Origin of the sequence: Pseudarthrobacter sp. PvP004 (assembly GCF_017876035.1) — a bacterium.
In the GTDB taxonomy this organism is placed as follows: Bacteria; Actinomycetota; Actinomycetes; order Actinomycetales; family Micrococcaceae; genus Arthrobacter; species Arthrobacter aurescens_A.
In genome coordinates this window covers 3,894,059-4,006,055 of the sequence record NZ_JAGINL010000001.1, presented here as the reverse complement: position 1 = coordinate 4,006,055, position 111,997 = coordinate 3,894,059, and the positions used below count along the sequence as shown (strand labels likewise).

The window sequence follows — 111,997 nt, the reverse complement described above, 5'->3', positions numbered from 1 at the left end:
AGGGTGACTCCGCAGGCGGCTCAGCCAAGCGTGGCCGTAACCCGGAGACCCAGGCCATCCTGCCCCTCCGCGGCAAGATCCTGAATGTTGAGCGTGCCCGCCTGGACAAGGCCCTGGGTAACGCCGAAGTCCAGTCCATGATCACCGCCTTCGGTACGGGTATCGGTGAGGACTTCGACATCGCCAAGCTCCGCTACCACAAGATCGTCCTGATGGCAGATGCTGACGTCGATGGTCAGCACATCACCACCCTGTTGATGACGCTCTTGTTCCGCTACATGCGTCCGCTCATCGAGAACGGTTATGTGTACCTGGCTCAGCCGCCGCTGTACAGGATCAAGTGGTCCAACGCGGCCCACGACTACGTCTACAGCGACCGCGAACGCGATGAAACCATCCGTAAGGGTGCCGCTATGAACAAGCGCCTGCCCAAGGACAACGGAATCCAGCGCTACAAGGGCCTCGGCGAGATGGATTACACCGAGTTGTGGGATACCACCATGGACCCGGATCGTCGCACGTTGTTGCAGGTCACCATGGATGACGCACTGGCCGCCGATCAAACCTTCTCCGTCCTGATGGGCGAGGACGTCGAATCGCGCCGAAACTTCATCCAGCAGAACGCCAAGGACGTCAGGTTCCTCGATATCTAGGGCCCGCACGGGCATCTGAATATTCCAGAACTGACATATACCTGAAACGGAAACCTTAGATTATGAGTGACGAAACTCCCGAAGTCCCGGAACCGAACGACGTCGAGGATGTTGTTCTCGAAGGTGATGTGCTGACAGACCGCGTGGAGCAGGTGGACCTGCAGACGGAAATGCAGCGCTCCTACCTGGACTACGCCATGGCCGTGATCGTCGGCCGCGCCCTCCCGGACGTCCGCGACGGCCTCAAGCCGGTGCACCGCCGCGTTCTGTACGCAATGTTCGACGGCGGATACCGCCCCGACCGCTCGTTCAACAAGTGCGCCCGCGTTGTGGGCGACGTCATGGGCACCTACCACCCTCACGGCGACATGGCGATCTACGACGCTTTGGTCCGCTTGATCCAGGACTGGACCATGCGCTACCCGCTGGCACTGGGCCAGGGCAACTTCGGTTCGCCCGGTAACGACGGCGCGGCCGCACCCCGTTACACCGAAACCAAGATGGCCCAGCTGGCCATGGAAATGGTCCGCGACATCGACGAGGAAACCGTCGACTTCCAGGACAACTACGACGGCAAGAACCAGGAACCAACCATCCTGCCGGCGCGTTTCCCCAACCTGCTGGTCAACGGCTCCTCAGGTATCGCCGTCGGCATGGCCACCAACATTCCGCCGCACAACCTTCGCGAAGTTGCAGAAGGCGTGCAGTGGGCGCTTGATAACCCCACAGCCACGCGCGAAGAGCTCCTCGAAGCACTGCTGCTGCGCATCAAGGGACCCGATTTCCCTACGGGTGCCACCATCCTTGGCCACAAGGGCATTGAAGATGCTTATCGCACCGGCCGTGGCTCCATCACCATGCGTGCCGTGGTTAATGTTGAGGAACTCCAAGGACGTACGTGCCTTGTGGTGACCGAGCTTCCCTACCAGGCCAACCCGGACAACCTGGCCATCAAGATTGCCGAACTGGTCAAGGACGGTAAGATCCAGGGCATCGCGGACCTTCGCGATGAAACGTCCGGCCGAACCGGCCAGCGCCTGGTGATCGTGCTCAAGCGCGATGCCGTGGCCAAGGTGGTCCTGAACAACCTTTACAAGCACACCCAGCTGCAGGACAACTTCTCGGCGAACATGCTGGCAATTGTGGACGGCGTACCGCGTACGTTGAGCCTTGATGCCTTCATCCGTCACTGGGTTGCGCACCAGATGGACGTCATTGCCCGGCGAACCCGCTACCGCTTGCGCAAGGCTGAGGAAGAAGCGCACATCCTGCGCGCACTCCTCAAGGCTTTGGACATGCTGGACGAGGTGATTGCGCTCATCCGCGCATCCAACACCACGGAAGCGGCTCGCGAAGGCCTTATGGAGCTTTTGGAGATCGACGAACTCCAGGCCCGTGCCATCCTGGACATGCAGCTGCGCCGACTTGCTGCCCTCGAACGCCAGAAGATCCAGGACCGTCATTCCGAGCTCGAAGCGATGATCCAGGAGTACAACGCGATCCTGGCTTCTGAGGAACGCCAGCGCCAGATCATCAGCGAGGAACTCGCGGAGATCGTTGCCAAGCACGGCGACGACCGCCGCACCCACATTCTGATGGGCTTCGACGGCGACATGTCCATGGAAGACCTGATCCCTGAAGAGGAAATGGTAGTCACCATCACCCGTGGCGGCTACGTGAAGCGGACTCGGAGTGACAACTACCGCTCGCAGCAGCGTGGCGGCAAGGGCATCAAGGGTGCGCAGCTGCGCGGTGACGACGTCGTGGAGCACTTCTTCGTGACCACCACCCACCACTGGTTGTTGTTCTTCACCAACCTTGGTCGCGTGTACCGGGCAAAGGCTTACGAACTGGCGGAAGCCGGCCGAGACGCCAAGGGCCAGCATGTTGCCAACCTGCTGGCGTTCCAGCCGGATGAGCACATCGCCCAGGTCCTTGACTTGAGGGACTACCAGCAGGCTCCGTACCTGGTGCTGGCTACCAAGAATGGTCTGGTCAAGAAGACTCGGTTGGAGGACTACGACACCAACCGCACAGCCGGCGTCATCGCCATTAACCTGCGCGATGAGGACGAACTCGTTTCGGCCCAGTTGGTCAGTGAAACCGATGACCTCCTCCTGGTTTCTCGCAAGGGCCAGTCAATCCGCTTCACGGCCACCGATGATGCTTTGCGTCCCATGGGCCGCGCCACCTCCGGTGTGACCGGTATGAAGTTCCGTGAAGACGACGAACTACTTGCCGCAGACGTGGTCCAGGACGGCTCGTTCGTCTTCATCGTGACGGAGGGCGGCTATGCCAAGCGAACCGCCGTGGACGAATACCGTCTGCAGGGTCGTGGCGGCCTGGGCATCAAGGTGGCCAAGCTCGCTGAAGACCGCGGTGACCTTGTTGGCGCCTTGATTGTGCAGGAAGAGGACGAAGTCCTGGTAGTCATGGAGGGTGGCAAGGTGGTCCGCTCGGCTGTGACCGGTGTCCCTGCCAAGGGACGCGACACCATGGGCGTCATCTTCGCCAAGCCGGACAAGAATGACCGCATTATCGAGGTTGCCCGCAACAGCGAACGCGGATTGGAAGTGGAAGAGTCAGAGGACGGACTCGACGATGACGTAACGTTGGCTGCAAACGACGGCGCCTCCGAGGCGACCGTGACGGCCGAAACGGAAAACGACGCAGACCCGGAATTCGAAACGGGCGCGGAGCTGAACGAAGACAATACCGGAGGTAACGAGTGAGTAATTCCGACTCATATCCCAAGCCGAGCACAGGTGTCCCCGGCGGACTCCGGCAGCCCGCGGGCAGCGCACAGGCAGGAACGCCTGCAAGGCCCCAGCAGCGTCCCGGAACCGGTGCACCCGGAACCGGTGCTTCCGGGAGCGGAGCAGCAGGCGCACGTCCCGCAAGCGGCACCAACTCCGCTCAACGGCCTGCTGGTGCTCCCGGACAACGCCCTGCCACGGGAGCTCAGCGTCCCGCTGGTGCCCCGGGCCAGCGCCCGGTGCAGCCCGGCCAACGTCCGGCGGGCACCGCTCCCCAGCGTCCAGCGCAGGGTGGGCCCGGACTGGTGAAGCCGGCCCCCAAGGCAAAAGTTCGCCGTGCGCGCCTCTTGGTCAGCAAGGTGGACCCGTGGTCAGTACTGAAGATGGCATTCCTGTTGTCCGTGGCGTTGGGTATCGTCACGGTGGTTGCCGCGATCGTTCTTTGGACTGTGCTGGATCTCACAGGCATCTTCGACCAGGTGGATAGCCTCCTCGGTACCTTGGCGGGTTCCGAAGGTGGCGGATTCGAACTGAAGAAGATTGCTTCGCTCGGCCAGGTGGCGTCCTTTGCCACCATCATTGCCGTAGTGAACGTGGTCCTCCTGACCGCACTGTCCATGCTGTCAGCCGTTCTGTATAACATTTCTGCAACATTGGTTGGTGGCGTCGGCGTCACTCTGACCGACGACTAGTCAAAACCCCCGGAAATACGCCGAAAAGGGCGGAAATCCACCGGGGAAATGCCTCGATTTGAGATCGGGCCGGGATGTGCTGTACAGTCATATCTCGGCCCGATGAGGCATCGGGGCGTATAGCTCAGGCGGTTAGAGCGCTTCGCTGATAACGAAGAGGTCCCAGGTTCAAGTCCTGGTACGCCCACGGAACCCAAAGAGGTTCAGGTAAAACTGAACCAGAATGAGGTGCTTGTGAAGAAGTTGCTGGTAGTAGTAGCAGCGGTAGTCGCAGGTGTCCTGGCCTATAAAAAGGCCCAGGAATCCGAAGCCCGGAAGGATGTCTGGAGCAAGTCAACCGACACGGTCGACTAGCCGAGGAGCCCGGTTTGAGTTGGTAAATACCAGTCCAGACATGGGGTATGATTGACGGGTTGCTTCTTATGGGGGCATGGCGCAATTGGTAGCGCACCTGCTTTGCAAGCAGGGGGTTCGGGGTTCGAGTCCCCGTGCCTCCACCATAAGAAAAGTCCCGGTCAGAAATGACCGGGACTTTTGCATTTAAGGTTGCTTTCCCAATAACTGGAGTAGGTGTTCTGATGCCTTACCTGCAGAGCAGCTACGGCCGCTTGGTTGGGGAACCTCCCGCCACACTATGGTGGATCCGTGAACCTTCTCATTGCCGCGCTCGGTGTACTGGGTGTGGCCTCCTCCGGACCCCTCATTGCCGGCACGCTCGGTGCCACCTCAGTGACAGCATTGGCAATCGCGTTCTGGCGCAACGCGATCGGCGCCGTGGTGATGGCGGGCCCCGTCGTCATCCGGGAGCCGAAGGCATTCGGGAGGATCACGCGCCGTGAATTCGGCTGGTCCGCGGTAGCGGCCGTGGCACTTGCCTTCCACTTCGCGTGCTTCATCACCGCCTTGCAGCTGACGTCCGTGGCGGCCGCTACTGCCTTGGTGTGCCTGCAGTCGGGTTGGATTGCCGTCTTCCAGTTGTTTCGGGGGACACGGCACCGGTGGCCGGTTCTTGTAGGCCTGGGCATTGCGTTCGGCGGCGTTGTGGCCATCACCGGGTTCGACATGGGTTCATCCCCCGAAGCGCTTCTGGGCGACCTCTTGGCCCTAGCTGGCGGTGCCTTGGCCGGGCTGTACACCCTGGCTGGGGGCAAAGCACGCCAGTCCATGGGGACGGGAACTTACACGACGCTCTGCTACGGCATGTGCGCGGCGATTGTGGCGGTGATGGCTTTGTTCAGCGGCCAGCCTCTGACAGGGTTCGATGCCGGCGGTTGGCTTGGCATTATTGCCATCACCGTTTGTGCGCAGTTGGTGGGACACACGGCGTTCAACCACTTGCTGGCCACCATGAGCCCGTTACTGGTTTCCATGATCATCCTGCTGGAGATTCCAGGTGCTGCCATCCTGGCGGCCATTTTCCTCAATGAAACCCTGCCTGCCGGAACTTATGCGGGTTTGGCGCTGATCTTGGTGGGTCTGGCAGTCGTCGTCTCCGGTCAGCGGCGTGGGCGGCCGGTAGCAGACCGGCGCGAAGCCGAGCTGGGCGCGGACTAAGGTGCCGCCGTCGGGCGTTTACACACCGCCGCGGCGGGCGCCTTGCGCCGAGTTGGCCGTGTGGATGGCACGAAGCAACTTGGCCGGGAAGTACACCGAGAAGAACACCACCATGGGTGCCTTCAGCGCCATTTTCTTGACGTTGTGGGCCTTGTACGTTCGATCGAAACGCTGGACGTAATATCGGTAGTCCCGCGGCGAGTCCTCAAGCCGCCGGGCAGACATCCCGGACACCATCTGGGGCAGGTACTGCACTTTGAGGTCGTGCTCGAACAGGTGCAGCGAAAGATCAATGTCCTCGTGCATCTCGTCTTTGGGATCCAGGCACGTTTCATCACGGATGGTCTCCCATGCCGAGCGGCGAAGGGCCATGTTGGAGCCGAAGAGGAAATGGTACTGGTGCTTCGCTAGGCGGAGCATAAGCTGGCGCATCTTGTCGTCCGCTTTGAGTCCAAAGCGGCGCATGGGCATGTCGTAATAAACCACGGGACCCGTAGCTGCGGCGACGGACGGGTCCATGAATGCCTTTTGGACTTGCTCCACCCAGTCCGGTTCAAGGACGGAGTCAGCGTCGATGCGGCCCACCACGTCCCCTGTGGCGTTGTTCAGCCCGTGGTTGCGTGTGGGGATCAGGCCCTGGGTGGATTCCTGGCTCAAGAGGATGATGGGACTCTCGGGGTATTCCTGCTGCATCTGGCGCACGATCCTGGCCGTGCGATCCGTTGACAGGTTATCCACCACAATGATCTCTTCGGCGGGAACAGACTGGTAGATGGCCGCGATGAGGCACTGGCGAATGACGCTTTCCTCGTTATACGCCGGGATGACGATGGACACACCCGGAGGTTCCGGAGCGTCCTGGAGGGCACCCGCAAGGGGTCTATCGGCTGACATCCCCTCAAATCTAACACCCGGGGCGTTGCGTCCAATGGAGGCTAGGGTTACAAACCGGCAAACACTGAAGGGACCACGGCTGACGCCATGATCCCTTCAGATGCTTGACTTGCTGGCCCTTGATTGAGGCCGTATGTTCAGGGTTTAGCTTTGTGCACCCTTGGCGTCTGAGTCCTTGCCTTCGGTGTCCTTTTGCAGGCTGGCCGCAATGTTCTTGACGGCAGTCTTGGCGTCGGTTGCCACCTTCTCGGTGGAATCCTCCACGTTCTTGAAGGCGTCTTTGGTTGCCTGCTCGGCCTCAGCTGCGGCTTCTTCCGGCGTGATGTCCGAAGCCTTCGGCTCAGCAACTGCTGCTGTAGCCGACACAGAGGCTTCGGCCGGAGCCGGAGTGGAACTCGTTGCCGGAACCGGAGCGGGCGTCGGCGTCACCGGTGAAGGCGTCTTCCACGGATCTTCAACCGGCTTGGAGGCCTTCCAAGCAGCAACACCGGCAGCAGCGGCGGCGGCAATGACCGTGACGATCAACCAACCGCGCTTCTTGGGCTTCGGTTCCTTGACCAGCGTGGTGGAGACGGCCTTGCTGGCTTGGTCCGCAACTGCCTTGATCTGCTTGCCAGTGGCGTGGGCTTGCTCCTGGACACTGTGGACAACACCCGAATCAACCAGCTTCTGGGCTACGGCATCCACCTGTGCCGGCGCGTTCTCCAAGGCATGGTGAACGGCTACCGAAGCCTGGCCCAGCTGCTCGGAGAGCCTGGGCAGGTATTCGTCAACAACCTTGTCCCGCGCGTGGCCGAGTGCCGGAGTTGCCCTGTTGAGGGTCTCCTGGATCCTGGGTGTGGCGTCTTCAACTACGTCATGGATCTTCGGCGCGAGGTGCGCCAACCCGTCCTGAATCCGCGGCGTTACAACTGCAACGCCGTCGGCGAGGTTGTGCGCAGCGGACTTCAGCCCCTCTTGGATCTTGGGGGAAGCGCTGTCAATGCCGTGCTGGATACGCGGAACAGCCCAATTGACGGCTGCTTCCACGCGTGGCGCAGCCCAGTCGCGGGCGTTATCCACACCGGCCGTGACTGATTGTTCGAGTTCGCGGGCAATACGGTCTGATTTCTTCACAACTACCTCCCGATACACATGCTCGTTTGTTGCTAGCCTACGTCGCTTGTGGAACACCGGCTATTCATCTGTCCGAGTTCGTCCCGGATTTCACCGAGCGCGGAACCGGCTTTACAGCCGGACGGGCGTTGACCCTGCATGGAAGAATGGGCCCATGACCATCGCAACCGCAAAAGCAACGATCCACACGAGCCTCGGCGACATCAAGGTTGACCTCTTCGGCAACCACGCCCCCAAGACGGTCGCCAACTTCGTTGGCCTGGCCACGGGCGAAAAGTCCTGGAACCACCCCGAAACCGGCGAAGACAAGACCGGCACCCCGCTTTACAACGGCACCATCTTCCACCGGATCATCAAAGATTTCATGATCCAGGCAGGCGACCCCTTGGGCCGCGGCGTGGGCGGACCGGGCTACCAGTTCGATGACGAAATCCACCCGGAACTGACCTTCAACGCTCCGTACAAGCTTGCTATGGCCAACGCCGGCATCCAGATGGGCAAGGGCACCAACGGGTCACAGTTCTTCATCACCACCGTGAACACGGACTGGCTGTTCGGCAAGCACAGCATCTTCGGTGAAGTGACGGACGAAGAGTCCCGCAAGGTTGTTGACGCGATCGAGTCCGTCCGCACGGGCATGGGCGACCGCCCGGTTGAGGACGTCGTCATCAACAGCATCGACATCGAACAGCTCTAGTCGCACGCTGAACCAGAGCCCATGAGTTACGGAATTCCGTCGGCCGAGCCGTCCGCTGATATTCCGGTGTGCCCCAGGCACCCGGACAGGCCCTCCTATGTGCGGTGCCAGCGCTGCGGGCGCCCTGCGTGCCCCGAGTGCCAGCGGGCGGCCGCCGTCGGGTTCCAATGCGTTGACTGCGTCAACGAACAAAAACGTACGACGCCGACATATCGCTCACCGTATGGCGGAGCTTTGGCAGTAGGCCGGCCTTTGGTGACGTTCGTAATCATCGGTCTGTGCGCACTGGTTTATGTCCTTCAGTGGATTGTGCCCGGGGACGCAGTCTTCGAGGACTTTGCGTTCGCCAACATCTTTGCCGTCAGTGAGCCATGGCGCATGGTCACGGCGGCGTTCTTGCACTCGCAGGGCTTCCTGCTCCATATCGTCCTGAACATGTATACGCTGTGGATTTTCGGACAAGCCCTTGAGCCGTTGCTCGGGCGGATCCGATTCCTCGCTGTGTATCTGATCTCCGCAATTGGCGGATCCGTGGGCTTCCTTGCCCTGACTCCCACATTGCCCCCGGTGGGAGTGGTAGGTGCTTCCGGTGCCATCTTCGGTCTCTTCGGCGCCATGCTTGTTGTGCAGCGGCACAGGGGTGGAGAGACCAAGCAACTGTGGGTCTTGATCGCCATCAATGGCGCCATTGGCTTCTTCGTGCCCAGCATTGCATGGCAAGCCCACCTGGGCGGCCTGATTACCGGAGGCCTGGCTGCTGCCGCAATCGCCTATGCTCCGCGCGGCAAGAACCAGGCCCTGCTCCAAGCCGGCGGGTTGGTTCTGGTGGCGGGCCTGTTGGCCGTAGTCACATGGTTCCGCGTCACCGCTGGATAGCGGGCTCGTTCAAGACCGGCTGCCGCAGGATGGTCTTGAGTTTCTCGGCCGCAGTGCGGCGAGGATCGCCCAGGTAGATCTCGTGGTGCCTGCCGGTCATCGTCAGTGACTGTTCCGGAATGAACTTGGTGTGCATCTCTTCAAGGACCGGACCTTCATCGTCGTACGGCCCTACGTGAAGCGTTTGCACGCACAAACCTTCATTGAGGGGCTCCAAGCGCAGTGCTTCCAGAAGCGGGGCCTCCCCCTTCTTGGCGACGGTCTCCCGCGCCATATCCACGTGCTCCTGCGTGATCCATTCGGGGACCATGTTCATCAACGTCCAGTCCCAGCGTGATTTGTCCCTGGCGCTGGTGAAGGACTCCATATCGTCGGACCACCACAAAGCTTCAAGCGGCATCACCGTGTAGTCCTGGCCGAGCTCACCCTTGCTGAAGAACTTCAATTTATAGGCGACGGGATACAGCGTAGCCAGCGAGTCCTTGTAGGACTGCGCCGTGTTGGGGTCACCGTGACCGTCGATCATCAAGAACTGCAAAGTGGGAACGCTGACCACCGAGAACCGGCCGTGCTTGGCACTGTAGCTGGAGATCTGCTTCTTGAAGTCGCTCTTCATGACACCACCGTACTCTCAGGGCTTATCCACAGACGTTATCCACAGTGTGCGTAACTTACATGCGTGTAGTTAGTCTCCGAAACCGTCCGTACGCTCGTCAGGACGGTAGATATCCCCCGAAAGGCATGCGTTTCCCCACATCTGTGGATAACTTTGTCCCCGTCGAGAGAGAATATGTGGACAAACGGCCCATATTGTTGGCGGCTGTGGACAACCCTGTTAATACGGCTGTGGGCAGCCACATATCAACAGGCTTATCAACAGTGTTAATAACTTACACTCGTGTAGTTCAGCCCGTCGGAGGGGCTGTAAAGCCCGGCAAAGCAGTGATCTGGATCTGGAAACCCACACGTTTTCCCCAGTTGTGGATAACTTGTGGGTATGGGGTTGTTGTTAAGTGGGTAAGTCCTCAGCCGCTCCCGGTAACGCGGACGAGCCTTTCGGCCGGAAGGTAGGGCCCGAGTCTTCCCTTGGCAAATCGGACAATCCCGAGAAGCTGAACTTTAAGTGAAGCTTGGGGCACTATCCACAGCGCGGTGCACAGTGGGTAAAAGTCTGTCGGGTCCGGCTCCAGGTCTGCGATCGCCGGGTTGGTGCTGTTTTTCCCCACAACTACGTGGATGTCCACAGAAGTTATCCACGCCTGTGGATAAAGTTACACACTTCTGTGGACAAGCGCTGTGGACCAACGGAAGCGATTCGGCGTCGGCGAAGACGGCAAACTTACGTCCAAACTCCCGAGGCACCCCGACGGTGACTATCCATCAGATGGGTGTCGATGATGCCCACGGCTTCCATGAGGGCATACATGGTGGTTGGGCCCACGAAAGCGAAACCCTTCTTTCTGAGGGCCTTGGACAACGCGATCGACTCCGGGGACGTCGTAGGGATGTCGGCCATGGTGCTGGGCGTCGGCGTGTTTTCGGGTTGGAACGACCAAACGAAGTCCACCAGGCCGCCTTCGTCGCGCAAGGCAATGGTGGCCTTGGCATTGGTGATGGCTGCCTTGATCTTTAGTCTGTTGCGCACAATTCCGGCGTCAAGCATGAGCCGCTCCACGTCGGCTTCGGTGAAGGCAGCGACACTCTCCGGATGGAAGTCCAGGAAGGCCTTCCTGAAAGCATCCCGTTTCCGAAGAATGGTGGCCCAAGACAGGCCGGCTTGGAACGCTTCGAGGCTGATGCGCTCGTACATGCCCTGCTCATCGCGGACAGGCATTCCCCACTCGTGATCGTAGTAGGCCTGCATGAGGGTGTCAGAGGCAGCCCACAGCGGACGTGCCAAGCCATCCTCGCCGAGGACGGTGCCGTTATCCGGGGTCATGCATGCTCCTTTGCAGCCGGGCCGCTCCCGTGGCCGACCAGTAATTCAGCTTCCGGGGATATTCTGCCCGGTGCCTCTGACATTCTTGGGGTGGGACTCCGGAATCACGACAACCCCGTCACCCGCATGGTGATGTTGATACGACCTTCTGAGAGGCCGCACCCATCCGGTGCCGTTCCCGGGAGGACTTTGGGGATGCCGTGATAAGAGAACCGTGCAGGTCCTCCAAAGACGAAGAGGTCTCCGGAACGAAGTTCAACGTCGGTGTAGGGCTTGGTCCGTGTCTTCGTATTTCCAAACCGAAAGACGCACGTCTCTCCTATGCTGAGCGAAACCACAGGTGCGCTGGAGCGCTCGTCCTTGTCTTGATGCATTCCCATGGCAGCGCCGTCATTGTAGAAGTTCACCAGGGCAGCGTCGGGTGTGTACTGGTTGGCAAGCCCACTCAGCGAGCTCGTTACCTCATCGAGTTCAACGCCTTCATCGCCTGGCGAGTAGGCCGCTTCCAGTGCTTTACGGCCCAATCGCACCATCCAGTCCGGGAAGTCGAGCACGGGACGGCCGTTGACGTCCGTGGCTTCCCTTGTGTACCGGTAAGGCTGCCAGTGCCAACCAAGGCAAACGGTTCGAACCGACATCTGGTGTCCGCCCGGAAGGGTGGCGGCACGCAGGGGAACCGGCCCCTGGGTCCATTCGCCAAAGCGCGCCACGATCCATCGTTGCTGCTCAAGGGTGAGCCAACCAGGAACGTGGACGGCACCGGGCGCAATCAGGCGGGGACCGGCGTCGTGCCCTTCCGGCTGGAGAAGTTCCAACGGAAACAGGGCGTCGTCACTCATGCCGCCGCCTCAAGGCGGAGCAATGCGCGTTTGGCCTCGCTTCCGCCAAGATAGCCGCCGAAACTGCCGTCGGACTTCACTACCCGGTGGCACGGCACAATGAGGGGCAAAGGGTTGGTGGCGCAGGCGGTTCCCACGGCGCGTACCGCGTTGGGGCTGCCGGCTGCCTGGGCTACCTGGGCATAGCTGGCTGTGTTGCCATACGGGATCCGAGGCAGATGACGCAGAACGTTAAGACGGAAACCGCGGGACAAACGGAAGTCCAGCGTGAGGTCAAACTCCTTCCGGGCGCCTGTGAAGTACTCGTCGAGTTCCCGCGCGGCGTCGTCCAACCGGGCCGGTGCCTCAAGGATCCGTGGACTTACGGTATTAGCCAGGAGCTGCAGGACGGACTGGTGGTCTTCCACCTCGAATGCCACGCGGACAATTCCCCGATCCGTGGCAGCCAAGAGGAGTTTCCCTAACGGGGAGTCCACAATCCTGTACGCGATGTCCAAAGTGTGGGTGAGCTGAGCGTCGCTCTCCAACCGGGCATGGAGGCTGGCCATGGCCAGTTCGAGTCCTGCGTCCAACGGTTTCAGAAGCGAAACGACCTCGGCGTGATCGGGGCTGAGTTCAAGTGTCATCAGATATCACCTTTCGAGGATGTATGAGCCAGCGACGGGTGGATGGCCAGAGCGGAGCGGAGCGACTTCACGCCGTCAGCGCCGGCGCGACGGGCGGCCTCGGCGGTGCCCCCCAACAGGGCGGCAACATCGCCATAGGGAAGACCCGCAAGATAGTGGTAGGCAACGGCCTGGCGCTGCTTGGGCGGGAGGCTTGTGACTGCGTCGAGCAGTTCCTCGTGCCCGTCACCAGGAATGCCCAGGCTGGAGGGTTGGTCCGGTGGATGGTCTACCGGCATGGCGCGGCGGGTTCCGGCCCTCACATGGTCGATGCACTTGCGGTGGGCGATGGTGACCAGCCAGGCCTCAACATTCGCCTCTGCCGGGAGAGCCGGATACGCCTGCAGCGCGGCCAGGAACGTATCTGACCATGCATCATCGGCGTCGTGCACGCCGAGAATCGCACGACACACCCGAAGCACTGTGGCGCCCTGCTCGCGCACCACCGCTTCGAACGGCTTCTTATTAACCATTTGCCTGGGCTTCATCAAAAAAGCTTGCCCTCCCGCACTTCAGCCGGCTCTTCCAATTCCAAGAGGAAACGCTTGTTTCGAAGACCACCCGCGTACCCGGTGAGTTGACCGTTGCGCCCAACCACTCGATGGCAGGGAATAATGATGCTGATGGGGTTGCGTCCCACCGCGGAGCCAACGGCCTGGGCAAGATGGGGATCCCCGAATTCAGCAGCCAACTGCCCGTAGCTGACGGTTTCACCGAAAGGAATATGTTGAAGCCGCTCCCAGACCTTCTCCTGGAACGGGTTTCCCAAAGCTTGGAAGGGGACATCGAAAACTGTCCGGTGGCCATCCAAATACTCGGCTAGTTCGGTCCGGGTACGCGCGAAGACCGGGTCCTCGATTCCGGCTGGGTCTCCGAAATAGTCGGGCGGAGGCATATGCCAGTGTCCCTCGTAGAAAATGCCCGTCAAAACTTCCCCGCGGGCAGTCAGCGTCAACTGCCCCAGTGGGGAATCCAAGGTGGTGTGCCGGCTGCTCATATCTTGTAGACGTTCACGGGCACGGAAATGTGAGGCGCGGAATTCCTAGGAGCGCCACCGGGTGGTCATGAGGAAGCCGACGATCGCAATCCCGAAGCCTGCCACGATGTTCCACGAGGCCCACTCGCGGATGGGGAGCTGGCCCTCTGTGATGTAGAAAGTAATGATCCAGATCAGGCCGAGGATCATCAGGCCGAACATGACAGCCTTGTACCAAACCGGGTTGGGCTTGTACTGCTGTGCTGCGGAAGTCTGCTGGGCCTGACGGGCAGGCCGCTTGCGGGGCTTGGACTCGGGCACGGATCCTCCTGGCTGTTCGGTTAATACCCGTCCCGCCAGCCTTGATATCCTGCAGGAAGGAAATTTCCAGCGGTTAACGGCCACACGGCGTTCCGGGTTGGTTCTAGCTGTCAAGTCTAGCCGCAACCGGGGGTCCGCCCACGCCGCCCGCGCCCTATGCAAGGAGACCTTGTGGCGCATCAGCAGCAGACGGCGGTTTCAGCCGTGCCGTCCGCCCGCCATGGGCAGGAACTCCGCCCCCGCAAGCGTCTTCGGGCTTCGGACGTCATCCGGAAAATCAGTCAGATCCTGGGAGAACTGCTCATCACGGCAGGGATCGTCCTGCTCCTCTTTGTGGGCTGGGAGCTGTGGTGGACCAACGTGGAAGCAGACGCCAAGCAGACTGAAGCGGTGAAGAGCTTCGCGCAGGACTTCTCCGGCCCCATAACTCCTGCAGCGCCTGCCGCCGCCCCCGTGGACTACGGACCGCCTGTGGTTACGCCGGCACCGGCCTACGCTGGAATGATCGGAATCATCTACATTCCTCGTTTCGGCCCGGACTACACACGCCCCATCATCGAAGGCACCGGTTCAGACGTCCTGGACACCCTGGGACTGGGACACTACGGAAGCACCACCATGCCTGGCGCCCCCGGCAACTTCGCAGTGGCCGGCCACCGTCAAACCCACGGCGCCGTACTGGATAACATCCACACTCTGGTTCCCGGGGACAAGATCTACATCCAGACGGCTGACGGCTATTACACCTACGTGTTCCGCAACAATCAGATCGTTCTCCCGGACCGCACGGACGTCCTGATGCCCGTTCCCACCCAACCGGGAGTCCAGCCCACGGAAAGTATCCTCACCATGACGAGTTGCAACCCGCGGTTTGGGGCACAGGAACGCATCATCGCGTACTCGATGCTGGATAGTTGGCAACCCGCCTCAGCCGGACCGCCGTCGGAAATCGCCGCCCAAGTAGCCCGGGCACACGGAAAGGGGTAACAGATGTACGCGTGGATCTTCCGTAATTTGCCAGGCCCCCTATGGGTGCGGATCCTGACATCCTTGGTACTGGTGGGCGTAGCACTGGTGCTGATGGTCGAGTTCCTCTTCCCGTGGTTTTCCCAATTCACCACTTTGACCGACTCAACGATTGGTTCAGTGCAGCAGCCATGAGCACAACAAAAATCCTTGTAGTGGATAACTACGACAGCTTCGTCTACACGCTGGTGGGATACCTCCAGGAACTCGGCGCAGAGACCACGGTGGTCCGCAACGACGACGTGACACTCGCCGAAGCCACCGAGCTCGCAGCAACCCGCGACGGCGTCCTGGTCTCCCCCGGCCCGGGTACTCCTGCCGAAGCAGGCGTCTGCATCGAGCTCATCAAGTGGTGCGGTGAGGCCGCCAAGCCTATGTTCGGTGTCTGCCTGGGGCACCAGGCCCTGGCCGAAGCCTATGGCGGAGTGGTGACTCACGCGCCAGAACTTATGCACGGCAAGACGTCACCGGTCCGGCATGAAGGCAAGAGTGTTTTTGTCGGCCTCCCGTCGCCCGTCACGGCAACGCGCTACCACTCCCTGGCCGCGGTTCGGGACTCCATCCCTGACGTTCTGGAAATCACCGCGGAGACCACCAACGGCGTTGTGATGGGGCTGCAGCATAAGACGGCACCTCTTTGCGGCGTGCAATTCCATCCCGAGTCGGTGCTCACAGAAGGCGGATATCAGATGCTGGGCAACTGGTTGGAGTCCCTCGGCATGACCGGGGCGGCGGAACGCGCCTCAAAGCTGAGCCCACTGATCAAGCAATAAAACCTAAACCGTCTGTCGCGGGCTGTCGACCGGAAGCGTGCGTCTAAGCGAGGAACGAGCGAGCACGCGGAGGTCGGCGGACGCGACAGACGCAGAAGCCCCCTATTTCTTAGTTGGCGTAGGTGTGGGCTTCGGCGTCGGCTTCTCAGTCTCCGTAGGAGTAGGGGTAGGCGTCGGTGTGGGGACCGGTGCGGGGGCCTTGGCCACCGTGACAGTTACCACCTTGCCCTGGGCCACCTCAGTGTTGAAAGCATCGCTCTGAGCCGTGACTGTTCCCGCCGCAACCTGCGAATTTTCCTGTTCCACGATTGCGATGTTCAGCCCGTTGGCCTTCAGCGCGGCTTCCGCTTCAGCTGCCGGTAACGCGATCAACTGAGGCATGAGGACCTTGCCGGTGGAAACCTGCAGCTCCACTTTGCTTTCCACAGCAATCGCGCCGCCCGGTGCGGGAGCAGTGCCGAGCACTACGCCGGCCGGGACAGTGGGGCTGTGGGTCAAAGCGGTCACTACTTCGCCGGTGATGCCAAGCCTGCGCAAAGCTTCCCGTGCGTCGAATTCAGTGCGCCCCACGATGTCCGCCGGGATGGTCACTGAGCTGGGACCGCTGGAGATCTTCAGGACGACTTCAGCATCTTGTTCCAACATGGCACCAGCAATCGGCGATGTCCCGATTGTCATGTCCTTGGCCACGGTGTCGCTGGGCTCACGAACAGATGTGGGTTTCAGTTTGGCCGAGTACAGGGCCTGGATGGCCTGGGATTCGGACATGTTGGTGACTACCGGAACGGCAATTTTCGCCGGTGGCGGCGGTTGCATGTTCATGAGGCTGTAGAGCCAGAAGCCGCCGCCGGCCAGCACCAGGACTGTGAAGATCACCAACGTGGCAACCCAGGCTCGACGGCGGGACTTCTGGCGCTCGGGCACCTCACGTTCCGGTGGGAGGCCCAACGGAAGCGGTTCTTCCTGAGGCTGATCGGTCGGTTCGTCCTTAAACTGATCGGCATCGAGGAAGCCTACGGCCGTTGTGCTCAAAAGCTCTGTTGCCGGGTCTTCAGGGTCCACGAGGTCGTTGGGGTCCGTGGGAGCCTCGCTGGCTGCCACCGCGGGTACGGGGATGCCGTTGCTGGCGGCACGCAGGGCCCGACGGAAGGCTGCCGCATCCTGGAATCGATCCGTGCGGCTCTTCTGCAGCGCCTTAACCAACACGGAATCCAGTGCTTCGGAGACCTCCGGGTTGTGGGCGCTGGCCAAGTCCGGGGTCTCACGGACGTGTTGGTAAGCAACCGATACGGGGCTGTCGCCAATGAACGGAGGCCTGCTGGTCAGCAGCTCGAACAGCAGGCAACCGGCCGAGTAGAGGTCACTGCGCGCATCCACCGTTTCGCCACGGGCCTGCTCCGGCGAAAGATATTGGGCAGTGCCCACCACGGCCTGTGTCTGGGTCATTGTGGCGGCAGAATCGGCCATGGCACGCGCGATGCCGAAGTCCATGACCTTCACATCCCCGGTGTCGGCACAGACCATCACATTGGCCGGCTTGATATCGCGGTGGACGATGCCTGCACGGTGGCTGTACTCGAGAGCGCCCAACACACCCAGGGTGAAGCCGACGGAGTCCTCGACGCCAAGCTCGTTGGCCTTGATCATGTCGCGCAGGGTACGTCCGGCCACGTATTCCATGACGATATACGGGACGCGCACGTCTTCGCCCGGCCCTCCAGGTACCGAGTATTCGCCGGTGTCGAAGATGGCCACGATGGACGGGTGGTTCAACGCCGCTACAGCTTGGGCCTCGCGCTTGAAACGGGCCTGAAACTGGGGATCCCGTGCAAGGTCCGCTCGCAGGACCTTGACGGCGATGGTCCGTCCCAGCAGGGTGTCCGTTCCCCGGTAGACATCCGCCATACCGCCACGACCGATCAGCTCGCCAAGTTCATAGCGAGAATTGAGGATGCGCTGGGAGGACACGGGTGTGCTCTCCTCTCGATGCGCAGGACCTGGGCGTGACGTTGACATGGCGGTTTACTTATCTACTCGGGCTGCCGGTGCCGGTGGGCGTGGCAGTGGACGTCCCGGGATCGATCGGAACAAGTTCCTTGGACAGGTAGTAGGTGACCGTTGAGCCTGCTGCGACCTGGCTGCCGGCTGCCGGCGAGGACCGGACAAAGGTTCCGGGTTGCTGGCCGATTGCACCGTTGACGGGTTCGCCCGCCACCCACTGCAGTCCGGCACCTTCAATGGCTTGCTGAACTCGGGCTTCGTCCACCCCTGGAGCAATGGCGGGTACAGCCACCAATTCCGGGCCCTTGGAGTAGGTCACGGTGATGGTTTCTCCCGGGTTAACAGGACCGGTGGGGTTCAGGCCCGTCACGATACCAACGGGAGCTGTGTCGTCGAAGACTTCCTGACCGTCCACTCCAAGCCCCAAGGCACGAAGTTGTGCGCTGACCGTCTCAAAAGGCTGGCCCTGGTATTGCTCCGGGATGACGTTGATTTTCTGGGGAACCGACTGCGTGGGCTGGGGTGCCTCAGAGGTCTCCGTAGGCCTCGGCGTCGGGGTGGCCGACGCGGAGGTGGGGCTTGCGCTCCGGCTGGCACTGGTGGTGGTGGACTCACTCGGCGCGGGGCTCGGCGAGAAGAATCCCGACTGGGAGATCAGGAAACCAACCAAGGCAAACAGGACCAGAAGGATCAGGGCAACCAAGGGCCACGTCCACGGACTGCGCTTCTTGCGCTCCGGTTCAGCGTCATCGTAGTTCTCGTCGTCGGTGTAAACCACTTCTTCGTCGTCGCTAAGCTGCCGCTCAGCCTCCAGCGCGTTGGCACGCGTCAGGGGGTTGTCAGACGCAGCAGCGGCTCCGAGAGCAGCCCCTGCAGCACCGGCGCCCAGCACCGGAAGTGCGGAGGTCGCCGTCGTCGACTGCTCCTTGCCGTAAGGCGAGGTTACGACGCCGGTGGGGGCCGTCGCGGTGTCCACAGGCGCCGTGATGGGTCCGGTAGTGGATTCGAACAACAGCATGCCGGGTACGGCTGCGTGCGCCGTGGCGATGTCCCCATTGCGGATGGCTTCAGCGGCTTCGGCCAGCTTGATGGCGTTGGCGGGGCGGTTCTTGGGATCCTTGGCCAGCATGGACATCAGGAGAGCGCGCACGGGCGTGGGCAGCGTTTCCGGAAGGGGCGGCGGTGCGTCGTTTACCTGGGCGAGGGCAATGGCAATCTGCGATTCACCGGAGAACGGACGGTGCCCTGTGAGGCACTCGTAGCCGATGACGCCGAGCGAGTAGATGTCCGAGGAGCCCGTTGCCGTCTGGCCCGTCGCCTGCTCCGGAGCCAAATACTGGGCGGTGCCCATGACCTGGCCGGTTTGCGTGAGCGGCACCTGGTCTGCCAATCGGGCGATGCCGAAGTCGGTGACCTTGACGCGGTTGTCCGGCGTGATCAGCAGGTTGCCTGGCTTGATGTCACGGTGGACCAAGCCCTGCGCGTGCGCAACCGCCAGGGCCCGCGCTGTCTGCGAGATGATAGAGAGCGTCATGTCCGGTGAGAGGACCTGCTCGCGCTCGAGGATGCCACTCAAGGGGTGTCCGGGCACGAGCTCCATCACCAGATAGGCCGAACCGGCTTCCTCGCCGTAATCGAAGACGTTGGCGATGCCGACGTGGTTGAGCAGGGCAGTGTGCCGTGCCTCGGCGCGGAAGCGCTGGAGGAAGCCGGGGTCACCGGTGTATTCCTCTTTGAGCACCTTGATGGCAACGATCCGGCCGAGGATTTGGTCCTTGGCCTTCCAGACCTCGCCCATGCCGCCAATCGCAATGCGACTGGTCAGCTGGAACCTGCCGCCGAGTGTGATTCCTGAAGTAGGCCTCACTTATTCAACACCGCCTCAAAAATCTTCTTTGCGTTCGGACTGGTTAGCTGGGCCCCGGTTTGCACGTCCACACTCTCCATGACAATGGTGACGGCTACTTGCGGGTCGTTTGCCGGGGCGAACCCGGTAAACCATGAGTTGTTCAAACCTGAATCGCCGAGCTCGGCGGTGCCGGTCTTGCCGGCCACCTTGACGCCGGGAACGGCTGCACCCTTGGCAATGCCATTGTCTACGGCACTGGTCATCCACTCAGTGATCTGACTGGCGATGGGCTGCGTGGTGCTGGTGCGGAGCGCCTCAGGCTTGGGTTCGTTGATGACGCGCAGATCAGGCGCACGGATGGCCTCAACCAGGTTCGGCTTCATCTGCACTCCGCCGTTGGCGATGGCCGCCGTCATCAGGTTGATCTGAAGCGGTGTGGCTTTGACGTCGCGCTGACCCACTGAGGACTGAGCCAACTGGGCCTGGTCCAGGTCCTCCGGGAAGATGCTGGTGGCCTGCTGCAGCTTGAGTTGATCGCCGAAGTCCTGGCCGAAGCCGAACTTCTGCGCCTGTTCCCGGATGGCATCCTGGCCGAGATCAAGCGCGATGCTCGCAAACGGGGTGTTGCAGGACTGCTCAAGGGCAAAGGCGAAGGACGCAGTTTCGCGGACGTTGCAGTTGCCGCCTGCGTAGTTGGGCAGGCTGGCACTGCTTCCGGGCAATGGCAGGCTGCTGGGGTTGGGCAGTTCACTGTCCTTGTTGTACTTCCCTGAGTTCAGTGCAGCAGCCGTATCAATGATCTTGAAGACCGAGCCAGGTGAGAGGAGATTGCCGGTAGGGCCGCTGACGTTCTGGTTCAGGTTGATACCGGGAATCTGGTTCAGCTGGGCGTAATTGGCCTCCGCGGTGGTTCGGTCATGCGTGGCAATCAAGTTGGGATCGTACGTCGGCTTGGAAGCCATTGCGAGAATGGCGCCGGTCTTGGGGTTGGTCACCACAATGGAACCGCGCTGGCCTTCAGGAATCAGATCCATGGCCAACTGCTGGATGGCAGGATCCAAGGTCAACTCCACTGACGCTCCCTTGGGCTCCTTGCCGAGGAACATCTGGCTCATGCGATCCAGGAACAACTGATCCGAATTGCCCGCCAGAGTTTCCCCCATGGACTGTTCCAAGCCGGTGGAACCAAAGAACTTGGAGAAGTATCCCGTGATGCCGGCATAAAGCTCCGGCTGGTTGTACTTTCGCTGGAAGGCGCAAGATTCAGTCCCGGGAACTGACTCCGCCACAGGCTTTCCACCCACAATGATCGAGCCGCGCTCGTTGCAGAAGGACGCCAAAACAGCTCGCTGGTTCCAGGGGTTGGCATTGAGGTCATCAGCACCAATCACCTGGACGTAGCTGATGGCGCCGAAGATCAACGCGAACATGGCGACGGCAGCCATCCAACTACTGCGAATAGCCTGGTTCATTGTTGCTTCACCGCCTCTGTTGGTGCGCTGGGTGTCTGTCCTGTGGCCGGTTTACGTGAGCCCGGGGTGCTGCTGCTTGCTGGAGGTTTGTTGACCATGGGGGTGGTGTCCACTGGACCGCGGGCCGTATTGGAGATCATGAGCAGAAGGCCGACGATTATCCAGTTGGCCAGAAGCGAAGAACCGCCGGCCGCAAGGAACGGAGTGGTGAGCCCGGTCAGCGGGATGAGCCGGGTGACGCCGCCAATGACCACGAAGCACTGTAGGGCGATCGCAAAGGACAAACCGCATGCAAGGAGCTTTCCAAACGCATCACGTGTGCCCAAGGCTGCACGAAAGCCACGGGTAAAGAGCAGCAGGTAAAGCATCACCACGGCGAAGAGGCCAATCAGGCCAAGTTCCTCGCCGATGAGGGCCACAATCATGTCGCTGTTGGCGAACGGAACCAGATCCGGCCTGCCCTGGCCAAGACCAGTGCCTACCAGCCCGCCGTCGGCCATGCCGAACAGGCCCTCCACGATCTGCCCGCTGCCACCGGGGGACCTGCCAAAGACCTCCGGCGTGAACGCATTGATCCAGCTGTCGATGCGGAACGCGACGTGGGAGAAGATCTGGGAGGCAATGAAGCCGCCGCCAAGAATCAACAACAGGCCGATGACCACCCACGAGATCCGGCTGGTGGCCACGTAGATCATCACGATGAACAGGCCAAAGAAGAGGATGGAGGATCCGAGGTCACGCTGGAAGACGAGCACGCCAATGCTCACCAGCCAGGCGGTGATCATGGGACCGAGGTCCTTGAAGCGCGGGAACTGCATGGGGCCGATCTTCCGGCCGGCCAACAGGATGAGATCCCGGTTGGAGGAAAGATAACCCGCAAAGAATATGGCGAGGGTGATCTTGGCGATTTCACCGGGCTGGAACGTCATGGGACCCACACGGATCCAGACACGCGCACCCAGGATCTCACCGGCGGAGATGCCCGGAATCAACGGAAGAACCAGCAGGAACGCACTGGCCGCCAGGGAGATGTAGGTGAAGCGGCGAAGGATGCGGTGATCCTTAAGGAACCAGATCACGGCAATGGAGACCGCCATGGCTATGAGTGTCCAACGGAGCTGGTTGTTGCCCGTATCGTCCCCGGGACCGTCCATCCGGTGAATCAGCGCAAGGCCAAGACCGTTGAGCGCAACCACGATGGGAAGAATTACTGGATCCGCATACTTCGCGCGGAGCCTCAGGACAATGTGGAACGCGAAAGCCGCGACAGCGAGGAGACTCGACTGGAACCAGAAGTCACTGTCCAGGCCGACTTCCGAGTTGATGCTCACCAGCGCACTGGCGCCGATGCCTACGGCAAGGGCCAGGACGATGAGCACCAGCTCAACGTTCCTGCGGGGCTTGGGGGCGATCTCAGTCTGCATCATTTGGCCGCCTCACAGGGAGTCGGGACGGGCGAAGGAGTAGGGCTGGCAACGGCAGCCGTGCTGGGTATGGGCACAGTGGCTGTCGGAGTCGGCGTCGGGGTGGTAGTAGCTGATCCCGAGGCCGTGGGCGAGGGGCTCGGGCAGTTGGCGGAGGCGCTGCCAGTGTTCCGCAGGTTCTCCACGATGCCCTGTGCGCCGTTGAGGTCACCCGCCGGGACCGTCTGGCGTACGCTCTGCTGGCCGTATTCCGGCAATGAATCCACCCTGATGTCGGTTACGGCTTCAAGCCGGGAAAGCTGAATGGGTCCAAGCCTCTGCGAGATCCCATTGAAAATCGCGACCCGCTGATCGTATTCGCCTACGTAGTACCGCGTCTGTGTCCAGGCATAGCCAAGCCATAGGCCAACCACGACGCCCAAGACCACAACGGCCGCGACGGCAGGCATGAGCCAACGCACGCGTCGACGAGCCGGCTCTTCGACCTCAACACGGTCTTGCTCGGCTTTATGCGTCAGGACAGTCGCTGCCCTGCGTGCCACAGTGCGGCCGGCGACGGTAGGAATGGAGCCCGTTTCAGCAGCGGTGGCGGCGGCGCCAACGAGTTCATGAGGGCGACTGGCCAACTCCTCGCGCAGCACTTCGGCCGACAAGTGCTCACCAAGATGGGGGTCGGTAGTGGCAGGAGGTTCTTTGGACTCGTCCGAAGACGCAGCGTCGTCCTTTGAGTCGCCAGGATCCCCCGCGCTGAACGATGATCCAGCATCGGCCTTCCGTGCGGCCTTGGCCTGGGAGTCGGCTTTGGTGTCTTCTGCCGCCTTGTCCGCAGACAGGTCATCCGCGGACTTGGTGGCCGTGACTGCCTCGGGCTCGTCAACCGCGGCAAGTGCCGCGGCAGGAACGATGTCGACGGCGGCCGTGTTGACGTCGTCGTCCGTCTCCTCCGCAATCTCCAACATCACCACGGTGACGTTGTCCGGGGCGCCGGCTTCCAGCGTCAGGGCCACAAGGATCTCAGCACATTCATGCAGGTCCTTGGTCTCGCGGACCATGCGTTCCACGACGTGGCCCGCTACGTAGTTGAGCCCGTCGGAGCACAGGAGCCAACGTTCGCCAGGCTCGACGTCCAAGACGTCCAGATCCAGTTCAGGGCTGGCATCTACGTCACCGAGGACTCGCATAAGGACGTTCTTGTGCGGATGCGTTTCGGCTTCCTCAGGGCGGAGCCTGCCCTCGTCAATAAGGCGCTGCACGAACGTGTGGTCAATGCTGACCTGCTCAAACTTGTTGTTGCGCAGCCGGTAGGCGCGGGAATCGCCAATGTGGGCGAAGTGAAGCTTGCGGCCCTCCAAGAGCAGGGCGGTAACGGTGGTACCCATGCCCGAAAGCTTGGGATTCTGGTGCACAAGCTCGGAAAGCAGCGAATTTGCGGTCTGGATCTCGTCGGCAAGGACGGTCTCCGCACCCTCCGGATAGTCGTCATGATCAAGGTGGATCATGTCCAGGACCGTTGAAGCGGAGGCGACATCGCCGCCGGCGTGACCGCCCATGCCGTCGGCCACGACTGCAAGATGGCGGCCCACATAAGCGGAGTCGTCATTCTTGGAGCGGATCCGTCCGACGTCGGAACGCGCGGCGTAGCGCATGATCAGCGGGCGCTCCGCAGGCTTTTCCTGGCCTTTGGGGGTCTCGGGAGAAGCCATGGACTATGGCCTCAATTCAATGACCGTCTTGCCGATTCTCACGGGGACGCCAAGCTCAACCGGTAAAGCACGGGTGAGCTGTTGATCGGCCAGGTAGGTGCCGTTGGTGGAGCCAAGGTCCTCGATAAACCAGCGGCTGCCCTGTGGGAACAGGCGTGCGTGCCGGCCGGAAGCGTAATCATCTTCCAAGACAAGCGTGGCTTCCTGTGCGCGGCCGAGCAGGATGGGGCTGGCGGCCAAGGGAACCGTGGTGCCCTTGAGCGGGCCCTCCGTGACTACCAGCGTGCGTGCATGCTGGATTGCCGGTGGCGGAGAAGCTGCGAGCTCAGGATGCTTGCGCACTTCGCGTGCTGTGGGAACGCCAGTGACGGCCTTGCGGCCAATCTGGAAGTCGCGGCGCATGGTGGTCACGATGCTGAAGATCAAGACCCACAACAAAAGGAGGAACCCGAAGCGAAGCGCTGTAATGGTCAGTTCGCTGATGTCGTTCACGCGTGGCCACCCGGGGTTTGGGGGAGGAGGCGGAAAATGATCTTGGTACGTCCCATCGTGATGGTTGAGCCGTCTGTGAGCTCCACGCTGCCGTTCACTTTATGTCCGTTAACGTAACTGCCGTTGGTTGAGCCAAGGTCAACAGCCCAAGTGCTGCCATTCTCGGTGCGGACCTCAAGGTGCTTCCGGGAAACGCCCGTGTCATCCACAAGGATGTCCGCTTCCGAGGAGCGGCCCAGGACAACGGACAGGGCGTTGAGGGAATACCGCTGGCCGCCGATGTCCAGCACAGGCTGCAGGCGGGTGGGTTTCCGCGCCGGGGCAGCCGGAACGTGGGCACGAGGGGCTTGTGGAGCAGCGTCATCCGACGACTTCTCGGTGCGCGAGTTAATTTCGAAGTGACCGGCACGCTCTTCGTCATTGCGCCTGAACGAAATGCGGACGGCACCTTGAAGGGTGTAGCCCTGGCTACGGACGTGCTGGATAACGACGTCGCACAGTTCCTCGGCCAGCGGGGTTCCCCATTCCTGGGCCCTGGCAAAATCCTCGTCGCTGAGCAGGACATCAAAAACGTTGGGAGCCAGCGTCCGCCCGGCTGCGATGGTGATGGACTTGTTGTCCAACTCGCGCCTTAGCTTGCTTGCAATCTCCACCGGCTCAACACGTGCCCGCGACCCCGTGGAGAAGACGTTGCGGACGGCCTTTTCAATGCCGCGCTCGACTTTGTCCAGCAAACCCATGGTCCTTCTCCTTTCCTTGCCGCGGCACCCGTTGTGCCTGGTCCGATAGTCCGTCCATTGCTCCGTCCGCGCACACAGCGAAGTACGCGCCTGACGGCCCTTCCACTTCCCGATACTACTGGGACTGACTGGGAATGGCCTTAATCCACAACGCCTTACGACCCGGAAAAGTTCGATCCAGGCCCATGTTGGCGCGGGAGGCGGGGGATGAAATTCTCGTCAGGTTCAGCTGTTGTTAGGGGACTCCCAGCCCGCTGCGGAGCTCTGCCCAGCCGCCGATTGGTGTTTTGCTCCGGATGTCCGTTATGCTTGATCTCGCTGCTTTTGAAGGAAACGAAGCTGGGAGACCAGCCGAAGTCCGGAAAAAGAAGTTGCGCGCGAGTGGCGGAACGGCAGACGCGCTGGCTTCAGGTGCCAGTATCCGAAAGGGTGTGGGGGTTCAAATCCCCCCTCGCGCACGCAATCGAAAGAGCCCCGGTCTTAGGACCGGGGCTCTTTTGCGTTTCACGGCTCGGCCTGTCTCGCGGATCCCGCCCCGCGGCTCTCCGAAACCCGCCCTTGTCCGGTCTCCTCGGCGTTGTACGGCGGGGGATTCCTGTAAGCCGGGGAACTATCGCAAGGTGCCCGGACCCTCCGCTCCGGTCCCCAATCGCGACCGTCAGCTGCGCGCGGTACCCGTGAACCGGCGTCGTGAGTTGCTCAGGTGCAGGCGCATCGCCGCTGCGGCAGCCACAGCATCGCCCTCCGCGATTGCTGCGTATATAGAGGAGTGCTCGTGGACCACTTGCTCGAAGCGTCCGCGGGAATCCTGCTCATCGTCCGATACGAGGCGCGGGCGGGGCATGGTGATCATGGTTTGGCCCAGGGCCGAGATGCAATCCGTATAAAAGGGATTACCTGTGGCAGCCGCAACGGCCCGATGGAACTCGAAGTCGGCCTTCATTGAATGGGCGGGGTGGCCTGAGCTCGCGATGAACTGTTCCAAGGCGCCGTGCGCGGCCTTGAGTTGCCGTTCGCTGTGGTTTCGCGCGGCAAGTGCGGCAGCTTCGGTTTCGACGCCGATCCGGAAGTCGAGCATCTGAAGCCGCTCTTCGATGCTGGCAACCGCCCGCGTTCCGGGGGCGGGCGTGGGGCCGTCCGAGGGTGGGGTCAGCGCAAAGCTGCCCCGTCCTCGTTCGGTTTCCACAAGTCCCTCGGCCTGCAAGCGTGTCAGCGCGGAGCGGACGACGGTCCGGCTCACCCCGAACTCGCTGATGAGGGTGTTTTCGCTGGGGAGCTTCTCACCTGGCTGGATGACGCCGTCGACGATGCGGTTGCGAAGGTCGGCGGCGAGATCCGCGGTCAGGTTTCGGCTCATGGGTTCCAGATTACGCGCCGAACTCCACGGAATCGGTGGTCCACGCACGTGCCTGATCGCTCAGGGTGACGCCCAGTCCGGGGCGGTCCGGAACAATCATGCGGCCGTTCTTGGTTTCCAGGCGTTCCTCGAACAGGGGATCGAGCCAGTCGAAGTGCTCCACCCAAGGCTCCCGCGGGTACGCGGCGGCAAGGTGCAGATGGATTTCCATGGCGAAGTGCGGCGCGAGGCCCAGACCTCTTTCATCCGCCAATGCGGCCAAGCGCAGGAACTGGGTGATGCCGCCGACGCGCGGAGCATCTGGCTGGATGATGTCGCAGCCGTTGGCGTTGATGAGGCCCTTGTGCTCGGCGACAGACGCCAGCATCTCGCCCGTGGCAATGGGTGTGTCCAGGACCTGGGCCAGGTGCGCGTGGCCTTCGAAATCATAAGCGTCCAGCGGCTCTTCGATCCAGATGAGGTTGAATTCCTCGAGTTGGCGGCCCATGCGGAGCGCGGTGGCCCGGTCCCATTGCTGGTTGGCGTCCACCATGAGCGGGACGTCCCAGCCGATGTGTTCGCGGATGCCAGCTACGCGGCGGAGGTCTTCCTTGGAATCAGGCAGGCCAACTTTGATCTTGATGCCGCCGATGCCTTCCTCGATGGACTGGCTGGCGCGGGCCTTGACCTCGTCCAGGGTGGCGTTGAGGAAGCCGCCGGAGGTGTTGTAGGTCTGCACTGAGTCGCGGTAGGAACCCAGGAGCTTGGCAAGGGGGAGTCCGGCACGCTTGGCTTTGAGATCGTAAAGCGCGATGTCGATGGCAGCCAGGGCCTGCGTGGCTACGCCCGAACGGCCCACAGAGGCGCCCGCCCAGAGGAGTTTGGTGTAGATCTTGCCGATGTCGTTGGGGTCTTCGCCGATGATGCCCTCTGCGACTTCCTTGGCGTGGGCGTACTGCGCGGGGCCGCCGGCGCGCTTGGAGTAACTGAACCCCATGCCGCTGTGGCCTTGCTCTGTGGTGATCTCGGCGAACAGGAACACCACTTCGGTCATGGGCTTTTGGCGGCCTGTAAAGACTTTGGCGTCGCTGATCGGTACGGTGAGGGGCAATCGTGCCGTGGACAGCTTGACGTGGCGAATCAGATCTACGGTGCTCATGGTTCTCCTAGTGGGTGCGGCATCCTTGCCTGTCACTTAGGATACAAGTTTTGAACTTGTACTACAAGAGTTGGGGGTTAGTTGTGGCGGCGGCTGAGACTTCGCATAGCCATTTGTTCCCGGGGGCTGTTGTTAAGGTTCGCGGCTCGGGGATGGAGCTGGTGGTTACCTTCTCTGACGGCGCTACGGCTGCCGCTGAAATAGTCGACGACGGCGGCAAGCCCGCCTTGGTGGTAGAGGCGTACACCACGGGTGCCGGGAAGGAGATCACGCGGGATGTGGTTTGTGTGTGCTGTTTTTGCTGAGGGGCGGGGCTGAGGGTTGGGTGGTGAGTGGCTTTGGAGTATTGCCCCTGCGGCCGATCCTTGGTGACTCCGCGGCCGAAGAGGCCTCACCGTGATCCTCGATACCGTGAACGGGGCAGATCTGCACTACGCGGCATCTTTCTTGGTATCAGTCGACGTCGCCGTGTATGTCTCGTGCAGAGGTGGAGTGGTTCGCTGGAGCGCGTCTTACTCCGGCACCCCTAACACCACCTGCAACCGAAATATTCACTAGCTAACGAAATCTACGCTGTCGGGCAGTCCTTTCCTTTATCGTCACAGGATGCAAGGCACCCCACGTGTGGGCAGAAAACCTCGGCCGTGTCGTGCGACGTTGCACAGCCCCTGGCGGGAGGCCTTAGGAGGATCAACGAACTATGGCCACCACCCGCCCAATAAGGGGGTGGTGGCCACGGCCTGCAATCAGCGGCCGTAGGTTTGGGTTTGCCACACTGCCCGGGCGCTGCTGCCACTGTTGTGGTACATCACAAAGTTTCCGTCCGACTGCATTCGCAGGGCCCTGGTGCTGCCGCTGCTCAGTCCTGGGGTGCCTGACTGCCATAACACGTTCATCGATTGCCCGTACACGACAATGTTGCCGTCGTGCTGAAGCGCCAGCATCTTCGCGTTCTTCCCGTTGGTTCGGGTGTGCCAGAGAGCCGTCCCATTCTTGTACACGACAAAGTTCGAGTCGCTCTGGAAGACTGCCTTGTATGGGCCGTTAACAAGGCAGAAATTACCAGGCGAGTACATTAGGCTCCAGTCTGGAACTATGCCGATGCTCTGTCCCGTGCGGTAGCACGGGAGGAAACCCCAAGATGACCCCGTTGCGGCGCTGGCGGGTTGGACACCCAACCCGCCGAGGAGGCTCAGCGCCAAGACACCAGACCCTAGGGCTGTGACCATCCTCTTTCTGCGGGTTACTTGCTTTCGCATATTCGCTCCAATCGTTCGCCCCTTCCGGGGCGTTTCTTGATGGGTGATAGCCCGCCCGATAACGGGCCAACAGTCTGGCCAACAGTGGCCATCCATCTGTTAAGTGACCCGGTGGCCAGCTTCATGACGGACTGGCGCCCTCACTCCAAAGATCGATCCGAACGCTACAGACGGGTGCCGCTGCTCACATCAACTCCTATGGCAGATTCCGCCGAGCGGCTCGAGCGTGTCGCGGCGGGCAGCCTCGAGGCCCCCAAAACAGGAGAGGTCCAGGTCCTAGTCGAGCGATTCGTCTCAGCCGTCAGAGCAAGCCATTTCTTGCCCGTTGTAGTTCTCCCCGGTCAATGCTCACTGGCTCTTGCAACCGGCGCGGTGGAGCTTGAATCTGGAGTTTGACCCTCTCCGGGTCGGCCTACGCCGCGACCGCAATCCACAGCGTGCCGTGCGGAGTGTCCCGGTTCTAAGGAAGTGGAACACCCTGTGTCCTTGAGTTCCGGGAATATTTTGAGTGACTGCAACACACTTGGATATGTGGCGGACAGGTACTGGGTATGAGCTACCTATCGAGAGCCCCCGATCGGGAAGAGGCCTTTCGGGCGCTTTACAAGTCCGCCTACGCCGATCTACTGAAGTTTGTTCAGCGTCGAACCGAGGTGGCGAATGCCGAGGACGTAGTAGCTGAGGCATTTCTCATAGTCTGGCGGCGGTTTTCGGAAACGCCGAAGCATGAGGATGAGGCGCGGGCATGGATCTTTGGCATCACACGAAATCTCATGCTCAACGCCCACCGCGGAGAACAGCGAAGACAGGCGCTGGGCGTGCGCCTCGCCGAGACGTCGACTCAAACCCACACCGCTTCCCACGCTGACGCGGTCAGTAGCCGCGTTGATTTAGGCAGAGCCTGGGAGTTGCTCTCCGAAGTCCACCAAGAGGCCCTCGGGCTTGCGATCTTCGAGAACATGACCGCACCCCGGGCGGCGCATGTACTGGGTATTTCTCCTGTCGCGTTTCGGCTCCGCCTAACCCGTGCAAGGCGAGCCCTGCGACTACTCCTTGACCACGTTCCCCGCCATGAGTCGCCGGCGCCAGCGACCTTTCCCGAAAGGGCCTCGACACCATGAAAGACACCCAGAATATCGACACACTGCTGCGGTCCATGGACGCCGCTGAGCAGAACAAACCCACTGACCCGCGACGTTCGCAGAAGGATCTGGAATTGATTCTCCGGTCCCACCCAGCTCCGGCAGCCAAGGGCATCAGACCTGCGGAACACCAAACGTCGACGTCGTTCCCAAGCCGCCGTCGTCGTCGAACACTCGCTTTGGGTGCCTTTGCTTTTGCCACAACAGTTGGGTTCCTGATCGGGCCCACCCTCTCAGGAGGCGACCCGGCCTTTGCAACGTGGACCGCCGTGCCGGGTGCGCTGGTAGGTGCCGAGCGCAACAGCGCGGTCTCGGACTGTGCCAAGTCCAGCAAAGGTGTTGGTGACGGCATGTTCGCCAGTGATGTGGCGGCAGCGGAAGTAGCCATCGCTGAGAAGCGTGGTGCGTGGACCACCGTGGTTCTCAGCGGAGCTGACGGCTTCGAAGCAACCTGCACCACGGATTCCACAGCCCCTTGGTTCAAAAGAGGGTCCTTCGGCTCGGTTGGCAAGCCGGGCAATGGGCACGAGCTCGCAGCCCGGGAAATCAGAACCACCCAGCTTGGTACCGGCGTCATCGCAGACAACCCGCTGTCAATCGCATCGGGTCAAGTTGGTCCGGAAGTCATTGCGATGACTTACACCAGCATTGCCGGTGAACGGATTACGGCTACCGTATCGAAAGGCCAATTCGCCTTCTGGCTGCCGGGTGGGGAACTGGAAAACTCGTCGGAACAAGACGTGCCTGTTGAGGTGACGTACACCGACAACACTAGAGAAATCCGATATCTCAGTCTCTGATGGGCACCCTTGGAATCAAGGCCACTTACTCCCGCAACGCCCCAAACCCAGTAATCAGCGCCTCAAGCCCCAAGCTAAACGCAACATCCGTTGGCCGCGTGTGCTTCTCCGCAGCCAAGCGATCCACGGCAGCGGTGAAGTTGGGGACCTGCTCGGCGAGGCTGCCGGCGTCGAAGATGTCCTCCGGTGCGGTGACGTCGTACGCGGCGCCAAACACAAAGGCTTCCAAAGCGACGATCGCCGAGATGATTTTCTCCTCCGGGAACCCGGCGTCGCGGAAACCAGCGGTTACGGCCTCGTACATCGCCAAAGTCTTGGGCGCATTTGCCACGGGAAGCACTGCAATCACGGGGATCAGTGGCGTATGTTCCGAGAACACATCCCGGTAGGACCACGCCCAGCGACGCACGGCAACATCCCATGCCTCCACGCCGAACGCGGAGACATCCACCATCGCCGCCAAGTGGTCTTCCACCAGCAACAACACGTCATCCTTGGAGGCCACGTGGTTGTACAGGGCAGATGGCGCTACGCCGAGGGAGCGGGCAAGGGCGGCCATGGTGAGTCCGTCGTAACCCTTGCTGCTGATCAACTCGAGGGCCGCCGTCGTGATGCCGTCCTGGCCCAAAATTGCCGCGGTTGGTCGGCCGGCGCGGCGGCGTACAGAACCGGCCGGGAGGGCGGAAGGAGCGGGCGTTGGTGCGGGCATCGGAGGCCTTTCTGCTGCCTGTGTCCCCAGCATTATTCCATCGGGCCTTCACAGTAGGCGCCTCCAACGCTACTATGGAGATAAATGAATGGCATTCATTTATTGGTCAGCCACCACGGACGGCCACGGAGAGGACATCATGCAGAATCTTGATCGCGACGTTGTGATCGTCGGCGCCGGACCGTCAGGGCTGACGGCGGCACGGGAATTGAAGAAGGCCGGACTCAGCGTCGCAGTGCTCGAAGCACGCGACCGCGTGGGCGGCCGCACATGGACGGACACCATCGACGGTGCCATGCTGGAGATCGGCGGCCAGTGGGTTTCCCCGGACCAGACGGTCCTCATGGAGCTGCTGGACGAGCTCGGCCTGAAAATGTACTCGCGCTACCGTGACGGTGAATCCGTCTACATCGGCGCAGACGGCAAGCGCACCCAGTACACCGGTGACACCTTCCCGGTGAACGAGACCACCAAGGCCGAGATGGACAAGCTCGTGGCCATCCTGGATGAGCTTGCGGCAGAGATCGGCCCCACCGAGCCTTGGGCACACCCCAAGGCACGCGAGCTGGACACCATCTCCTTCCACCACTGGCTCCGCCAGAACTCCAACGACGAGGAAGCCTGCAACAACATCGGCCTCTTCATCGCCGGTGGCATGCTGACCAAGCCTGCACACGCCTTCTCCGCACTTCAGGCCGTCCTCATGGCCGCCTCCGCCGGCTCCTTCAGCCACTTGACGGACGAAGACTTCATCTTGGACAAGCGCGTCATCGGCGGCATGCAGCAGGTTTCGCTGCTGCAGGCAGCAGAGCTGGGCGACGACGTGGTCCTCAACAGCCCGGTTCGCACCATCAAGTGGGATGAGAACGGCGTGAGCGTCGTCTCTGAGCGGGCCACCGTCAATGCGCGGTTCGTGATCATGGCCGTTCCGCCGAACCTGTACTCCCGCGTCTCCTTCGACCCGCCGCTGCCGCGCCGCCAGCACCAGATGCACCAGCACCAGTCGCTGGGCCTGGTCATCAAGGTTCATGCTGTTTATGACACGCCGTTCTGGCGTGAAGAAGGACTGTCCGGCACCGGCTTCAGCGCCGGCGCACTGGTCCAGGAGGTCTACGACAACACCAACCACGGAGATTCCCGCGGCACTCTGGTTGGCTTCGTGTCCGACGAAAAGGCCGATGCCGTGTTCGAGCTCAGCGCCGAAGACCGCAAGAAGGCCATCCTGGAGTCGATCGCCGGCTTCCTGGGCGACAAGGCCCTCACCCCCGAGGTCTACTACGAGTCCGACTGGGGCTCCGAGGAATGGACCCGCGGCGCTTACGCTTCCAGCTACGACCTCGGTGGCCTGCACCGCTACGGCAAGGACCAGCACGCGAACGTCGGACCCATCTATTGGTCCTCGTCCGACCTCGCAGCCGAGGGCTACCAGCACGTGGATGGCGCGGTCCGCATGGGCCAGGCAACTGCCGCCCGAATCGTTGAGGCCAACAAGTTGGCTTCTGTACCTGTCGCCTGACGCGATCAGCACCACACCGGCAGGCTGGGGGAGCACCATTCCCCGGCCTGCCGGCTCCACTGTTTAAACAGCACCACAGGAAGGACCACCATGCGCTACGTAGTGGGGTACACCGCCAACGCGAGGGGGCACGACGCCGTTCACCTTGCCGTCGCGCTGGCCCGGAACCACGATGTCAGCCTGGACCTGGTCCTGGTGATCCCGGAAGATTCCCCGTTTAACGCGGTCTACCCGCCTGAGGCCGGCTACAACGACATCCTCAACGAACAGGCACAGCGCTGGCTGGACGAAGGCCTTGCGCTGGTTCCGGCTGACGTCACCGCCCGCGCCCACATACGCCGCGGTGACTCCGAAGCCCGGACGCTTATTGACGCTGCCGTGGAGATGGACGCGGCGGCCCTGGTTATCGGCGCAACCAACGATGGCCTGTTCAAGCGGTTCACCATTGGCTCCGTGGCGAGTTCGCTGCTCCACTCGTCTCCCGTTCCGGTCGCTTTGGCGCCCCACGGTTACCGGCGCACCGAGCCGATCACGCGCTTGAGCTGCGGTTTCGGGATGCGTCCGGGCGCTGATGAACTGCTCGACGTCGCTGTCGAGTCCGCGCGGGACCGTGGCCTTCCGTTGCGGCTCGTCTCCTTGTTGGCGCTCGACGGCGGTAACTCGCCTCAGCTGCTCGACGCGGCCTGGATGCATGCCGCCGACCGTCTTGCCGCCGTCGGAAGTTCTGTGGACGCGGACGGTTCTGCGGACGCGACCGCCGCCGGTTCCCTTCAAGGTGAGCCGGAGATCGTCGTGGCGCAAGGCCGGACGATCGAAGAGGCCGTTGACCGACTCGACTGGGAAGACGGCGAAATCCTGCTGATCGGTTCCAGCCGCCTGGCCCAGCAGCGGGCCACTTTCCTTGGCACCACCGCAAACCGGATCCTGCGTGCCCTCCCCGTTCCCATGATCGTGGTCCCCCGCGACTACACGCGACAAAGCTCCTAGCAATCGCCTGAGAGGCAAAACCCATGTCAACTGCACCAAAGACGGTCCAGTCGAAAGAGACGTCCCTGAGTGAAAAGGGACTGAAAGCCGGATCGGTGGGCCTGATCGGCGCCGTCGTGATCGGTGTTTCCTGCATCGCGCCCGCCTATACGCTCACCGCGGCCCTGGGCCCCACCGTGTCCGAGGTTGGTGTGCATCTGCCCGCCATCTTCCTGGTGGGATTCATCCCCATGCTGCTGGTGGCGCTCGGTTACCGCGAACTCAACAACGCAATGCCCGACGCCGGTACCTCCTTCACGTGGGCGACGCGCGCCTTTGGTCCGTGGATCGGTTGGATGGGTGGCTGGGGGCTGATCGCGGCCACGATCATCGTGTTGTCCAACCTTGCCGCCGTCGCCGTGGACTTTTTCTACCTGATGCTCGCGCAAATTTTCAGTAACCCGGAACTGGGCGAGCTCAGCAAGATCCTGCCGCTGAACATTGCAACGACCCTGGTGTTCATCGCCCTGGCCTGTTGGATTTCCTACCGGGGCATGGAGACCACCAAGGGCGTTCAGTATGTACTTGTGGCCTTCCAGTTGCTGGTCCTGGGCTGGTTCGCGGTTTCCGCGTTCGCGCACGTGGCAAACGGAACGGCCTTCGATGCCACCGCCATTTCGCCCGACTGGTTCAACCCCTTCGCCGTGGACTCGTTCTCACAATTCGCCGCGGGCGTGTCGCTCTCGATCTTCATTTATTGGGGCTGGGACGTCACGCTAACCATGAACGAAGAGACCAAGAACCCGGAGAAGACCCCAGGCCGTGCCGCGACCATCACCGTGCTGGTCATCGTGATCATCTACATGACGGTTGCCTTGGCGACGCTGTCCTTCGCGGGCGTTGGCGAGACCGGTCTGGGTGCCGGCAACCCCGAGAACCAGTCCAGTATCTTCGCCGTGCTTGCAGGTCCTGTGATGGGCCCGTTCGCGATCCTGATGTCGCTGGCCATCCTGAGCAGCTCGGCCGCATCCCTGCAGTCGACGTTCGTTTCACCCGCCCGCACCATGCTGGCCATGGGCCACTACCGCGCTATCTCTCCTCGCTTTGGCCGCATTAGTCCTACTTTCAAATCACCAAGCTTCGCCACCATTGCGGCTGCGATCGCTGCCGCCGGCTTCTACGTGATCACCCGGACGGTGTCCGAGAACGCGCTGTGGGACACCATCACGGCCTTGGGCATGATGATCTGCTTCTATTACGGCATCACCGCGCTGGCCTGCGTCTGGTTCTTCCGGGCCGAGGCTTTCCGAGGTGCCCGGGCGTTCTTCTTCAAGTTCCTCGCCCCGCTGGTGGGTGGCGTGATCCTGCTGGTCATGTTCGTGAAGACGGCCATGGACTCGATGGATCCTGAGTACGGCTCGGGTTCGTCCGTGGGAGGCGTGGGCCTGGTGTTCGTGCTGGGCATGGGCGTGATCCTGCTGGGCGTGGTGGTCATGCTGGTGATGTACCGGCTGCGGCCCGAGTTCTTCAAGGGCAAGGTTTTGTAGCTCTTCTACCTCGGCGCGGGTAGGGCGGGGACTCCTGCTGCCCGCTCCGCTGCGGCGAGGGCTTCAGCAAGGCGCTCGACGGCGGCACGGTAGTCGGTGCCGGCTGTCATCTTGCAGTATTCGGCCTCGCGCATGGCCCGCGTGAGCGCCGCCGTTTCCGCAGACCTCACATCCGTCATGGCTGGGAAATCGATGGTCTTCGCCGGATCGAGTTCGTAGCGACGCCACCGCTCCAGGATGCTCTCGTGGCGGGCAGCATCGTCCGGGAAGCCAGCACGACGCCGGGGCTCGGCTGCGTGGATCCGCTCCACTTTGCGGATGCTCACCACGGTTCCTGCCGCGGTGGCGATTCCGACGAAAACCATGATGAGTCCGGCCGGAGACCACTGCAGGGTGGGGACGAGGATGGCGGGTGCTATGACTACGAGCCCCCCGAAAACGTCCCAGAAGACGCCGTCCGGCTCAGGGCCGCGGCCATGGGTCAGTTTCCTGTGCAGGACATATGTGGTTGCTGCGGTTGCGAGAACCAGAGCTACACCCCACAGGAGCATCATGGCGGGCATCGAACCACCTCCAGGCGACATCACGCTGCTTTGAATTCAGTATGCGCTAGTGCCTGCGCGGGCGACACCTTCCACCGGACAATTCACCACCGCACGCGCAGGTGAATTGTCCGAATGAGGGTGATTGCTGCCCGGGCCCTGTCAGACCCGGGGCGTAGCCTAGGCACCATGAGACTGAAAATGTGCAGTATCCACGTCAAGGACCCCGCGGCCGCCCATGTCTTCTACACGGAGACCCTGGGTTTTGAGACCTTGATGGCTATGCCGGAGTACAACCTGTTCATCATCAAGGATCCCGGGGCTGACAACAGCAGTTCTCCCGGGCTGTTGCTGGAGCCCAGTGACAACCCCATCGCCTCGAACTACATGAACGCTTTGCATGAGTCCGGATTGGCCGCCATTACCTTCGGCGTGCCCGATGTCCAGGCTGAGTATGAGCGTTTGCTTGCCGCCGGCGTGAAGTTTCAAGGTGAACCGTCAGAGGATCCCTCCGGAGTCAGCGCAGTTTTCGACGACGGTTGCGGCAACTTCATTCAGCTCCATCAAGACTAGCTCGGCTTAAACAACTGTGGCCGGGACATCAAGTCCCGGCCACAGCTAGTGAAAGCTACGCGTGATCGCGCTTGGAAGTCTTCGGGGCGTCGCGCTTTGCGGCTGCGTTGTCCCTGGCTTCCTTGGTGGCCGCCTTCTTGGCAGCTTCATCCTTGACGCGCTGCGCCTCGGAGCGGACAGCAGCGTGCGTGGCGCGCTCGGTGACCAGCCACTGCGGCGGAGCCTGCAGCAGCTCGGTGATTTCCGCGGTCGTGAGTGCCTCCTCAACGCCGCCGCGGGCGAGGCCGCTGATGGAGATGTTGAGCTTGTGCGCGACTACCGGGCGCGGGTGCGGGCCGTTGCGGCGCAGTTCGGCGAGCCACTCCGGCGGGTTGGCCTGGAGTTCGGCGAATTCCTCGCGGGAGATGGACGAATCCTGGAACTCCTGGGGTGTTGCGGGCAGGTAGATGCCGAGTTTCTTGGCAACTGTTGCCGGCTTCATGGACTGGGAGTTCGAGGACGTCATGCTTCAAGGGTATCTGGCCGGTACTGTGAGTGTGTGCCAGACGCTGAAGATTCCGCCGAAACAACCGAACCCCTAGCCGGCCTCCGCTTCGCCTATGTTGCGGGTGTGACTCCTGGGAAATGGATCCGGCGGTGGGAAGAGCGGATGCCCAACTTCCCGTTGCACTCCTTCATGTCCGACGACGCCGCTCAGGTTTCGGTGTTGCGTGACGGTTCCGCGGACCTCAGTTTCGTCCGGTTGCCCGTAGACCGTGAAGGCCTCAACGTCATCCCCCTGTACGAAGAGCAGCCCGTGGTGGTCGCTCCGAAGGGGCACGAGATCTCGGTGTTTGAGGAAGTCGCGCTGGAAGACCTCGCCGAGGAGAACTTCCTGGATGTTGATGAGATGGGCGGGCCGGACATGGCCCTCCAGGTGGTCGCATCCGGTGCCGGTCTGGTGATCATGCCGATGTCCGTGGCACGTCACCTGAACGCCAAGGACACTGTAATGCGTCGCCTTACCGGTGCTCCCGGGACGCAGATCGGCCTTGCCTGGCTGCTTGGAACGGACAGTCCCGTGATCGAGGAGTTCATAGGGATCGTGCGTGGGCGGACAGCTCAGAGTTCACGCCAGCCTTCAGCCCAGCAGGAGAAGCCCAAGAAGGCGCCTAAGCCTGATCGTCGTGGTGGCGGCCCCAAGAAACCGGCAGTGGCGCAGCGATACGCCCCGAATCCGGACAAAGGCCGTGGCAAGGGTTCACGCAAGAAGGGCAAACGGTGACGCTCCTGCCCACTTAGCGGGTGGACGTGCCGGATTTTGCGGCCAGATCGCTGACTTTTTGCTCTTTCGCGTGAGGCAACCGGGGAGGAACGCGGCCTATTCCGGGCTTACTCGCCGTGGATGGCGGTTTGCTGCTGTTCAGAGCGGTTGAGGTAGGCCAGGAGCAGGTCCCCGGCGCGTTCCCGCTCGCCGGCTTCCAACGCTGAGCAGATCTGCTCATTTTCCTTCAGCCAATCGCTGTAGAAGTGGGCGTTCATGGTGGCCTTATGAAAGTAGAGCCGCATCTCGGCCAGGATCTGGGCCATGATCGTGTTCAGCCGGTTGCTCTCGGCCAAGGCAACTATTGCTCCATGAAAATGTTGGTTGGCGCTGCCCAATCCCTCATTATCGTTGGCGGCAGCGGCGCGCTTGCCCTCGTCGACGGCGGCCCTGACGGCGGCAATGCGTTCCGGCGAACCACCCGCTCGGATAGAGCTGACCTCGATTGCGCGACGAACTGTGTAGACGTCGTGGATGTCGCCTGCTTCTAGGGTGGCCACAAATACACCCTTATTTGGCTGACGCAGCAGTAGCCGCTCCCCGGCCAGCTCGGCGAAGGCTTCGCGGACCGTGTTCCTGGAGACGCCCAAATCCTCAGCGATGGTGGCTTCGGTGAGCTTGGCGCCTGGGACCAGGAAGCCCTCAGCAAGTTGGTAGCGCAGTTCTTCGGCGACCCTCTCCGCAACGGACGGGACCTTCATGCGTACCCGTGCCCGCGCGCTATCAAAGCCGGCGTGTTCGCTGGAATCCTGATCTGCACCGGCCATAACTCCAAAATTACACGATTACCCACAATTCGGATCGCTGGATTGTTGAACAATCCGGTGATTTGATGCATGCTGGATGTAACGCACATCACGAGGCAGGGATCACATCATGGCAATCATCGATTTGAACAGCGACGTCGGAGAGTCTTTCGGACGCTGGACACTCGGCGATGACGCAGCCATGTTCGAGTCCGTCTCCAGTGCCAACGTTGCGTGCGGATTCCATGCTGGCGACCCCAGCGTCATCCGCAGCACGTGCGAAAAGGCGGCCAAGGCCGGCGTCGTGATTGGCGCCCATGTTGGCTACCGCGACCTCGCTGGGTTCGGCCGCCGCTTCATGGACATCGATCCCATGGAACTGGCTGATGACGTGGTTTACCAGATCGGTGCGCTGCAAGCGTTGGCGGCCACCACGGGAGCCAGCGTCCAGTACGTGAAGCCGCATGGCGGACTCTACAACGCAATCGTGAAGCACACCGCCCAGGCGCGTGCCGTCGTCGACGCCGTGAAATCGGTTGACCCCAACCTCCCGATCCTCGGCCTTCCCGGTTCCGAAGTCCTGCGTCTTGCAGAGGAAGCCGGCCTCCGGGCTGTTTCCGAAGCGTTCGCAGACCGCGCCTACAACCCTGACGGCACGCTTGTCTCGCGCTCCCAGCCGGGCGCGGTTCTGCATGATCCCGCCGAAGTGGCCGAACACGTTCTTCGGATGGCTACCGAACAATCCGTCAAGACCGTTGACGGTTCCATCCTGAAAATCCGCGCAGAAAGCATCTGCGTGCATGGTGACTCACCGGGAGCCGTGGCAATGGCTACCGCTGTGAAGTCCGCTCTGGCCGACGCCGACGTCAGCATCGGCTCGTTCCTCTAGCCCGCCCCGGGCTCCCCGCACCATCCCTCATCCCCCCGGAGGACATCATGACCAGCACCAACAACGCAGCCAAGGCAGCGACAAGGAAGCCACCGCCCGGCGCCATCAAGGCGTACGTCGCCAGCCTCACCGGCACGTCGCTTGAGTACTACGACTTCGCCATCTACTCGGTGGCCTCGGCACTTGTTTTCCCCAAGATCTTTTTCCCGGGCAACGACGAATTCGTTGCGCTGCTGCTCTCTTTCTCAGCCTTCGCGGTTGGGTACCTGGCTCGACCCATCGGTGGCGTGATCTTCGGGCGCCTCGGTGACAAGATCGGCCGCAAGTACGTCCTGGTCTTCACGCTGGTCCTGATCGGTGTGGCCACGGTGCTCATCGGCGCGCTGCCCGACTACTCTGTGATCGGCGTAGCGGCACCCACTATTCTTGTGCTGCTGCGTCTGGCACAGGGTATTGGTGTTGGTGGCGAATGGGGTGGCGCAGTGCTGCTGTCCAGCGAATTCGGTGACCCCAACAAGCGCGGCTTCTGGTCCTCCGCGGCCCAGATCGGCCCGCCCGCCGGCAACCTCATGGCCAACGGTGTCCTGGCAATCCTTGCCGCTTCCCTCAGCGAAGAAGCATTCCTCTCCTGGGGCTGGCGCGTAGCCTTCCTTGCTTCCGCACTGCTGGTGGTCTTCGGCCTGATCATCCGACTCAAGCTCGAAGAAACCCCGGTCTTCAAGGCCATCCAGGCCCACGGCGACCGTCCCAAGGCTCCCATCAAGGAAGTCTTCACCACCCAGCCCAAGGCCTTGGTCGCCGCAGCACTTTCCCGCGTTTGCCCTGACATTCTCTACGCGCTGTTCACGGTGTTCGTAGCCGTCTACGCCACCAAGGAACTGGGCATGACCACAGGCAACGTCCTCTCCGCCATCTTGATTGGCTCTGCGTTCCAGCTCTTCCTGATCCCGCTGGCCGGCGCCCTGACGGACCGCTTCAACCGCCGGTGGGTCTACGGAATCGCCGCAGCGGCCACGGCAGCCTACATCCCGCTGTTCTTCCTCATGATCCAGGGCAAGTCCGTGGCCATGCTCACCATTGGCACCGTGATCGGCTTGGCCCTCCACGCCTTCATGTACGGTCCTCAGGCGGCCTTCATCACCGAACAGTTCCCCGCCCGGCTCCGGTACGCCGGCAGCTCGCTGGCCTACACCCTGGCCGGTGTGATCGGTGGAGCAGTTGCACCCATCATCTTCACCGCTCTTTACGGTGCAGCTGGCGGTGGCTGGTACCTGATCGCCGGTTACATCCTTCTGGCGGCCATCATCACAATCGTGGGCATGCTCCTCGGCCGTGACCCCAAGCCGGAAGAAGACGTCCGTTTGATGCAGGGGACGCACGCTCAGCCGGCGGCCTAACTAAAGATGGAAACCGTGATGCAAACCACCACCGCTAAAAGGGTCCGCTCTGTCAGACCCGTCGGCACCCGTGCGGTGCTGGCCGAGCTGGACGGACTGCAGGACGTCCTCGCCCTGCAGGACATGCTCTATAAGTCACCGCTTCCGGGTCAGGTGGACGTACTTGCCGCCGCAGAAACGGTCATGGTGGTGGGCGAGTCCGCAGCGGCAACCCGCACCATCGGCGCGCGGCTCATGGAGTTGGAACTGACGGCGCCGGAGGTCACTGACTCCGGACTGGTGGTCATAGATACCGTGTACGACGGCGACGACCTCGCCGATGTCGCGGAGCTCACCGGGCTCAGCACGGAGGGCGTCGTTGCCGCGCACACCGGTCAGATCTGGACCGTAGCCTTCGCTGGCTTCGCGCCCGGCTTCGGCTACATGGTGGGCGAAAACGAGGCCCTCACGGTTCCACGGCGCTCTTCCCCAAGGACTGCCGTTCCCGCTGGATCGGTGGCCCTCGGTGGTCAGTATTCTGCCGTCTACCCGCGCCGTTCCCCGGGTGGATGGCAGCTGATCGGCCGGACCGGCGCACGGATGTGGGACCTGAACCGATCGCAGCCAGCCCTCGTAAGGCCGGGCGATCGTGTGCAGTATCGGGCAGTCCGGGAAGTCGTGACCACCAGTGACACTCCGGCGCGCGAACCCGAAAAGGAGCGCCACACTGAGTCCGGACTGAGGATTCTCAATCCGGGCGCGCAGAGCCTGATTCAGGATCTCGGCCGGCGAGGTTTTGGTCCGTTGGGCGTGTCTGCTGCGGGAGCCCTGGACAGGGCCTCGTTGCGGCGGGCCAACCGGCTGGTCGGGAACGCTTCCTCAGCCGCGGCCATCGAATCCGTCAATGGCGGGCTCACGGTGGAAGCTGTGGGTGATCAGGTGATTGCCGTGACCGGTGCGCCGACGACGCTGACTATCGAGTCGCCGTCGTGGGTTGGGTCTGACGACGACGACGGCGGCGCCCGGCCGGGTGCGAGGCGGACCGTTCCCATGGCCGCACCTTTCGCATTGCTCGACGGCGAAGTCCTCACCCTGGGCGCTCCGGAATCGGGGTTCCGAAACTACGTGGCGATCCGTGGCGGAGTGGATGCCCCGGAGGTCTTGGGCAGCAGATCCGCGGACACGATGTCAGGGATCGGGCCCGCACCGCTGGCCATCAGGCAGGTCCTCGCCACCGGCGAGCAAACTGCGTCCACGGCTGTTGGCGCCTCCGAATTGCAGCCGGACTTCCCTGGCGCGGGTGTCACAGTGCTGGACGTTGTCCCCGGGCCGCGCGCCGACTGGTTCGACCAAGAAGCCCTCGATTCCCTCTGCAACCAGGAATGGCTTGTCACGCCCCAGTCCAACCGCGTGGGCATGCGCCTGGACGGCAAGCCGCTGGAGAGAACACGGGAAGGTGAGCTTCCCAGTGAAGGCACCATGGCTGGCGCCCTCCAGATCCCGCCCGCGGGACTGCCCGTCCTCTTCTTGGCGGACCACCCCATCACCGGCGGATATCCCGTGATCGGCGTGGTGCGGGACGAACACTTGGATAGAGCTGCACAGGTTCCCATTGGCGGAAGAATCCGCTTCCGGCTGGTTCCGGATTCCGCAGACTTCACCACGACTACTACCAAGACCCCAGAGAAGTGAGTATTTGATGCGCAAGGTCCTGATCGCGAACCGTGGCGAAATCGCTGTCCGTGTCGCCCGAGCCTGTGACGACGCCGGCATCCAGTCAGTCGCCGTCTACGCAGACATCGATGCCGATGCCATGCACGTTGGCGCTGCTGACGAAGCCTTCAGCCTGGGCGGCAATTCGCCGGCTGACACCTACTTGAACATTGAAAAGCTGCTGGCCGTTGCGGAGCAGTCCGGCGCGGATTCCGTCCATCCCGGATACGGCTTCTTGTCCGAGAACGCGGACTTTGCACAAGCAGTCCTCGACGCCGGACTCGAGTGGATCGGTCCCTCACCGGAGTCGATTCGCCAGTTGGGCAACAAGATCACGGCCCGCGAGATCGCTGTCAGGGCCGGTGCCCCGTTGGTTGCAGGTAGTGACGGACCGGTGTCCTCTGCTGCGGAAGCCCGGGCCTTCGCGGAGGAACACGGTCTTCCGCTGGCTATTAAGGCTGCATTTGGGGGCGGTGGCCGTGGGCTGAAGGTGGTTCGCGAGCTCGCTGAAGTGGAAGAAGCGTTCGACTCTGCAGTCCGTGAGGCCGTGGCTGCCTTCGGCCGTGGCGAGTGCTTCGTGGAGCAGTACTTGGACCGGCCGCGGCACGTCGAGGCACAGGTCATCGCGGACAAGCTGGGCAACGTCATTGTGGTGGGCACCCGCGACTGCTCACTCCAACGTCGCCACCAAAAGCTCGTGGAAGAAGCCCCCGCCCCCTTCCTGAGCGATACGCAGCGGCAAAAGATCTACGAGGGCTCCAAAGCAATCATCCGTGAAGCCGGCTATTACGGCGCCGGGACCGTGGAGTTCCTGGTTTCGGCGGACGGAGCCGTGGCGTTCCTTGAAGTCAACACACGACTTCAGGTGGAGCACCCCATCACGGAGGAAACTGCCGGGATTGACCTGGTGCAGGAGCAGTTCCGGATCGCTGCAGGTTTGCCGCTGAGCATTTCGGAAGACCCGACTCCTAGAGGGCACTCGTTCGAGTTCCGCATCAACGCCGAAGACGTAGGCCGCGGCTTCCTGCCGTCCCCGGGAACAGTGGCTTCTTTTGAGGCGCCCACTGGTCCCGGCATCCGCATCGACACAGGCGTACGGTCCGGCTCATTCGTGGCACCGCAGTTCGACTCCTTGCTTGCCAAGCTGATAGTCACTGGAGCCGACCGACAGCAAGCCCTTCGCCGTGCGCGCCGTGCCCTCGCAGAAATCAAGATCACCGGCCTGGCTACAGTTCTGCCGTTCCACCGCGCGGTTCTGGAGTCCGACGACTTCACGTCAGTGGCTGGCCTGCGCGTACACACGCGCTGGATAGAGACCGACTTCGCGGACCAGATCCCCGTGGATCCTGACTACAACGTCATTGCCCCGAGCGGAGAACGCAGGACCATCACGGTGGATGTCGACGGCAAACGGCTCGCAGTGGGGCTTCCCGCAGACCTGCTGGACGGCTGGGCACGCTCCGGCCACGGGCTCCCGGCCACGGCGGACGTTACGGGACTGCCCGGATCCTCGGACAGCACTGACTCGCCCGCCGAATCCGCCTTGGTCTCCAGCATGGCCGGCACGGTGGTGAAGTGGCTCGTGGAGCCCGGTACTGCGGTAGCTGCCGGGGACCCTTTGGTGGTTCTTGAAGCCATGAAGATGGAAACCCAGGTCCCGGCACACCGTACGGGCACACTCTCCGAGGTGTTGTCGGCTCCCGGTGGAGTGGTGACTGCGGGTGCAGTGCTGGCCCACATCGAGTAGTTAGGACGTAACGGCCACACCCAGCACGCTGTCCAGGAGGCTGTTGGAGAACTTCCCCGTGGGGTCGTTGGCCTGGACTAGAGCACGGAAGTCCTCGAAGCGCGGGTAGAGCGCCGCGAAGTCGTACTCGCCGGGTGTGAAGAGCTTGCCCCAATGCGGGCGGGCGCCAAAAGGCCTTAGTGCTGTTTCAAGCTCGGGGAGTATTGCTTCTACCTCGGCCTGCAGCGGCTTCCACGTGAAGTGGAGTGCCACGCTTTGCTGCTGGTAGAACGGGCTAAGCCAGAACTCGTCGGCGGCCACAGTGCGAATCTCGGAGACGAACAGCAGCGGCGCGAACTTATGGGCGAGTTCCCGTACAGCCCGCAGCGCGGCGGGTGCCTGTTCCAGGGGAAGGAGAAACTCGCTTTGCAGTTCCTCGCCGTTGCTCGGGGTGAATTCGTGGCGGAAATGCGGCAACCGGTCCAGCCACTTGCCGGCGACGTCCAGTTGCTCGGTGCAGTTCTCGGCTGACATGTCCGGCAAGGGATGCAGGGCCGCCGTCGCAGCCGTTGCCCCAAAGAGGTCGGTCAGCGGAGCCTCGGAGTCCAGGGCTTTGAACCACACCTGCGGGATGGTGTCGCCGGTGTAGTCGGTGAAGAAGCTAACGCTGTAAGCGCTGGAAGCGATGGCCTCAAAGTTTGACAGCGCTCCTTCCCAGGAAAGTCCGGTGAGCACACGCTGCCGGACGTCATAGCTCGGCCGGACCGCGAGTTCCAGCCCTGTGACGATGCCCAGAGCGCCCATTCCCACCACGTTGGCGAGGAATTCGTCGTCGTCCGCCGTGAGGGTCACCAGCTCGCCTGAGGCGCGCACCAGGTCAACACTGACGACGGCGGCAGCCAAGGAGGGGTTGTTGACGCCACTGCCGTGCGTCCCGGTTTGGATGGCGCCGGCCACTGAGATGTGCGGAAGGGACGCGAGGTTGTGAATGGCGTAGCCCTGCTCCTCGAGCGCGCGGCCCAGGGCTCCGTAACTGATGCCACCACTGACTTTGACGGTATTCTTCGCGGTGTCCAGCGCGACTTCCTGGGGCAGGGCGTCCAGCAGGATGTGTGTGCCGTCGGTGTCGGCGACCGTGTTGAAGGAGTGCCGGGAACCGAGTGCTTTGATCCGCGACGCGTTGGCTACGAGTTCCTGCAGCTCCTCCACCGACGTGGGACTGTGGACGTCCGCAGACGAGTACTCAAGGTTTCCTGCCCAGTTCTTCATCGAATCATCTTCCCGCTCTGATACTTATTGGCTCCCGCAATTGTTAACGTTCACAACTAATTGCGTCAAGGGGTGTCCACGCCGTTGCGGCTAGAGTTCAAGAAACCCGCCGTCTATCAGGAGCTGCACGTGAGCAAGGGATCCAAGCCCACCATTAGGGACGTAGCTATGGCGGCGGAGGTTTCGCTGACCACCGTGTCCTATGTGCTCTCCGGCCGGCACGGCGGCACTACCCGGATCAGTCAGCCCACGCAGGACCGGGTCCTGGCAGCGGTCAAGGAACTGGGGTACGTGCCCAATCAAGCCGCTCGTGGCATGCGTCGGGGCAAGACGGACGTTGTGGCGGTGGCTATCGGCAACCTTGAATGGCCGTGGGACCGTGCCCTCGCCACAGCCGCAGCAAGGATCCTTCCCGAGCGTGGCTACCAGCCGGTGATCCTCTTGGGTGATGACTGGCGGAAGTTCATGATGTCCGGCGGCGCGGATGGCGTCATCATCGGCTACTTTCCAGAAGCCAAGTCCGAGGACGAAACCGTCACGGAATTAGCACGCCGTGGCGTCGCCCAGGTGGTGATCTCGGGAACCATGAAGCCCGCGGGTTTCGATGTCCTTGCTCCCGAAGCCGATGCCGGGCTCGCCGAGTGCATGGAGTTCCTCACCGCATCCCACCGCAGGATCGCCTGCATTCGAAGAGCGGACCCGGCCGGCAGGCCCAAGAGCCGGTTCGCCGCTTACGCAGCCGGACTGGAGAGGGCGGGCATCGCGCTGGATGAGTCTTTGGTCAGGACGTCGCACCACCGTCCGGCCACGGCGTATCAGTCGGCCCTTGAGTTGCTCCAGCTACCGGACAGGCCAACTGCCATCTTGTGCACCGACGACATGGAAGCCCTGCAGACCATCCGTGCCGCCTATCGCCTCGGCCTCCGCGTCCCCGAGGACGTCCAGATTGTGGGCGTCGGAAACTCTACCGAGGGCCAGGACTACGATCCCGCCCTGACAACGGTGGGACCTGAACCGATCTTTGAGCAGGTAGTCCGGATGTTGCTCGATCGCTTGGCGGGAATTACGCCTGCCGAGGGCATTCGGGTAGCGTCGCCGTGGAAGTTGCACCGCCGCGGCACCACGCAGGGATAGCTAGTCCTTCAGCGGACGGCGAGCCAGCCAAGCAGCCACGATTGCGCCCGAGATGTTGTGCCACAGCGAGAATACGGCCGATGGCAGCGCGGCCAACGGACTGAAGTGCGCAGTAGCCAGCGTCGCGGCCAAGCCGGAGTTCTGCATGCCGACTTCGAATGCGAGGGCGCGGCGCGCCTTGTCGTCCAGGCGGCCGAGCTTGCCGGCGAGGTAGCCGAGGCCCAGGCCGAAACCGTTGTGGAGGACCACTGCCAGGAACACGATGGCGCCTGCGGCAACGATCTTGCTGGCGCTTCCCGCCACAACAATGGCCACGATCAACGAAATCACGACGGCGGATGCCCACGGAAGTGCCGGAAGCACCTTTGCGACGAGCTTCGAGAGGAACAGCCGGGCCAGGAGGCCTGCGATCACCGGCAGCAGCACGGTCTTCACGATGTCCATCACCATGGCGCCGGCATCAATGTGCAGGAAAGATCCGGCCAGGAAGAGCGTCAGGGCAGGGGTCACGATGGGCGCGATCAGTGTGGAGACTGAGGCCACGGCTACAGAGAGCGCAACGTCGCCCTTGGCAAGGAAGGCCATGACGTTGGAGGCGGTGCCGGAAGGTGCGCAGCCAACGAGGATCAGGCCGACAGCCAGTTCGGGCGGCAACTGCAAAAGGACGGCAATAAGCCAGCCAGCGCCGGGCATGATCACGTAGTGCGCCACGATGCCGAGCGCTACAGCCCAGGGGCGGCGGGCCACCGAGGCAAAGTCCGGAGGGGTCAGGGTGAGTCCCATGCAGAACATGATGACGCCCAGCAGATAAGGAACCGCGACGCCCATGGGCTTGAACAGATCAGGAATCAGGAAGCCCAGCACGCCGGCTACCACCACGAGAAGCGGGAACACTGTGACGGCGATACGCGCGATCTTGGCTTCAGCGGCAAGGGCGGCGTTCACGGGCGCAGCGGGTTCTTCGGTTTTCGACGGGGTATTGGTTGCCTCAAGCATTCATCCATGCTCACATCTGCCCCGTAGCCCCCACTAATTCTTTACTTGCAGGGGAGCGTATATGTCAGATGACCGCTCTTTACCACCCAAATGCTACTTAGTTGGGCTAGGAGTTGAGCTTGCCGGCCAAGCGCTCACGCATACGGACGCTGGCCTCGTTGAGCCCAATGAACTCCACTTCCCGGCCGTGATTCCGGTACTTCTCAGTCACCGAATCCAGCACGGCCACCGTTGAGGCGTCCCAGATGTGCGAACCGTGCAGATCGATGATCACCCGATCTATGCCGTCGGAGGAATCCTTCGCGTAATCGAATTGCGTGTACAGATCATTGGACGAAGCGAAGAACAGCTCGCCGTCCACCGTGTACGTCGCAACCCTTTCACCGTTGAGTTCCAGCTCGGTCCGCTCCACGGTTGCGAAATGGGCCACCCGCCGCGCGAACAGCACCATTGCGGTCACGACGCCGACGCCGACACCCACCGCCAGATTGTGCGTCGCCACCACCGCGGCAACAGTGATGAGCATGACCGCGGTTTCGGACTTCGGCAGGCGCTTGAGTGTAGAAGGCCGGATGGAGTGCCAGTCGAAAGTAATCAGCGAAACGAAGATCATCACAGCCACCAACGCCGCCATGGGGATCATGCCCACAACATCGCCCAGGACCACCACCAGGATCAGCAGGAACACACCGGCCAGGAACGTTGAGAGGCGGCTCCGGGCTCCCGAGCCCTTGACGTTGATCATGGTCTGTCCGATCACCGCGCAACCACCCAGGCCGCCAAGGAAACCTGTGACGATGTTGGCGGCACCTTGACCCCACGAGACCCGCGTCTTGTTGGAACGGGTGTCCGTGATGTCGTCCACGAGCTTGGCAGTCATCAACGATTCCAGAAGGCCCACCAGCGCCATGGACAAGGCAAACGGTGCAATGATCTGGAACGTCTCCAGGTTCAGGGGCACGTTGGGCAGGAAGAATCCGGGCAGGCTGTCCGGGAGTTCGCCCTTATCGCTGACGGTGGGAACGTCGACGTTCCCCAAAACAGTGACCAGCGTGATGGCTACGATCGCTACCAAAGGTGCAGGAATTGCTGTGGTGATGCGGGGCAGCCCGAACACGATCACCAAACCCACCACCACGATCGGATAGACCATCCAGGGCACGTCAAAGAGCTCGGGCATCTGGGACATGAACACCAGAATTGCCAAGGCGTTCACGAATCCGATCATCACGGACCGCGGGATGAAACGCATCAGTTTGGTGACGCCAAGGACAGCAAGGATGATCTGGAAAACGCCCGCCAGGATGATAGTGGCAATCAGGTAGTCAAGCCCATGTTCTTTCATCACCGGAGCGATCACCAGGGCTACGGCACCGGTGGCCGCAGAGATCATGGCCGGGCGACCACCCACAATGGCAGTGACCACGCCCATGGTGAAGGACGCGAACAGCCCGATGCGCGGATCAACGCCCGCAATCACTGAGAACGCGATGGCCTCGGGGATCAATGCCAGAGCCACTACGAGTCCCGCAAGGGACTCCGTCAGGAGCCGGCGGGGCGAGCGAAAGGTCGCCCGCAGTGACATGAGTTGCTCGGGAGTCATGGGTCCTTACAGTGCAGTTGTCTTAGAGCGCTGTCTGGCGGTAGCGCTCAATCTGCTTTAGACGCCGCTGGAGGCTGTCGCGCCGCGGGTGCGGGACGACGTCGGGCGCCTCAGCGGTGAGATCAATGTGTTCGGTTCCGTACTGCCACAGCAGGAGGTCATCCAGGAGGCGGTCGGGGCCGGGGGAGTAACGGTGGTCCAATGCCTTGCGGACCTCGGTGATTCGGTTGGCGCTGAGCAGGCCGGCTAGCTCCACGGTCTTGGTGAGTCCGTGGGCGGCGAGCAGCTCGGCAGCCCATCCCCAGTCGTCATCAACTTTACGGTCAACGTGCGGCAGGAGCGTACGCCAAACGTCGCGGACCCGGTTTGGCGTCAGGGGCATGCCTCCATCGCCTTCGAGATCCCAGTAGCCGCGGACTTCCTCATAACGCTCGTGAAGATCGGCGAAGGCGCTCTCAACGGTTTCCAACATGGCGGCAGTGGCCGTGAACTGGCGGTCGAAATGTGGTGTCCAAGCGCGCGGATCTTCGGCCTTGAAACGGATGTCGTGCTCGATCTCGCTCCAAGCGTGTGCGAACACCGTGCGGATCTGGCACTCGAAGAAGTAGCTGCCGTTGGCGGGCATGTCCGGATTGAAGACGTGCTGGTACTCCTTCACGGCCTCGTTCTGGATGGTCCGCAGGATGAGGTGCCGGCTGGAGTATCCGTACGTTCCGGACTCGATGGAGCCGATGTCCTTCTCACGGTCGCCGCGGCAATCGAAGAGCTGACGCTGCCGCTTGATGATGTTGGCTACCGCTGCGTTCTCAGCCGGCAGCTTGGTGATGACACGGATGCCCACCATGTCGTTCAACGTGCGGAACGGGTCCGGGAACTTGAGTACACGCGGCCCGCCGGGCTCCAACGGATCATCCGTGCGGGAAATCTTTTCGCGGAACGACTCAACGGTTTTGGTCCGCCCCGTGACAAACAACGGAGTGACCTCAGCGTCGTTCAGCATGTCCCTCAGAGTGAGCAGCACATCCCGTGTGACCCGCTTCAATGCAGGGCGAACACGCTCGTAGAGCGCCACATTCGCATCCACTGCGTCGCGCTGGGCCTGGTCCAGGCTGTCCCAATTGCTTGCCATGCCCCCAGCTTACGGGGCGGGTCCGACACTCAACCGAGCCACTCGCCGTCGGGGTGCCTAGCCAAACTTCCGAATCGTCACGATAGGCTCAGTACAAAGGAGGGCGCAATGTTGCGGCACAAGTACAGCTACGGCGAACACCCCAGTCAGTGGGGCGAACTCTTCATACCTGAACCGAGCAACGGAAACCATCGCGGCGCATCAGCTGTGGCCGGTGGAATCGCCGTTGTGATCCATGGCGGCTACTGGCGGTCACAGTACGGCGCTGAGCTTGGCGAGCCCCTTGCGCGCGATCTCGCCGCGCATGGCATCACCGCCTGGAACCTCGAGTACCGGAGGGCCGGAAACGGCGGTGGTTGGCCTCATACCTTCGAGGACATCCTGGCCGGCATCGACCATCTGTCCGAAATCGCCGGCCAGCACGACCTTCAGCTCGGCAAGGTGGTGGCACTGGGCCACTCGGCCGGCGGCCACTTGGCTGTTTGGGCCGCAGGCCGGCAGCGGCTTTCTGAAATCGGAACACCCGACGCCGACCGCCAACTCCAGCGCGGGCCGGAGGATAACGCCGTGCACCTGACGGGCGTCGTCAGCCAGTCCGGCCTCCTGAACCTCGCCGCCGCCGAGAAACTGAACCTCAGCAACGGCGCGGTCTGCAACCTCATGGGTGGGGACTCCGGTAGATACCCCAAACGGCATAAATACGCCGACCCCATGAGTTCCTTGCCCATCGACGTCCCCGTATATGCCGTGCACGCCACAGAAGACGAGGATGTTCCTGCGAGTCAGTCCGAAGCTTATGTCGCGGCTGCAACGGCAGCAGGCAGTGCGGCCCAGTTGTTGCGCGTCCCGGGTGACCACTTCGACCTCATCGACCCCAAGGCCGTGGCGTATAAGAAGTGCCGAGAGCTGGTGCAACGGCTGCTCTCGTAACCTGTGGTTCGTGGGGGCCGGCTCTGGCAGAGTGGTCCCATGCTGACAGTCATTGGTGAAGCCCTGGTCGACGTCGTTCAACGCTCCTCGGGAATCGAGGCGCATGTGGGCGGGAGCCCGCTCAACGTTGCCGTCGGTTTGGCGCGGCTGGATCACCCGGTGCAGTTCATCGGCCGCTACGGCAGGGACGCCTATGGTGATTCCGTTGCTGCGCACTTGCGCTCGAGTTCCGTGATGGTTCCGCTTCCGCCGGACGAGAAGCCAACCAGCGTGGCCACCGCGCAGATCGACGACGACGGCGCCGCCACCTACGCTTTCGACCTCGCTTGGGAGCTGCCCGGGCTCGCCGGACGGTTGCCGCTCATGCTGCAAGGCTCCACCCTGCTGCACACAGGATCCATTGCCACCTTCCTGGAGCCAGGCGCCGCGGAGGTGCTTGCCGCCGTCGAGCATGCCCACCCGAGCAGCACCATCAGCTTCGACCCCAACTGCCGTCCCAGCATTATTACGGACGTTGAGTACGCGCGGACGCAAGCCGAGCGCTTTGTGGTGCTGTCCGACGTCGTGAAGGCTTCTGACGAGGACCTCGAGTGGCTGTATCCCGGTGTTGATCCGACGGAATCCGCGCGTCGGTGGCTGTCTTTGGGCGGCGAAGAAGGTCCGGCGTTGGTGGTGGTGACTCGGGGTTCACGCGGGCCGTGGGGCGTCACAAGGGCAGGCGAAACCCAGGTTCCCGCACCGTCCGTGAACGTGGTGGACACCGTGGGAGCAGGGGATTCCTTCATGGCCGGGCTGTTGTCTGCGATTGTGGATCACGGCCTGGATGGCGCGCAGAACCGCGGCGACCTCAGGGCGATGCCCGCAGAAACGCTGGCCGCCATCATGGACCATGCAACACGGGCGGCCGCCGTAACCGTGTCGCGGGCAGGCGCCAATCCGCCCACCCGGGCCGAGCTCAACCATGGTGTGGCCTAAGCGGAGCGCAGGCGCTTAACCTGCCCCGTGTCCGGCAGCCACTTCCTCACCGACCTTCACAGGACCCGGGGGAGTGCCTTCCCCGAATGGGCTGCCACCGAGCGATTCCCGTCCGTGAGGAGTGAGCCAGCCCGATAGATCCGGACCGGCGGGGACGATCTGCGTGGGATTGATGTCCTCGTGGACGATGTAGTAGTGCTGTTTGATCTGCACAAAGTCAGTGGTGTCCCCGAACCCGGGTGTCTGGAACAGGTCCCGGGCATAACCCCACAGTGCCGGCATCTCGCTGAGTTTGTTGCGATTGCACTTGAAGTGTCCGTGATAGACGGCGTCGAAGCGTGCCAGGGTGGTGAAGAGCCGCACGTCTGCTTCCGTGATGGAGTCACCCACCAGGTACCGCTGGCCTGAGAGCCGTTCCTCGAGCCAGTCCAACGCGTTCCACAAGCGGGTGTAAGCGGCATCGTAGGCTTCCTGGGAGCCTGCGAAGCCACACCTGTAAACGCCGTTGTTGACCTCGGTGAAGACGCGTTTGTTGACCTGGTCGATCTCCTCCCGCAGGTGCTCCGGGTACAGCTGCGGAGCGCCGGGACGGTGAAACTCTGTCCACTCAGTGGAGAAGTCCAGCGTGATCTGGGGGAAGTTGTTGGTCACTACTGCGCCGCTGGCAATGTCCACTACGGCCGGAACGGTGATCCCGCGCGGGTAGTCGGGGAAGCGGCGGAAGTACGCTTCCTGCAGCCGTTCAATGCCCAAGACGGGATCTTTGCCCTCCGGGTCCACATCAAAAGTCCAGGATCGGGCATCGTGGGTGGGGCCGGGCTGGCCGAGGCTGATGACATCCTCAAGTCCCAGGAGCCTACGGACGATGACGGTCCGGTTGGCCCAGGGGCAGGCCCGCGCCGCAATCAGCCGATACCGGCCGGGTTCCACTGGCCAACCCGGTTCGCCGTTGGGTCCTGAAGCGCCGTCGCGGGTGATGCGGTCCTCGATGTAGTTGGTATCCCGGTTGAACTCGTTTCCGGTGACGTACGCGCCGCGTGTGCTGTGCTCTTCGCTTATGGTTTTGTCACTCATCAGCCCAGCCTATTCTCCGGTTTTGGGAATGTGCACGGTCAGCGAAGGGGGATTAGGCCACGCTGAGCCCACGTAGACTGACATGATGCGGCTCGTAGCAAGCGATATTGACGGCACCATCCTCGGTCACGACGGAAAAATCAGTGACCGGACCATCAAGGCATTCCAGGCGTGCCGCGACGCAGGGGTGGAACTCGTCTTCGTCACGGGTCGTCCGCCGCGCTGGCTGTACCCGCTCCAGGAGCAGCTGGGTCACAGCGGGATCGTGATCTGTTCCAACGGTGCCGTGGTGTGGGATCTCGAAACCGAGAAGGCCCTGTCCTCGTGTGTCTTGGACGCAGAATCCGTCTTTGAGGCCCGTCGCATCATCAAGTCCATCCGGCCTGACGCCCTGTTCGCTGTCGAAACCCTCACAGGTTTCCAGCTGGAGCCGGGCTTCATCGAGAACGAAACCAGCGAACTGCTCGCGGAGTTCACCCCCAAACCGCTGGCCGAGACGCTCACGGCGGATGACGCCGTCGTAAAGTTCCTGGCGATCACCCGGGAAGGCACCCCGGACGAGTTCCTTGCCGAGGTGCAGCCCGCCGTAGCCCACCTTGTGTCCACCACACACTCAGCGCCGCGGACGGCGATGCTGGAGATGTCCGTTCCGGGCATTAACAAGGCCGTCACACTCGCCCAGTACGCCGAGTCGCTGGGGATCGAAGCCGCCGACGTTGTGGCGTTCGGGGACATGCCCAATGACATCGAGATGCTGCGCTGGGCCGGGCACGGTTACGCGATGGCCAGTGGACATCCTGAAGCCATCCTCGCCGCCGGGCAGCAGGCGCCGCACTTCGACGACGACGGCGTAGCTCAGATTCTCGAGGCAAAGCTGACTGAGCAGCGGGTCTAGTTCCGTCCGACGCGGGGAATCCAGCAGCGTACTGAATCACGGTAGTGCCGGAACTCGGCTCCAAACCGGCTTTCGAGGTCTGCTTCTTCGAGCGGCCGGACAGCATAGTTCCACAGCAGCGAGCCGATCGCCGCGTATGCGACCACGAGCCATGAGCCCAGAATCAGGCCAACCGCAACGCCTTGGGAAATGCCCGCCACCGCCATCGGGTTCCGAACCCACCGGTAAGGTCCGGCGATAACCAGGCGGTTGGGCATGGCGGAGGGCAGAGGGGTGCCGCCTCCGGCAGAGGACATGGTCACCGCGGACGCGATACCGAGGCAACTGGCCAGCACCAGCACCACCAGGCCGGCTGGCGCTGCGGTGGAGGGAAGAGCCAGCGAAACGGCCCACCTTTGCTCGAACCAGCAGATGACTGACGGAAGCACAACCAGGAAGAGTCCCCAAAAGAGGGCCAATTGACCCATAGTTGCCGCTACGTTAGCCGCAGCGCCGCGGAGGGTGGGTGCCGGACGGAACGCGAATGGCCCCCGCACGATCAACTCCGTGGGGACACGGCCCTCCACCACAAGGAACAGCGCAATGGTTGAACAAGCGGCCGCAGCCAGCATGATCAGGACGCCCCACCCGGCTTCGGTACTGAATGTTGCGTAGGTGGCGAGGGCGACCGCAACGAGGCCGGTCCAGCTGGTAGCCACCATCGCGCCGGCCCGCACCCCGAAGGCGGCCCAAGCGGAAGCGACGACGAACAGCGGAACATCAAAGGCCGCCACAAGAACGGGGTCCAGACTGCCGAGAGTGGCCGTCCGAATGGCCGGTGACAGGAAAACTCCCACCCACCACGCCAGCCCGGCCACGGCTTGGACAGCGAAGTAGATCCGGCCCCACCCTTGCGCCCGCGAAGCGGTAGGAGCCTCGCGATTCACGGGTGCCGCACGCCCTCTCCTGCCAGCAACGCGCGGTAGCCCTCCTTGTAAGTGGGAAAGGTGAATTCGAAACCGGTCGCCCTAATCCGCGCATTTGAACAGCGCTTATCGCCGGGGCCGGCGTCGGACGCGCCGCCAGGTTCCGCCGTCGGGGGTTCCGGGCATCCCATCTCAGAGGCGAGGAAGCGCATGACGTCGCCCATTTCCGCCGCGTGATCATCAACGCCAACGTAGACGGGATCAGGAGTCGGTTCCATGGTGGTGAGGTGGACGATCATGGCCGCGGCGTCGTCCCGATGGACGCGGTTGGTGTGCCGGGGTTGGGCGGGAATGACGGCTTGGCCGGTCCGGACCTGGTCGATCAGCCGGGTGCGACCAGGGCCGTAAATACCGCCGAGCCTTAGGGAGATGGGCTGTGTGGCCGTGCCGCGAGTCCGGGAGAACAACAGCTCCTCAGCCTCCACCAAGACTTTCCCGCTGAACCGTGTGGGCTCCGTGGGTGTTGATTCGTCCACAACAGCTCCGCCGGAATCCTTGTACACAGCCGTTGAGGAGACGAAGAGGATCCGCTGCGGCTCAATGGATTGCCGTTCCAGCGCATCCAGGACGTTCTTTACACCGTTCAGATAGGCCGCGCGGTACGCCTCTTCGGTGGAAGCGTCGGCCGCGACAGCCACCACCACGATGTCCACATCCGCGGGTAATTCCGGCACATGCTTGGAGAGGTCCGCGAAGACACCCCGGATCCCGGACGGCAGCTTCTCAGGGGACCTGCGAAGGCCCACAACGTCATGGCCAGCGGCTGCGAAGCGCAGTCCGGCTTCGGTTCCAAGGTCGCCGCAGCCGGCAATCAACACAGTCATGCCCCTAGTTTGTCAGTACCGCAGTGTCATCCAGTTCCCAGCCTCCATACAACCGGCGTTCACGTTGCGCCCGTAGGCTTCCAGCCAAGGACCCGTTCGCATCGTGTCTTACAAGTCGGATTTGCAGGGGGAAACATGGCCAAGCGCAGGATCAACAACGTCAATACCGCGCCAATGCGTCGCATCGAACCGGATCACCACTGGCGGTCGCTTCGCCAAGGAGACCGGGTCAAGGTCACGCTGACGCCCGGCTTCGAATCGGCCGGAGTGGTGGACGCCGTTACTGGCGATGCCACCGCGGTGTGGGTGGAGCTCGACGGCGGTCGCGGCCGGACGCTGGTGCATGTCAGCGACGGCGTGGCGATCGTTCCGCAATCGACGGCGGTCCTCCCGCAGGAGAGCTAACCGCACCTTCGCCATGGGCTACGCTACGGGAGTGACGCTGCCCTATTTCTTCCGCAAGGACGGTTCGGTGGGCCCTTTGGCCTTCGCCCACAGAGGGTTCTCGTTGGACGGCCTGGAGAATTCCATGGCCGCGTTCCGGGCAGCAACGGAACTCGGAACTGTGCACCTTGAAACCGACGTCCACACGACGGCCGACGGCGTATTGCTGGTATTCCACGATTCATCCCTGGACCGGGTTACCGATTCAGTGGGCAAGATTTCCGAGCTGACCGCCACCCAAGTTGCTGCTGCCCGAATCGGCGGGGTGGAGCCGGTCCCAACCTTTGATGAGCTGGTTACCGCCCTGCCCCATGCCCGGCTGAACCTGGACGTCAAGGACTGGAACTCGGTGGGTCCCATGGCTGCTGCGATCGAGAAGCATGGTGTCCATGACAGGGTGTTGGTCACCAGCTTTTCGGACAGGCGTCGACGAGCAGTACTTTCCAGGCTGTCCCGTCGGGTGGCTTCCTCTGCCGGCAGCTCGCTGACCGCGCTGTTCGTTGTACTTGGCCCGGTGCTTCCGGCGCCTTTGGCACGCAAGCTGCTTGCCGGCGTCGACGTCTTCCAAGTCCCTGTCCGTTACGGGCGGGTCCCCGTGGTGACCCCGGGGTTCATACGCCGCGCCCATCGCCTGGACAGGCAAGTGCATGTGTGGACCGTCAACGATCCCGTGGAGATGGAGCGTCTCCTGGACCTCGGTGTGGACGGCATCGTGTCCGACCGCCTCGACCTGCTCAAGGAAGTCCTGGTGCGCCGGGGCCAGTGGGCGTAAACCGCCGCGCGAGTTGGCATTAATTGCCATTTCGGCGGGGGTTAGTTGCCGCCCTCGATCGCGGCCGGACGGGTTTGGCTTGCGCGGATCCTCTCCAGGTGGAACTTATTGCTGCGGTCGAAGTTGAAGATGCCGTTCTTCTCCTGGAAAACGTCCGTTAGCTGCGTGTAGCAGTAGCCGAACATGTCCGGGTTATCCAGCAGCACAGAGCAGAGGCCGTCGAAGCGGGTGTAGAACTCTTCCTCGCTGCTGACGCGCTGGCCGTAGCCCCATGAAGTGGATACATCGCTTCCTTTCACCGCCTGGCGGGCTTCAACTTCGTTCCACCAGATGCCACCGAACTCCGAGACGAAGAACGGCTGGCCGGCGTAGGGCACAGAGTATTCCTCGCCGTCGGCTTTGCGGTTGATGTACGGCTTACCCTCGGCCAGGCCTTGCTGTTCAATGCGGAAGCGGTCCGGGTCTTGCTCGTAAGAGTGGGAATCGTAGATGTCCGTTTCCCGGATCCGATGCGCGTAACCGGATGCGTCGATGACAGGCCGGGTGGGGTCGGCGAGCTTGGTGGCCAGGAACATGGCCTCCGTGACGTCATCCAGGACCGTCAACCGATCGTGCAGAATCTGGTGTGTCTCATTGAGGGGGCACCAGCCAATGATCGAGGGGTGGTTGAAGTCGCGCTTGAGCACCTCGAGCCATTGGGCTACGAAGCTCGCCGTGGGTTTCTGGTTGTGGCCTATGGTGCCGCCGCCGGAGACACCCCAGTCACCGAACTCGCCCCACACCAAGTATCCAAGCCGGTCCGCGTGATAGAGGAATCGCTCTTCGAAGACCTTCTGGTGCAGGCGGGCACCGTTGAATCCCGCGGCCATGGACAGCTCGATGTCCCTGACCAGGGCTGCCTCGTCCGGGGAGGTCATGAGCGACTCCGGCCAGTAACCCTGATCCAGGACAAGCCGTTGGAAAACAGCCTTGCCGTTGATGCGGACAACCTTGCCGTCCAACGCAATCGATCGCACGGCTGCGTAGCTGCTGACGTGGTCAACAACCTCGCCGGAGCCGTTCCGCACACTGACCTCGAGGTCGTAGAGGAAAGGATCCTCGATGGACCAGGGCCGGAGGGAGCCCTCCGGAATGCTGAGACGGAGTGACGGAGTGAGGTCAAGATCGGCCTTCGCCGATTCCTCGATCCGCATCCCCGAACCGTCAGTCAGGACGGCGGTAACCGTGTGCCCGCTCCTGTTCTGGCTGACGGGCACCTCCAGGGTGATGCTGGAGTCCGCGAGGTTGGGGGTCATACGGAGCCGCTTGATGTGAACTGCGGGGACGGCTTCCATCCACACCGTCTGCCAAATCCCGGTGGTCCGGGTGTACTGGCAGTGGGTGTTGTTGTACCAAGTGGCCTGCTTGCCACGCGCCTGCATTTCGTGCCGCGAGTCCCTGGCACGCACCACGATCACAGCGTCCGTTCCGGGCTCGACTACTCCTTCGAGGTCCGCAGTGAAGGGCGTGAAGCCGCCGCGGTGGCGGGCTACTTCAACCCCGTTAACCCAAACTGTGGCGTCGTGATCCACGGCGCCAAAGTGCAGCAGGACGTTCTGACCTGCCCATTCCTGAGGGATTGTCACTGTTCGTCGATACCAGACGGCTTCCATGAAATCGACGTGCTCGATCCCCGAAAGGGACGATTCCGGTGCGAACGGAACCAGGATCTCGCTGTTGAGTTCGCGGGTGGTGAGCCCGCGTTCCAGACCGGAGTCACCGGCGTCGATCTCAAAACCCCAGGTTCCGTTGAGGTTCAGCCACTTGTCGCGGACCAATTGCGGACGGGGATGCTCGGGTTTGGGCATGGCGGGGGTCACATTTTGGCTCACAATCAAAAACCTAACGTGCCACGGGGTTGAGTACCACCGGCCGCCGCGCAAGGATGAATACCGTGACCCGATTCCGTTTAGCAATCCTTGACGATTACCAGCAGGTCTCCGGCGATTACGCCCCGTGGGATTCACTGCTCGACGACGGCGTAAAGGTCAGCGTCTTCAGCGCACCTTTCCTTTCGAAAGAGCAAGCCGTGGCCGCCTTGGCGCCGTTCGACATCATTGTGGCGATGCGCGAGCGAACCCGTTTTCCACAGGATGTCCTGGAGTCGCTGCCGAACCTGAAGCTGCTGGTAACCACTGGCATGGCCAACGCTGCGATCGATCTCGAGGCTGCGTCGGAGCGGGGCATCGTAGTGTCTGGAACGGGTGGTTCACCGGCTGCGGCGCCCGAACTGACGTGGGCTTTGCTGCTCGCTTTTGCCCGCAACCTGGCTGTGGAGGAGAACTCGCTGCGGGCCGGCGGCTGGCAGACCGGAGTTGGGTTTGAACTCGAAGGCAAGACGCTTGGAATAGTTGGACTGGGCAAGATCGGCAAGCGGATGGCGGGGTACGCCAAGGCATTCGGGATGGACGTTCTCGCGTGGAGCCAAAACCTCACGGCGGAAACGGCTGAGGCGGCTGGAGCCCGCAAGGTCAGCAAGGAAGAGTTGTTCAGGGAGTCCGACGTCGTGACGCTGCACTTGAGGCTTTCCGAGAGGACCGAGGGCATAGTTGGCTCGGAGGAACTCCGGCTCCTCGGCCCCGACGGCGTGCTGATCAACACCGCCCGCGGCCCCTTGGTGGATGAGGAAGCACTGATCCGAGCCTTGGAAGAGGGGTGGATCCGCGGCGCGGCACTGGATGTCTTCGACGAGGAACCCCTTCCGGCCGGACACGCACTGCTGCATTCCCCGCGGACTGTTCTCTCGCCGCATATCGGCTACGTGACGCACGAGAGCTACCGCCAGTTCTACGGTGGGGCCTTCGAAGATGTGAAGGCGTGGCTTGATGGGGCTCCTGTGCGGGTGCTTGGCGGCTAGCTCCAGCCGTTGCTGTGCGCGCGTCGCACCCGGTAACGCCAAGCGCACCCGGTAACGCCAAGCGCACCCGTTAGCGCCAAGCGCACCCGTTAGCGCCGCTCGCACCCGGTGGGCGTGCTGGCCGCACCCGGTAACGCCAAGCGCACCAGAGGTTACGGGGGCGCGTGGCGGCTATTGGTGCGCCGCTCTGGAAAGAGGGCCTTCCATCGCCAACATTACGCGCTGGGCAAGCGCTTTCCGAGCGAAGCTGGCAAGATGGACCCATGCGTATCCTCATCGCCCCTGACAAGTTCAAGGGATCCCTGACCGCCGCCGAAGCCGCGTCAGCCATGGCCGAAGGCGCACTGCGCGTTTATCCGGATGCCGTAACCACCCAGTTTCCGGTGGCCGATGGCGGCGAAGGCACCTTGGATGCCGCGATTGCCGCGGGCTACGAGGAGCGGAACAACGCAGTCGTGGGCCCCATCCTCAAGCCCGTTGGGGCCTCGTGGGCGATCCGCAAGGATGCCTTCGGCGGCGCAAGCGCAGTCATCGAGACCGCAATGGCTTCCGGCTTGGCGCACATGGAGCCCACCCCTGAGAACTCGCTGCGCGCCCACAGCTACGGCTGCGGCCAGCTGGTAGCGGCAGCCCTCGACGCCGGTGCAACCGAGATCGTGCTCGGATTGGGCGGCTCTGCAATGTCCGACGGCGGCAGCGGCGCCTTGCGTGCATTGGGGCTCAAACCCCTTGATTCGGCCGGCAATGTGGTGCCGCTCGGCGGAGGTTCCCTGACCGACGTCGTTGCTTTGGACGTCTCCGAGCTGGATCCGCGGCTTTCGAGCGTAAAGTTCCGTATCGCCGTCGACGTCCAAAACCCGCTGTACGGCCCGGAAGGTGCCGCCCATGTTTTCGGCCCGCAGAAGGGTGCCGATGAGGACGCCGTTGAAAAGCTCGACGCCGGTCTCCGCAACTGGGCGTCGCTCCTTCGGGAAGCCACTGGCCGCGACGTGAACGTTCCGGGAGCTGGAGCAGCGGGCGGGTTCCCGGCGTCGTTCCTGGCTTTCACTGACGCCGCGCTGGAAGGTGGGTTTGCGCTGGTGGCAGGGCTGACGGGTCTCGCGAAGCACCTTGGCGAGGCCGATCTGGTGATCACCGGCGAGGGCTCCATGGACGAGCAATCGCTCACGGGCAAGGCCCCGATTGCCCTGGCCGACGCCGCGAGCGTGCATGGAATTCCCGTGATTGCAGTGGCTGGACGCATCACGGTGACGCCGGAAGACCTGGCCAAGCACGGCATCGTGGCAGCCGCTCAGTTGCTGGACGTAGCGCAGCGCAAGGATGGCGTTCCGGACGTCGCCGACGCCGTTGCGAACGCCGGGAAATACCTCGCGTGGGCTACGAGCCAGGTGCTCGAAGGCGCCTGATTACTGGCGGTAGCCCTCCACTTCGCTGACTGGTCGTGCCGAAGCGTCGTCAGGGTTCTCTCCTGCGTCCCTCTTTGCCCGGCGTTGGCGCAGCAAGTCCCAGCACTGGTCGAGCTGGGCTTCCAGCTGCGCCAAGCGGGCGGTGCTGTCGCCGCCGCCGTCATCCGACCCGGCAGCATCGCGGAGGCGGTGTTCCTCCTCCACCAGCGATTGAATTCGCTCCATAAGATCCTGATTGTCCATTGTCATGACTCCTCGTAGTGGTTTGCGCGGTTAGTTAGCAACGTAGTCCTGCTGATGGGGTGCGTCTACTGGTAGCCACCGGCATACTTGGCTCATGAAATTCACTACCACCATCGTGGGCGATGGCAACAAGGCGGGCATCGAGGTTCCGGACGAGATCGTTGATGGGCTGGGTGCAGGCAAGCGGCCCCCGGTGGTGGTGACCATCAACGGCCAGAGTTATCGCAGCAGCATCGCCGTGATGGGCGGTAAATATATGGTGGGTGTCAGCTCGGCAAACCGTGAACTGACCGGGGCTGCGGCGGGGGACACCGTGGACGTCGGCCTTGAAGTGGACACCGAACCGCGGGTTATCGAGGTTCCCGAGGACCTGGCCGCCGCGCTGGACTCGGAGCCTGACGCGAAGGCGTTCTACGCCACTTTGAACTACAGCAGCCAACGGCGCTACGTCGAGCCGATCGGTGATGCCAAGACCGAGGAGACGCGCGCCCGGCGGATCGCGAAGGTAGTTTCGGATTTAAAGGCCGGCAAGAAATAGCATCCTTGGGACAGGCTCGTTGGCAAGAACTTGAACTGAATCACGACACGTTCCGTCCTCTGGGTTCACTACTAAGTCGTGACAGGCTGCAGGGCGCACTCCGGATGCGGAACAGCTGCCACAGTCGATGAGGAGATGAGACCCTCTTGTCGGCTGGTCACGGCGCACGAGCAGGGCCCCATCTCTCGGCTGGCCGGCCGTGCGTGTGTCCGCTGGCTCAACGGACAGTGTGGCCGGCTCTGACTTAGACCACCGGGGCCGGCCACATCCGGAGCGTTTTTGGTCCTGGCCTCAGGGCCAACGTTATGATGTCCGGGTTCCGTTTCTTGCCTTGATCGGGCGCTGGAGGATGAAGACCTAATGCTGACGACGCGGCGAATCATGGCCTGCCTGGCGTTCCTTGTCCCGGTTGCCGGGCTTTCAGGGTTCGCGGTGGTCATGGCCTCCAAGATCGTCAAACGGGGTCCCAAGGACTATCGCCGGGCTGAGATGACGGAAGACGGACGACGCATCCGCATCGACTTGGACGACTACACCAAAGCCCCGGGCGACTTCGGCGTTTTCGATCCCGCGACAGAGAAGTACACGCGAGTCGGCGAGGTCACGCTGGTCAATGAGGACAAGAAGTACGTAGAACGGCGGATTGATTCTCTTGGGTCCGCCACAGGGAGTCTAGGGCCAATCGTCGATTGGACCCCGGACGTGTTTTTCGAGCCATCTTCTGTCGGAGGAAGCTACAAAGAGGTGGACGTCCCCACGGAGTATGGTGCGGCGCCTGCATGGCTCTTCGAAGCTGAAAACACGGACGTATGGGTGATCCATATCCATGGCAGCTGGACCGACCGTTCCATCATGTTCAGAGACGTCCACGCATTCAGTCCTTTGGGATTCACCTCCTTGGTCCCCACATTTCGCAGCGACCCGGAGGTTAGCCCACCACAGGCCGAATCGAGTCACCTTGGTCAAACGGAATGGCGTGACGTGGAAAGCGCCGTGTCCTACGCCGTAGCTCATGGAGCCAAGCGCATTGTTCTCTCCGGCTGGTCAATGGGTGGGACCATTGCCCTCCTCACAGCGGAGCACAGCGCCCACCGGGACCGGATCGTAGGGCTTGTCCTGGTAGGCCCCGTCACGAGCTGGCGGAAGGCCATCGCGGCAGGGGCAGTGCGGGCAGGGGTGCCGGCAATTGGTGCCGGCCTTGTTATGCGCCTGTTGGAGGCTCCGTTGTTCGCCAGGATGCTCGGGCTGGAGGAACCGATCGATTTCGATGCACTTGACTGGGTGGACGTACCTAGCCGGGTGGCAGTCCCCACCCTCGTCTTGCACTCCAACGCAGACCAAGAGGTGCCTTGGGAGATCTCGGCCGCGTTCCAACGTGCGAATCCGGCCACCGTCACCTTGATTACACTCCCTGAGGCTCACCATACCCAGGAGTGGAACGCCTCGCCCTCTGCCTTCACCAATGAACTCAAGAGCTGGGTCAGCAAGACGATCCTGAGTTGACTAAAGCTACGTCTGCGCGTCCAGCTTGGCTTCAATGTGGCTGATCCGGCCCTGAACAGACTCCGGGAACTCCATCAAGTTCACCCGCTCGTAGTTGTGCAGGACTATAAGGCTCTTGTAGACGCCATTTTCGAGTGTCTCGTTGAAGAGGTCCCATGCCGGACTGACGCGCGACCGATCTGCGTTAACCCGCATTCTCATCGCAGTCAGCCATAGGGCATCGATCATCCAGAGACGCAACCTAGGGAGCTGCTTGGACAGGAAAAGAATCAGCCACCCCGCCGCCGTCACCGTGAGGCCTATATAGAAAAGGCGGTCGAACCAGGTTCCGATCGCTCGGGCGAAGTCGTCCCAGGGCGAGAAGTAGTACAGCACCACATACGCGATATGGCAGGAAACAGCCACTGCAACCACCATCAAGCCCGCTGAGAATGTTGCGTATGGTCCCTTGGCGTTGTGCCGAAGCATGTAGATGATCCTGAGCACGGTGAACAACAATGCGAACATGTACGTCCCGCTGTACACGGCAGTTGCCAGCTGGTCCATGCGGGTATCGATGAAGTCGGCAGCCGTTGGAGCTTTGCCCGCAATCAGGGAGAAGCTGGCAATCATGACGGGAATGCTCAGCAACGGAGCGTAGTAGGTCCATCTGACAACGGGTACGTTCGCCAAGCGCCGCACGCTGTCGTTGAAGAAGAAGATCGCCAGCAGCGCGAAGATGGCCTGAAGCAGGTTTGTCACGTTGACGCCACCGAGGTGGCTGTCGATGTCCTCCAAGGGTGTCACCGTTCCCAGGACATAGAGCGCCGCGAGTCCGAATACTGACGCCACCCACGACGTCCGGGATTCCGCCACTTTGATCACCGATGGGATCCGAAGGAGGCACAGGGCGCTCAGCAGCGCGAAAAGCAGCAGTTTCATGGTCTGTTAAAGGAAAGGATCAGGATCGGACGAGCTGCGTGAACGGGTCATCTTCGACATCTCGAAAGCGAAGTCCTCCACCCACCGTTCCACGGGATGATTTGGAACGGACCGGCACGTGACACTGATTGCGTCCGCGGTTTCCCGCAGCATCTCCTCGGAGAGGTCCGGCAGAGCCAAGGCCATCTGAAAGCTCTCCAAGTAGATGTGTCCGAGCTCGTGATATATGCAGTGAAGTTTGTATTGTTGCGACTTCTGCGGGGGAAAATAGACGTTGATGCGGTCTTCGAATTCGGCTTTGAATGCCGTCAGCGCACCCCAGGACTCCTTGTACTCGATCAGATTGATCGGCTTCTTGCAGATCACGGCCAGGCGGTCCACAACTTCCTTCATGGACGTGGTGCCGTCACCGCATAACTCTCGAACCTTGTCCTGAACCGACGGGAGAGTCATTCATCCTCACCGTTCATCGACGCATCGATAATCCTGGTGATTGTCCTTAGCGTTTCGGGCGAAGTTGCCCCAAGGTTTCTCGCGGCAAAATTCTTCACCTTGAGCTTGCGCATCTGCACAAGGAACTCCATCCGCGCTTCTACCTCGGGAGGAGTCTCACTGTTGAGATCAACGAGGTAACTGGCTGGTACGGAAAAAACGAGCTCGGCGATGCCCTTCAGGAGTTCTTGATCCGTCACCAGGCTGCCAGTGCCATTGATTAAGTAAGACCACCGTGTTCGCGACATGTGGATTCCGTGAGCAGAAAGTGCTTCCTCGACATGAGGGTAAGTGAGCGCCGTGTTGTTATCGGACTCCCAGATATCCACCAGGATGCCCATGCGATCCGCCAGGCGCTCTTTCTTCTGTTGTTGCGTTAGGAACACTCTGGGGGCCCCATTTGCCATCGTTAAAGCTCCTTCAGCCAAGGTCAGCTGTTTATGGTGCGACCGCTGCACAGAGCAGGCGGACAGCCGACAAAGAATTTTACCTGATGCTGTTCACAGCGTATAGGCCATGAGTTACAACTGAGTTGTACATGTGCGGAGCATGTCTGTAGGCTGTCGCTTACTTGATTTCTTGGGGGATTCAAGTCCACACCGCCGAAACCCGCCCTGGGGACAGGTTCTCAGGAGCCGGGTTTCGGCGGCACTTACCGTGGCACTGTCACGAACCCTGCCGGCATCTCTCGTCCCCGGAGCGGATCCTGCTCAGATTACCTGCGCTATCTTGCGTAATGAATCACCCCGGTGCGCCACATAAAGCGCGGGAGAGAAGTGGCGCTTGAGGGGATGATCTGTGGTGCAAAAGGACTGTCGGAACGACCACTGCCTGGAGGGGTGGATCTGGAAGCAAGTCGGTGAGTTCCCTGATGGGCCTTGCCCGGATTGCGTGGCCGAGGACCAGGGTCAATCTGGGGACCAGGACCAACTCGGGAAACCGTCCGGCCCAAGCGTGCTGAGGAGTTGGCAGCGCAGGGTCCTCCGCAGATAAGCGCGTCTCTTTAGGCGACCGCCGCCGTCGATGCCTTCCGCGCTATCAGCGCGACGCCCGCTGAGGATGCGAGGAAGACAGCACCCAAGACTGCCCACCCCAGCGCACCATGTTCTACCACCGTGGCGGTCACCACGAGCGGTGCAAGCATGGCGCCCAGCGCTGATCCCATACCGAACATCCCTTGGTAAGCGCCGGCTTGGAGTGGGTTGGCGAGCTCGAAGCTGAGTCCCCAGGCTCCCGCTTGCGAGAGGATTTCCGCAAACGCATGAAGGAGAGCTGCGCCGCACAGCAGGGCGATGGCGGCGATGACCGGCGCTCCGCCCGCCGCTGCGTAGAGCACGCAGGCTACGGCCATGAGCACCCCACCAGTCAGCACGATCTTTCCTGCACGGCGAGGGTGGTCGGTGCCCCGGGAGAGCGGCACTTGCAGCAGGACGACACACACGGTGTTGATGACAAGGATGACGGATATCAGGACCTCCGGGGCACTGGTGTCCTGTGAAATCCACAACGGAACACCCATTTCGGCGAGTCCGAACTGCATGCCAAAAATACCGGACAACACGGTCAGCAGTACGTAGCGACGGTCCCTGAAGGGGGAGATTCCGCGCTTCGGTGCCGGGGCGGCGGGATCACGGCGCGGTGCGTCTACACGCTGTGGGAGGCGGCGGAGGTGCAGGGCGCTCAGGATGTAGACCACGCCGGCACTGATCATCATTCCCCGGAATGCGTCGGCGGTTCCGGCCAACAGTGCGAGTCCGGCAATCATGCCTCCAACAGCAATGCCGAGGTTGGTGACGGTGCGGAGGACTGCGCGCGCATTCACACGGTGAGGGCCGTCGAAAGCCCTGGCGATGATTGCGGAACGCGTGGCGTTCGCACCCCGATCGAGGCCTACCGCGATGCAGGCAAGCACGACGGCGGTACTGAAGTTGCCGGCGAACGTGTAGGTTGCGATCGCGAGGCCTTGGGTGGCTACCATCCCGACCAAGAGCCGACGCGCGGAAAAGTGGTCGGCAAGTCGACCGCCGATATACGAAGTTGCGACGCCGACGCCGCTGGAAACCGAGAGGATCACTGCGATTTCCACGGCGTTCAGGCCGACAAAGCGGCTGAAGTACAGCACGGTCAGGGTAAGGAAGATGCCGCGGCCCAGTGTGGAAACGAGGATGGCTGAAGCGAGGATCTTGAGGGTGGAATCGGAGAGTGCCACGCGGAGGGTGCGCTGTGGGGCAGGAGCGGTGTCTGCGGGGGATTTAGTCACACCCATAGTTCTGCCACCCCCTGACAGCGGCTGGAATTGATGTAGCGTAATGCTTCATGTTGAGGTACGAATTGTCAGACGCAGACCTGGGCGGCGTGCGTTTTGGCATCTCGCCTTTGTGCGAACTTGGACTTTCCTTGAGGGCTATTCGCGATCCCAGCCAGTACCCACTTCAACTACCTTGGTTGCGTCGGACAGAAGAGGCCCGTTCGCGCCTGGACCACGAGGGTTTGCTGGCCCTGGTTGATGACCGATTGTGGACGCCGGACTTCCTGAACCCCCGGCCTGAGTCCCCACTCACCCGGATCGACGACGAGTTCGCGGCATTGGAGCGGATTTCCGCCGAGCAGTTTCATGGTGACCTCATCCGGGTGCACGGCGATGTTCCGGCTGTTTTCGCCGGCCCTGTAGGTCCGGCGATCCGACGAATGGTCCGTATCCTCCGGGAGTTCTGGGACACCTGTTTCGCCCCGCACTGGCTGCGGATGCGCACCATCCTGGAAGCGGATATCGTCTACCGCGGCCGGCAGATTGCGCAGGGCGGCCTGTTCACCATGCTCAACGATTTGTCCGGTGCAGTGGAGTTCGACGGCCGCGTCATTTCCGTGAGGCTGAAGAACCCGGCGTCGCGGACCGAAACGACTGACGGTCTGGGGTTGACCCTTGTTCCCACCATGTTCACCCGCAGGGCTTCTGCTCCCGTGAACCACGGCGACCCGCCGCTGCTGATGTACCCGGCCCGGGGCCAAGGTGCCATGTGGGAGACCGAGCGGGTCACGAATCCGGCCGCGATAGTCGCCGTGTTGGGTGAGGTTCGGACCAGCCTGCTCACGGCCCTGGCTGCTCCCGCCTCGTCCACCGAGTTGGGCCTTCGTTTCGGCGTCACAACGTCCGCCGTGAATCAGCATCTCAGAGTGCTCCGAGACGCCGGACTCGTGACCTCAACCCGCTACGGACACAGCGTGCTCTACTTCAGGAGCGAGCTGGGCGCGTCGTTGCTGTTGGGGTGATCGCTGAGGCGGCCCGACGGCGGCAGGCGGGTGCCGCCGTCGTGCGTTCAGTCTTTGCGCAGACTGTATGTGCTGACTACGTTGCCCTTACTGGTGGCGTACTGGTTCTCGAGAACGAGCCGGTGCAGGGGATCGCCGTCTTCGAAAAGTCGTCGCCCGCTGCCGGCCACCACAGGGTGTGTCATCAGGGTGAGCTCGTCGAGGATGCCCGCGAACAGCAGCTGTCGGACCAAGGAGATGCTGCCGCAGACAGCGATTTCGCCGCCTTCCCGCGCCTTCAGGTCGGTGACGAACTGCTCAACATCACCCTCGATCAGGTGCGAGTTCTCCCATTCAAGGGGCTCGGTGAGGGTGCGGGATGCAACGAACTTCTCCACAGGGTTGATGAAGGCTGCAAAGTCGTCGTCTTGCTGCGCGTTCGGCCAATAGCCAGCCCACTCCTGGTAGCTGACGCGACCCAGAACCACGGTGTCCACCGTGTTGATCATTTTGGTCAGTCCCGCGCCGAGCTCTTCGTCGAAGCTGTCGAACTGGAACTTGAAGGGGTCCTGCACCACGCCGTCCACTGAGTGGAAAAGGCCAGCGGTAACTTTGCGCATCTGTGTCTCCTGTTGGGCGGCGGCGTTGAACGGCGCTGTTAGGCGGCGCGGCTGGTGGTTTGGAGGATGCGGGGCGCAAGGGCCGTCACGTTGCCGAACTCTGCGGGCAGACGGACCGGCACCTCGTGGAGCGCGGCGTACCCTTGGAGTTGATCCAACGCGTCCTCATCAATGGTCGCTTGGGTAAGGTCCATTTCAACTCCGAGGCCACCGCCCAGGCTCTTGGTCCGTTGGACCACGGGGTAGAGCCCCTGGAGGCTCAAAGTGGTCACACGACCGGTCGCTGCGATCTGGATCAGTTCGCCGTCAACGTCGACGCGAACAACTACGGAGAGCTTGTCGCTGGCCAATGTACTGCCTTTCATCCTTGCTGCCACGCTGCAGCGCCCCCCAGCGTATGCGTCGGGTGTGACCTGCGCAACATTACGACGGCGGAACTGCCGCCAGCGCTGCGGTCACATAGCACGTATTTCTGCGAGGAAACTGTATTCTCTACCGAGAGGCCTCTATCAGGCCATCCATAGCCTGAATATTGGGGGAGAAGTGCGCTCAAATACCGACGCTGGCGTGCCGGAAAAGTCTCGTCAACATAGGCTTTTGTCCAAGCTGACGGCTGCGCTTGTGGCCGTGCTGTTGATGATGGTCGGGCTCCCTGCCCTGCCGGCCCAGGCCGCCACAGCGGCGAGCGAAGCTCCCCAACTCACAGCCGTGGAGTTGGTCTCTGCAGCCCAACTAGCGCCTGGGCAGACTGCGAAGGTGCGATTTACTTTGAGCCAACCGGCTCAAAGTGTCGTATTCAGCTACTACGACGAGTCGCTCTCGGAGACCCGCCAAATCAAGTGGTCGGGGAATCCCGGCCCGGGCGCCTTTACCGCGGAAGCCTCGGCGGTCGTTGGCGGTGATGACTACTACGACGGCCTATACAGGTTGTCCTCCATTGACGTGAAATACGAGAAGCCAGGCGTGGATTACCCTTATGTCCGGTTCCTCCGCAATAGCACCTATGAGGCCTTAAACGTAGACGGCGCCGGGGACCCTCGCCTTCAGTCACTGGACTTTGTTATCAAGAACCCGTCTCGTGTCCTGCTTGTACCGCAAAATACCCTTGCGCCTAGCTTTGCAGCCAGGATGGATCTTGACTGGAGTCGGGCGGTTCAAGGAACGATTTCCCCGGGCTCGTGGACCACAGGCGTCAATATCATCAAGGTGCAATGGGTTGTGGACGGCCTGGTTGAGAATTACGGCACCATGGCCTCGACGAAACCCTTCGTTGGTTGGGCATCCTCGCCTAATTACGGGAAGAACCTCAAGCTTCGGATCACCACCATTACGCCCGGTTTCAAATCAGTATCCGCAGAGTCGGTGCCGTACCTGTTCGTTGCCGCCAGCCCAAGCCGTGGATCGGTTCCACGTTGAATACCAACTTTGATGTCGCGTCCATTAAGGGCATTCCCCTCGGCGCGAAACCCAAAGTGGAAGTGCTTTGGCGAACACTTTCGACGTCCTATGCTGGATCACCGGCGGCTCCCGGCGCGAGCTACCTGGTCAAAGACTCAGATGGCGGGGGTTCAATATCGGCTCTAGTCGTCATTTCCCTTGACGGCAAAATTGTTGGTCGTTTCGGCAGTGAATGGACGGCCGAAGTGACTAACCCTGCTCCGTCGCGACAGTTTGAGAGTAGGGGAGTCAGCGACTATTACATGGTTCGAAGTGCTGATGGGAGGCTGTGGGAGTGGGGCCCGTATTTTGGAGCGTTCCCCAGGGAAATCGGAACGGGGTGGAATGTCTTTGACAAGATCTTCTCCCCCGGCGACTTCAACGAGGATGGGTTCCCCGATGTCATGGCCCGGAAACCGTCCGGAGAATTGTGGATGTATCCCACCGACGGACAGTCGTGGTGGAAACCCGCGTCCGTGGTGGGCGTCGGCTGGCAGGGAATGACTGAACTCATTGCTCCCGGCGATTTCGACTCGGATGGCCACGACGACGTCCTGGCGAAGGACCGCGACGGCAGGCTGCTCCTTTACCCCGGCAACGGCAAGGGCGGCTGGTTGGCTCCCCGACAAGTTGGTGCTGGTTGGAATATGTTCAAAAGGGTCTTCTCGCCCGGTGACTTCGACGGAGACTCGCACGCAGACCTCCTCGCCACGAACAGCAGTGGCCAGCTGTTCCTCTATTCCTCAAACGGCAGGGGAGGATGGCTAGGCGCCAAGGTGATCGGCTCCGGTTGGCAGTCCTTCAAAACGATCTATAGCGCAGGAGATAGGGACGGCGACGGCTGGCACGACGTTCTGGGTGTCGATGGCGCAGGGTACATGTACGTCTACCCATTCAAATCGGGTAACTGGAAGCCGCGCTATTTGGTTGGCGCGGACTGGGACGTCTTCACCGCACTGTTCTAGGCAGCGGGCAACTTTGTAGCGAAACGGCAAGTGCCGCCGTCGTACTTCCTGAAAGTACGACGGCGGCACTTGCCGTAAGTGGGCAGGGCCCGTTAAGCGGTTTGGCCGGCGTGCTGGCCCTCGGAGATCTCCTCCACAACCTTGCTGTTGAAGGCGGGGAGGTCGTCCGGAGTGCGGCTGGTAACCAGGCCTTGGTCCACAACGACTTCTTCGTCCGTCCAGTTGGCGCCCGCGTTCTTCAGGTCGGTTTGGAGCGTGTGGTATGAGGTGACGTTGCGGCCCTTGATGACGCCGGCGTCGATGAGGATCCATGGTCCGTGGCAGATGGAAGCCACCGGCTTGTGTTGCTCAAAGAACGCGCGGGTGAAGTTCTGCGCATCCTTGTCGACGCGGAGATGATCGGCGTTGACGACGCCGCCGGGGAGGACCAGCGCGTCGAAGTTGGAGGCATCCGCGTCGGCCACTGCAAGGTCGACGTCGAACGTGTCGCCTTTGTCCACGCCGTTGAATCCCTGGATTTTTCCCTTGGAGGGGGCCACAAGGGTGGGCTCGCCGCCGGCGTCCTTGACGGCCTGCCACGGGCTGGTGAGCTCCACCTGCTCCACGCCGTCAGTCAGCAGAAATGCGACCTTCTTGCCTGCGATGTTGTGTTCTGACATTGTTCCTCCTCGTTGCGCAGCGGGGTGCTTTTTGGGCGATGCCGCCGCTGTGAGAGTTGTTTGTCTGACCTGTTCCACCCTAGGGAAGGATGCTTTAGTAAGCAAGCTGACTAATTCTGAGTATTCACTGGGAAAGTTGCTTAACTATCGAATAACGATAGAATCTCATTGTTGTTCGATAAAGGAGATTCCCATGGGAAAGCTGACAATCCTCGCGCTGCGGATCGTCATCGCGATGGTGCTCGCTGGCTCGCTGTTCATTCAGCTGTGGATGGTGCCGTTATTCTCGGTCGATCTAGTAGAGGCCGGAGCTCCGGACGGTCCGCGCATTGCGCTGCTGGCCATCGTGGTCCTGGGGATTCTGTGTGTCCAGGCGGTGGCAGTCTGTGTGTGGCGGTTGCTGACAATGGTGCGTCGCGGCACCGTGTTTTCGCATGGAGCCTTCCGTTTCGTGGACATCATCTTCGGGGCCATCGCCTTTGCTGCGGTGCTGATGTTCGGTATCGCCGTGATCCTGGCTCCCGGTGAGATAGCGCCAGGCATCGTAATGCTGATCTGCGGGGCAGCGTTGATGATCGGGGGAGTGGCGTTGGTTGTGCTGGTGATGCGGACGTTGCTCGCCCAAGCCGTAGCCCGGGACGCAGAAGCGAAGCATCTCCGGTCCGAGCTGGACGAGGTGATCTGATGCCGATCATCGTGGATATCGACGTCATGCTGGCCAAGCGCAAAATGCCCGTAGGAGTGCTTGCCGAGAAAGTTGGCATCACGCCGGCCAACTTGGCTGTACTCAAGAACGGGCGAGCGAAGGCCGTGAGGTTTACAACGCTCGAAGCGCTGTGCGAGGTGCTGGAGTGTCAGCCAGGTGATCTGCTCCGGTGGGAGTCTGAGGATCGCTGGGATAGCGGAGACCCATCTGCCGGCGAGCTTCGTCCAACTGTTCCATCATCGCAACCGACTCCTCAGGAGTCATGAACGGGCTCTCCGCCAGTCCGGCCTGAAGGCAACGCGTCACCTCGCGCAGTTCGTAGCTGAATCCGTGCCCGGTCACCTCGAATCTTTCCGTTCGCGGCGTGCCGCTGCGTGGCTGGATAATGAGCTCGGCCGGGTTGAACAGGGGAGCAGAGGATCGCAGCCAACCTTCCGCCCCTCCGACCGTCACCACGCTGGGGCATTCTGCGCCGATTGACGTGATGAGCTGGGCATGCGCCCCGCCCTGGTAGCTCAGGGTGAGGGAGTTCTGCAGGTCGACCCCGTCAGGAGTCAAGACTCCGCTGGCGAGCATACTAAGGGGTTCACCGAAAACTCCGAGCGCCCACGTCAGCGGATATACGGCGAGGTCCAGCAATGCTCCTCCGCCGGCTGCCGGATCCCAGATCCGCGATGCAGGATCAAAAGCAGGTACGAAGCCGAGGTCAGCCTGGAGCCAGCGCGGCTCGCCGATCTCCCCTGACCGCAAGATCTCGACGGCGCGGCAGAAACTCGGCAGGAACCGGGTCCACACCGCCTCCATCAGAAACAGTCCACGCTCCCGCGCGAGATCAACCAGCTCGCGCGCCTGCACGGCATCCATGGCAATGGGCTTCTCGCACAGGACATGCTTCCCCGCCCTAAGCGCCGCCAGCGCCACTTCGTGATGTTGCGCGTGGGGCGTGGCGACGTAAACGACGTCGACGGCGGTATCGGCGAGCAGCCGCTCGTAGCCCGGCGCCCCTCCGGCGTCCGAATAGGCCGTGGCAAACCCGAACTTCTCGGCAAAGGCGCGGGCCGATGCCTCAGAGCGGGAGCTGACAGCCTGCAAGATGGCGTCGTCGAGGAGCGCCAGGTCCTGCACCACTCGCGCTGCAATGGAGCCGGTGGCCACCACTCCCCAGCGGATGGGGCGACCTGTCGCGACGGAAGGAGCCACGGTGCTGACGGGAGCAGGAAGCATGGAAGAGCCTTTCAGGGCATGGGAACGCTAAACGGAATCGCGGATCACGATCGAGGTAGGCATCCTGGTGACGCGTTCCGCCGGTTTGCCCTCGATCAGGTTCACCAGGGTCTCGGCCATCTTCTTGCCGAGTTCAACAATCGGGTGATGCACTGTGGTGAGGGCAGGCGTCACGGAGGTAGCAAAGGAATCGTCGTCAAAACCGACCACCGCGATGTCCTCCGGGATGCGGAGGCCACGCCCCTGGATGGCGGTATAGGCGCCGGCAGCCATCTGGTCATTCGCTGCGAAGACGGCGTCAAGGGGCACGCCTCGATCCAACAAGCGGCGCATTGCCTGGGCGCCCGATGCCAAGGTGAAGTCGCCCTCCTCCACCAAGCCCTCCCCAAGACCTGCCTCCCGCACAGCGGTCCGCCAACCGGCAAGGCGGTCGAGCCCGGGCGGCATGTCTTGCGGACCTGCAATCGTGGCAACGTTCTTTCGGCCGCTCTCGGTCAAGAGCCGGGTGACATCGTAGGCCGCTTGCTCGTTGGCCACATCCACGTAATAGCTCTCTTTGCCGCCTACCAAGGGACGTCCCGCAAACACCATGGGAAGTGATCCTGAAAGATGCGTCCAGGAGTTGTCACCACTGTGGTGTGAGACCACCAGGACGCCGTCCACGTTGCCTCCGAGCAGGAAGCTGCGGGTTTTCTCGGGCTTCGACTCCGAGGAGATCACCATGTTCAGCGTGTACTCGGTATCCGTGAGATACAGGGCGATGCCTTGAACAACAGAGGCGAAGAAGGGATCCGCGAAGACCTTGGACGTTGACTCCGGAACGATCAGCGTGACGGCATTTGCCCGTCGTTTGGCGAGCGAGCGTGCCGCGCGGTTTGGCGTGTAGTCGAGTGCAAGGATGGCCTTCCTCACGGACTGCGCCATCTCAGGGTCTACGCTCGGGCTGTCATTGACTACACGGGACACAGTGGCCCGCGAGACCCCGGCCAAGGCAGCCACCATCTCAAGGGTGGGTACCGGCCGGGGGCCGCTGGTGTCCTGCGTCATCGTCATCTCCGGAACGTAAGAAAAGTATGCCTTTGAAGGCTACTTTAGGCGTTCACAGTGGCGCTCGCCGATGCCTTGGCTGACGCAATGACCCGGGCGTATGCCAGTCCGCTGTCCTTGACCGTCCGCTCAAAGGTGTCGTAGTCCACGCGAACCACCCCGAAGCGCTTGCCGTATCCCCAGGACCATTCGAAGTTGTCCAGGAGCGACCAAACAAAGTAGCCGCGCACATCGGCGCCCTGATCGAGCGCCTCACCCACGGCTGCGATGTGGTCCAGGACGAATTGGGTCCGCTCGGCGTCGTGGACTGCACCGTCAGGACTGACGACGTCCTCGTATGCCGCACCGTTTTCCGTGATGTAGAGCGGCGGCAGCGCTGGGTATTCCTCGCCAAGGCGCACCAGAAGCATCCGAAGTCCATCCGGGTTGACCTCCCAGTTCATGGCCGTGCGTGGCAGGCCGCGGCTGGGGAAGGCGATATCTTCCGAACCGATCCAGCACGACGACGTCGGACGGGTTGCGCCGCCCGAGTGGCCGTCGCCGTGTTCAGCAGTGGGGTGTCCGCTGATGAGGTCATCGTGGTAGTGGTTGACGCCCAGGAAGTCGATGGGAGCCCCGATGATGTCCAGATCGCCGGGCTTGATGACATCCCGAATGCCGAACTGCTCAAGATCATTGAGGGTGTCCTCCGGGTAGGCGCCACGGAGGATTGGATCCAGGAAGATTCTGTTCTGCAGCGAATCGAACCGCCGGGCGGCATCGAGGTCCACAGGATCGGAGGGATCCCGCGGGATGGAGTTGCTGAGATTGAGCGTGATCCCCAGCTGTTGGGCGCCGCGACTCCGCAGCTCGTTGACCACCAAACCGTGGGCGAGGTGCTGGTGATGGATCGCCGCGACGGCTGCTTCCGGTTCCTGGCGGCCAGGGGCGTGGACGCCGGCCGCATAGCCAAGGAGTGATGAGCAGAACGGTTCGTTGAAAGTGGTCCAGTGCTGGACCCGATCACCCAGAGCCGAATAGACGTCGTTCGCGTAGTCGACGAAGCGGTAGGCGGTGTCGCGGTTGGCCCAGCCGCCCTTCTCCTCCAGCGCCTGCGGCAGGTCCCAGTGGTAAAGGGTCAACCAAGGGAGGATGCCGGCGTCGAGCAGTTCATCCACCAGCCGCGAGTAAAAGTCCAGGCCCTCCGCGTTCACGGAACGGCCGCCGGGCCGGACACGGGACCAGCTGGTAGAGAACCGGTAGGAATCCAGGCCCAGCTCCTTCATGATCCTGACGTCCTGGGGCATGCGGTGGTAGTGCTGTACCGCGTCCTTCAGCGTCTCACCGTTGGCGATGGCACCCGGAATACGGGCGAAGGCATCCCACACGGAATCTTCCTTGCCGCCTTCGTGGCTGGCACCTTCCACCTGGGCTGCGGCGGTGGCCGAACCCCAGAGGAAGCCCTCGGGCCACACCCTGTTATGAGGTGTGATCGCTGGGTGGGTTGTTGCTTCGAATGGCATTAGCCCTTCACTGCTCCTTGCATGATTCCGGATATGAGTTGGCGTCCCGCTATGACGAAGAGAGCCAACAGGGGAAGTGTTGCCATGACGGCACCGGCCAGGACGATTGAATAGTCCACGTAGCGGGCCGACTGCAGTTGGCTGAGCGCCGTCTGCAAGGTGGGGTTGCCGGCGTCGAGAACCAGCAGGGGCCACAGGAAATCAGTCCACGCCGTCATGAACGTGAACAGACCGAGGATTGCCATGGCCGGACGTGCGGCCGGGAGTGCCACATGCCAGAACGTTGAGATCATGGACGCTCCATCCATGCGTGCCGACTCGATGAGCTCGTCCGGGATCACGTCCACCAGGTACTGCCGCATGAAGAAGACACCGAACGCTGTGACCAGCGTGGGGATGACGACGGCGCCGATCTCACCTGTCCAGCCCAGCGTGCGCATCAGCATGAACAGCGGGATGATGCCGAGCTGCGTGGGGATGGCCATGGTGGCGATGACTGCCACCATCAGCCAGTTGCGGCCACGGAAGCGCAGCTTGGCGAACGCGTACCCGGCCAAGGTGGAGAACCCCACAACAGAGACGGTGATGATGCCTGAAATCAGTACGCTGTTGCCAAGTGCCAGCCAGAACGGGATGGTGTCGAAGACTTCCCCGACGTTGGTCCAGAAGTTGCCGCCCGGGAAAAGTGGCGGCCACGTTTCCCCGAGGGCCTCGTTGGAGCGGCTGCCGATGATGACGGACCACCAGAGCGGGTAGGCCGAGGCCAGGAAGAAGGCGAGCAGCAGCCCGTAGGTGAGGAAGCCAGGCCGGCGGCCGTTGCCGAAGAGTGCTTTCCGTGCGGTCAGGGACCGGGAGGTTCGCTGAGGGGCCGGTGCTTGTGGGCGGTTTTGCGTGAGGGTCATTGCCCGCTCCTCGGGGTTGAGTCTGGTGCGGCGGCCGGTGCCCCTGCCGCTTGGGCGGCGAGGCCGGCGTCGTCAGCTTTTGCGCTCGCTGCCAAAGCGCGCTTCCGACGGCGGCGGCTGGCCGCCCCGCGATCGTCGCCATTGGTGGCGATACGGCGTGAGATCAGCCAGTTCACGATGCCGAAAAGCAGGATGATCAGGAACAGGAGCCAAGCGATAGTGGAGGCTTTGCCGAAGTTCTGCCGCTGGAAGGCCATTTCCCACAGGTAAAGCACGGTGGTCTGGAACTGCCGTGCCGTTCCGCCTGCGGCCACGGGATCGAAGAGCCGGGGCTCAGTGAAGATCTGCAGCCCGCCGATGGTCGCCGTGACAATGACGAACACCATGGTGGGCCGGATGCTCGGGAGGGTGATGCTGAAGAAGCGGCGGACCGAGCCAGCGCCGTCGATCGCTGCGGACTCGTAAATATCGCGCGGCACCGACTGCATTGCCGCCAGGAGGATCAACGCGTTGTAGCCAGTCCAGCGCCAGTTCACCATGGTGGCGATGGCGATGTGGCTGGGAAGAGTGTCGTTCTTCCACATGATGGGGTCGATGCCGAAGCTCGACAGGATGTTGTTGATGAGCCCGTACTGCTCCCCGAACATGTTGGTGAAGATCATGGCCACAGCCACGGGAGTCACGACGTAGGGGAGCAGGATGCTCATGCGCCAAAAGGTCTTGGCGCGGAGGTTCTGATCCAGGACCGCGGCAATGATGGTAGCCATGATCAGCTGGGGGATGGTGGAGATCAGGAAGATGCTGACGGTGTTGAACAAGGAGTTCCAGAAGAACCTGTCCTGCAGCACCTCCGCGAAGTTTTGGAATCCTACAAACTCTCCTTGGCCTTTGAGCAGGTGCCAGTCGAAGAGGGAGACGAAGAACGTGTAGCCCAGGGGAAAGAGGCCCACCAAGGCAAACAGGATGAAAAACGGGGCGATATAGAAGTAGGGGGACGCCTTCATATCAAAGACGCTCAAACGTTGGCGGAAGGTCGGTTTCGGTTTACCGGCAGCCGTTCTGCCGGCTGCCGGGCGATTCAATGTGGTGGTCATGGACGGGTCTCAGACTCTGTGAGGGGGCCTCCGGTTTCCCGGAGGCCCCACGGCCGGGTGCTGCTAGTTGTTGACCACGAGGTCGTTGAGGAGCTTGACGGCTTCGTTCCAAGCCTGATCGGCCGTGCCCTTGCCCGAGTCGAGCATCTTGAGGGCGGGACCAAACACGTTCTCCTGGATCACAGAGTCATCCGGACCCTTGAACTGGGCGATGACACCCTCGGCGCGGGACTCAAAGATTGCGCCGTAGGGAGCGTTGTTGAACAGTTCGTTCGGCTTGGCTGCTTCCACGATCTTTGCCTGGGCTTCCAAGGTGCTGGGGAAGTTGTTCGCTGCCGCGGACTGCTTGATCTGCTGCTCCGGTGCGGTCAGCCATGCTGCCAGCTTGGCTGCTTCAGCAGGGTGCTTGGAGCTCTTGGGAACCGAGAGGAAGGCACCGCCCCAGTTGGAGGCGCCGCCCGGGAACACGTCAGCTACATCCCAGCCGCTTGCTGCCCCGCCGCCGGCGGACTCGAGCTGGCCCTTAATGGTGCCGAGCATCCACGCCGGGCATACGTGTGTTGCAAAGGAACCGTCCACGAAGGCCTTGCCGTTACCCCAGTCGAACTGGGTTTGGTTGGAGGACAGGCCATCGGCGGTGCCTGCAGCGAGCATGTCGAACTTTGCCCGCATCTCCTTGTTGCCCTCGACGTTCAGCTTGCCGTCTTTCGTGTAGTAACCCTCGTCCATCTGGTTGACCATGGAGTTCCAGACGAAGCCGGACTGGTCATACCAGGCCTTGCCGGTGGCCTCTTTGTACTGGCGGCCCAGCTTGAAGTACGTATCCCAGCTGGCGTCCTTGCCGCCGAAGAGCTCGGCCACCTTTTCGCGGTCGCTCGGTAGGCCGGCCGCTTCGAACAGCTTGCCGTTGAAGCACAATGCCTGCGGTCCGATGTCCGTGCCATAGCCGATCACGCGCCCGTTGGGGTCAGTGCCCTGCTTGTACTTCCAGTCCACCCAGTTGCCTTTGATGTCCTCGGCGCCGTGTTCCTTGAGGTCAACGAACTGGTCCGAAACCTCCATGATGGAGCCGAGCCAGCCTTCCTCGATGGCGGTGACGTCGCTCAGGCCAGAGCCGGCGGCGAGCTTGGTGAACGCATCGGTCCTGGCGTTGGAACCGCGGTCGATGTTGGTGGCCTCAATCGTGACGCCGGGGTTCTGCTTCTCATATTCGGCATACAGGTCGTCGTATCCGAAAGTGCCGAACGTCGTCACAGTCAGTGTGACGGGGTTGTCGGCGCTCGCCGCTTTGTCGCCTCCGCCGCTGCAGCCTGCCGCCACGAGGGCAAGAGAGGCTACGCCGGCCAGGGCAGTGAATTTCCTTAGTCGCGAAAACTCCACGATCACTCCTTTGTGTGTTCGAGCGACCGTACGCCAAGGGCGAGAGAGCGCTCTCTGAGATGTGGGTCCAATGTATGTGCTGCAAGTCACGTACGTCAAGAGAGCGCTCTCTGACGATTACTCTGTGTCTCTAAAAGACCACTCGCGCCGAGGGGTTAGCTCTCGGGGTTATTGGGGGCCCTTTCTGCCGAAAGCTAACCCCTCGACGAGCCGATATCCCACGCACCTCGGCCCCCCTTTCTGCTGCAGGGTCTGTTGCCACTGGTGTTAGCGTTCGAGGGTGCATTCTGTTGAATACGGGGCGGGGACCCCAATTCTGATCATCCACGGGTTCTGCGTTGCTAGAGCGGCGCGCGGCGTTCATGGAGGAAGTGGGAGTGTGACGTTGGATAGTAGGCTGGGCTGAACCACGTGGGGGCGCCGGTTCCTCTCGAACGTCGAAGGAATCGTCGAATGAAATTCTCCATGTCCAGCTGCTCAAGCCTCCCGAAAACTTCAGCCAAACCGCCGACACGAGGGTTCGCCGGCGCTAAAACGGCCGCTGTCCTACTCGCCACCATGCTTCTCGCCGCGTCTGGTGCAACGGCGGCCACCGCCTCCGAAGAATCGCCCATAGTCCAAAACGACCACGCGATGGGATCGACCATTCGTGGTCATGAAAGCGCAGGCCAATTGTTCTCCATTCAGGCCACAGATTCCGCTTCTTCATTACCGGGTGTGCCGGGCATGGATGTCAGTAGCCACCAAGGGGTGGTGGACTGGACCAAGGCTGCAGCAAACGGGGCCAAGTTCGCGTACGTCAAAGCCAGCGAGGGGACCGAATACAGCAATCCGTACTTCGCTGACCAATATGCCGGAGCTGCTTCAGCCGGGATGCTGCGCGGCGCCTACCATTTCGCGCTTCCCAACGCGTCTTCCGGTGCCGCTCAAGCCAGCTACTTCCTCCAGAGCGGTGCAGCCTGGACGCCGGATGGAAAAACACTGCCTGCCCTGCTGGACCTCGAATACAACCCTTACGGCAGCACTTGCTACGGAATGACCCCTGGAGAGATGGTGTCGTGGGTCTCCGATTTCGCCACCACCATCCTGTCGCGAACCGGCCGCCTTCCTGCCATCTACACCACCACGGACTGGTGGAATACCTGCACGGGTAGGGCCAATGGCTTCGGAAACCACCCTCTGCACATCGCCAAGTGGGAGTCGACACCCGGGGCGCTGCCAGCTGGCTGGAATGCCTACACCTTGTGGCAGTACTCCGATTCCGGCGTGTTCCCGGGCGATCAGAATGTTTTCAACGGCACAGCCGAGCAGTTGTCGGCCTTCGCCAGCAACCCCGGCCCCATTTTCTCCGACATATCCGGCGGGCAGTTCACCACCGAAGTCAATTGGCTCGGGTCCCGCGGCATTTCAACAGGATGGACCGAGGCCAACGGGGCCAGGACCTACCGACCCTTGGCCCCCGTAGCCCGTGACGCCATGGCCGCCTTCATGTACCGGCTGGCAGGCTCACCCGCCTTCACAGCCCCCGCCAAGTCGCCCTTTACGGACGTTGCCACGACCAATCCGTTCTACAAACAGATCACCTGGCTTGCCAGCAAGGGCATCAGTACCGGGTGGATCGGGGCCAATGGGACCAAGACCTACAGGCCCTTTGAACCGGTGGCCCGTGACGCCATGGCCGCATTTATGTACAGGCTGGCCGGTTCGCCGGAGTTCAATGCCCCCGCGGAGTCGCCGTTTACGGACGTTGCCACGACCAACCCGTTCTACAAACAGATCACGTGGCTCGCGAGCAGCGGCATCAGTTCCGGATGGACCGAAGCCGATGGGACCAAGACGTACAGGCCCTTTGAGCCAGTGGCCCGCGATGCCATGGCCGCGTTCATGAGCCGTTTCGACACCAAGTTCGGGGACCAGTAGGGGCTGCTCGCGGCTTAACGCCGCATCCGAATTGTCCGGAAGGAAGCCTTACTTCCCCTTCTTCCCGCCCCTCTTCGCCGCAGCGTTCATCGCCGACTTCACCGCTGGCGGCAGCCCCGCCGTCTCGGTTTCCGGTTCGGCGACGGTCCCGCGCCAGTGGGCCAGCCCCTTCATGCCGTGGTAGATCACCAGGGCAGCAGCGGACCCGAGCGCAATGCCCGTGAACTTCAGCTCGCCAAGGGTCCAGGTGTAGTCCGCGATGCCGATAATCAGGGCAACAGCAGCCGTGGTCAGGTTTATGGGGTTGGAGAAGTTGACCTTGTTCTGCACCCAGATCTTCACGCCGAGAACGCCGATCATGCCGTACAGCATGGTCGCGGCGCCGCCCAGGACACCGGCCGGGACAGTGGCGATCAGTTCGCCGAATTTCGGGGAGAAGCTCAGCAGGATGGCGAAGATGCCAGCGACCCAGTAGGCCGCCGTCGAGTAGACCTTGGTGGCGGCCATGACGCCGATGTTCTCTGCGTATGTCGTGGTACCGGAACCGCCGCCGAAACCGGCAAGTACCGTCGCGGCGCCGTCGGCCATCAGCGCGCGGCCGGAGACGCCGTCGAGGTTTTGGCCGGTCATTGCGGCCACCGACTTCACATGCCCCACGTTTTCAGCCACGAGCACCAGCACCACGGGGACGAACAGCCCCACCACGCCAAGGTGGAATTCGGGCGTCTGGAACAGCGGCAGGCCAACCCACGCGGCTGCGTCCATCTTTTCGTAGGACACCTCACCGCGCATCATCGCCACGAGGTACCCCACCACAACACCCACCAGAATGCTCAGGCGCCCCAGGATCCCTCTGAAGAGAACAGAAACCAGGATGATCGTCACCAGAGTGATCAGCGCGGTCACGGGTGCGGCGTCGAAGTTCGCTTTCGCGGCCGGCGCGAGGTTCAGGCCGATCAGCGCCACAATGGCACCGGTGACGATCGGCGGCATGAGCCGGTTGATCCATTCGGCGCCAAACTTTTGGACCACCGCACCAATAAGCGCCAGTACGACGCCGGCAAGCACCACGCCGCCCAAGGCGCCGCTAACGCCGTACTGCTGCTGGGACGCCATGATCGGGGCGATGAACGCGAAGCTCGAACCGAGGTAGCTGGGCACCCGGCCCTTGGTGATCACGAGGAACAGTAGCGTTCCGATGCCCGAGAAGAGCAGGGTGGTGGCCGGCGGCATGCCGGTGATGATGGGGACCAGGAAAGTGGCGCCGAACATGGCCACCACGTGCTGCATGCCAATGCCGATGGTCAGGGGCCACGCAAGCCGCTCGTCGGGAGCCACCACGTGGCCGGGGCGAATGGACTTGCCGTTGCCGTGGAGCTTCCATTTGATGCCGAGCATGCTCATGGCGGGGCCTTCCTCAGAAGAGTATTGGGATTCGGTGCAACATTACCGCCAAATGCCCACCCACATGCGGCGCTTTAGCGGGGAACCAGCCTGAACAGGAACTTGGTTTTCACCATCACCCAAAGTATGGTGAGCAAGGCGATATACACGCCGGTGTTCAGCCAGAGGTTCCCGTCCCGCAGCACAGGGATGTTGGCGATGGCCACAATGAAGAACACGTGCATGATGAACACGTACAACGTGGCTTGGCCCAGGGGTATGAAGAACCAGCCAACGGCGCGTGACAACGGCTTCCAAAAGGCACTTAGCAATGCGTACAAGGCGATGGTGATGAGGAAGACGTTGAGCACCCGCCCCGGCCCAAGGTAGGTCCGGCTGAAGAAGGTGTCATAGACAAACCGGAACGTCGTTTCAGGGATAAGCGCGAGCCGGAAGTCCAGTTGGTTGGTCAGATACGGGCCGCTCCAAGAGAAGACGGCACAGGCAGCCGCCAGGAAAATGCACACCCCAAGCAGCCAACGCCGACGCCGATCGGCAAACCACTCGATGATGTGATGTCGATAGAACCCGGCGGTCATTCCCACAACGAACAGGAGCTGCCACACGAGAAGCGGGAAGGAATCCTCGAACTGCGAGGGCAGCAGGCGGAAACGGAAGATCGACCCCGCGATGTAAAGGCCGACGCTGAGCGTGAGGACCAGCCAGGTAAACCCGCGGGAAAGCGCAACGAGGATTAGCGGGCTGATGAGCAAGAGGACGACGTAGAGACCCATGATGTTGAACTGCCACGGCCCAACTTGCAGCAACAGGAGAGCCGGGATGAGCCCCTGCGGGACGGGGAACTGCAGCAGCCCCTCCATGCCTGCGTAGAGGTCATACGTAGTTCCCGCCGCCGCGCGCCCCGCCCCGCCGGTTCCTTGATCCGTGAACGTGGTGACTGCTGCGGCGTTGATGAAGGGCAGCAGGCTCAGGCCGTAGACGATCAGGACCACGGCGAGGGCTGTGAAATACAGCTTCCAGGCACGCTTGGTGGTCCCGTCCACCACGTCCCCGAGTTCGGTGGCAATCCGGGGACCATAGACCATGCCCAGGACCACCCCGGAGAGCATGACGAAGAGCTCCGCCCCCGAGACCACCCCCAGGGTCTCTTGGCTGAGTAACTGGAAGACGGAGTTGATGCCAACGTGGTTAACCACCACAAACACGATGGCCAGGCCCCGGAGCATGTCGATCCGCGCATCACGTTTACCCGTGCCGGTGTAGGACCATTTGCTGGCGAAAGCCCGTGAGGACAAGAACCACAACGCCGCCACAGCTACCAGCACTGATCCGGCAGAAGCCCATGCCGCCCAGCCTTGGATGACCGTCCCCGTCTTCGGCTGTGGTGCCTCAATGCCGGGCACGTTGTCCAGGCCCTTCTCGGTGACCGGTCCAATGGTGAGGCCTGAGGTGTCCAACGAGGTTCGGAAGGGGTTGGCCAGCGAGGGTTCGGCGGTAGCCCTCCAATCGATGGGCACCCGGCCAGGATCGCGCACTTCTGTGGTTTCGTTCCAGACCACTGCCCGGACGGACCCATTCCCGGGCTCCGCAACTGAGGCGAAAACCTGGTGCCACCACGTTTCCTTAACATCCAGCTCAGCGGCGCCACCGGCCCCGGGCGAGAAAAAGGCTCCGGTTTCAACCAGAAGAGGCTTGGTCCGGGCTTGCACGTAAGTGCTGTAGAAATTGTCGGTTCCGTCCCCACCACTTGACGCGTGCAGGGCTTCATTGAACTCGCCCGCGGCGGGCAGGGTATTACTGGCCGCGCCGGCGCCCGTTGTGTCGTGGTAAACGGACAGGCCAACCCAGTCCACCACGTCATCGCCCGGGTAATAGGGCTCGAAGGCGGAATCGTCCTGGTCCCAGATGCCGTTCCCGCTGGTGTCCAGCGATGCCAAGGGCACACCCTTGGGAGGGGTGGACGTCGCTACCTGAAAGGGGTAATCCTTCTCTGCGGTCGGAGACCACACCATCACGGGATCCGGCAGGGTGGCCCGGAGTGCTGCGGCTACGTTGTCGAAAGCAGCTCGATAAGCTTCCGGTTCTTGACCCCAGCTGACCCACGGGGCGTTCATTTCCGGTGCGAAGCGGACCAGGACCTTCCCCCGGAAGCCGGCTGCCGCCGTCGTGATTTGACGCGCAAAAGCGGACGCAACGTCCTGGTTGATGTCCTTAAGCGGGATCCCGGGGCGGACCGTGAGCAACGCATGCGAGCCTTGCTCGGCGATCTGGGAGAAGTAGCCCTTCAGGTATTCGCGGCCGCCTTCGTCCACGGGCAAGGACACGTTTTGGCCGTAGAGTGCCGCGGGCGCCCCGAGCCGCTGGGCGTAATCTGCTGCCGAATCCGTGTCCCAGTCCAACAAGGCACCAAAGAACCGCGTTCCGGGATCCTCGACGCCGGGCTGTTGAACGGAGCCCCAGGCCTGCGCGCTTGGCATCAGGAACATCGCCAGAAGCATGGCAAGAACAGCCAGCGCCCGCTGACGGGCCGCTAGGGGAAAGGTAGGCATCAGGCCCCTTCTGGTGTCGTCATTCCCACGGCTGAACCTCCCCAAAGCGGCGGCAGCTCGTATGCATGATGCTACCGACTTTTGTGCTGTGCCCAACGTCACGGACCGTCACGGGAAGAGGACAACGGAAGTTGAAGTTGCAACCATGGAAAGCAGAAGTGCCCGGCCGGCTCAGGGGCCAGGGCCCAGCGAAAGGTTCACGAAATGACGATCGCCCACGAAGAAGCAGTCATTGACGCCGCAGCAGTCGACGCCATTTTTGCCGAAGCCCGTACCGCCAACAGCTTCGCCGGTGAGGTCACCGACGAGCAGGCCCGCGCCATCTACGAGCTCACCAAGTTCGGCCCCACTGCCTTCAACTCCCAGCCGCTCCGCGTGACCTACGTCCGCTCGGACGATGCCCGAGCCAAGCTGGTAGATGCCCTCTCGCGCGGCAACCAGGCGAAGACAGCCTCCGCGCCGCTGGTCGCCATCCTGTCCTATGACACCGACTGGCAGGGCCAGTGGGACAAGTTCCTGCCCGCCTACGGCGCGCCTAAGGCAATGTACGACGCCGACCCCGCTTTAGCCGCTGCTACTGGCAACAACAACGCACACTTGCAGGCCGGCTACTTCATCCTCGCCGTGCGCTCGCTCGGTTTCGCTGCCGGCCCGATGACCGGCGCCGACTTCGCCGCCATCGACGCCGAATTCTTCCCGGCCGGCGACCAGAAGAGCTTCTTGGTGGTCAACATCGGCCAGCCCGGCCCGGACGCCTGGGGCGAAGCCAAGCCGAAGTTCGCTTACGACGACGTTGTTCGCACCGTCTAGCGTTTCCCGACAAAAACGCCCGCTCACGTTCCGGTGAGCGGGCGTTTTTTGCATTGCCGGCACCCTGGACGCTCTCTCACATCCCTCGGGCTTTGGGCCATCGCTCTCTCACATCCCTCGGGCTTTGGGGCCAATCATGACCGGTAGGTGAGAGAGGGATTCGGTTATAGGCGCGGGATGTGAGAGAGCGTCGGCCTTTAAGGGCTGGGATGTGAGAGAGGGATGGGTGCTGGTGGCAAACTATTGCCTATGCGGAACCTCATCTGGGTGGCGTTCACGGAGCCCGTCTCGCCGGGGCTGGTCTTTCCGCGCAGCGACTGGCCGCTCCACATCACGCTGTTAAGGTTCGACGTCGGCGCGAACGTGAGTGCCGACGTCGCCGATGTCCTTGCGGACCAGGCCGAAGCGCCGGTCAAGGGTGCGCTTGGTACCCGGCTGAGAGTGGGCGAAGAGGCGGGCTTTGGGCATATGGGGTCCATCCCGGTGAGCCTGATCGAGCACAACCCGCTGCTTCAGGGGTTGCATGAAGAGATCGTGGACGCCGTGAACAGCATCGGCGGGAGGATAGCTACGCCGAACTATGTGATGGACCGCTACCGGCCGCACATCTCGCACCACGACGGCAAGAGACCAAAGTCCGGAGACGCCGTCGTGCTTGACCAAGTAGCCCTGGTGGACATGGCTCCCGAAGGCGACCACACCATCCGGCGCATCCTCAGGCTCTGGACTCAGGACACCGAAACCGGCTGAAGACACGGCAACGGGCTGAAGACACCCATATCCAAGCGTCCTCAGCCCGTCTCAGGGCCCTTAGCGAATATGTGCGTCGCCAACGGCCGAAGCCATCGCGGCACGAAGGTCACCCACAAGCACTACGCGATAACGCCGTCTACCAGTGCCTTGGCTTCTTTCTGCACCTGCGCCAAGTGGTCCGCGCCCTTGAAGGACTCGGCGTAGATCTTGTAGACGTCCTCGGTGCCGGAAGGGCGGGCTGCGAACCAGGCATTCTCGGTGACAACCTTCAAGCCGCCGATCGGAGCGCCGTTGCCGGGAGCCTCAGTGAGCTTCGCAGTGATCTCTTCGCCGGCAAGGGAAGTGGCGGTGACATCGGCAGCGGAGAGTTTGCCCAGCTTGGACTTCTGCTCACGGGTAGCGGCGGCGTCGATGCGTGCGTAAACGGGGGAACCGAACTGGTCGGTCAGGCCCTTGTAGAGCTGTGAAGGAGAGGACCCCGTGACGGCCGTGATCTCGGACGCCAGCAGTGCCAGCAGGATGCCGTCCTTGTCCGTGGTCCACACACTGCCGTCGAGCTTGTTGAAGGATGCGCCGGCAGACTCTTCGCCACCGAACGCACCCTCGCCGGACAGCAGGCCGGGAACGAACCACTTGAAGCCAACAGGAACCTCAACCAGTTTGCGCCCAAGTCCGGCAGCAACGCGGTCGATGATCGAGGACGAAACCAGCGTCTTGCCCACCACGGATTCCGGATTCCAGCCACTGCGGTTCCGGTACAGGTAGTCAATGGCGACAGCGAGGTAGTGGTTCGGGTTCATGAGCCCGCCATCGGGGGTGACAATGCCGTGGCGGTCGGCGTCGGCATCGTTACCGGTGGCGACGTCGTAAGCGGCGGTGCCATCGGCACCTGCGGCCATCCGCTTGATCAGTGACGCCATGGCCGACGGCGACGAGCAATCCATGCGGATCTTCTCGTCCCAGTCGAGGGTCATGAACGCCCACTGCGGATCAACGGTGGGGTTGACCACCGTGAGGTTTAGTTGGTGGCGTTCGCCGATTTCGCCCCAGTAGTCCACGGAGGCGCCGCCCATGGGATCTGCTCCGATGCGGACGCCGGCGTTCCGGATGGCGTCAAGGTTCAGCACGGAAGGGAGGTCGTCAACATAGCTGCTGAGGAAGTCGAACTTGCCGGTGGTGTCAGCGGCCAAGGCGTCGTTCAGGGGCATGCGCTTGACGCCGCGCAGGCCGTTCTCAAGCAGCTGGTTGGCGCGATCGGCGATCCAGCCGGTGGCGTCGGTGTCGGCCGGGCCGCCGTGCGGAGGGTTGTACTTGAAGCCTCCATCGCCTGGCGGGTTATGGCTGGGGGTGACCACGATGCCGTCAGCCTGGGGAGTGCCTGGCGCAGCTTCGCGGTTGTACTTGAGGATCGCGTGGCTCAGTGCAGGCGTCGGGGTATAGCCGTGGCGGGCGTCCACCAGGACGGTCACACCATTGGCGGCCAGTACCTCCAACGCGGAGTTCTGTGCCGGCTCGCTCAGGGCATGGGTGTCGCGGCCGATGAACAACGGCCCGGTGATGCCCTGGCGGCCGCGATATTCAACGATTGCCTGCGTGATTGCGAGGATGTGCGGCTCGTTGAAGGACGCCTTCAAACTGGATCCGCGGTGTCCCGACGTTCCAAACGCCACGCGCTGCGCAGGGTCGCCCAAATCCGGAGTGACGTCGAAATACGCGTCCAGCAGGGCTGTGATGTCAACAAGGTCCTGGGGAAGGGCAACTGTGCCCGCTCGGCTAGCCATGGGGTCCAGCATGCCAGACCGCGGCGCAAGCCGGAACGAAATGTCCGTGATGCGGCCCCTGTGACGCCGAATGGCAGGATAGCGATCGCAAAAGGCTAAAGATTAACCCCTCGTTCAAGAGCGGCTGCTAGCAAAACAACGCTCCGCCCGGTCTTGAACCAGGGCGGAGCGACGTCGTCCAAAGAGCTGCCGAGGGTTAGACGGCGGTGTATCCGCCATCGACGAGTACATACGAACCGGTCATGAAACTGGCCTTGTCGGAGAGGAGGAACGTGGTGACGTTCGCGATCTCCTCGGCCTTGCCCAACCGACCCAGCGGGTGCTTTGCTTCGAGCCCGCTGATGACTTCCTTCGGTGCGGCGGCCAGCAAGGGAGTATCGATGTAGCCGGGGCCGATGGCGTTGACGCGAAGACCCTGTGCGCCGTATTCAGCGGCAGCGTTCTTGGTCAGGCCCACCACGCCGTGCTTGGCTGCGGTGTACGCGGCGTTGCCGGGTGCAGCGACGGCGCCGTGGATTGAGGCCATGTTGACGATGGCGCCCTCGGAGGCGCCGGCGGCCAGGATCGCCGGGACCTGGTAGCGCATGCCGTACAGGACACCGCTCAGGTTGATGGCAATGACCCTGTCCCAGTCTTCGATGTCTACTTCGCCGACCGGGGCGCTGGCTCCGCCGATTCCGGCGTTGTTGACGGCGTAGTTGAGGGCACCATAGGTCTCGATTGCGAAGTCCACGGCTTTCTTGCTGTCCTCGGCCACGGCGGTGTTGCCTTGGAAGGCAACTGCTGTGCCGCCGTCGGCCGTGATCTGGTCAGCCACGCGTGTGGCGGCGTCGAGATTGACGTCCACAACAACAACGTTGACGCCGTTCTTCGCGAGGTCCTTGCTGATCGCTTCTCCGAGTCCCGAGCCGCCGCCAGTGACGAGCGCGGTCTTGCCTTCGAAGTTACCCATGATTCCTCCTTCGCGGGGTTGACCCGCAGATTTCGTAGTTAGCGCTGCTTACGTCGCTATTAATGCCAACCGGGTCCCTTCCCGGCATATTCCATGCATTTGCATGAATCCAGTCACAGCAACGGGCCCTACTTATGCGGTGCCCCCGGCGGCGGTAGTGTTGGGTTCAAAGACCAATCCAGGGGGATTTCTATGTCAGACCAGCCAGCCAGGGGCAACGAGGACAAGCCGTCCGGCTACGAACCGCCGCAGTATGTTCCGCCGGCACAGTTCAGCGCTCCCGAGTCCACCACGCACAATCAGGGCACGCCCGCCGAGTACGCGCCGGAGCAGGGCGCCAACGCTACCCAGCCGCTCCCGCCCTACGAGCAGAGCGCGCACGGGCAGAATCCGTACGCTCAGCCACAGCAGCCCGCCGGCGCGTACGCACCGGGCGACTACAGTCAGCAGCCCCCGTCACCGTACGGTCAGCCGCCGAGCCCCTACCAGCAGCAGGCCTTCAACCAGCAGCCTTACGGTCAGCCGCAGTCGCCGTATGGCCAGCCCGCCTACTACGCCATGCAGGCCGAGCCCAAGGGCCTGAGCATCGCCAGCATGTGCTGCGGCATCGCCGTCTACGTTGGCTTCGGATTCTTCATCCTCCCGCAGATCGCAGCCGTGATCCTGGGTCACCTCGCGCTGAAGCGCGAGCCCGCGGGCAAGGGCATGGCAATTGCCGGCCTGGTGATGGGTTACCTCGGTGTGGCCCTGACGGTGATTTTTGGCATCATTTTCTTCATCGCCATCGGCGCGTCAAGCAGCAGCTATAACAACAGGTTCTAAACCGCATACGACGGCGACCCTTGCGTCAGGTGGGAATCCCACCGAACGCAAGGGTCGCCGTCGTTGTGCCGTCAGCCGGGAAGTCTAGCGAACGCCACCCATCAGTTTCTTGATCGCGGGCGATGCCGCAGCCAGGCCAACAGCCAGGACCACTGCCACGCCGCCGATCCCCAGGAAGTACGGGAGCTCGTCCTCGGGGTTGTAGAGGCCTGCGAGGATGCCGGCCAGTGTGGTGCCGAGCGAGACGGACAGGAAGAACAGCGCCACCATCTGCGTGTGGAACGCCTTGGGTGCGAGCTTGGTGCTCACTGACAAGCCGATGGGGGAGAGGAACAGTTCCGCCAAGGTGAACATGAACAGGATGCCCACCAGTGCCAGCAGCGGGGTCTTGCCGTCGCCGGCCAGCGGGATGAACGCAAGGAACGCCAGGCCCATGATGAACAGGCCAGCGGAGAACTTCAGCGGCGAACTGGGCTGCTTGGAGCCCAGCTTGGTCCAGAGTGCAGCCATGACGCCGGCGAAGATGATGATGAACACCGGGTTGATGGACTGGACCCACGCGGCCGGCATTTCCCAGCCGAACAGGTTGCGGTCCAGCTTCTCCTGCGAGTACACGGCGATGAAGGTGAACTGCTGCTGGAACAGTGCCCAGAATCCGGCCGATGCGATGAACAAGGGTATGAAGGCCACAACGCGCTTGCGCTCCACACCGGTGACCAACGGGCTGCGGAAGATCAGGAAAAGGTAGATCACGGCGGCACCGATGGCCGCGTAGGCCATGCTCCGGGCCAGGTTGTTGGCGTTGACAATCCCTGTGCCGAGCAGCGCGCCGATGACAATCAGGATGCCCAGGAAAATCAGGCCGTACTTGGTGCGGTCCTTCGTCGGCAGCGGATTGGGTACGCGGTGTGCTTCCTCCGGGAGCTTCTTGCGGCCCAGGGAGTAGATGACCAGGCCGATCGCCATACCCACGGCGGCGGCGCCGAAGCCAATGTGGAAGCCGTAGCTGGTCTGCAGCCATCCGGTCACCAGTGGGCCGATCAGCCCGCCGATGTTGATGCCCATGTAGAAGATGGAGAAGCCGGCGTCGCGGCGCTCATCCTTCTCGCCGTACAGGGTGCCCACCAGGGCGGTGGCGTTGGCTTTCAGGCCACCCGAGCCGATGCCCACCAGCACCAAGCCCGCGATCAAGCCAGGGATGCCCGGCAGGAGCGCCAGTGCGATGTGGCCTGCCATGATCATGATCGCAGAACCGAACAAGACCTTTTCGGAGCCGAAGAGACGGTCGGCGAGCCAGGCGCCGAGGATCGTCGACAGGTAAACGCCACCACCGTACGCACCCACCAAACCAGCAGCGAGCCCCTGGTCAATGGAAAGGCCGCCCTGCTCGGCGGTGAAGTACATGTAGTAGAGCAGAATTCCCTGCATGCCGTAGAAGGAGAATCGCTCCCACATTTCCACGGAGAAGAGGCTGGCCAACATCTTTGGGTGGCCGAAGAATGACGTATCGCCCGCTGGCTTTGCGGACTCAGCCGTGGTTTGAGGTGTGCTCATTTTCTCAATGCTGGCACTGACTGCGGGCATTGTCACATCGATGAATGCCCGGGGCAACCACTTTCCATATGTTAGACACGAGTCTCAGGGGGTCTCGAGGGCGGCTGCCAGCTGGAGAAGCAGCAGTTCAGATCCCATCCGGCCGATGACCTGAATCCCCATGGGCAACCCTGCGGCAGTGGTGTGCACCGGGATGCTGATCGCCGGAAGCCCGCACACGTTCACCATGGAGGACCAGGGCGCGTACTCGCATTGCCTTTTGTAGTCCTCATCCGCGTCGCCGGCCCACTCGCTCGGCCACGGTTCGCCGCTGTGTCCGCCGCCGGTAAACCAGCCGATGGGACGCGGTGTCTGCGCCAACGTCGGCATGAGGATCACGTCCCATTCGGAGTATTGGGTGACCGTGTCGTGCTCGAACTGCCGCAGGAAACCCAATGCCTCGTTGACCTTCACAGCGCTCCGCTGTTGCGCCCGACGCCGGAACGTCCGTGTCAACGGGGTCAGCAACGCCTCGCGCTGAGGTGCTATCCGGGCACTCCCGACGCCGGCAGTCCAGGCCGTTGTGAACGCTTCCGGATAGCGGTTGTCGTAGCGGATTTCCGCTTCAGTGAGGCTGTGACCGGTCTTCTCGAGCAACTCGGCCCCACGTTCCAGAGCGTCCATCGCTTCCGGCTCCACCTCGAACGGATACACGCCGGCCCAGGGGCTGTCCAGGCTTACCCCGATCCTCAGGGGTTCCGGCGCCCGCCCCACGTTGGCGAGGTAACCGCCGTCGGGCGCTTGATGCTGGGGTACCAGTGCGTCCATCAGCAACGCCGCATCCGCCGCCGTTCTTGCGAGCGGTCCCGCAACCACCAACTTGGCGGCATCTCCCGCGCTGGCCCCGGATGGCACCAACCCGCGTCCCGGCTTCAGCCCCACCAGACCGCAAGCGCCGGCAGGAATACGGATGGAGCCGCCGCCGTCGGTCCCCGGAGCAAACGGAACAAGTCCCGCGGCCACCGCCGCGGCGCTACCGCCCGAGGATCCACCGGAGCTTCGCGCCAGGGAATGCGGATTGCGCGACGGCGGCGCCACGCGGTTTTCGCTGTAGGCGGTCAGTCCGAACTCTGGAACCTGCGTCTTACCCAGCGAGATTACGCCTTGATCCTTCAGGGCTGCTGCAAGGGCACCGTCCTCCGGCGCAGGCTTATGCTCGAGGGCTGCGCTGCCGTGCGTGGTGGGCACGCCGGCCACATCGGTGAGGTCCTTGAAGGCGATGGGCATGCCGTGAAGCAGGGGCAGCTTTTCGGGGCGGCCCTCCCGGATCAGCTTCGCGTGCAGCTTGTCCGCGGCCTTGGCGTCGGTGACGGCTTGCTCGGCAGTCACTGCGACAAAGGCGCCCAGTTGCCTGTTCCGGGTTTCGATGGCCGACAGGAAGTGCGATGCTGCCTCCCGCGCTGAGAGTTCCCCCGAAGCCAAGGCATCGCGGAGCTCTACAGCTGTGAGTCGTGAAAGGTCCTGCGATGAGAGATCAACCAAGGAAACGCGACTCCAACCGTTCCTCAACCGCGACAGCGTCCACACTCTCCCCGGCGCCTGCAGTCACCCGGAAGGCGGCCTTGTTCTTCACTTCGGACACCACTTCCGCGAGTTCCGTGCCCCGGTAAACCAGCCCCACGCCGTCGTCCGTGCAGTGCGTCTCACCGAGCGTTCCGTTGGCCACCAACCTGTGGATGGCGGGTGCCCGACGTGGTTCGGAGTCGTAGTGGACGCCGTTGCCATAGGGGAGGAACCCGAGCGCGTTGGTGACAGGCTTGAGTTCCGGACCAAAGGAATCGGTGACGCCGCTTTGGTACCAACAGATGGACCCGGCCGAGACGCCGGCCAGCACCACTCCTCTTTCCCAGGCCTTCCGCAAAATTCCGTCCAGTCCGTGTGCCCGCCAAACTGCCAGGAGGTTCACCACCGACCCACCGTTCACCCACACCACGTCCTGCTCCAGAAGGTGCGCTTCCGGGTCCTCGATGTTGGGCATCGTGAAGAGGCTGAGGTGGCTGAAGTCGAACCCCGCAATGCGTGCTGCCTGATCCATTTCAGCCGCCCACCAGCGCTGATCACCCGACGCCGTACCGATGTGTGTCACCCGCGGCGCACGGCCGGAGACGCCGGACAACTCCACGGCGTAATGCATCAGGTGGTTGAACTCGATCCTGGTGCGTTCGCCGGGCTTGTATCCACCGGACGTTGCCAGAATGGTCGGCTGCCCAGTAGCCATGGGGGTACTCCTAACGGGCCGAGGGTGGATGGCTTCCGTCCCAGTCTTAACGTCCGGGCGTCGGGAAGCAAGGGCGGGCTTTCCGTGAAGTTACGGTGTCACGCCTCGGGGACTAGGCTGGATGCTGGACTTAATCGATGGGAAGGGACCGCCATGAGCGACTTCGATACCGTGCCTGTGGGCGACATTCCGGCCGACGCCAGCATTCTGGACGTCCGCGAAGATTACGAGTGGGTGGCCGGGCACGCCGAAGGTGCACGCCACATTCCCATGGACCAACTGCCCGCGCGCTTGGAAGAACTCGATCCTGACGACGACCTGTTCGTCATCTGCCGGACCGGAGGCCGCTCCTTCCGGGCGGTGCAATGGCTGGTGGGCCAAGGCTACTCTGCCGTCAATGTTGCCGGCGGCATGGACATGTGGTTTGAGGCCGGAAAGCCGATGGTGTCAGACAACGGGCTCAAACCGGTTGTCTTGTAACCCGCGTATATAACCAGCAAGGAATATTTCGGATGTCCGCAGTCACCTACACGTTCCTCGGCCCCCAAGGCACCTTCACCGAGGCTGCGCTCATGCAGGTGCCGGGTGCTGCCGACGCCACACGCATCCCCTGCACCAACGTCAACACAGCGCTGGAGCGGGTCCGTGCCGGCGAGGCGGATGCGGCCATGGTCCCCATCGAGAACTCGGTGGAGGGCGGGGTCACTGCCACCCTGGACGCGATCGCCACAGGCCAAGAGCTCCGGATCATCCGTGAGGCCCTTGTCCCCATCACCTTCGTGCTCGTGGCGAGGCCCGGCGTCGAGCTTTCAGACATCAAGCGGATCTCGACGCACGGCCATGCGTGGGCGCAATGCCGTTTGTGGGTGGATGAGCACCTTCCGAACGCCGATTACGTTCCGGGATCGTCGACGGCGGCGTCCGCCATGGGCCTGCTGGAGGACGACGCTCCCTATGAGGCCGCCATCTGTGCCCCGTTGATTGCTGCCGAACAACCGGGCCTGAACGTTCTGGCCGAGGACATCGGAGACAACCCCGACGCGGTCACGCGGTTCATCCTGGTGAGTCGACCCGGTGCCCTGCCCGAGCGAACCGGGGCAGACAAGACCACCGTGGTGGTGCCCCTGCCGGAGGATCACCCCGGTGCGCTCATGGAAATACTGGACCAGTTCGCCTCCCGCGGAGTGAACCTCAGCCGCATCGAATCTCGCCCCACTGGACAGTACCTGGGCCACTACTTCTTCAGCATCGACGCCGACGGACACGCCACCGATTCGCGGGTGGCCGACGCCCTTGCCGGCCTCCACCGGATCAGTCCGGCAACCCGGTTCCTGGGCTCCTACGCCCGAGCGGACAAGCAGCCGGCCGTGGTTGCCCCGCACACATCGGACGCTGCTTTCGCCTCGGCTCACGCATGGGTGGATTCAATTCTTAAGGGCTCATAGGCGCTGTCCACAGGCAGAACGGCGACCCTTTCGCAAGGATGCTTCTGTGCGTATGCTTGCCTGATCCATAAACGATGGATGAATGCCAAATGAAGGGAGCGGTCATGACGGTCCACAGCGATGACAAAGACGGCCAGGGCATGATCGTCAATCCCAAGCCTTCAAGTGAAAACAAAGATGACTGGGACGGCGACGATGCTGATCGTGCGGATCGCCTGCGTTTTGAAGAAGAACAAGCCATGATCAAGGAGCAGTCCGAGGCTCGGGCTGCCGCCAAGGCCGCGGCCGAAGAAGCCGAGAGTAAAGCGGCTCAACCTGAAAAAGGCGCTGTCTAGGCGGTCTTGGCCTTCGGTACGCGCACCAACAATGACCCTGGCGCCACCTGGACGGTGACCGTCGTCGCCTCACCCGACGGGTCGCCGTCGAGCTGGGTAGCCATCGGTTCCTGACTGCGGATGGTGACTTTACCGGAGCGGTAGAAACTCATCATCGGCAAGTTGGCGTTGTGCTTGAACAGGACTTTTGTGTACATGGCGAGCCAGCCGAAGGCGCTGCGCGGGCTCATCACCACAATGTCCAACATGCCGTCGTCGATCATGGCCTGCGGGATGAAGTCGATCCCGCCTGGAATCAATCCACAGTTGGCGAACAGCACGCTGCGTATCTTCCGTGTCTGCTCGGGCTGGTCATCCATGGTGATGGTGACGCGTTTGCGGCGACCAGGAAGGTGACGGACGCCGGCCTCGGTGTAAGCCAGCCAGCCGACGCTCTTCTTGAGGTTGTCCCTGGTGTCGCCAACAACCTCGGCGTCCAAGCCCATGCCCGCGATAACCAGGAACGTGTGCTCGGCAGACTCCCCGGTGATGTCGTTGTCGATGCCCATGGTGGCGGTGTCAATGAAACGCTGGTGGCCGAACAACGCAACCTGAATGCAGTCCGCGATGTCCGTGACATCCAGGTCAACGTTGCGCGCCAGCAGGTTTCCGGTGCCCAACGGGATGAGGCCCATGGCCACGTTCTTGTGCGCCAAGCACTCAGCCACGACCCGCACTGTACCGTCGCCGCCGCACGCAAGGACGACGTCGGCTCCGTAGGCCAGCGCTTGGCGCGACTGGCCATAGCCGGGATCGTCCACGGTGGTTTCAAAAAACTTGGGCGCGTCCCAACCGGCAAGATCGCAGGCGTCAATAATGGCCTGGCGGGCTACTTCCGCGTTGTTTTTCACCGGATTCAGGATCACAGCAACCCGCTGATCCCCGGGGCCCGGCTTGTGGGCGTCCTCGCGAACCGCGCTCCTGATGTGGCGGGCTTTCAATCGGCGCACACCCCACCAACTGGAGACGGCAAACGCCACGCCCCCAGCGAGAATCAGGTACAGGATCCAGTCGCTCATGTGCTCCAACACTATCGTCCTGGGCACTACTGAATTTCCCCGATTGGTGGGACGCCAGACTCGTGGAGGGCCTGGCTCCGGGAAGTCGCGGCCGATTCGATACTCTTGTCTGGTGATCGACGTAAAAGACCTCAGCGAAAATCCGGACAAGTTCCGTGCCAGCCAGCGCGCCCGTGGTGCCGACGAGTCCGTTGTGGACGCGATCATCTCCGCTGACTCCGATCGCCGCGCTGCCCTGATCCGGCATGAAACCCTCCGCGCCGAGCAGAACGCCTTCGGCAAGAAGGTGGCACAGGCCAAGGGCGAGGAAAAGCAGGCCCTGCTGGCCGAGGTCAAGGAACTCGCCAACTCGGTCAAGGCCGCTTCTGCTGAAGCCGCTGCTGCACAGGCCAAGCAGGAAGAGCTGCTCCGCGTCATCCCCAACCTGGTGGTGGACGGTGTCCCCGAGGGCGGCGAGGATGACTACGTTGTGGTCAAGACCGTGGGTACGCCGCGTGAGTTCACGGACTTCGAGCCGAAGGATCACCTTGAAATCGGTGAGCTGATCGGCGCGATCGACATGGAACGCGGTGCCAAGGTCTCCGGTTCACGCTTCTACTTCCTCCGTGGCGTCGGTGCCCGGTTGGAAATGGCGCTGCTGCAGATGGCCATGGAGCAGGCCATCGACGCTGGCTTCGTCCCCATGATCACCCCCACTTTGGTGCGTCCCGAGACCATGCAGGGCACCGGTTTTGATGTAAAGCACGACGCCGAGATCTACCGTCTCGCTGAAGACGACCTTTACCTTGTGGGAACCTCGGAGGTGGCCCTCGCCGGCTACCACGCAGATGAGATCCTGGACCTTTCCGCGGGCCCCATCCGCTACGCCGGCCAGAGCTCCTGCTACCGCCGTGAGGCCGGTTCGCACGGCAAGGACACCCGAGGCATCATCCGCGTGCACCAGTTCAACAAGGTGGAGATGTTCATCTACACCACCGTTGAGGAAGCAGCGGCCGAGCACGAGCGCCTGCTGGCCTGGGAAGAGGAGATGCTTGCCAAGTGCGAGCTTCCTTACCGGGTGATCGACACCGCCGCCGGTGACCTGGGAATGTCCGCAGCCCGCAAGTTCGACTGTGAAGCTTGGGTTCCCACGCAGAACGCCTACCGTGAGCTCACCTCTACGTCCAACTGCACCACGTTCCAGGCACGCCGCCTCAACATCCGCGAACGCGTGATCAACGACGAAGGAGTTGCCAAGGGAACCCGCGCCGTTGCCACGCTGAACGGCACCCTGGCCACCACGCGCTGGATCGTTGCCATCCTCGAGCACCACCAGAACCCGGACGGCTCCGTCAACGTTCCCAAAGCACTGCAGAAGTACCTTGGCGGGCTTGAGGTTCTGCCGGTTCTTTAGTTTTTCGGCCGACACCCACCTACGGACAATTCACCCTCGAGCGCGCGGGTGAATTGTCCGTAGGTGGGTGTTTCTTGTTGGAGCCAGTCCCTTCGCGAGGAGCTTCGCGTAGAGCTTGGCCGGGTCCTTGGCTGTGGCCCAGTCCCAGCGCACTATTGTGAACCCGAGGGCGCGCAGCCGGTCCTCTCGCTTCTTCTCGGCCAGGACAGCTTCCCGGGCACTTTGACCGCCCAGATATTCGTCCCGCAGGTACTTCGCATCACCATCGAACTCCCCGATAATTCCCTGTTCCCGCCAAAAGAAGTCCGTGCGGCCTATGAAGCCCTCGGTATCGTAAAACTCGATCTGCAATTCCGGGGGAGGAAAACCCGGCAAGAGCATCTGCGCGCGACTCAGTGACTCGCCTGCGGATCCGGAATTCTGATTGGCAAACTCAAGAATGTGGCTCACCCGTTGTCTTTTGGCCTCGGAAGACAGGTTCCCGGCGGCCTTTTCCAGCGCTTCTTTGCTGGTAAAGAGCTTCTTGAACCGGGACGCGCTGATGACGTGATCGGCCAGGACGACGCCGTGGCTGAATGAACCTCTGGATATGACATCCACTGCCGTTTGCACCAAGTTGGTGAGCTGCAATCCACGGTGGAAGACGGTCACGGTGTTGTAGTGGTGCCGGTAGATTCCGTATGCACGGATCCTCTCCAGTCCGTTGGTTCCTGACGGCTTCAGGGCGGCCGCGATGGTGCTCGGGCTTCGGGCGCCAGCATGCCCGCGCGACGCGTTGGCAAGGTGGATGTGTGAGGGCACGCCAACTATTTGGAGTCCCCAGAAGAGTGCCGCGGTTTCATAACAGAAATCCACGGATGGGTTCTCCGCGGCCACAGCCCGCGCAGTCGCCCTGTAGCGTTCCCACGGTTTGAGCGCGAGCCAATGCTGTTTGTCCGTGTAGATTCCCCTGCGTACCCTCACGAGTTCGCCGTTTTCGTATCGGCGGCTGAGCTGCCGTGACGCGCCGGTTTCCAGCGCGTAGCGGGCAGCTACGATGAATTCGTTCCCATAGTCCATAAACCACTGTTGCCCCAAGGGGAGGTCACGACTCCGAGGAAAGTCGGCTATGTGGAAGGCAACCAACTTATTCATCCCTCCGCGGACAAATCACCATCGTCCCCGGGGGTGAATTGTCCCGAAGAGGGTGAAACGGGGGCACTATTCACCATCAGTTAACGCGTAGCTGTGGCGCCGGTCCTAGTTCAGTGTCGGAGGTGTCTGTTCTACTGTAAGCATGACTATTTTGACTGATACTCCAGTTGCTGGCATCGATGACCAGCCGAATAACAACAACAAGCTCATGATCGCCTTGGACGTCGATGGCACACTCGTGGACCATGACGGCCACATGTCCCCGGCTGTTCGCTCCGCTGCGCAGGCGGTGGTGGCCAGCGGCCACGACGTCATGATCGCCACGGGCCGCTCCCTCAACGCGACGCTTCCCATCATCCAGCAGATAGGCCTCGAGCGGGGCTACGCCGTGTGCTGTAACGGTGGTGTGACACTTCGTCTGGATCCCTCCTTGGAAAAGGGCTACGAGATCATCCACAAGGCAACCTTCGATCCCGCCCCGGCTCTGAAGGCCCTGCGCGAACGGCTGCCCAACGCAAAGTACGCCTTGGAGGATGAGGACGGAAACTTCCTGTCCACCGAACGCTTTCAGGACGCCAGTTTTGGTGTGGAGTCCATCGGCGTGGACTTCCAGACCATGTTGGATTCCACGGCAGTCCGCGTAGTGGTCTTCAGCAGCGAGAACACTTCGGACGAGTTCAACGAGGCCATCAGGCACATCGGACTTTCCGGTGTGACCTACTCGGTGGGTTGGACCGCATGGCTGGACATCGCAGCCGAGGGCGTCACCAAGGCAAGTGCGTTGGAGGCCTTGCGCCACAAGCTCGGCACGGACCTGGCCAACACGGTGGCAGTGGGTGACGGTCGCAACGACATCGAGATGCTCACTTGGGCTGGCCGAGGCGTTGCTATGGGTCAGGCGCCTGATGAAGTGATCGCAGTTGCGGATGAGGTCACCGCGTCAGTGCTCGACGACGGCGCGGCGCAGGTTCTGCTCAGCGTGCTGTAACTGCCACGCGGCAGAGCGGGGCTGCCTAGACTGGGCCTGTGTTCTACGAAGAGTGCCCGGCGCCACCAATTCTGCAGCCGTTCGTCACCCGGCTGTGGTTTGTTCGCGCGCAGCCTCAGGCCCGGTACGAGAAGATTCTTCCCGGGCCGGAGGCGCACCTGATCCTGAATTTGTCGGACCCCTACCGCCTTATAAGCCCAAGCGAAAGCAGTCCGGCCGGGAGCACTGAGCAGCCCAAGGCCACTGAAGTCTCCACAGGTTTCTATGCTGGACTGCAGCGCAGCTATTTGATCAGCGAAAACCCGGACCAGCTCTTCAACGTGGGTGCCCGCCTGACTCCCTATGGCCTGGCAGCGTTCACCAGCCAGCCGCCGTCGGGTTTTCAGAACCGCGTAGTGGACGCCGAAAGCATCTTCCCGGGCTTCTCGGAACTGCGGTCGCCCCTCACCCGCGCGGAACCTGAGCAGGCGTTCACGGCCCTGAGCACCTTCCTCCAACACCTGCTTAGGCCCGGTTACCGAGCAGATCCCAGAGTGGTGAAGGCAGCCGAAATCCTCGCCCGGGAGGACGTCGAAATTGGCGTGCTGGCGGCCGAGCTAGGTATCAGCACATCCACGCTGGAGCGCATCGTCATGCGTGATTGTGGAACTACGGCCAAAGCTTATTCGGATGTTTGCCGCTTCAACAGGATCGTGAACCAGGCTGCAGCGCTCCCCAAGGGCGCAGTGCCGGGCAGGGACCTGCTGCACTTGGCCGATTACTACGACCAACCGCACCTGATCCGTTCCTTCAGGCGCTTCAGCGGGTTCACGCCGACGGAGTACCTGCAGGTGGTGCAGAGCTACGGAGCGGAATACGCCACGTTTGTCCCGCTGGAGCAAGTGACCGGTTAGCCTGCGGGGTTTTTACAAGACCACGACCCGGCTCTGACGTACTGTCCATTCAGGAACGGCCCACCCTGGAGGACTTCGATGGATATTCAGATCAATTGGCTCGCAGTTCTGTTGGCTGCTCTAGCCACTTTTGTGGTGGGTGGGCTGTGGTATTCGGTGCTCTTCGCCAAACCTTGGCAAAAGGCAGCGGGTGTGAGTGATGAGCAGTTGAAGTCCGGAACGGCGCGTGTGTTTGTGGGTTCGTTTGTTCTTGCTGTGGTGATGGCCGTGTTTCTGGCGGCTTTCATTGGCCGTGGTGGCTTCGCGTTCGGGTCGTTTGCGGGTCTTGCCGCCGGCCTGGGGTGGGTGGCGACTGCACTTGGAGTGAACTACCTGTTCGAGCGCCGCAGCTTGACGCTGTTCGCGATCAACGGCAGTTACAACGTGGTCACCTTCACGGCTATGGGCGCAATCATCGGTGCGATGCAGGGCTGACGCCCGCAACACACAGCTATTTGAAGACGGTTTGGATCGGTCCGCCGCCGGCAGACTCAACAATGGCCTGCGCCACCACCCGCAGCTTGACGTTCCGGTTGCTGGAGGCCTTCTTGATGAGTTCCATCGCGTCCTCCTGGGTGCAGCGGTTTTGCGCGATGATGATTCCTGTGGCGATGTCGATCACGGTCCGCGACTCCATGGCCGCCTTCAGGTTGGCGGCGGTTTGGCTGTGCTGGGCAATCAAAACGGCCAACTGAAGACCCTTGGAAGCCTGTTGAACGTAGTCGTTTGCGCGTTGAACAGCTGCTTGGTCAAAGGCGTTGGGGCGGTCGGAATACAAGTTCAGGCCTGCCCGGGAGGTGTCGTCCGGAAGTGGGAAGGGAACCGCCAAGACAGAGCGAAGGCCGTGGTCGGTGATGGCCTCGTTGTAGTCAGGCCACGTGTTGTCTTTTTCAAAATCGGGAATGTGGACCTGCGTGCCCTCGCGGCAAGCATGGAGACAGGGACCGTCGGCGAACGCGTATTGCACCTCATCCAGTTGCTTTGCGCGTTCGCTGCTGCTGGCCACAGTGCCGGCATTGCGGTGACGCATCAGCGTGATGCCGCAGTAGACCTCGTGGTCTGGGCTGGTGAACATCTCCGATGAGTGCCGGGCCAACTCTTCGAGGAATGCCTCGACGTCAGGCGTGCTGAGCAGCAAGTCCTGAATATCTGACAGCACCGTACTCGGCTCTGCAAGTTGGGGGTCTTCCATGTGGATCTCCGATCCGTGGATATGGCTACCTTTCGAGACTAACCCGGGGCACCCGTTGAAAGCTAATAGTAAGTGTGCTTCTCTTTTTAAGGAGTCTTGCCGTGGGCTCACCCTCTCATTCGGTCAAAGGATTGAAGCCCCATGCGTCAAACCCGACCTTTCGACGTCCGCACCACGCCCCCTGCAGGCGCTCCTGAAGGCAGCATCCGGCAGAGCTTCCAAGACAGTTTGGTCTTGGATCATCTGAATCTGGCCAAGTCCATTGCCGCCAGATATTCCGCCCATACACATGACCTCGACGACGTCCGGCAGGTTGCGTATATGGGCCTCATCAAGGCGTCGCGCGGCTATGACGAGGCAAAAGGGGTCAGTTTCCCCGCTTACGCCGCACCTACCATCGCCGGTGAGGTCAAGCGCTACCTTCGCGACCATTGCTGGGTGGTGCGCCCACCCCGCACTATCCAAGACGTCCGCCGCCAGGTGCTGGCACGGACGGAGGAAATGACCCAAGCGCTGCAACGCACCCCCTCTCCGGAGGAAGTGGCGGAAGACCTAAACCTGGAGCCCTGCCAGGTGCGCGAAGCACTCATGGCCGGTACCAGCAAGCGCCCGGACTCTTTGGATGCTCCGGCATCCGACGGGCGGGACGGTCTCCAAGGATCACTTTCAGCTTTCGGTTGCCCAACAGACCGGCTGGAGGATGTGCTGGCTTTGCGCAACGCTATCCGTGGTCTGAGCGCCGAGGACCGGCATCTGCTCTACCGCCGCTATTACCGCGAAGAAACGCAGTCCACCATTGCCGAGGCACTGGGAATGTCGCAAATGCAGGTATCGCGGAAGCTCTCCAAAATCCTCGTTTCACTCCAAACGCAGCTGCTGGACGAAGAAGCTCAACTGCTGGACGGGACAGCCCCCTGAGAACCGCTTAGCAGCCCAGCCGCTCCACGGCGTCCAGAACATCGCGGACGCTTACCGCCAGGAGCGCGGGATCAGGATCAGTTGAGAACACATCACCGCGGCGGAGTTCGACGGCGGTGAGCACCACGTGCGGCCCTGGAGGCGGTCCCCATTCCTCAGCGGGCGCGGGACCGAACAGCACTACGGACGGACGTTCGTAGGCGGAGGCCAGATGTGCCGCGCCTGTGTCCGCAGAGACTACCAACCGGGCTTCGGCGATGGTGGCCGCGAACTCGGCGAGGCCTTGCTCCCCAGCCAGCAAACCGTCGTCGAGGTTTGCTCCTTTGCGCTTGGCCAAGGCGGCTGTCTCTTCAGCGCGCCCGCGCTCCGACACGCCACCCGTGAGCACCACGTCATGTCCGGCTGCCGCGAGTTCCACGGCGCCGTCCGCGAACCGTTCCACCGGCCACAGCCGGCTCCCGTAAGCCGCGCCCACATGAATAACGGTGGCTCGGGGACGCGGTGAGGGGACGGCGGGACGGTTCAGCCGGTAGTCCAGGGGGTCGGCATGGATGCCGTGCCAGTTGAGCAGACGCGTCCAGCGCTCGCGTTCCGGGATTCCAGTGGTCCACTCAGGTCCGTCAGTCCCGGGCGAGCTGTGCGCCACCACCCGGTTGGCCTGCAGTTCCTCAATCCGCATACGGCTCTCGGCCCCGTTTCCGTGCAGGTTCACGGCAATGTCCACGGCTCCTCGCGGGACGGTGAGGGGGTCGTCGAGCCCGGGTGTTGGCAGGTGGTGAATGCCGCCCACCAGCTGCAAAGCCTCTGCGATCCAGGCTGGTGCGGCGTATAGGATCCGGTGCTCGGGGAACGCCCGGCGCAAGCCCCGGAGCGCCGGAACGGCAACCAGCAAGTCGCCCAGTTTCAGGGCGCGCAGGGCAAGCAGCAGGGGTTGATCGTTGTTCTCTTGACTGTCCAAGGCTGTGTCCATGGTGGCCTCCCGCTAGGAGTCTAGCCGCACGAAAGTTCTCACGGCCGCACTGTTTAGCGCCCGGGGAACTGGGGAACGTTGCGGGTATGGGAGGAACCGGAACGTTGAAGGCGGTCCTGTTTGACCGCGATGGAACACTCGTTGTTGACGTGCCCTACAACGGGGATCCGCAGCTGGTGCGGCCCATGGACGGCGCCTTGTCTGCCCTCGAAAAAGTACGTCGGGCAGGGCTGGCCACCGGAGTGGTGACCAACCAGTCGGGCGTGGCGCGTGGGCTGTTGACGTTGGAGCAAATGCATTCCGTCAACCAGCGCGTGGAGCAGGTGCTCGGTCCTTTCGACGTGTGGGAATTCTGTCCGCACGGACCCGATGACCGCTGCCACTGCCGCAAACCTGAGCCTGGAATGATATTGGCCGCCTGCCTGGCCTTGGGCATCACGCCGGGAGAGGCTGCTTTCGTTGGCGACATCGGTGCTGACATGAAAGCCGCCGCCGCGGCGGGTGCGAGGGCTGTGCTGGTGCCGACCAGTGTCACGCGGCGTGAAGAGATCGAGGCTGCCAGCAGTGTTGCCGAGGATCTGGGCCATGCAGTGGAGCTTCTGCTCTCCGGGGCGCTGGACGAACAGGATGCCCCTGTATGAGCCGGGTCCTGGTAGCCCGGTTGGACAGCATGGGCGACGTCCTCCTTTCGGGACCTGCCTTGCGTGCCGTGGCGAACGGAAGCCGGCCCGATGGCAGCCGCCCCAACGACGTGGTGTTGCTCTGCGGCCCTGAAGGCTCGAGTGCTGCGGAAATGCTGCCCGGGGTCACCCAAGTGCACACGTGGGCGTGCCCGTGGATCGTGAACCCGGCACCGCCCCCGACGCAAGAAACGACCAACGCGCTGATCGACTTTGTCCGCAGTTCCCGGATCGAAGAAGCCGTCATCCTGACGTCCTTCCACCAGTCCCCGCTCCCTCTCGCGCTGCTCCTGCGCTTGGCGGGCGTTCAAAAAATCACGGGCGCATCCACGGACTATGCGGGCTCACTCCTGGACGTCCGGCTCAAGCCTGGCGAAGACTTTCCGGAGGACCAGCCGGAAGTGGTCCGGGCGCTCACCATTGCAGAGGCCGGTGGTTACGTGCTGCCGAATGGCGACGACGGAAAGCTGCGCATCACCTCCGGTCCGGATCCTGAAGGGCTGGCCGAAGAGCTGGCGGATGAAGGCCCATACATTGTGGTCCACCCGGGAGCCGCCGCCCCGGCCCGGGCGTGGCCTGCACTGCACAACGCCGCCACGGTGGAACTCCTTGAAGCGTACGGGCACAGGGTGGTGGTCACTGGAGGCCCGGGCGAAACGTCACTCACGGCAACAGTGGCGGGCCCCTCCGCCCGGAACCTCGGCGGCGGAACCAACCTCCGGACGCTCGCAGCGGTACTTGCGGGAGCCGCCGTCGTGGTCACCGGCAACACCGGCCCCGCCCATCTGGCGGCAGCCGTAGGCACGCCTGTGGTGTGCCTGTTCGCCCCGGTGGTTCCAGCCATCCGTTGGGCACCCTACGGCGTCCCCCTTGAACTGTTGGGAGACCAGGACGCGGCCTGCAAGAACACCCGCGCCCGCGTCTGCCCGGTCCCCGGACATCCTTGCCTGAGCTCGGTAACCCCGGAGCAGGTGGTGGAAGCCGTCGAAAGGCTCTTGGGAGGCGTGTCCTCACTGTCCACTCGACGAAAGGTCTGGAAACCATGAGGATCCTGGTGTGGCACGTCCACGGCGGATGGATGGAAGCATTCGTCCGCGGTCGGCATGAGTACCTGCTTCCAACATCGTCCGACGGCGGCGCCTGGGGCTTGGGGCGAGGTGGCCGTGAGTGGCCTGCCGCCGCGCAGGAAGTGGACCTGGAGAGCCTGGATCCGGGGAGCGTGGACGCAGTGGTCCTGCAACGGCCCGAGGAAATCGCGGCAGTGGCCCGAGCGCTCGGCCGCCGCCCCGGCGTGGACCTTCCGGCCGTCTACCTGGAGCACAACACCCCCAAGGGCGACGTCCCGTTCACGCTCCACCCCTTGGCGGACCAGAGCACCATCCCCGTGGTCCACGTAACGCATTTCAACCAGCTCTTCTGGGACACGGGTACTGCAACCACCACGGTGATCGAGCACGGTATTCCAGACCCGGGACACCTGTACAGCGGTGAGCAGGAAGAGATGGGCGTGGTGGTCAATGAACCTGTCCGGCGTGGACGGGTCACAGGAACGGATCTGCTCCCGGGCTTTGCCGGTGTGGGACCGCTGCGGGTCTTCGGCATGGGGACAGAGGATTTGCGCGAAGCACTGAACCTCAAGGGATCCGGGCTCAGCGAGGAAAGGCTACGCATCGCCGGTGACGTCCCCGCCCCGAAACTCCACCAGGAGCTGGCCCGCTGCCGGCTGTACCTTCATCCTCTGCGCTGGACGTCGCTGGGGTTGGCACTCCTGGAAGCCATGCACCTGGGCATGCCCGTCCTGGCACTGGCCACCACAGAGGCGAGCCGCGCTATTCCGCGGGGTGCAGGCTTGGTCTCCAACGACGTCGACGACCTCCGGAAGTTCGCCCGGCGGTTGCTGGACGACCCTGACGACGCCTACGCCATGGGCATCATCGCCCGCGAGGCCGCGCTGCAACACTACGGACTGAATAAGTTTCTTGGGGCCTGGGATCAACTCCTGGCCGAACTTCCCAAGGCCACGCGCAGTGGAAGCCGTCCGCAATCAGGCACAGCTTTCGCCCGCCATGACACCGACGCCAGCCATGACACCGATGCCCGCCATGACACCGAGAGGACGCACCCATGAAAGTCTCCATGGTCTCTGAGCACGCCAGTCCGCTGGCGGCCTTGGGAGGCGTCGACGCCGGAGGGCAGAACGTCCACGTCGCCGCACTTTCCTCAAGCCTGGCTGAACGCGGCCATCAGGTCACCGTGTACACACGGCGTGATGACCCGGCCCTACCCGCAAAGGTGCAGGTAAGTCCGGGCCTCACCGTGGTGCACGTGGACGCCGGGCCGGCTCGCCGCATCCCCAAGGATGAGCTGTTGCCGTTCATGGGAGAGCTGGCCGACGGGATCTGCGCGGACTGGGCGGGGCAGCTCCCGGATGTGATGCACGCGCACTTTTGGATGTCCGGGCTCGCTGCCATCCAAGCGTCGCGCCGTGCAGGAGCTAGCGATCCCGTACCTGTGGTCCAAACTTTTCATGCCCTCGGATCGGTGAAACGCAGACACCAAGGCGCCGCGGACACCAGCCCGCCGGCCAGGGCATGGCTGGAACCGTGGGTAGGACGCGCCGCTGACTGGGTCATCGCGACCTGCCCCGACGAGGTCTTCGAACTTAAAGCCTTGGGCATCAGCCGGTCCAAGATCTCCATTGCACCCTGCGGCGTGGACCTCACTCTGTTCCCCGGAACGTCCGACGCCGAACCCAAGTCCCGCACGCATCGCATCCTGAGTGTGGGACGCCTGGTGCAACGCAAAGGCGTGGACCTGATCATCCAGGCCCTGCCGCTGCTGGCCGAGGCGGGCTTCAACGACGTGGAACTGCTGATAGTTGGCGGTTCCGGCGATGCCCTGACGCTTGAAGAAGACCCTGAGGCCCAGAGGCTCCATGCCTTGGCGAAAGAACTCGGCGTCGAGGACAACGTAACCCTGCGTGGTCAGGTACCACGTGACGCGATGCCCGGAATTTTCCGCAGCGCAGACGCCGTGGTCTGCGCCCCTTGGTATGAGCCGTTCGGCATCGTTCCACTCGAGGCGATGGCCTGTGGAGTGCCTGTGGTGGCAGCTGCGGTGGGCGGCCTCCGGGAGACCGTAGTGGACCAGAAGACCGGCCTTCACGTGCCGCCCCGGAACCCGGAAGCCCTCGCGGAGGCACTCGCAAAGCTGCTGGCGGACCCGGGACTTCGATCCGACATGGGTCGTGCCGGCGCCCGTCGGGCCCGCTCCCGCTATGCCTGGGAACGCATAGCCGCGGACACCGAGAAGGCCTACCGATCTGTCCTGGCTGCCGGGCTGTCACGGCAAGCTGACGAAGGGCTGGAACCATTGGAAGGAACGGCGCTGTGACTATCAAAGGCCTTGTGACCCAAGAATCCACGCTCCCGTCGGCGGTCCCGGATACCGTGCCCGCCCGGTGGTCCCCGGACACGAGCAATTCCACCCATCACGCTGAGGTCACCACCCACCTGGACAACGTCCTGCCCGCCCTGGAATCCCTGCGCTCGCAGTCAGGACGCTTATCCGAGTGGGGCACCGAACTCGCCAAGAGGCTGCTGTCCGGCCAACGATTGCTGGCTGCAGGCAATGGCGGCTCAGCGGCGGAGGCGCAGCACCTCACTGCTGAGTTGGTGGGCAGGTTCGATGAAGAACGCGCACCGTTCTCCGCAATCTCGCTCCACGCAGAGTCCTCCGCCCTCACTGCGCTCGCCAACGACTACGGCTACGAGGAAGTCTTCGCCCGGCAGGTAAGGGCCCACGGCCGTGCCGGCGACGTTCTGATTCTCCTCTCCACCAGTGGCCGCAGCCCCAACCTGCTCAAAGCCGTCCGTGCAGCACGGGAACGCGGCATCACCGCCTGGGCACTCACGGGCCCAGGCCCCAACCCGCTCGCCGAGGCCTGCGATCAAGCCATCACCGTGGACGCCATCGCCGCGAACGCCCAGGAAGGACACCTCATTGCCGTCCACGCCGTGTGCCGGGCCTTTGATGCCGAGGTGGCCCGGCGCGCAAGCACTCATGGCGGGAGTCAACCATGAGGATCACGGTGGTAGGTGACGTGCTCCTCGACGTCGACATCAACGGGGCCGCCACCCGGCTCAGCCCCGACGCGCCGGTGCCGGTAGTCGACGTCGCGGACATCCGGCGTCGTGCGGGCGGCGCGGGCCTCGTGGCTACCGTCCTCGCGCACGACGGTCACGAGGTCGCGCTGGTCACCGCGTTGGGGAACGACGACGGCGCCAGCCACCTCAGGCGGGCACTGACCGGGGTGTCCGTGCTCGCCGGAGCCCCGCTCGCCCCGACGCCCACCAAGACCCGTGTGCGCATCGGGACACATCCGATGGTCCGCTTCGACGAAGGATGCGATCCTGCTCCGATCCCGTTAAGCACCGCGGAAATGCTGGCTGCCATTGCTTCTGCCGAGGCCGTTGTTGTGGCCGATTATGGCCGGGGAATCACCACCAACCCGGACATCCGTACCGCGCTCGCAGAAGCAGCCCGCCGCGTCCCTGTGGTGTGGGACCCGCATCCTGCCGGTTCCGAACCCGTGGCGGGAGTCGCCGTCGTGACCCCAAACCTCGCCGAAGCGACTGCATCCGCGACAACCGGCGGGCTGGACCTGTCCCGCACGGGTGCTGAAGAAGCCGGCCGCTACCTGCTCGGGAAGTGGGGCAGTGGTGCAGTTCTGGTGACGAGGGGCGAGGACGGGGCGGTCCTGCTGTCGGCCGGTGGTCGGGCGCAAGGCATCCCCGCACCCAAAACCAACGTCGCCGATCCTTGCGGAGCGGGAGACCGGCTGGCTGGAAGCCTTGCCGTGCACTTGGGGCTCGGGTTGGAACTCGCGCAAGCAGCCACCAAGGCAGTGGAGGATGCGTCGGCCTTCCTGGCAGCTGGCGGAGCGGCGTCGCTGGCGGTGGTGGGTGACGCGCCAGCGGCGAGCCCCGCCGTCGAACTCAAGGGCCTGGAACTCGTTGACGCCGGAGACCTGAGCCCTGACGGCGTCCACCTAGCTCGCGCAGTGCGGAGCAGAGGAGGCACGGTGGTAGCGACCGGCGGGTGCTTCGACCTCCTCCACGCAGGCCACGCCCGGACGTTGGCCGTGGCACGCAGCATGGGCGATTGCCTCATCGTGTGCCTGAATTCCGATGAATCCGTGCGGCGGCTCAAGGGCGCACACCGGCCAATCGTCAGCGTCGAAGACCGCGCGGAGTTGCTGCTGGCACTCGAATGCGTTGACGCCGTGGTGGTCTTCGGCGAGGACACCCCCGAAGCCTGCCTCAGCGAAATCCGACCCGATATCTGGGTCAAGGGTGGCGACTACACCCCCCAAGAATTGCCGGAAGCCCGCCTGGTTGCGGGTTGGGGAGGGCGGTGCGTCACCGTGCCCTTCCACCCGGCACGCTCCACCAGCGGGCTGGCGGCAGCACTGGCCAAAGTCAGCTGACAACAAGCAACCATCAACCGAGAGGAACCGCATGAACACGCAAACACCCGGCCGCGTCATCGTCACTGGAGGCGGCTCCGGACTCGGCGCTGCGATCGTGGAAGCCAT

109 protein-coding genes, 3 tRNA genes and 1 pseudogene (2 of these 113 cut by a window edge) are annotated in these 111,997 nt (G+C 62.5%); 58 read left to right on the top strand and 55 right to left on the bottom strand.

Annotated features, from left to right (window positions below):
- The 7 genes from gyrB to J3A64_RS18175 form a co-directional block, all read left to right on the top strand.
- On the top strand, positions 1–653 hold the final stretch of the coding sequence (gene gyrB, locus J3A64_RS18205) for a DNA topoisomerase (ATP-hydrolyzing) subunit B (RefSeq protein WP_011772787.1). It extends 1,426 nt beyond the left edge of the window; the window shows 653 of its 2,079 coding nt (coding positions 1,427–2,079); the start codon falls outside the window, past its left edge; the stop codon is at positions 651–653.
- 62 nt (positions 654–715) lie between these two features.
- Complete coding sequence (gene gyrA / locus J3A64_RS18200) at positions 716–3,385, top strand: DNA gyrase subunit A (RefSeq protein WP_011772788.1); 2,670 nt, start codon at positions 716–718, stop codon at positions 3,383–3,385.
- Positions 3,382–4,101, top strand: coding sequence for a DUF3566 domain-containing protein (locus J3A64_RS18195; protein ID WP_014920279.1), 720 nt, complete (start codon positions 3,382–3,384; stop codon positions 4,099–4,101). The genes gyrA and J3A64_RS18195 overlap by 4 nt, the downstream gene beginning before the upstream one ends.
- A 113-nt stretch (positions 4,102–4,214) precedes the next feature.
- Positions 4,215–4,288 (top strand) — tRNA-Ile (locus J3A64_RS18190).
- 47 nt (positions 4,289–4,335) lie between these two features.
- On the top strand, positions 4,336–4,455 hold the full coding sequence (locus J3A64_RS18185) for a DLW-39 family protein (RefSeq protein ID WP_210065230.1): 120 nt from the start codon (positions 4,336–4,338) through the stop codon (positions 4,453–4,455).
- A 70-nt stretch (positions 4,456–4,525) separates the two neighbouring features.
- Positions 4,526–4,601: transfer RNA gene (locus J3A64_RS18180), tRNA-Ala, on the top strand.
- A 145-nt stretch (positions 4,602–4,746) separates the two neighbouring features.
- Complete coding sequence (locus J3A64_RS18175) at positions 4,747–5,655, top strand: DMT family transporter (RefSeq protein ID WP_210065229.1); 909 nt, start codon at positions 4,747–4,749, stop codon at positions 5,653–5,655.
- 18 nt (positions 5,656–5,673) lie between these two features.
- Here the strand turns inward: J3A64_RS18175 and J3A64_RS18170 are convergent, their stop codons facing one another.
- Positions 5,674–6,549: a glycosyltransferase family 2 protein gene (locus J3A64_RS18170; RefSeq protein ID WP_014920281.1), complete on the bottom strand. Its 876-nt coding sequence runs from the start codon at positions 6,547–6,549 to the stop codon at positions 5,674–5,676.
- Positions 6,550–6,693: 144 nt separating this feature from the next.
- The gene (locus J3A64_RS18165) at positions 6,694–7,665 is read right to left on the bottom strand and encodes a hypothetical protein (protein ID WP_210065227.1); all 972 of its coding nucleotides are present in this window, start codon (positions 7,663–7,665) and stop codon (positions 6,694–6,696) included.
- A gap of 154 nt (positions 7,666–7,819) precedes the next feature.
- Between J3A64_RS18165 and J3A64_RS18160 the strand changes: the two genes are divergently transcribed.
- Entirely contained in the window at positions 7,820–8,362 is a 543-nt protein-coding gene (locus J3A64_RS18160) for a peptidylprolyl isomerase (RefSeq protein WP_011772794.1), read from the top strand.
- A gap of 21 nt (positions 8,363–8,383) precedes the next feature.
- Entirely contained in the window at positions 8,384–9,238 is an 855-nt protein-coding gene (locus J3A64_RS18155; protein WP_011772795.1) for a rhomboid family intramembrane serine protease, read from the top strand.
- Here the strand turns inward: J3A64_RS18155 and J3A64_RS18150 are convergent.
- The 7 genes from J3A64_RS18150 to J3A64_RS18120 form a co-directional block, all read right to left on the bottom strand.
- The gene (locus tag J3A64_RS18150) at positions 9,225–9,854 is read right to left on the bottom strand and encodes a GyrI-like domain-containing protein (RefSeq protein WP_014920283.1); all 630 of its coding nucleotides are present in this window, start codon (positions 9,852–9,854) and stop codon (positions 9,225–9,227) included. The two genes, J3A64_RS18155 and J3A64_RS18150, sit on opposite strands and share 14 nt — an antisense overlap.
- A 723-nt stretch (positions 9,855–10,577) precedes the next feature.
- Entirely contained in the window at positions 10,578–11,177 is a 600-nt protein-coding gene (locus tag J3A64_RS18145) for a DNA-3-methyladenine glycosylase I (protein ID WP_014920285.1), read from the bottom strand.
- Positions 11,178–11,281: 104 nt separating this feature from the next.
- Complete coding sequence (locus tag J3A64_RS18140; protein ID WP_014920286.1) at positions 11,282–12,016, bottom strand: alpha-ketoglutarate-dependent dioxygenase AlkB; 735 nt, start codon at positions 12,014–12,016, stop codon at positions 11,282–11,284.
- A complete protein-coding gene (locus tag J3A64_RS18135) occupies positions 12,013–12,642 on the bottom strand; it encodes a methylated-DNA--[protein]-cysteine S-methyltransferase (protein WP_210065224.1) in 630 nt (209 codons plus the stop codon). Before J3A64_RS18135 ends, J3A64_RS18140 begins: the two co-directional genes overlap by 4 nt.
- Positions 12,642–13,169 carry an RNA polymerase sigma factor gene (locus J3A64_RS18130; protein ID WP_210065222.1) on the bottom strand — a complete coding sequence of 176 codons (528 nt, stop codon included), beginning with the start codon at positions 13,167–13,169 and terminating at the stop codon, positions 12,642–12,644. The genes J3A64_RS18135 and J3A64_RS18130 overlap by 1 nt, the downstream gene beginning before the upstream one ends.
- Positions 13,169–13,678, bottom strand: coding sequence for a methylated-DNA--[protein]-cysteine S-methyltransferase (locus tag J3A64_RS18125; protein WP_014920289.1), 510 nt, complete (start codon positions 13,676–13,678; stop codon positions 13,169–13,171). The genes J3A64_RS18130 and J3A64_RS18125 overlap by 1 nt, the downstream gene beginning before the upstream one ends.
- Before the next feature lie 45 nt (positions 13,679–13,723).
- Entirely contained in the window at positions 13,724–13,978 is a 255-nt protein-coding gene (locus tag J3A64_RS18120) for a cell division protein CrgA (protein ID WP_043469552.1), read from the bottom strand.
- 156 nt (positions 13,979–14,134) lie between these two features.
- Here J3A64_RS18120 and J3A64_RS18115 point away from each other — a divergent pair, with 156 nt between their 5' ends.
- Positions 14,135–14,965: a class E sortase gene (locus J3A64_RS18115; protein WP_011772804.1), complete on the top strand. Its 831-nt coding sequence runs from the start codon at positions 14,135–14,137 to the stop codon at positions 14,963–14,965.
- A 170-nt stretch (positions 14,966–15,135) separates the two neighbouring features.
- A complete protein-coding gene (locus tag J3A64_RS18110; RefSeq protein ID WP_014920291.1) occupies positions 15,136–15,777 on the top strand; it encodes an aminodeoxychorismate/anthranilate synthase component II in 642 nt (213 codons plus the stop codon).
- 102 nt (positions 15,778–15,879) lie between these two features.
- Here J3A64_RS18110 and pknB read toward each other — a convergent pair whose 3' ends face one another.
- From pknB to J3A64_RS18075, 7 genes are read right to left on the bottom strand one after another with little or no spacing between them, the layout of a single operon-like run.
- Positions 15,880–17,793: a Stk1 family PASTA domain-containing Ser/Thr kinase gene (pknB, locus tag J3A64_RS18105; protein WP_210065220.1), complete on the bottom strand. Its 1,914-nt coding sequence runs from the start codon at positions 17,791–17,793 to the stop codon at positions 15,880–15,882.
- A 10-nt stretch (positions 17,794–17,803) separates the two neighbouring features.
- Positions 17,804–19,645 (bottom strand): protein kinase, encoded by a 1,842-nt coding sequence (locus J3A64_RS18100; RefSeq protein WP_011772808.1) that lies wholly within the window; start codon positions 19,643–19,645, stop codon positions 17,804–17,806.
- Positions 19,642–21,099: a penicillin-binding transpeptidase domain-containing protein gene (locus J3A64_RS18095; protein WP_011772809.1), complete on the bottom strand. Its 1,458-nt coding sequence runs from the start codon at positions 21,097–21,099 to the stop codon at positions 19,642–19,644. The genes J3A64_RS18100 and J3A64_RS18095 overlap by 4 nt, the downstream gene beginning before the upstream one ends.
- Positions 21,096–22,526, bottom strand: coding sequence for an FtsW/RodA/SpoVE family cell cycle protein (locus tag J3A64_RS18090; protein ID WP_011772810.1), 1,431 nt, complete (start codon positions 22,524–22,526; stop codon positions 21,096–21,098). Before J3A64_RS18090 ends, J3A64_RS18095 begins: the two co-directional genes overlap by 4 nt.
- A complete protein-coding gene (locus J3A64_RS18085) occupies positions 22,523–24,226 on the bottom strand; it encodes a PP2C family serine/threonine-protein phosphatase (RefSeq protein WP_210065218.1) in 1,704 nt (567 codons plus the stop codon). The genes J3A64_RS18090 and J3A64_RS18085 overlap by 4 nt, the downstream gene beginning before the upstream one ends.
- Before the next feature lie 3 nt (positions 24,227–24,229).
- Positions 24,230–24,709 (bottom strand): FHA domain-containing protein, encoded by a 480-nt coding sequence (locus tag J3A64_RS18080; protein ID WP_024818875.1) that lies wholly within the window; start codon positions 24,707–24,709, stop codon positions 24,230–24,232.
- 5 nt (positions 24,710–24,714) lie between these two features.
- Positions 24,715–25,458 (bottom strand): DUF3662 and FHA domain-containing protein, encoded by a 744-nt coding sequence (locus J3A64_RS18075; protein ID WP_011772813.1) that lies wholly within the window; start codon positions 25,456–25,458, stop codon positions 24,715–24,717.
- Positions 25,459–25,833: 375 nt separating this feature from the next.
- On the opposite strand from J3A64_RS18075, the gene J3A64_RS18070 reads away from it, so the two are divergent.
- Positions 25,834–25,916 (top strand) — tRNA-Leu (locus J3A64_RS18070).
- A gap of 200 nt (positions 25,917–26,116) precedes the next feature.
- On the opposite strand, the gene J3A64_RS18065 is transcribed toward J3A64_RS18070, so the two are convergent.
- Positions 26,117–26,815 carry a FadR/GntR family transcriptional regulator gene (locus tag J3A64_RS18065; RefSeq protein ID WP_210065217.1) on the bottom strand — a complete coding sequence of 233 codons (699 nt, stop codon included), beginning with the start codon at positions 26,813–26,815 and terminating at the stop codon, positions 26,117–26,119.
- 10 nt (positions 26,816–26,825) lie between these two features.
- Positions 26,826–27,953 (bottom strand): mandelate racemase/muconate lactonizing enzyme family protein, encoded by a 1,128-nt coding sequence (locus J3A64_RS18060; RefSeq protein ID WP_210065215.1) that lies wholly within the window; start codon positions 27,951–27,953, stop codon positions 26,826–26,828.
- A 161-nt stretch (positions 27,954–28,114) separates the two neighbouring features.
- On the opposite strand from J3A64_RS18060, the gene J3A64_RS18055 reads away from it, so the two are divergent.
- From J3A64_RS18055 to J3A64_RS18045, 3 genes are all read left to right on the top strand, one after another.
- A complete protein-coding gene (locus J3A64_RS18055) occupies positions 28,115–28,258 on the top strand; it encodes a hypothetical protein (RefSeq protein ID WP_210065213.1) in 144 nt (47 codons plus the stop codon).
- Positions 28,259–29,763: 1,505 nt separating this feature from the next.
- Entirely contained in the window at positions 29,764–30,333 is a 570-nt protein-coding gene (locus J3A64_RS18050; protein WP_286176389.1) for an RNA polymerase sigma factor, read from the top strand.
- Positions 30,330–31,154, top strand: a complete 825-nt coding sequence (locus tag J3A64_RS18045; protein WP_210065212.1) for a hypothetical protein — start codon at positions 30,330–30,332, stop codon at positions 31,152–31,154. The genes J3A64_RS18050 and J3A64_RS18045 overlap by 4 nt, the downstream gene beginning before the upstream one ends.
- Before the next feature lie 25 nt (positions 31,155–31,179).
- Here J3A64_RS18045 and J3A64_RS18040 read toward each other — a convergent pair whose 3' ends face one another.
- Positions 31,180–31,896, bottom strand: coding sequence for a TetR/AcrR family transcriptional regulator (locus J3A64_RS18040; RefSeq protein WP_014920299.1), 717 nt, complete (start codon positions 31,894–31,896; stop codon positions 31,180–31,182).
- Positions 31,897–31,951: 55 nt separating this feature from the next.
- On the opposite strand from J3A64_RS18040, the gene J3A64_RS18035 reads away from it, so the two are divergent.
- The 3 genes from J3A64_RS18035 (at position 31,952) to J3A64_RS18025 (ending at position 35,892) form a co-directional block, all read left to right on the top strand.
- On the top strand, positions 31,952–33,379 hold the full coding sequence (locus J3A64_RS18035; RefSeq protein ID WP_081589106.1) for an NAD(P)/FAD-dependent oxidoreductase: 1,428 nt from the start codon (positions 31,952–31,954) through the stop codon (positions 33,377–33,379).
- Between the two features lie 90 nt (positions 33,380–33,469).
- On the top strand, positions 33,470–34,366 hold the full coding sequence (locus J3A64_RS18030; RefSeq protein ID WP_210065210.1) for a universal stress protein: 897 nt from the start codon (positions 33,470–33,472) through the stop codon (positions 34,364–34,366).
- Positions 34,367–34,389: 23 nt separating this feature from the next.
- Complete coding sequence (locus tag J3A64_RS18025) at positions 34,390–35,892, top strand: APC family permease (RefSeq protein WP_011772823.1); 1,503 nt, start codon at positions 34,390–34,392, stop codon at positions 35,890–35,892.
- A gap of 5 nt (positions 35,893–35,897) precedes the next feature.
- On the opposite strand, the gene J3A64_RS18020 is transcribed toward J3A64_RS18025, so the two are convergent.
- Positions 35,898–36,455, bottom strand: coding sequence for a hypothetical protein (locus tag J3A64_RS18020; protein WP_210065209.1), 558 nt, complete (start codon positions 36,453–36,455; stop codon positions 35,898–35,900).
- Between the two features lie 168 nt (positions 36,456–36,623).
- Here J3A64_RS18020 and J3A64_RS18015 point away from each other — a divergent pair, with 168 nt between their 5' ends.
- Positions 36,624–37,007, top strand: coding sequence for a VOC family protein (locus J3A64_RS18015; protein ID WP_043805646.1), 384 nt, complete (start codon positions 36,624–36,626; stop codon positions 37,005–37,007).
- Positions 37,008–37,062: 55 nt separating this feature from the next.
- On the opposite strand, the gene J3A64_RS18010 is transcribed toward J3A64_RS18015, so the two are convergent.
- Positions 37,063–37,512, bottom strand: coding sequence for a DUF5997 family protein (locus J3A64_RS18010; RefSeq protein ID WP_014920304.1), 450 nt, complete (start codon positions 37,510–37,512; stop codon positions 37,063–37,065).
- A gap of 33 nt (positions 37,513–37,545) precedes the next feature.
- Between J3A64_RS18010 and J3A64_RS18005 the strand changes: the two genes are divergently transcribed.
- A complete protein-coding gene (locus J3A64_RS18005) occupies positions 37,546–38,271 on the top strand; it encodes a LysR family transcriptional regulator substrate-binding protein (RefSeq protein ID WP_043469560.1) in 726 nt (241 codons plus the stop codon).
- 107 nt (positions 38,272–38,378) lie between these two features.
- Here the strand turns inward: J3A64_RS18005 and J3A64_RS18000 are convergent, their stop codons facing one another.
- Complete coding sequence (locus tag J3A64_RS18000; RefSeq protein WP_014920306.1) at positions 38,379–39,077, bottom strand: GntR family transcriptional regulator; 699 nt, start codon at positions 39,075–39,077, stop codon at positions 38,379–38,381.
- 109 nt (positions 39,078–39,186) lie between these two features.
- Between J3A64_RS18000 and J3A64_RS17995 the strand changes: the two genes are divergently transcribed.
- From J3A64_RS17995 to J3A64_RS17980, 4 genes are read left to right on the top strand one after another with little or no spacing between them, the layout of a single operon-like run.
- A complete protein-coding gene (locus tag J3A64_RS17995) occupies positions 39,187–39,945 on the top strand; it encodes a LamB/YcsF family protein (protein WP_081589107.1) in 759 nt (252 codons plus the stop codon).
- Positions 39,946–39,992: 47 nt separating this feature from the next.
- Positions 39,993–41,342, top strand: coding sequence for an MFS transporter (locus tag J3A64_RS17990; protein ID WP_014920307.1), 1,350 nt, complete (start codon positions 39,993–39,995; stop codon positions 41,340–41,342).
- Between the two features lie 6 nt (positions 41,343–41,348).
- The gene (locus J3A64_RS17985; protein ID WP_210065205.1) at positions 41,349–43,013 is read left to right on the top strand and encodes a 5-oxoprolinase/urea amidolyase family protein; all 1,665 of its coding nucleotides are present in this window, start codon (positions 41,349–41,351) and stop codon (positions 43,011–43,013) included.
- 7 nt (positions 43,014–43,020) lie between these two features.
- Positions 43,021–44,781, top strand: a complete 1,761-nt coding sequence (locus J3A64_RS17980) for a biotin carboxylase N-terminal domain-containing protein (protein ID WP_011772832.1) — start codon at positions 43,021–43,023, stop codon at positions 44,779–44,781.
- On the opposite strand, the gene J3A64_RS17975 is transcribed toward J3A64_RS17980, so the two are convergent.
- Entirely contained in the window at positions 44,782–46,029 is a 1,248-nt protein-coding gene (locus J3A64_RS17975) for a D-arabinono-1,4-lactone oxidase (RefSeq protein ID WP_210065204.1), read from the bottom strand.
- 129 nt (positions 46,030–46,158) lie between these two features.
- Here J3A64_RS17975 and J3A64_RS17970 point away from each other — a divergent pair, with 129 nt between their 5' ends.
- Positions 46,159–47,163, top strand: a complete 1,005-nt coding sequence (locus J3A64_RS17970; protein WP_210065202.1) for a LacI family DNA-binding transcriptional regulator — start codon at positions 46,159–46,161, stop codon at positions 47,161–47,163.
- On the opposite strand, the gene J3A64_RS17965 is transcribed toward J3A64_RS17970, so the two are convergent.
- From J3A64_RS17965 to J3A64_RS17955, 3 genes are all read right to left on the bottom strand, one after another.
- Entirely contained in the window at positions 47,164–48,159 is a 996-nt protein-coding gene (locus J3A64_RS17965; RefSeq protein WP_210065200.1) for a bile acid:sodium symporter family protein, read from the bottom strand.
- 106 nt (positions 48,160–48,265) lie between these two features.
- Positions 48,266–49,762, bottom strand: coding sequence for a SulP family inorganic anion transporter (locus J3A64_RS17960; RefSeq protein WP_011772836.1), 1,497 nt, complete (start codon positions 49,760–49,762; stop codon positions 48,266–48,268).
- Between the two features lie 22 nt (positions 49,763–49,784).
- The gene (locus J3A64_RS17955) at positions 49,785–50,891 is read right to left on the bottom strand and encodes a GTP pyrophosphokinase family protein (protein WP_011772837.1); all 1,107 of its coding nucleotides are present in this window, start codon (positions 50,889–50,891) and stop codon (positions 49,785–49,787) included.
- 108 nt (positions 50,892–50,999) lie between these two features.
- On the opposite strand from J3A64_RS17955, the gene J3A64_RS17950 reads away from it, so the two are divergent.
- On the top strand, positions 51,000–51,821 hold the full coding sequence (locus J3A64_RS17950) for an alpha/beta hydrolase (RefSeq protein ID WP_011772838.1): 822 nt from the start codon (positions 51,000–51,002) through the stop codon (positions 51,819–51,821).
- Between the two features lie 39 nt (positions 51,822–51,860).
- Positions 51,861–52,796 (top strand): carbohydrate kinase, encoded by a 936-nt coding sequence (locus J3A64_RS17945; protein ID WP_011772839.1) that lies wholly within the window; start codon positions 51,861–51,863, stop codon positions 52,794–52,796.
- Between the two features lie 15 nt (positions 52,797–52,811).
- On the opposite strand, the gene J3A64_RS17940 is transcribed toward J3A64_RS17945, so the two are convergent.
- The gene (locus tag J3A64_RS17940; protein ID WP_210065198.1) at positions 52,812–53,870 is read right to left on the bottom strand and encodes a glutathione S-transferase family protein; all 1,059 of its coding nucleotides are present in this window, start codon (positions 53,868–53,870) and stop codon (positions 52,812–52,814) included.
- Positions 53,871–53,955: 85 nt separating this feature from the next.
- On the opposite strand from J3A64_RS17940, the gene J3A64_RS17935 reads away from it, so the two are divergent.
- On the top strand, positions 53,956–54,765 hold the full coding sequence (locus J3A64_RS17935) for an HAD family hydrolase (RefSeq protein WP_187329940.1): 810 nt from the start codon (positions 53,956–53,958) through the stop codon (positions 54,763–54,765).
- Here the strand turns inward: J3A64_RS17935 and J3A64_RS17930 are convergent.
- Both J3A64_RS17930 and J3A64_RS17925 read right to left on the bottom strand, forming a co-directional pair.
- On the bottom strand, positions 54,762–55,691 hold the full coding sequence (locus tag J3A64_RS17930; RefSeq protein WP_210065196.1) for an isoprenylcysteine carboxylmethyltransferase family protein: 930 nt from the start codon (positions 55,689–55,691) through the stop codon (positions 54,762–54,764). The two genes, J3A64_RS17935 and J3A64_RS17930, sit on opposite strands and share 4 nt — an antisense overlap.
- Complete coding sequence (locus J3A64_RS17925; RefSeq protein WP_210065194.1) at positions 55,688–56,554, bottom strand: SDR family oxidoreductase; 867 nt, start codon at positions 56,552–56,554, stop codon at positions 55,688–55,690. The genes J3A64_RS17930 and J3A64_RS17925 overlap by 4 nt, the downstream gene beginning before the upstream one ends.
- A gap of 135 nt (positions 56,555–56,689) precedes the next feature.
- On the opposite strand from J3A64_RS17925, the gene J3A64_RS17920 reads away from it, so the two are divergent.
- Both J3A64_RS17920 and J3A64_RS17915 read left to right on the top strand, forming a co-directional pair.
- Entirely contained in the window at positions 56,690–56,959 is a 270-nt protein-coding gene (locus J3A64_RS17920) for a hypothetical protein (protein WP_014920316.1), read from the top strand.
- A gap of 13 nt (positions 56,960–56,972) precedes the next feature.
- The gene (locus J3A64_RS17915; protein WP_011772845.1) at positions 56,973–57,770 is read left to right on the top strand and encodes a glycerophosphodiester phosphodiesterase; all 798 of its coding nucleotides are present in this window, start codon (positions 56,973–56,975) and stop codon (positions 57,768–57,770) included.
- Between the two features lie 41 nt (positions 57,771–57,811).
- On the opposite strand, the gene J3A64_RS17910 is transcribed toward J3A64_RS17915, so the two are convergent.
- Positions 57,812–59,629, bottom strand: coding sequence for a glycoside hydrolase family 2 protein (locus tag J3A64_RS17910; protein WP_210066241.1), 1,818 nt, complete (start codon positions 59,627–59,629; stop codon positions 57,812–57,814).
- Between the two features lie 65 nt (positions 59,630–59,694).
- On the opposite strand from J3A64_RS17910, the gene J3A64_RS17905 reads away from it, so the two are divergent.
- Both J3A64_RS17905 and J3A64_RS17900 read left to right on the top strand, forming a co-directional pair.
- On the top strand, positions 59,695–60,666 hold the full coding sequence (locus J3A64_RS17905) for a D-2-hydroxyacid dehydrogenase family protein (RefSeq protein ID WP_210066238.1): 972 nt from the start codon (positions 59,695–59,697) through the stop codon (positions 60,664–60,666).
- A 263-nt stretch (positions 60,667–60,929) separates the two neighbouring features.
- Positions 60,930–62,072, top strand: coding sequence for a glycerate kinase (locus J3A64_RS17900; RefSeq protein ID WP_043805651.1), 1,143 nt, complete (start codon positions 60,930–60,932; stop codon positions 62,070–62,072).
- Here the strand turns inward: J3A64_RS17900 and J3A64_RS17895 are convergent, their stop codons facing one another.
- A complete protein-coding gene (locus J3A64_RS17895; RefSeq protein ID WP_210066236.1) occupies positions 62,073–62,315 on the bottom strand; it encodes a DUF2630 family protein in 243 nt (80 codons plus the stop codon).
- 94 nt (positions 62,316–62,409) lie between these two features.
- Between J3A64_RS17895 and J3A64_RS17890 the strand changes: the two genes are divergently transcribed.
- Entirely contained in the window at positions 62,410–62,853 is a 444-nt protein-coding gene (locus J3A64_RS17890) for a YdeI/OmpD-associated family protein (RefSeq protein ID WP_011772850.1), read from the top strand.
- Between the two features lie 360 nt (positions 62,854–63,213).
- Positions 63,214–64,356, top strand: a complete 1,143-nt coding sequence (locus J3A64_RS17885; RefSeq protein ID WP_210065192.1) for a S9 family peptidase — start codon at positions 63,214–63,216, stop codon at positions 64,354–64,356.
- Positions 64,357–64,362: 6 nt separating this feature from the next.
- On the opposite strand, the gene J3A64_RS17880 is transcribed toward J3A64_RS17885, so the two are convergent.
- From J3A64_RS17880 to J3A64_RS17865, 4 genes are all read right to left on the bottom strand, one after another.
- Positions 64,363–65,277 carry a hypothetical protein gene (locus tag J3A64_RS17880; RefSeq protein WP_286176386.1) on the bottom strand — a complete coding sequence of 305 codons (915 nt, stop codon included), beginning with the start codon at positions 65,275–65,277 and terminating at the stop codon, positions 64,363–64,365.
- A 6-nt stretch (positions 65,278–65,283) separates the two neighbouring features.
- A complete protein-coding gene (locus tag J3A64_RS17875; protein ID WP_210065190.1) occupies positions 65,284–65,730 on the bottom strand; it encodes a hypothetical protein in 447 nt (148 codons plus the stop codon).
- Entirely contained in the window at positions 65,727–66,197 is a 471-nt protein-coding gene (locus tag J3A64_RS17870) for a hypothetical protein (RefSeq protein ID WP_238324448.1), read from the bottom strand. Before J3A64_RS17870 ends, J3A64_RS17875 begins: the two co-directional genes overlap by 4 nt.
- Positions 66,198–66,772: 575 nt before the next feature.
- Complete coding sequence (locus J3A64_RS17865) at positions 66,773–68,035, bottom strand: MFS transporter (RefSeq protein ID WP_210065188.1); 1,263 nt, start codon at positions 68,033–68,035, stop codon at positions 66,773–66,775.
- 50 nt (positions 68,036–68,085) lie between these two features.
- Between J3A64_RS17865 and J3A64_RS17860 the strand changes: the two genes are divergently transcribed.
- Entirely contained in the window at positions 68,086–69,039 is a 954-nt protein-coding gene (locus J3A64_RS17860) for a DUF5937 family protein (protein ID WP_210065187.1), read from the top strand.
- A 47-nt stretch (positions 69,040–69,086) separates the two neighbouring features.
- Here J3A64_RS17860 and J3A64_RS17855 read toward each other — a convergent pair whose 3' ends face one another.
- Together J3A64_RS17855 and J3A64_RS17850 are read right to left on the bottom strand one after the other, a co-directional pair.
- Positions 69,087–69,638 (bottom strand): dihydrofolate reductase family protein, encoded by a 552-nt coding sequence (locus tag J3A64_RS17855; RefSeq protein ID WP_210065185.1) that lies wholly within the window; start codon positions 69,636–69,638, stop codon positions 69,087–69,089.
- A 38-nt stretch (positions 69,639–69,676) separates the two neighbouring features.
- Complete coding sequence (locus J3A64_RS17850) at positions 69,677–70,003, bottom strand: hypothetical protein (protein ID WP_014920328.1); 327 nt, start codon at positions 70,001–70,003, stop codon at positions 69,677–69,679.
- 232 nt (positions 70,004–70,235) lie between these two features.
- Here J3A64_RS17850 and J3A64_RS23775 point away from each other — a divergent pair, with 232 nt between their 5' ends.
- Entirely contained in the window at positions 70,236–71,054 is an 819-nt protein-coding gene (locus J3A64_RS23775; RefSeq protein WP_286176385.1) for a hypothetical protein, read from the top strand.
- A 284-nt stretch (positions 71,055–71,338) separates the two neighbouring features.
- On the top strand, positions 71,339–72,040 hold the full coding sequence (locus J3A64_RS23770) for a VCBS repeat-containing protein (RefSeq protein ID WP_286176384.1): 702 nt from the start codon (positions 71,339–71,341) through the stop codon (positions 72,038–72,040).
- Between the two features lie 92 nt (positions 72,041–72,132).
- On the opposite strand, the gene J3A64_RS17840 is transcribed toward J3A64_RS23770, so the two are convergent.
- Positions 72,133–72,699, bottom strand: a complete 567-nt coding sequence (locus tag J3A64_RS17840; RefSeq protein WP_210065183.1) for a type 1 glutamine amidotransferase domain-containing protein — start codon at positions 72,697–72,699, stop codon at positions 72,133–72,135.
- Positions 72,700–72,892: 193 nt separating this feature from the next.
- Here J3A64_RS17840 and J3A64_RS17835 point away from each other — a divergent pair, with 193 nt between their 5' ends.
- Positions 72,893–73,384 (top strand): DUF2975 domain-containing protein, encoded by a 492-nt coding sequence (locus J3A64_RS17835; RefSeq protein ID WP_210065181.1) that lies wholly within the window; start codon positions 72,893–72,895, stop codon positions 73,382–73,384.
- Positions 73,384–73,671 carry a helix-turn-helix transcriptional regulator gene (locus tag J3A64_RS17830; RefSeq protein ID WP_071162400.1) on the top strand — a complete coding sequence of 96 codons (288 nt, stop codon included), beginning with the start codon at positions 73,384–73,386 and terminating at the stop codon, positions 73,669–73,671. Before J3A64_RS17835 ends, J3A64_RS17830 begins: the two co-directional genes overlap by 1 nt.
- 217 nt (positions 73,672–73,888) lie before the next feature.
- On the opposite strand, the pseudogene J3A64_RS24145 reads toward J3A64_RS17830, so the two are convergent.
- The 6 genes and pseudogenes from J3A64_RS24145 to J3A64_RS17800 form a co-directional block, all read right to left on the bottom strand.
- Positions 73,889–74,629 (bottom strand): annotated as a pseudogene (locus J3A64_RS24145) (Gfo/Idh/MocA family protein); the annotation flags it as partial.
- Between the two features lie 27 nt (positions 74,630–74,656).
- Complete coding sequence (locus J3A64_RS17820; RefSeq protein ID WP_014920332.1) at positions 74,657–75,676, bottom strand: LacI family DNA-binding transcriptional regulator; 1,020 nt, start codon at positions 75,674–75,676, stop codon at positions 74,657–74,659.
- Positions 75,677–75,720: 44 nt separating this feature from the next.
- Positions 75,721–77,178, bottom strand: a complete 1,458-nt coding sequence (locus J3A64_RS17815) for a GH1 family beta-glucosidase (protein WP_210065179.1) — start codon at positions 77,176–77,178, stop codon at positions 75,721–75,723.
- On the bottom strand, positions 77,178–78,080 hold the full coding sequence (locus J3A64_RS17810; protein WP_210065177.1) for a carbohydrate ABC transporter permease: 903 nt from the start codon (positions 78,078–78,080) through the stop codon (positions 77,178–77,180). The genes J3A64_RS17815 and J3A64_RS17810 overlap by 1 nt, the downstream gene beginning before the upstream one ends.
- Positions 78,077–79,174, bottom strand: coding sequence for a carbohydrate ABC transporter permease (locus tag J3A64_RS17805; protein WP_210065176.1), 1,098 nt, complete (start codon positions 79,172–79,174; stop codon positions 78,077–78,079). The genes J3A64_RS17810 and J3A64_RS17805 overlap by 4 nt, the downstream gene beginning before the upstream one ends.
- A 63-nt stretch (positions 79,175–79,237) precedes the next feature.
- Complete coding sequence (locus J3A64_RS17800; protein WP_011772866.1) at positions 79,238–80,554, bottom strand: ABC transporter substrate-binding protein; 1,317 nt, start codon at positions 80,552–80,554, stop codon at positions 79,238–79,240.
- 453 nt (positions 80,555–81,007) lie between these two features.
- Between J3A64_RS17800 and J3A64_RS17795 the strand changes: the two genes are divergently transcribed.
- Positions 81,008–82,474: a GH25 family lysozyme gene (locus J3A64_RS17795; RefSeq protein ID WP_210065174.1), complete on the top strand. Its 1,467-nt coding sequence runs from the start codon at positions 81,008–81,010 to the stop codon at positions 82,472–82,474.
- A 48-nt stretch (positions 82,475–82,522) separates the two neighbouring features.
- Here the strand turns inward: J3A64_RS17795 and J3A64_RS17790 are convergent, their stop codons facing one another.
- Together J3A64_RS17790 and opgC are read right to left on the bottom strand one after the other, a co-directional pair.
- Positions 82,523–83,878: a uracil-xanthine permease family protein gene (locus J3A64_RS17790; RefSeq protein WP_210065172.1), complete on the bottom strand. Its 1,356-nt coding sequence runs from the start codon at positions 83,876–83,878 to the stop codon at positions 82,523–82,525.
- Positions 83,879–83,952: 74 nt separating this feature from the next.
- Complete coding sequence (gene opgC / locus J3A64_RS17785) at positions 83,953–86,427, bottom strand: OpgC domain-containing protein (RefSeq protein WP_210065170.1); 2,475 nt, start codon at positions 86,425–86,427, stop codon at positions 83,953–83,955.
- Between the two features lie 204 nt (positions 86,428–86,631).
- On the opposite strand from opgC, the gene J3A64_RS17780 reads away from it, so the two are divergent.
- Positions 86,632–87,237, top strand: a complete 606-nt coding sequence (locus J3A64_RS17780) for a malonic semialdehyde reductase (protein ID WP_014920340.1) — start codon at positions 86,632–86,634, stop codon at positions 87,235–87,237.
- Between the two features lie 249 nt (positions 87,238–87,486).
- Complete coding sequence (locus tag J3A64_RS17775) at positions 87,487–87,987, top strand: 2'-5' RNA ligase family protein (RefSeq protein ID WP_210065169.1); 501 nt, start codon at positions 87,487–87,489, stop codon at positions 87,985–87,987.
- Between the two features lie 122 nt (positions 87,988–88,109).
- On the opposite strand, the gene pgm is transcribed toward J3A64_RS17775, so the two are convergent.
- Together pgm and J3A64_RS17765 are read right to left on the bottom strand one after the other, a co-directional pair.
- Positions 88,110–89,771: a phosphoglucomutase (alpha-D-glucose-1,6-bisphosphate-dependent) gene (gene pgm, locus J3A64_RS17770; protein ID WP_238324454.1), complete on the bottom strand. Its 1,662-nt coding sequence runs from the start codon at positions 89,769–89,771 to the stop codon at positions 88,110–88,112.
- A gap of 196 nt (positions 89,772–89,967) precedes the next feature.
- Positions 89,968–90,723, bottom strand: a complete 756-nt coding sequence (locus tag J3A64_RS17765) for an SDR family NAD(P)-dependent oxidoreductase (RefSeq protein WP_011772873.1) — start codon at positions 90,721–90,723, stop codon at positions 89,968–89,970.
- Positions 90,724–90,915: 192 nt separating this feature from the next.
- Here J3A64_RS17765 and J3A64_RS17760 point away from each other — a divergent pair, with 192 nt between their 5' ends.
- Positions 90,916–91,545 carry a DUF4190 domain-containing protein gene (locus J3A64_RS17760; protein WP_014920342.1) on the top strand — a complete coding sequence of 210 codons (630 nt, stop codon included), beginning with the start codon at positions 90,916–90,918 and terminating at the stop codon, positions 91,543–91,545.
- An 84-nt stretch (positions 91,546–91,629) separates the two neighbouring features.
- Here the strand turns inward: J3A64_RS17760 and J3A64_RS17755 are convergent, their stop codons facing one another.
- The 3 genes from J3A64_RS17755 to J3A64_RS17745 are packed head-to-tail and all read right to left on the bottom strand — an operon-like array spanning position 91,630 to position 95,356.
- Positions 91,630–93,129 (bottom strand): peptide MFS transporter, encoded by a 1,500-nt coding sequence (locus J3A64_RS17755; RefSeq protein WP_210065167.1) that lies wholly within the window; start codon positions 93,127–93,129, stop codon positions 91,630–91,632.
- A gap of 54 nt (positions 93,130–93,183) precedes the next feature.
- Positions 93,184–94,620 (bottom strand): amidase, encoded by a 1,437-nt coding sequence (locus tag J3A64_RS17750; RefSeq protein ID WP_210065165.1) that lies wholly within the window; start codon positions 94,618–94,620, stop codon positions 93,184–93,186.
- Positions 94,613–95,356: a peptidase E gene (locus J3A64_RS17745; RefSeq protein ID WP_210065163.1), complete on the bottom strand. Its 744-nt coding sequence runs from the start codon at positions 95,354–95,356 to the stop codon at positions 94,613–94,615. The genes J3A64_RS17750 and J3A64_RS17745 overlap by 8 nt, the downstream gene beginning before the upstream one ends.
- Before the next feature lie 153 nt (positions 95,357–95,509).
- Between J3A64_RS17745 and J3A64_RS17740 the strand changes: the two genes are divergently transcribed.
- From J3A64_RS17740 to J3A64_RS17730, 3 genes are all read left to right on the top strand, one after another.
- Positions 95,510–95,836, top strand: coding sequence for a rhodanese-like domain-containing protein (locus J3A64_RS17740; protein WP_011772877.1), 327 nt, complete (start codon positions 95,510–95,512; stop codon positions 95,834–95,836).
- Between the two features lie 32 nt (positions 95,837–95,868).
- The gene (gene pheA, locus J3A64_RS17735; RefSeq protein ID WP_011772878.1) at positions 95,869–96,801 is read left to right on the top strand and encodes a prephenate dehydratase; all 933 of its coding nucleotides are present in this window, start codon (positions 95,869–95,871) and stop codon (positions 96,799–96,801) included.
- Between the two features lie 104 nt (positions 96,802–96,905).
- Positions 96,906–97,136: a hypothetical protein gene (locus J3A64_RS17730; RefSeq protein WP_043470919.1), complete on the top strand. Its 231-nt coding sequence runs from the start codon at positions 96,906–96,908 to the stop codon at positions 97,134–97,136.
- On the opposite strand, the gene J3A64_RS17725 is transcribed toward J3A64_RS17730, so the two are convergent.
- Entirely contained in the window at positions 97,133–98,194 is a 1,062-nt protein-coding gene (locus tag J3A64_RS17725; protein WP_011772879.1) for a diacylglycerol kinase family protein, read from the bottom strand. The two genes, J3A64_RS17730 and J3A64_RS17725, sit on opposite strands and share 4 nt — an antisense overlap.
- Before the next feature lie 112 nt (positions 98,195–98,306).
- On the opposite strand from J3A64_RS17725, the gene serS reads away from it, so the two are divergent.
- Positions 98,307–99,587: a serine--tRNA ligase gene (gene serS / locus J3A64_RS17720; RefSeq protein ID WP_210065161.1), complete on the top strand. Its 1,281-nt coding sequence runs from the start codon at positions 98,307–98,309 to the stop codon at positions 99,585–99,587.
- Between the two features lie 30 nt (positions 99,588–99,617).
- Here serS and J3A64_RS17715 read toward each other — a convergent pair whose 3' ends face one another.
- Entirely contained in the window at positions 99,618–100,721 is a 1,104-nt protein-coding gene (locus J3A64_RS17715; RefSeq protein ID WP_286176382.1) for a hypothetical protein, read from the bottom strand.
- 142 nt (positions 100,722–100,863) lie between these two features.
- Between J3A64_RS17715 and J3A64_RS17710 the strand changes: the two genes are divergently transcribed.
- The 3 genes from J3A64_RS17710 (at position 100,864) to J3A64_RS17700 (ending at position 103,076) form a co-directional block, all read left to right on the top strand.
- The gene (locus tag J3A64_RS17710) at positions 100,864–101,709 is read left to right on the top strand and encodes an HAD family hydrolase (RefSeq protein ID WP_210065160.1); all 846 of its coding nucleotides are present in this window, start codon (positions 100,864–100,866) and stop codon (positions 101,707–101,709) included.
- A 38-nt stretch (positions 101,710–101,747) separates the two neighbouring features.
- Positions 101,748–102,602 (top strand): helix-turn-helix domain-containing protein, encoded by an 855-nt coding sequence (locus J3A64_RS17705; RefSeq protein WP_014920350.1) that lies wholly within the window; start codon positions 101,748–101,750, stop codon positions 102,600–102,602.
- A 78-nt stretch (positions 102,603–102,680) separates the two neighbouring features.
- Complete coding sequence (locus tag J3A64_RS17700) at positions 102,681–103,076, top strand: DUF1761 domain-containing protein (RefSeq protein ID WP_011772884.1); 396 nt, start codon at positions 102,681–102,683, stop codon at positions 103,074–103,076.
- A 16-nt stretch (positions 103,077–103,092) separates the two neighbouring features.
- Here the strand turns inward: J3A64_RS17700 and J3A64_RS17695 are convergent, their stop codons facing one another.
- Positions 103,093–103,833, bottom strand: coding sequence for a GAF and ANTAR domain-containing protein (locus J3A64_RS17695; protein WP_014920351.1), 741 nt, complete (start codon positions 103,831–103,833; stop codon positions 103,093–103,095).
- Positions 103,834–103,974: 141 nt separating this feature from the next.
- Between J3A64_RS17695 and J3A64_RS17690 the strand changes: the two genes are divergently transcribed.
- Positions 103,975–104,751, top strand: a complete 777-nt coding sequence (locus J3A64_RS17690; RefSeq protein ID WP_210065157.1) for a sigma-70 family RNA polymerase sigma factor — start codon at positions 103,975–103,977, stop codon at positions 104,749–104,751.
- Between the two features lie 7 nt (positions 104,752–104,758).
- On the opposite strand, the gene J3A64_RS17685 is transcribed toward J3A64_RS17690, so the two are convergent.
- Positions 104,759–105,721 (bottom strand): glycosyltransferase family 9 protein, encoded by a 963-nt coding sequence (locus tag J3A64_RS17685; protein ID WP_210065156.1) that lies wholly within the window; start codon positions 105,719–105,721, stop codon positions 104,759–104,761.
- Positions 105,722–105,807: 86 nt separating this feature from the next.
- On the opposite strand from J3A64_RS17685, the gene J3A64_RS17680 reads away from it, so the two are divergent.
- The 7 genes in view from J3A64_RS17680 to J3A64_RS17650 are tightly spaced (at most 56 nt apart) and all read left to right on the top strand, a layout consistent with a single transcriptional unit that may run on beyond the window.
- The gene (locus J3A64_RS17680) at positions 105,808–106,362 is read left to right on the top strand and encodes an HAD-IIIA family hydrolase (RefSeq protein ID WP_210065154.1); all 555 of its coding nucleotides are present in this window, start codon (positions 105,808–105,810) and stop codon (positions 106,360–106,362) included.
- Positions 106,359–107,447, top strand: a complete 1,089-nt coding sequence (locus J3A64_RS17675; RefSeq protein ID WP_011772889.1) for a glycosyltransferase family 9 protein — start codon at positions 106,359–106,361, stop codon at positions 107,445–107,447. The genes J3A64_RS17680 and J3A64_RS17675 overlap by 4 nt, the downstream gene beginning before the upstream one ends.
- A complete protein-coding gene (locus tag J3A64_RS17670) occupies positions 107,444–108,529 on the top strand; it encodes a glycosyltransferase (RefSeq protein ID WP_210065152.1) in 1,086 nt (361 codons plus the stop codon). Before J3A64_RS17675 ends, J3A64_RS17670 begins: the two co-directional genes overlap by 4 nt.
- A complete protein-coding gene (locus J3A64_RS17665) occupies positions 108,526–109,794 on the top strand; it encodes a glycosyltransferase (RefSeq protein ID WP_014920357.1) in 1,269 nt (422 codons plus the stop codon). The genes J3A64_RS17670 and J3A64_RS17665 overlap by 4 nt, the downstream gene beginning before the upstream one ends.
- 56 nt (positions 109,795–109,850) lie before the next feature.
- Positions 109,851–110,483: an SIS domain-containing protein gene (locus J3A64_RS17660; protein WP_307807228.1), complete on the top strand. Its 633-nt coding sequence runs from the start codon at positions 109,851–109,853 to the stop codon at positions 110,481–110,483.
- On the top strand, positions 110,480–111,889 hold the full coding sequence (locus tag J3A64_RS17655) for a PfkB family carbohydrate kinase (protein WP_210065148.1): 1,410 nt from the start codon (positions 110,480–110,482) through the stop codon (positions 111,887–111,889). Before J3A64_RS17660 ends, J3A64_RS17655 begins: the two co-directional genes overlap by 4 nt.
- Positions 111,890–111,920: 31 nt before the next feature.
- Positions 111,921–111,997: the start of an SDR family oxidoreductase gene (locus tag J3A64_RS17650; RefSeq protein ID WP_011772894.1), read on the top strand. It continues 619 nt past the right edge of the window; only the first 77 of its 696 coding nucleotides appear in the window; the start codon lies at positions 111,921–111,923; its stop codon lies off the right edge, out of view.

Excerpts from the sequence above, each read along its gene's own strand:
- gyrA (WP_011772788.1), top strand. The coding sequence starts at position 716 with ATGAGTGACGAAACTCCCGAAGTCCCGGAACCGAACGACGTCGAGGAT.
- J3A64_RS18170 (WP_014920281.1), bottom strand. The coding sequence starts at position 6,549 with ATGTCAGCCGATAGACCCCTTGCGGGTGCCCTCCAGGACGCTCCGGAA.
- J3A64_RS18160 (WP_011772794.1), top strand. The coding sequence starts at position 7,820 with ATGACCATCGCAACCGCAAAAGCAACGATCCACACGAGCCTCGGCGAC.
- J3A64_RS18155 (WP_011772795.1), top strand. The coding sequence starts at position 8,384 with ATGAGTTACGGAATTCCGTCGGCCGAGCCGTCCGCTGATATTCCGGTG.
- J3A64_RS18150 (WP_014920283.1), bottom strand. The coding sequence starts at position 9,854 with ATGAAGAGCGACTTCAAGAAGCAGATCTCCAGCTACAGTGCCAAGCAC.
- J3A64_RS18145 (WP_014920285.1), bottom strand. The coding sequence starts at position 11,177 with ATGACCCCGGATAACGGCACCGTCCTCGGCGAGGATGGCTTGGCACGT.
- J3A64_RS18140 (WP_014920286.1), bottom strand. The coding sequence starts at position 12,016 with ATGAGTGACGACGCCCTGTTTCCGTTGGAACTTCTCCAGCCGGAAGGG.
- J3A64_RS18135 (WP_210065224.1), bottom strand. The coding sequence starts at position 12,642 with ATGACACTTGAACTCAGCCCCGATCACGCCGAGGTCGTTTCGCTTCTG.
- J3A64_RS18130 (WP_210065222.1), bottom strand. The coding sequence starts at position 13,169 with ATGAAGCCCAGGCAAATGGTTAATAAGAAGCCGTTCGAAGCGGTGGTG.
- J3A64_RS18125 (WP_014920289.1), bottom strand. The coding sequence starts at position 13,678 with ATGAGCAGCCGGCACACCACCTTGGATTCCCCACTGGGGCAGTTGACG.
- J3A64_RS18115 (WP_011772804.1), top strand. The coding sequence starts at position 14,135 with ATGCAAGGAGACCTTGTGGCGCATCAGCAGCAGACGGCGGTTTCAGCC.
- J3A64_RS18110 (WP_014920291.1), top strand. The coding sequence starts at position 15,136 with ATGAGCACAACAAAAATCCTTGTAGTGGATAACTACGACAGCTTCGTC.
- pknB (WP_210065220.1), bottom strand. The coding sequence starts at position 17,793 with ATGTCAACGTCACGCCCAGGTCCTGCGCATCGAGAGGAGAGCACACCC.
- J3A64_RS18095 (WP_011772809.1), bottom strand. The coding sequence starts at position 21,099 with ATGAACCAGGCTATTCGCAGTAGTTGGATGGCTGCCGTCGCCATGTTC.
- J3A64_RS18090 (WP_011772810.1), bottom strand. The coding sequence starts at position 22,526 with ATGATGCAGACTGAGATCGCCCCCAAGCCCCGCAGGAACGTTGAGCTG.
- J3A64_RS18085 (WP_210065218.1), bottom strand. The coding sequence starts at position 24,226 with ATGGCTTCTCCCGAGACCCCCAAAGGCCAGGAAAAGCCTGCGGAGCGC.
- J3A64_RS18075 (WP_011772813.1), bottom strand. The coding sequence starts at position 25,458 with ATGGGTTTGCTGGACAAAGTCGAGCGCGGCATTGAAAAGGCCGTCCGC.
- J3A64_RS18065 (WP_210065217.1), bottom strand. The coding sequence starts at position 26,815 with ATGAGCCGAAACCTGACCGCGGATCTCGCCGCCGACCTTCGCAACCGC.
- J3A64_RS18060 (WP_210065215.1), bottom strand. The coding sequence starts at position 27,953 with ATGAGCACCGTAGATCTGATTCGCCACGTCAAGCTGTCCACGGCACGA.
- J3A64_RS18050 (WP_286176389.1), top strand. The coding sequence starts at position 29,764 with ATGAGCTACCTATCGAGAGCCCCCGATCGGGAAGAGGCCTTTCGGGCG.
- J3A64_RS18045 (WP_210065212.1), top strand. The coding sequence starts at position 30,330 with ATGAAAGACACCCAGAATATCGACACACTGCTGCGGTCCATGGACGCC.
- J3A64_RS18040 (WP_014920299.1), bottom strand. The coding sequence starts at position 31,896 with ATGCTGGGGACACAGGCAGCAGAAAGGCCTCCGATGCCCGCACCAACG.
- J3A64_RS18035 (WP_081589106.1), top strand. The coding sequence starts at position 31,952 with ATGGCATTCATTTATTGGTCAGCCACCACGGACGGCCACGGAGAGGAC.
- J3A64_RS18030 (WP_210065210.1), top strand. The coding sequence starts at position 33,470 with ATGCGCTACGTAGTGGGGTACACCGCCAACGCGAGGGGGCACGACGCC.
- J3A64_RS18025 (WP_011772823.1), top strand. The coding sequence starts at position 34,390 with ATGTCAACTGCACCAAAGACGGTCCAGTCGAAAGAGACGTCCCTGAGT.
- J3A64_RS18020 (WP_210065209.1), bottom strand. The coding sequence starts at position 36,455 with ATGCCCGCCATGATGCTCCTGTGGGGTGTAGCTCTGGTTCTCGCAACC.
- J3A64_RS18015 (WP_043805646.1), top strand. The coding sequence starts at position 36,624 with ATGAGACTGAAAATGTGCAGTATCCACGTCAAGGACCCCGCGGCCGCC.
- J3A64_RS18010 (WP_014920304.1), bottom strand. The coding sequence starts at position 37,512 with ATGACGTCCTCGAACTCCCAGTCCATGAAGCCGGCAACAGTTGCCAAG.
- J3A64_RS18000 (WP_014920306.1), bottom strand. The coding sequence starts at position 39,077 with ATGGCCGGTGCAGATCAGGATTCCAGCGAACACGCCGGCTTTGATAGC.
- J3A64_RS17995 (WP_081589107.1), top strand. The coding sequence starts at position 39,187 with ATGGCAATCATCGATTTGAACAGCGACGTCGGAGAGTCTTTCGGACGC.
- J3A64_RS17990 (WP_014920307.1), top strand. The coding sequence starts at position 39,993 with ATGACCAGCACCAACAACGCAGCCAAGGCAGCGACAAGGAAGCCACCG.
- J3A64_RS17985 (WP_210065205.1), top strand. The coding sequence starts at position 41,349 with ATGGAAACCGTGATGCAAACCACCACCGCTAAAAGGGTCCGCTCTGTC.
- J3A64_RS17980 (WP_011772832.1), top strand. The coding sequence starts at position 43,021 with ATGCGCAAGGTCCTGATCGCGAACCGTGGCGAAATCGCTGTCCGTGTC.
- J3A64_RS17975 (WP_210065204.1), bottom strand. The coding sequence starts at position 46,029 with ATGAAGAACTGGGCAGGAAACCTTGAGTACTCGTCTGCGGACGTCCAC.
- J3A64_RS17965 (WP_210065200.1), bottom strand. The coding sequence starts at position 48,159 with ATGCTTGAGGCAACCAATACCCCGTCGAAAACCGAAGAACCCGCTGCG.
- J3A64_RS17960 (WP_011772836.1), bottom strand. The coding sequence starts at position 49,762 with ATGACTCCCGAGCAACTCATGTCACTGCGGGCGACCTTTCGCTCGCCC.
- J3A64_RS17955 (WP_011772837.1), bottom strand. The coding sequence starts at position 50,891 with ATGGCAAGCAATTGGGACAGCCTGGACCAGGCCCAGCGCGACGCAGTG.
- J3A64_RS17950 (WP_011772838.1), top strand. The coding sequence starts at position 51,000 with ATGTTGCGGCACAAGTACAGCTACGGCGAACACCCCAGTCAGTGGGGC.
- J3A64_RS17945 (WP_011772839.1), top strand. The coding sequence starts at position 51,861 with ATGCTGACAGTCATTGGTGAAGCCCTGGTCGACGTCGTTCAACGCTCC.
- J3A64_RS17940 (WP_210065198.1), bottom strand. The coding sequence starts at position 53,870 with ATGAGTGACAAAACCATAAGCGAAGAGCACAGCACACGCGGCGCGTAC.
- J3A64_RS17935 (WP_187329940.1), top strand. The coding sequence starts at position 53,956 with ATGCGGCTCGTAGCAAGCGATATTGACGGCACCATCCTCGGTCACGAC.
- J3A64_RS17925 (WP_210065194.1), bottom strand. The coding sequence starts at position 56,554 with ATGACTGTGTTGATTGCCGGCTGCGGCGACCTTGGAACCGAAGCCGGA.
- J3A64_RS17920 (WP_014920316.1), top strand. The coding sequence starts at position 56,690 with ATGGCCAAGCGCAGGATCAACAACGTCAATACCGCGCCAATGCGTCGC.
- J3A64_RS17915 (WP_011772845.1), top strand. The coding sequence starts at position 56,973 with ATGGGCTACGCTACGGGAGTGACGCTGCCCTATTTCTTCCGCAAGGAC.
- J3A64_RS17905 (WP_210066238.1), top strand. The coding sequence starts at position 59,695 with ATGAATACCGTGACCCGATTCCGTTTAGCAATCCTTGACGATTACCAG.
- J3A64_RS17900 (WP_043805651.1), top strand. The coding sequence starts at position 60,930 with ATGCGTATCCTCATCGCCCCTGACAAGTTCAAGGGATCCCTGACCGCC.
- J3A64_RS17895 (WP_210066236.1), bottom strand. The coding sequence starts at position 62,315 with ATGGACAATCAGGATCTTATGGAGCGAATTCAATCGCTGGTGGAGGAG.
- J3A64_RS17890 (WP_011772850.1), top strand. The coding sequence starts at position 62,410 with ATGAAATTCACTACCACCATCGTGGGCGATGGCAACAAGGCGGGCATC.
- J3A64_RS17885 (WP_210065192.1), top strand. The coding sequence starts at position 63,214 with ATGCTGACGACGCGGCGAATCATGGCCTGCCTGGCGTTCCTTGTCCCG.
- J3A64_RS17880 (WP_286176386.1), bottom strand. The coding sequence starts at position 65,277 with ATGAAACTGCTGCTTTTCGCGCTGCTGAGCGCCCTGTGCCTCCTTCGG.
- J3A64_RS17875 (WP_210065190.1), bottom strand. The coding sequence starts at position 65,730 with ATGACTCTCCCGTCGGTTCAGGACAAGGTTCGAGAGTTATGCGGTGAC.
- J3A64_RS17865 (WP_210065188.1), bottom strand. The coding sequence starts at position 68,035 with ATGGGTGTGACTAAATCCCCCGCAGACACCGCTCCTGCCCCACAGCGC.
- J3A64_RS17860 (WP_210065187.1), top strand. The coding sequence starts at position 68,086 with ATGTTGAGGTACGAATTGTCAGACGCAGACCTGGGCGGCGTGCGTTTT.
- J3A64_RS17855 (WP_210065185.1), bottom strand. The coding sequence starts at position 69,638 with ATGCGCAAAGTTACCGCTGGCCTTTTCCACTCAGTGGACGGCGTGGTG.
- J3A64_RS17850 (WP_014920328.1), bottom strand. The coding sequence starts at position 70,003 with ATGAAAGGCAGTACATTGGCCAGCGACAAGCTCTCCGTAGTTGTTCGC.
- J3A64_RS23770 (WP_286176384.1), top strand. The coding sequence starts at position 71,339 with ATGGTTCGAAGTGCTGATGGGAGGCTGTGGGAGTGGGGCCCGTATTTT.
- J3A64_RS17840 (WP_210065183.1), bottom strand. The coding sequence starts at position 72,699 with ATGTCAGAACACAACATCGCAGGCAAGAAGGTCGCATTTCTGCTGACT.
- J3A64_RS17835 (WP_210065181.1), top strand. The coding sequence starts at position 72,893 with ATGGGAAAGCTGACAATCCTCGCGCTGCGGATCGTCATCGCGATGGTG.
- J3A64_RS17830 (WP_071162400.1), top strand. The coding sequence starts at position 73,384 with ATGCCGATCATCGTGGATATCGACGTCATGCTGGCCAAGCGCAAAATG.
- J3A64_RS17820 (WP_014920332.1), bottom strand. The coding sequence starts at position 75,676 with ATGACGCAGGACACCAGCGGCCCCCGGCCGGTACCCACCCTTGAGATG.
- J3A64_RS17815 (WP_210065179.1), bottom strand. The coding sequence starts at position 77,178 with ATGCCATTCGAAGCAACAACCCACCCAGCGATCACACCTCATAACAGG.
- J3A64_RS17810 (WP_210065177.1), bottom strand. The coding sequence starts at position 78,080 with ATGACCCTCACGCAAAACCGCCCACAAGCACCGGCCCCTCAGCGAACC.
- J3A64_RS17805 (WP_210065176.1), bottom strand. The coding sequence starts at position 79,174 with ATGACCACCACATTGAATCGCCCGGCAGCCGGCAGAACGGCTGCCGGT.
- J3A64_RS17795 (WP_210065174.1), top strand. The coding sequence starts at position 81,008 with ATGAAATTCTCCATGTCCAGCTGCTCAAGCCTCCCGAAAACTTCAGCC.
- J3A64_RS17790 (WP_210065172.1), bottom strand. The coding sequence starts at position 83,878 with ATGAGCATGCTCGGCATCAAATGGAAGCTCCACGGCAACGGCAAGTCC.
- opgC (WP_210065170.1), bottom strand. The coding sequence starts at position 86,427 with ATGCCTACCTTTCCCCTAGCGGCCCGTCAGCGGGCGCTGGCTGTTCTT.
- J3A64_RS17780 (WP_014920340.1), top strand. The coding sequence starts at position 86,632 with ATGACGATCGCCCACGAAGAAGCAGTCATTGACGCCGCAGCAGTCGAC.
- J3A64_RS17775 (WP_210065169.1), top strand. The coding sequence starts at position 87,487 with ATGCGGAACCTCATCTGGGTGGCGTTCACGGAGCCCGTCTCGCCGGGG.
- pgm (WP_238324454.1), bottom strand. The coding sequence starts at position 89,771 with ATGGCTAGCCGAGCGGGCACAGTTGCCCTTCCCCAGGACCTTGTTGAC.
- J3A64_RS17765 (WP_011772873.1), bottom strand. The coding sequence starts at position 90,723 with ATGGGTAACTTCGAAGGCAAGACCGCGCTCGTCACTGGCGGCGGCTCG.
- J3A64_RS17760 (WP_014920342.1), top strand. The coding sequence starts at position 90,916 with ATGTCAGACCAGCCAGCCAGGGGCAACGAGGACAAGCCGTCCGGCTAC.
- J3A64_RS17755 (WP_210065167.1), bottom strand. The coding sequence starts at position 93,129 with ATGCCCGCAGTCAGTGCCAGCATTGAGAAAATGAGCACACCTCAAACC.
- J3A64_RS17745 (WP_210065163.1), bottom strand. The coding sequence starts at position 95,356 with ATGGCTACTGGGCAGCCGACCATTCTGGCAACGTCCGGTGGATACAAG.
- J3A64_RS17740 (WP_011772877.1), top strand. The coding sequence starts at position 95,510 with ATGAGCGACTTCGATACCGTGCCTGTGGGCGACATTCCGGCCGACGCC.
- pheA (WP_011772878.1), top strand. The coding sequence starts at position 95,869 with ATGTCCGCAGTCACCTACACGTTCCTCGGCCCCCAAGGCACCTTCACC.
- J3A64_RS17730 (WP_043470919.1), top strand. The coding sequence starts at position 96,906 with ATGACGGTCCACAGCGATGACAAAGACGGCCAGGGCATGATCGTCAAT.
- J3A64_RS17725 (WP_011772879.1), bottom strand. The coding sequence starts at position 98,194 with ATGAGCGACTGGATCCTGTACCTGATTCTCGCTGGGGGCGTGGCGTTT.
- J3A64_RS17715 (WP_286176382.1), bottom strand. The coding sequence starts at position 100,721 with ATGAATAAGTTGGTTGCCTTCCACATAGCCGACTTTCCTCGGAGTCGT.
- J3A64_RS17710 (WP_210065160.1), top strand. The coding sequence starts at position 100,864 with ATGACTATTTTGACTGATACTCCAGTTGCTGGCATCGATGACCAGCCG.
- J3A64_RS17700 (WP_011772884.1), top strand. The coding sequence starts at position 102,681 with ATGGATATTCAGATCAATTGGCTCGCAGTTCTGTTGGCTGCTCTAGCC.
- J3A64_RS17695 (WP_014920351.1), bottom strand. The coding sequence starts at position 103,833 with ATGGAAGACCCCCAACTTGCAGAGCCGAGTACGGTGCTGTCAGATATT.
- J3A64_RS17690 (WP_210065157.1), top strand. The coding sequence starts at position 103,975 with ATGCGTCAAACCCGACCTTTCGACGTCCGCACCACGCCCCCTGCAGGC.
- J3A64_RS17685 (WP_210065156.1), bottom strand. The coding sequence starts at position 105,721 with ATGGACACAGCCTTGGACAGTCAAGAGAACAACGATCAACCCCTGCTG.
- J3A64_RS17680 (WP_210065154.1), top strand. The coding sequence starts at position 105,808 with ATGGGAGGAACCGGAACGTTGAAGGCGGTCCTGTTTGACCGCGATGGA.
- J3A64_RS17675 (WP_011772889.1), top strand. The coding sequence starts at position 106,359 with ATGAGCCGGGTCCTGGTAGCCCGGTTGGACAGCATGGGCGACGTCCTC.
- J3A64_RS17670 (WP_210065152.1), top strand. The coding sequence starts at position 107,444 with ATGAGGATCCTGGTGTGGCACGTCCACGGCGGATGGATGGAAGCATTC.
- J3A64_RS17665 (WP_014920357.1), top strand. The coding sequence starts at position 108,526 with ATGAAAGTCTCCATGGTCTCTGAGCACGCCAGTCCGCTGGCGGCCTTG.
- J3A64_RS17655 (WP_210065148.1), top strand. The coding sequence starts at position 110,480 with ATGAGGATCACGGTGGTAGGTGACGTGCTCCTCGACGTCGACATCAAC.